The organism is Thioalkalivibrio sp. ALRh, assembly GCF_000381425.1.
Lineage (GTDB): Bacteria > Pseudomonadota > Gammaproteobacteria > Ectothiorhodospirales > Ectothiorhodospiraceae > Thioalkalivibrio.
The window spans coordinates 1-114,133 of record NZ_KB906519.1 but is presented as its reverse complement, the minus strand read 5'-3'; the positions used below and the strand labels follow the sequence as shown (position 1 = coordinate 114,133).

General features: G+C 65.8%; 109 protein-coding genes and 1 pseudogene (1 of these 110 cut by a window edge). 44 read left to right on the top strand and 66 right to left on the bottom strand.

Going from position 1 to position 114,133, the window contains the following annotated elements; all coding sequences use genetic code 11:
• The 3 genes from thrS to F791_RS0100535 form a co-directional block, all read right to left on the bottom strand.
• Positions 1–1,177, bottom strand: partial view of a threonine--tRNA ligase gene (gene thrS / locus F791_RS0100545; RefSeq protein ID WP_018139158.1) — the 5' portion only. The gene continues 740 nt to the left of window position 1, outside the view; the window shows 1,177 of its 1,917 coding nt (coding positions 1–1,177); the start codon lies at positions 1,175–1,177; its stop codon lies beyond the left edge, outside the window.
• A 149-nt stretch (positions 1,178–1,326) separates the two neighbouring features.
• Positions 1,327–2,319 (bottom strand): MBL fold metallo-hydrolase, encoded by a 993-nt coding sequence (locus tag F791_RS0100540; protein WP_038056849.1) that lies wholly within the window; start codon positions 2,317–2,319, stop codon positions 1,327–1,329.
• Positions 2,320–2,467: 148 nt separating this feature from the next.
• A complete protein-coding gene (locus tag F791_RS0100535) occupies positions 2,468–3,148 on the bottom strand; it encodes a TVP38/TMEM64 family protein (protein ID WP_019592032.1) in 681 nt (226 codons plus the stop codon).
• 88 nt (positions 3,149–3,236) lie between these two features.
• Here F791_RS0100535 and F791_RS0100530 point away from each other — a divergent pair, with 88 nt between their 5' ends.
• The gene (locus F791_RS0100530) at positions 3,237–4,262 is read left to right on the top strand and encodes a serine/threonine protein kinase (protein WP_018993603.1); all 1,026 of its coding nucleotides are present in this window, start codon (positions 3,237–3,239) and stop codon (positions 4,260–4,262) included.
• 305 nt (positions 4,263–4,567) lie between these two features.
• On the opposite strand, the gene F791_RS0100525 is transcribed toward F791_RS0100530, so the two are convergent.
• The 4 genes from F791_RS0100525 to F791_RS0100510 all read right to left on the bottom strand — a co-directional run bounded on the left by F791_RS0100525 (position 4,568) and on the right by F791_RS0100510 (position 7,213).
• A complete protein-coding gene (locus F791_RS0100525) occupies positions 4,568–5,329 on the bottom strand; it encodes a DUF2063 domain-containing protein (protein WP_018993604.1) in 762 nt (253 codons plus the stop codon).
• Positions 5,322–6,206: a DUF692 domain-containing protein gene (locus tag F791_RS0100520; protein WP_018993605.1), complete on the bottom strand. Its 885-nt coding sequence runs from the start codon at positions 6,204–6,206 to the stop codon at positions 5,322–5,324. The genes F791_RS0100525 and F791_RS0100520 overlap by 8 nt, the downstream gene beginning before the upstream one ends.
• Positions 6,196–6,492: a hypothetical protein gene (locus F791_RS0100515; protein WP_018139164.1), complete on the bottom strand. Its 297-nt coding sequence runs from the start codon at positions 6,490–6,492 to the stop codon at positions 6,196–6,198. Before F791_RS0100515 ends, F791_RS0100520 begins: the two co-directional genes overlap by 11 nt.
• Positions 6,493–6,598: 106 nt before the next feature.
• Entirely contained in the window at positions 6,599–7,213 is a 615-nt protein-coding gene (locus F791_RS0100510) for a DoxX family protein (RefSeq protein ID WP_018993606.1), read from the bottom strand.
• A gap of 176 nt (positions 7,214–7,389) precedes the next feature.
• On the opposite strand from F791_RS0100510, the gene F791_RS0100505 reads away from it, so the two are divergent.
• Entirely contained in the window at positions 7,390–8,325 is a 936-nt protein-coding gene (locus tag F791_RS0100505) for an AraC family transcriptional regulator (RefSeq protein ID WP_018139166.1), read from the top strand.
• Between the two features lie 20 nt (positions 8,326–8,345).
• Here F791_RS0100505 and F791_RS0100500 read toward each other — a convergent pair whose 3' ends face one another.
• Positions 8,346–8,897, bottom strand: a complete 552-nt coding sequence (locus F791_RS0100500) for a carboxymuconolactone decarboxylase family protein (protein WP_018139167.1) — start codon at positions 8,895–8,897, stop codon at positions 8,346–8,348.
• A 21-nt stretch (positions 8,898–8,918) separates the two neighbouring features.
• Positions 8,919–9,557 (bottom strand): TetR/AcrR family transcriptional regulator, encoded by a 639-nt coding sequence (locus tag F791_RS0100495; RefSeq protein WP_018139168.1) that lies wholly within the window; start codon positions 9,555–9,557, stop codon positions 8,919–8,921.
• Between the two features lie 62 nt (positions 9,558–9,619).
• On the opposite strand from F791_RS0100495, the gene F791_RS0100490 reads away from it, so the two are divergent.
• Positions 9,620–10,339: a hypothetical protein gene (locus tag F791_RS0100490; RefSeq protein ID WP_018139169.1), complete on the top strand. Its 720-nt coding sequence runs from the start codon at positions 9,620–9,622 to the stop codon at positions 10,337–10,339.
• Between the two features lie 36 nt (positions 10,340–10,375).
• On the opposite strand, the gene F791_RS0100485 is transcribed toward F791_RS0100490, so the two are convergent.
• On the bottom strand, positions 10,376–10,867 hold the full coding sequence (locus F791_RS0100485) for a hypothetical protein (protein WP_026296417.1): 492 nt from the start codon (positions 10,865–10,867) through the stop codon (positions 10,376–10,378).
• A gap of 177 nt (positions 10,868–11,044) precedes the next feature.
• Positions 11,045–11,485, bottom strand: coding sequence for a nucleoside deaminase (locus F791_RS0100480; RefSeq protein WP_018139171.1), 441 nt, complete (start codon positions 11,483–11,485; stop codon positions 11,045–11,047).
• A 109-nt stretch (positions 11,486–11,594) separates the two neighbouring features.
• Here F791_RS0100480 and F791_RS0100475 point away from each other — a divergent pair, with 109 nt between their 5' ends.
• Positions 11,595–12,878 (top strand): phosphatidylserine/phosphatidylglycerophosphate/cardiolipin synthase family protein, encoded by a 1,284-nt coding sequence (locus F791_RS0100475; protein ID WP_018993608.1) that lies wholly within the window; start codon positions 11,595–11,597, stop codon positions 12,876–12,878.
• A 25-nt stretch (positions 12,879–12,903) separates the two neighbouring features.
• Here the strand turns inward: F791_RS0100475 and F791_RS0100470 are convergent, their stop codons facing one another.
• The 3 genes from F791_RS0100470 to F791_RS0100460 are packed head-to-tail and all read right to left on the bottom strand — an operon-like array spanning position 12,904 to position 14,262.
• A complete protein-coding gene (locus F791_RS0100470) occupies positions 12,904–13,521 on the bottom strand; it encodes a histidine phosphatase family protein (protein WP_026296418.1) in 618 nt (205 codons plus the stop codon).
• Between the two features lie 23 nt (positions 13,522–13,544).
• Entirely contained in the window at positions 13,545–13,940 is a 396-nt protein-coding gene (locus F791_RS0100465; RefSeq protein ID WP_018174454.1) for a thiol-disulfide oxidoreductase DCC family protein, read from the bottom strand.
• Positions 13,933–14,262, bottom strand: coding sequence for a hypothetical protein (locus F791_RS0100460; RefSeq protein ID WP_018139175.1), 330 nt, complete (start codon positions 14,260–14,262; stop codon positions 13,933–13,935). Before F791_RS0100460 ends, F791_RS0100465 begins: the two co-directional genes overlap by 8 nt.
• Before the next feature lie 256 nt (positions 14,263–14,518).
• Between F791_RS0100460 and mtgA the strand changes: the two genes are divergently transcribed.
• From mtgA to F791_RS0100410, 10 genes are all read left to right on the top strand, one after another.
• Positions 14,519–15,241 carry a monofunctional biosynthetic peptidoglycan transglycosylase gene (gene mtgA / locus F791_RS0100455; RefSeq protein WP_018139176.1) on the top strand — a complete coding sequence of 241 codons (723 nt, stop codon included), beginning with the start codon at positions 14,519–14,521 and terminating at the stop codon, positions 15,239–15,241.
• Positions 15,242–15,374: 133 nt separating this feature from the next.
• Entirely contained in the window at positions 15,375–17,678 is a 2,304-nt protein-coding gene (locus F791_RS0100450; protein ID WP_018993610.1) for a mechanosensitive ion channel domain-containing protein, read from the top strand.
• A gap of 72 nt (positions 17,679–17,750) precedes the next feature.
• Positions 17,751–18,437 carry a zinc metallopeptidase gene (locus F791_RS0100445; protein ID WP_018139178.1) on the top strand — a complete coding sequence of 229 codons (687 nt, stop codon included), beginning with the start codon at positions 17,751–17,753 and terminating at the stop codon, positions 18,435–18,437.
• A 3-nt stretch (positions 18,438–18,440) separates the two neighbouring features.
• Positions 18,441–19,163 (top strand): class I SAM-dependent methyltransferase, encoded by a 723-nt coding sequence (locus tag F791_RS0100440; RefSeq protein ID WP_018993611.1) that lies wholly within the window; start codon positions 18,441–18,443, stop codon positions 19,161–19,163.
• Positions 19,164–19,222: 59 nt separating this feature from the next.
• Complete coding sequence (locus tag F791_RS0100435; RefSeq protein ID WP_018139180.1) at positions 19,223–19,807, top strand: hypothetical protein; 585 nt, start codon at positions 19,223–19,225, stop codon at positions 19,805–19,807.
• A 317-nt stretch (positions 19,808–20,124) separates the two neighbouring features.
• A complete protein-coding gene (locus tag F791_RS0100430) occupies positions 20,125–22,197 on the top strand; it encodes a SulP family inorganic anion transporter (protein ID WP_018649354.1) in 2,073 nt (690 codons plus the stop codon).
• Positions 22,198–22,292: 95 nt separating this feature from the next.
• Positions 22,293–22,982: a Bax inhibitor-1/YccA family protein gene (locus F791_RS0100425; protein ID WP_018139182.1), complete on the top strand. Its 690-nt coding sequence runs from the start codon at positions 22,293–22,295 to the stop codon at positions 22,980–22,982.
• 180 nt (positions 22,983–23,162) lie between these two features.
• Positions 23,163–24,143: a D-2-hydroxyacid dehydrogenase gene (locus F791_RS0100420; protein WP_018993612.1), complete on the top strand. Its 981-nt coding sequence runs from the start codon at positions 23,163–23,165 to the stop codon at positions 24,141–24,143.
• Entirely contained in the window at positions 24,130–24,372 is a 243-nt protein-coding gene (locus tag F791_RS13315; RefSeq protein WP_081622241.1) for a SlyX family protein, read from the top strand. The genes F791_RS0100420 and F791_RS13315 overlap by 14 nt, the downstream gene beginning before the upstream one ends.
• Positions 24,373–24,374: 2 nt before the next feature.
• Positions 24,375–25,130: a class I SAM-dependent methyltransferase gene (locus F791_RS0100410; protein ID WP_018993613.1), complete on the top strand. Its 756-nt coding sequence runs from the start codon at positions 24,375–24,377 to the stop codon at positions 25,128–25,130.
• Between the two features lie 34 nt (positions 25,131–25,164).
• Here the strand turns inward: F791_RS0100410 and F791_RS0100405 are convergent, their stop codons facing one another.
• The gene (locus F791_RS0100405; protein ID WP_026332989.1) at positions 25,165–25,725 is read right to left on the bottom strand and encodes a ubiquinol-cytochrome c reductase iron-sulfur subunit; all 561 of its coding nucleotides are present in this window, start codon (positions 25,723–25,725) and stop codon (positions 25,165–25,167) included.
• A gap of 131 nt (positions 25,726–25,856) precedes the next feature.
• On the opposite strand from F791_RS0100405, the gene F791_RS0100400 reads away from it, so the two are divergent.
• The 3 genes from F791_RS0100400 (at position 25,857) to cyaY (ending at position 26,963) form a co-directional block, all read left to right on the top strand.
• On the top strand, positions 25,857–26,129 hold the full coding sequence (locus F791_RS0100400) for a hypothetical protein (RefSeq protein ID WP_018139187.1): 273 nt from the start codon (positions 25,857–25,859) through the stop codon (positions 26,127–26,129).
• Positions 26,130–26,145: 16 nt separating this feature from the next.
• Complete coding sequence (locus F791_RS0100395) at positions 26,146–26,538, top strand: DUF423 domain-containing protein (protein ID WP_018993615.1); 393 nt, start codon at positions 26,146–26,148, stop codon at positions 26,536–26,538.
• Positions 26,539–26,639: 101 nt separating this feature from the next.
• On the top strand, positions 26,640–26,963 hold the full coding sequence (cyaY, locus tag F791_RS0100390) for an iron donor protein CyaY (protein WP_012982299.1): 324 nt from the start codon (positions 26,640–26,642) through the stop codon (positions 26,961–26,963).
• Positions 26,964–27,274: 311 nt separating this feature from the next.
• Here cyaY and F791_RS0100385 read toward each other — a convergent pair whose 3' ends face one another.
• The 5 genes from F791_RS0100385 to F791_RS0100365 form a co-directional block, all read right to left on the bottom strand.
• Complete coding sequence (locus F791_RS0100385; protein WP_018139189.1) at positions 27,275–27,682, bottom strand: hypothetical protein; 408 nt, start codon at positions 27,680–27,682, stop codon at positions 27,275–27,277.
• A 311-nt stretch (positions 27,683–27,993) separates the two neighbouring features.
• Positions 27,994–29,022 (bottom strand): thioredoxin fold domain-containing protein, encoded by a 1,029-nt coding sequence (locus F791_RS0100380; RefSeq protein WP_018174444.1) that lies wholly within the window; start codon positions 29,020–29,022, stop codon positions 27,994–27,996.
• A 21-nt stretch (positions 29,023–29,043) separates the two neighbouring features.
• Positions 29,044–30,333: a serine--tRNA ligase gene (serS, locus tag F791_RS0100375; RefSeq protein WP_018649352.1), complete on the bottom strand. Its 1,290-nt coding sequence runs from the start codon at positions 30,331–30,333 to the stop codon at positions 29,044–29,046.
• An 85-nt stretch (positions 30,334–30,418) separates the two neighbouring features.
• Positions 30,419–30,835: a fluoride efflux transporter CrcB gene (gene crcB / locus F791_RS0100370; RefSeq protein WP_018138819.1), complete on the bottom strand. Its 417-nt coding sequence runs from the start codon at positions 30,833–30,835 to the stop codon at positions 30,419–30,421.
• Entirely contained in the window at positions 30,832–31,266 is a 435-nt protein-coding gene (locus F791_RS0100365) for a CrcB family protein (RefSeq protein WP_018993617.1), read from the bottom strand. The genes crcB and F791_RS0100365 overlap by 4 nt, the downstream gene beginning before the upstream one ends.
• A gap of 175 nt (positions 31,267–31,441) precedes the next feature.
• Here F791_RS0100365 and F791_RS0100360 point away from each other — a divergent pair, with 175 nt between their 5' ends.
• From F791_RS0100360 to F791_RS0100340, 5 genes are all read left to right on the top strand, one after another.
• Entirely contained in the window at positions 31,442–34,150 is a 2,709-nt protein-coding gene (locus F791_RS0100360; RefSeq protein ID WP_018993618.1) for a cation-transporting P-type ATPase, read from the top strand.
• 231 nt (positions 34,151–34,381) lie between these two features.
• On the top strand, positions 34,382–36,064 hold the full coding sequence (locus F791_RS0100355) for an NADH-quinone oxidoreductase subunit L (protein ID WP_018993619.1): 1,683 nt from the start codon (positions 34,382–34,384) through the stop codon (positions 36,062–36,064).
• A gap of 1 nt (position 36,065) precedes the next feature.
• Entirely contained in the window at positions 36,066–36,818 is a 753-nt protein-coding gene (locus F791_RS0100350) for a hypothetical protein (protein WP_018993620.1), read from the top strand.
• Complete coding sequence (locus tag F791_RS0100345) at positions 36,815–39,949, top strand: DUF2309 domain-containing protein (protein ID WP_019592030.1); 3,135 nt, start codon at positions 36,815–36,817, stop codon at positions 39,947–39,949. The genes F791_RS0100350 and F791_RS0100345 overlap by 4 nt, the downstream gene beginning before the upstream one ends.
• Complete coding sequence (locus F791_RS0100340; protein ID WP_018174440.1) at positions 39,946–40,272, top strand: P-II family nitrogen regulator; 327 nt, start codon at positions 39,946–39,948, stop codon at positions 40,270–40,272. The genes F791_RS0100345 and F791_RS0100340 overlap by 4 nt, the downstream gene beginning before the upstream one ends.
• A gap of 83 nt (positions 40,273–40,355) precedes the next feature.
• On the opposite strand, the gene F791_RS0100335 is transcribed toward F791_RS0100340, so the two are convergent.
• A complete protein-coding gene (locus tag F791_RS0100335; RefSeq protein WP_018864172.1) occupies positions 40,356–40,925 on the bottom strand; it encodes a cupin domain-containing protein in 570 nt (189 codons plus the stop codon).
• Between the two features lie 297 nt (positions 40,926–41,222).
• Between F791_RS0100335 and F791_RS0100330 the strand changes: the two genes are divergently transcribed.
• On the top strand, positions 41,223–41,948 hold the full coding sequence (locus F791_RS0100330) for a helix-turn-helix domain-containing protein (RefSeq protein ID WP_018138827.1): 726 nt from the start codon (positions 41,223–41,225) through the stop codon (positions 41,946–41,948).
• Positions 41,949–42,447: 499 nt separating this feature from the next.
• Here the strand turns inward: F791_RS0100330 and F791_RS0100325 are convergent, their stop codons facing one another.
• Positions 42,448–43,359 carry a LysR family transcriptional regulator gene (locus F791_RS0100325; RefSeq protein WP_018138828.1) on the bottom strand — a complete coding sequence of 304 codons (912 nt, stop codon included), beginning with the start codon at positions 43,357–43,359 and terminating at the stop codon, positions 42,448–42,450.
• A 109-nt stretch (positions 43,360–43,468) separates the two neighbouring features.
• Here F791_RS0100325 and F791_RS0100320 point away from each other — a divergent pair, with 109 nt between their 5' ends.
• The 3 genes from F791_RS0100320 (at position 43,469) to ettA (ending at position 46,908) form a co-directional block, all read left to right on the top strand.
• Positions 43,469–44,341, top strand: a complete 873-nt coding sequence (locus F791_RS0100320) for a pirin family protein (RefSeq protein ID WP_018993624.1) — start codon at positions 43,469–43,471, stop codon at positions 44,339–44,341.
• Between the two features lie 70 nt (positions 44,342–44,411).
• Complete coding sequence (gene ycaC / locus F791_RS0100315) at positions 44,412–45,038, top strand: isochorismate family cysteine hydrolase YcaC (protein ID WP_018174436.1); 627 nt, start codon at positions 44,412–44,414, stop codon at positions 45,036–45,038.
• Between the two features lie 202 nt (positions 45,039–45,240).
• Positions 45,241–46,908, top strand: coding sequence for an energy-dependent translational throttle protein EttA (ettA, locus tag F791_RS0100310; RefSeq protein ID WP_018174432.1), 1,668 nt, complete (start codon positions 45,241–45,243; stop codon positions 46,906–46,908).
• A 42-nt stretch (positions 46,909–46,950) separates the two neighbouring features.
• On the opposite strand, the gene F791_RS0100305 is transcribed toward ettA, so the two are convergent.
• Both F791_RS0100305 and F791_RS0100300 read right to left on the bottom strand, forming a co-directional pair.
• Complete coding sequence (locus F791_RS0100305) at positions 46,951–47,949, bottom strand: phosphotransferase (protein WP_018993625.1); 999 nt, start codon at positions 47,947–47,949, stop codon at positions 46,951–46,953.
• On the bottom strand, positions 47,942–48,424 hold the full coding sequence (locus F791_RS0100300; protein ID WP_018993626.1) for a hypothetical protein: 483 nt from the start codon (positions 48,422–48,424) through the stop codon (positions 47,942–47,944). The genes F791_RS0100305 and F791_RS0100300 overlap by 8 nt, the downstream gene beginning before the upstream one ends.
• A gap of 330 nt (positions 48,425–48,754) precedes the next feature.
• On the opposite strand from F791_RS0100300, the gene treY reads away from it, so the two are divergent.
• Genes treY through F791_RS0100285 form a run of 3 tightly spaced genes read left to right on the top strand, consistent with a single transcriptional unit; the run spans position 48,755 to position 55,012 of the window.
• The gene (gene treY / locus F791_RS0100295) at positions 48,755–51,415 is read left to right on the top strand and encodes a malto-oligosyltrehalose synthase (protein ID WP_018993627.1); all 2,661 of its coding nucleotides are present in this window, start codon (positions 48,755–48,757) and stop codon (positions 51,413–51,415) included.
• A complete protein-coding gene (treZ, locus tag F791_RS0100290) occupies positions 51,412–53,190 on the top strand; it encodes a malto-oligosyltrehalose trehalohydrolase (protein WP_018993628.1) in 1,779 nt (592 codons plus the stop codon). The genes treY and treZ overlap by 4 nt, the downstream gene beginning before the upstream one ends.
• A gap of 4 nt (positions 53,191–53,194) precedes the next feature.
• Positions 53,195–55,012, top strand: a complete 1,818-nt coding sequence (locus F791_RS0100285) for a glycoside hydrolase family 15 protein (protein ID WP_018993629.1) — start codon at positions 53,195–53,197, stop codon at positions 55,010–55,012.
• 55 nt (positions 55,013–55,067) lie between these two features.
• Here F791_RS0100285 and F791_RS0100280 read toward each other — a convergent pair whose 3' ends face one another.
• From F791_RS0100280 to F791_RS0100155, 26 genes are all read right to left on the bottom strand, one after another.
• On the bottom strand, positions 55,068–55,634 hold the full coding sequence (locus F791_RS0100280) for an SgcJ/EcaC family oxidoreductase (protein ID WP_018138840.1): 567 nt from the start codon (positions 55,632–55,634) through the stop codon (positions 55,068–55,070).
• A 263-nt stretch (positions 55,635–55,897) separates the two neighbouring features.
• Positions 55,898–56,875, bottom strand: a complete 978-nt coding sequence (locus F791_RS0100275) for a LysR family transcriptional regulator (protein ID WP_018138841.1) — start codon at positions 56,873–56,875, stop codon at positions 55,898–55,900.
• Positions 56,876–56,934: 59 nt separating this feature from the next.
• Positions 56,935–59,256 (bottom strand): nitric oxide reductase activation protein NorD, encoded by a 2,322-nt coding sequence (locus F791_RS0100270; protein ID WP_018138842.1) that lies wholly within the window; start codon positions 59,254–59,256, stop codon positions 56,935–56,937.
• 25 nt (positions 59,257–59,281) lie between these two features.
• The gene (locus F791_RS0100265) at positions 59,282–60,085 is read right to left on the bottom strand and encodes a CbbQ/NirQ/NorQ/GpvN family protein (RefSeq protein WP_018174426.1); all 804 of its coding nucleotides are present in this window, start codon (positions 60,083–60,085) and stop codon (positions 59,282–59,284) included.
• 81 nt (positions 60,086–60,166) lie between these two features.
• Positions 60,167–60,595 carry a hypothetical protein gene (locus F791_RS0100260; protein ID WP_018138844.1) on the bottom strand — a complete coding sequence of 143 codons (429 nt, stop codon included), beginning with the start codon at positions 60,593–60,595 and terminating at the stop codon, positions 60,167–60,169.
• A complete protein-coding gene (gene parA, locus F791_RS0100255; RefSeq protein WP_018138845.1) occupies positions 60,592–61,227 on the bottom strand; it encodes a ParA family partition ATPase in 636 nt (211 codons plus the stop codon). Before parA ends, F791_RS0100260 begins: the two co-directional genes overlap by 4 nt.
• 64 nt (positions 61,228–61,291) lie before the next feature.
• Positions 61,292–61,573, bottom strand: coding sequence for a 4a-hydroxytetrahydrobiopterin dehydratase (locus tag F791_RS0100250; protein WP_012982279.1), 282 nt, complete (start codon positions 61,571–61,573; stop codon positions 61,292–61,294).
• Positions 61,574–61,605: 32 nt separating this feature from the next.
• Positions 61,606–62,031 carry a bacterioferritin gene (locus tag F791_RS0100245; protein WP_018138846.1) on the bottom strand — a complete coding sequence of 142 codons (426 nt, stop codon included), beginning with the start codon at positions 62,029–62,031 and terminating at the stop codon, positions 61,606–61,608.
• A gap of 10 nt (positions 62,032–62,041) precedes the next feature.
• The gene (locus tag F791_RS0100240; RefSeq protein WP_012982277.1) at positions 62,042–62,356 is read right to left on the bottom strand and encodes a BMC domain-containing protein; all 315 of its coding nucleotides are present in this window, start codon (positions 62,354–62,356) and stop codon (positions 62,042–62,044) included.
• Between the two features lie 68 nt (positions 62,357–62,424).
• Complete coding sequence (locus F791_RS0100235) at positions 62,425–62,718, bottom strand: BMC domain-containing protein (protein ID WP_012982276.1); 294 nt, start codon at positions 62,716–62,718, stop codon at positions 62,425–62,427.
• 31 nt (positions 62,719–62,749) lie between these two features.
• Positions 62,750–63,049: a BMC domain-containing protein gene (locus tag F791_RS0100230; protein ID WP_012982275.1), complete on the bottom strand. Its 300-nt coding sequence runs from the start codon at positions 63,047–63,049 to the stop codon at positions 62,750–62,752.
• Positions 63,050–63,093: 44 nt separating this feature from the next.
• Complete coding sequence (locus F791_RS0100225) at positions 63,094–63,426, bottom strand: carboxysome peptide B (protein WP_018138847.1); 333 nt, start codon at positions 63,424–63,426, stop codon at positions 63,094–63,096.
• 4 nt (positions 63,427–63,430) lie between these two features.
• Positions 63,431–63,682, bottom strand: a complete 252-nt coding sequence (locus F791_RS0100220; protein WP_012982273.1) for a carboxysome peptide A — start codon at positions 63,680–63,682, stop codon at positions 63,431–63,433.
• A 16-nt stretch (positions 63,683–63,698) separates the two neighbouring features.
• Entirely contained in the window at positions 63,699–65,114 is a 1,416-nt protein-coding gene (locus F791_RS0100215) for a carboxysome shell carbonic anhydrase (RefSeq protein ID WP_018138848.1), read from the bottom strand.
• A gap of 182 nt (positions 65,115–65,296) precedes the next feature.
• Entirely contained in the window at positions 65,297–68,236 is a 2,940-nt protein-coding gene (locus tag F791_RS0100210; protein ID WP_026296419.1) for a CsoS2 family carboxysome shell protein, read from the bottom strand.
• 161 nt (positions 68,237–68,397) lie between these two features.
• Positions 68,398–68,730 (bottom strand): ribulose bisphosphate carboxylase small subunit, encoded by a 333-nt coding sequence (locus F791_RS0100205; RefSeq protein ID WP_018138850.1) that lies wholly within the window; start codon positions 68,728–68,730, stop codon positions 68,398–68,400.
• A 69-nt stretch (positions 68,731–68,799) separates the two neighbouring features.
• Positions 68,800–70,221, bottom strand: a complete 1,422-nt coding sequence (locus tag F791_RS0100200; protein ID WP_012982269.1) for a form I ribulose bisphosphate carboxylase large subunit — start codon at positions 70,219–70,221, stop codon at positions 68,800–68,802.
• A gap of 300 nt (positions 70,222–70,521) precedes the next feature.
• Entirely contained in the window at positions 70,522–73,623 is a 3,102-nt protein-coding gene (locus F791_RS0100195) for an efflux RND transporter permease subunit (RefSeq protein ID WP_018993631.1), read from the bottom strand.
• Positions 73,624–73,637: 14 nt separating this feature from the next.
• Positions 73,638–74,750: an efflux RND transporter periplasmic adaptor subunit gene (locus F791_RS0100190; RefSeq protein WP_018993632.1), complete on the bottom strand. Its 1,113-nt coding sequence runs from the start codon at positions 74,748–74,750 to the stop codon at positions 73,638–73,640.
• Positions 74,747–75,481 carry a TetR/AcrR family transcriptional regulator gene (locus F791_RS0100185; RefSeq protein ID WP_019592029.1) on the bottom strand — a complete coding sequence of 245 codons (735 nt, stop codon included), beginning with the start codon at positions 75,479–75,481 and terminating at the stop codon, positions 74,747–74,749. Before F791_RS0100185 ends, F791_RS0100190 begins: the two co-directional genes overlap by 4 nt.
• A 103-nt stretch (positions 75,482–75,584) precedes the next feature.
• Entirely contained in the window at positions 75,585–76,259 is a 675-nt protein-coding gene (locus F791_RS0100180) for a type 1 glutamine amidotransferase domain-containing protein (protein WP_018174421.1), read from the bottom strand.
• Positions 76,260–76,548: 289 nt separating this feature from the next.
• A complete protein-coding gene (locus F791_RS0100175) occupies positions 76,549–77,175 on the bottom strand; it encodes a peroxiredoxin (protein ID WP_018138855.1) in 627 nt (208 codons plus the stop codon).
• A gap of 180 nt (positions 77,176–77,355) precedes the next feature.
• On the bottom strand, positions 77,356–78,012 hold the full coding sequence (locus tag F791_RS0100170) for a hypothetical protein (protein WP_018138856.1): 657 nt from the start codon (positions 78,010–78,012) through the stop codon (positions 77,356–77,358).
• A gap of 233 nt (positions 78,013–78,245) precedes the next feature.
• Positions 78,246–79,628, bottom strand: a complete 1,383-nt coding sequence (locus tag F791_RS0100165; RefSeq protein ID WP_018993633.1) for a sigma-54-dependent Fis family transcriptional regulator — start codon at positions 79,626–79,628, stop codon at positions 78,246–78,248.
• A 115-nt stretch (positions 79,629–79,743) separates the two neighbouring features.
• Complete coding sequence (gene cydB, locus F791_RS0100160) at positions 79,744–80,748, bottom strand: cytochrome d ubiquinol oxidase subunit II (RefSeq protein WP_018138858.1); 1,005 nt, start codon at positions 80,746–80,748, stop codon at positions 79,744–79,746.
• 3 nt (positions 80,749–80,751) lie between these two features.
• Entirely contained in the window at positions 80,752–82,158 is a 1,407-nt protein-coding gene (locus F791_RS0100155; protein WP_018138859.1) for a cytochrome ubiquinol oxidase subunit I, read from the bottom strand.
• A gap of 362 nt (positions 82,159–82,520) precedes the next feature.
• On the opposite strand from F791_RS0100155, the gene F791_RS0100150 reads away from it, so the two are divergent.
• From F791_RS0100150 to cydC, 3 genes are all read left to right on the top strand, one after another.
• A complete protein-coding gene (locus F791_RS0100150) occupies positions 82,521–83,912 on the top strand; it encodes an FAD-dependent oxidoreductase (RefSeq protein ID WP_018138860.1) in 1,392 nt (463 codons plus the stop codon).
• Positions 83,913–83,991: 79 nt separating this feature from the next.
• Entirely contained in the window at positions 83,992–85,662 is a 1,671-nt protein-coding gene (gene cydD, locus F791_RS0100145) for a thiol reductant ABC exporter subunit CydD (RefSeq protein ID WP_018993635.1), read from the top strand.
• Complete coding sequence (gene cydC / locus F791_RS0100140) at positions 85,655–87,361, top strand: thiol reductant ABC exporter subunit CydC (RefSeq protein WP_018993636.1); 1,707 nt, start codon at positions 85,655–85,657, stop codon at positions 87,359–87,361. Before cydD ends, cydC begins: the two co-directional genes overlap by 8 nt.
• Positions 87,362–87,378: 17 nt before the next feature.
• Here the strand turns inward: cydC and F791_RS0100135 are convergent, their stop codons facing one another.
• Complete coding sequence (locus F791_RS0100135; RefSeq protein ID WP_018138863.1) at positions 87,379–88,155, bottom strand: HAD family hydrolase; 777 nt, start codon at positions 88,153–88,155, stop codon at positions 87,379–87,381.
• Between the two features lie 140 nt (positions 88,156–88,295).
• Between F791_RS0100135 and dksA the strand changes: the two genes are divergently transcribed.
• From dksA to thpR, 6 genes are all read left to right on the top strand, one after another.
• Positions 88,296–88,748, top strand: a complete 453-nt coding sequence (dksA, locus tag F791_RS0100130; RefSeq protein ID WP_018138864.1) for an RNA polymerase-binding protein DksA — start codon at positions 88,296–88,298, stop codon at positions 88,746–88,748.
• A 329-nt stretch (positions 88,749–89,077) separates the two neighbouring features.
• Positions 89,078–90,022 carry a tRNA glutamyl-Q(34) synthetase GluQRS gene (gluQRS, locus tag F791_RS0100125; protein WP_018993637.1) on the top strand — a complete coding sequence of 315 codons (945 nt, stop codon included), beginning with the start codon at positions 89,078–89,080 and terminating at the stop codon, positions 90,020–90,022.
• Between the two features lie 389 nt (positions 90,023–90,411).
• Positions 90,412–90,585: a hypothetical protein gene (locus F791_RS13725; RefSeq protein WP_019592028.1), complete on the top strand. Its 174-nt coding sequence runs from the start codon at positions 90,412–90,414 to the stop codon at positions 90,583–90,585.
• Positions 90,575–93,520 carry a sensor histidine kinase gene (locus tag F791_RS0100115; RefSeq protein ID WP_018174418.1) on the top strand — a complete coding sequence of 982 codons (2,946 nt, stop codon included), beginning with the start codon at positions 90,575–90,577 and terminating at the stop codon, positions 93,518–93,520. Before F791_RS13725 ends, F791_RS0100115 begins: the two co-directional genes overlap by 11 nt.
• Positions 93,517–94,827, top strand: a complete 1,311-nt coding sequence (locus F791_RS0100110) for a sigma-54 dependent transcriptional regulator (protein WP_018174417.1) — start codon at positions 93,517–93,519, stop codon at positions 94,825–94,827. The genes F791_RS0100115 and F791_RS0100110 overlap by 4 nt, the downstream gene beginning before the upstream one ends.
• Positions 94,828–94,869: 42 nt before the next feature.
• Positions 94,870–95,391 (top strand): RNA 2',3'-cyclic phosphodiesterase, encoded by a 522-nt coding sequence (gene thpR, locus F791_RS0100105; protein WP_018138869.1) that lies wholly within the window; start codon positions 94,870–94,872, stop codon positions 95,389–95,391.
• Here the strand turns inward: thpR and F791_RS0100100 are convergent.
• Together F791_RS0100100 and F791_RS0100095 are read right to left on the bottom strand one after the other, a co-directional pair.
• Positions 95,381–95,671: a hypothetical protein gene (locus tag F791_RS0100100; RefSeq protein ID WP_018138870.1), complete on the bottom strand. Its 291-nt coding sequence runs from the start codon at positions 95,669–95,671 to the stop codon at positions 95,381–95,383. The two genes, thpR and F791_RS0100100, sit on opposite strands and share 11 nt — an antisense overlap.
• 4 nt (positions 95,672–95,675) lie before the next feature.
• A complete protein-coding gene (locus tag F791_RS0100095; protein WP_018138871.1) occupies positions 95,676–96,623 on the bottom strand; it encodes a sodium-dependent bicarbonate transport family permease in 948 nt (315 codons plus the stop codon).
• Positions 96,624–96,789: 166 nt separating this feature from the next.
• Between F791_RS0100095 and F791_RS0100090 the strand changes: the two genes are divergently transcribed.
• Both F791_RS0100090 and codB read left to right on the top strand, forming a co-directional pair.
• Positions 96,790–97,368, top strand: coding sequence for an NAD(P)H-dependent oxidoreductase (locus tag F791_RS0100090; RefSeq protein ID WP_018174416.1), 579 nt, complete (start codon positions 96,790–96,792; stop codon positions 97,366–97,368).
• Positions 97,369–97,414: 46 nt separating this feature from the next.
• Positions 97,415–98,677: a cytosine permease gene (gene codB, locus F791_RS0100085; protein ID WP_018174415.1), complete on the top strand. Its 1,263-nt coding sequence runs from the start codon at positions 97,415–97,417 to the stop codon at positions 98,675–98,677.
• A gap of 18 nt (positions 98,678–98,695) precedes the next feature.
• On the opposite strand, the gene F791_RS13295 is transcribed toward codB, so the two are convergent.
• Positions 98,696–99,001 carry a hypothetical protein gene (locus F791_RS13295; protein ID WP_081601208.1) on the bottom strand — a complete coding sequence of 102 codons (306 nt, stop codon included), beginning with the start codon at positions 98,999–99,001 and terminating at the stop codon, positions 98,696–98,698.
• Positions 99,002–99,229: 228 nt separating this feature from the next.
• On the opposite strand from F791_RS13295, the gene F791_RS0100080 reads away from it, so the two are divergent.
• Positions 99,230–99,610 (top strand): DUF2237 family protein, encoded by a 381-nt coding sequence (locus F791_RS0100080; RefSeq protein WP_019592027.1) that lies wholly within the window; start codon positions 99,230–99,232, stop codon positions 99,608–99,610.
• Between the two features lie 33 nt (positions 99,611–99,643).
• On the opposite strand, the gene F791_RS0100075 is transcribed toward F791_RS0100080, so the two are convergent.
• Both F791_RS0100075 and recQ read right to left on the bottom strand, forming a co-directional pair.
• Positions 99,644–100,399 carry a DUF3581 family protein gene (locus F791_RS0100075; protein ID WP_018138875.1) on the bottom strand — a complete coding sequence of 252 codons (756 nt, stop codon included), beginning with the start codon at positions 100,397–100,399 and terminating at the stop codon, positions 99,644–99,646.
• Positions 100,400–100,455: 56 nt separating this feature from the next.
• Positions 100,456–102,336: a DNA helicase RecQ gene (gene recQ, locus F791_RS0100070; RefSeq protein ID WP_018649344.1), complete on the bottom strand. Its 1,881-nt coding sequence runs from the start codon at positions 102,334–102,336 to the stop codon at positions 100,456–100,458.
• A gap of 187 nt (positions 102,337–102,523) precedes the next feature.
• On the opposite strand from recQ, the pseudogene F791_RS13120 reads away from it, so the two are divergent.
• Positions 102,524–103,523 (top strand): annotated as a pseudogene (locus F791_RS13120) (diguanylate cyclase).
• Complete coding sequence (locus F791_RS0100060; protein WP_019592025.1) at positions 103,524–105,341, top strand: ABC transporter ATP-binding protein/permease; 1,818 nt, start codon at positions 103,524–103,526, stop codon at positions 105,339–105,341. It begins immediately after the preceding pseudogene.
• 1 nt (position 105,342) lies between these two features.
• On the opposite strand, the gene iscX is transcribed toward F791_RS0100060, so the two are convergent.
• The 10 genes from iscX to F791_RS0100010 all read right to left on the bottom strand — a co-directional run bounded on the left by iscX (position 105,343) and on the right by F791_RS0100010 (position 112,684).
• On the bottom strand, positions 105,343–105,546 hold the full coding sequence (gene iscX / locus F791_RS0100055) for a Fe-S cluster assembly protein IscX (protein WP_018138879.1): 204 nt from the start codon (positions 105,544–105,546) through the stop codon (positions 105,343–105,345).
• Positions 105,547–105,556: 10 nt separating this feature from the next.
• Positions 105,557–105,895 (bottom strand): ISC system 2Fe-2S type ferredoxin, encoded by a 339-nt coding sequence (gene fdx / locus F791_RS0100050; protein WP_018864226.1) that lies wholly within the window; start codon positions 105,893–105,895, stop codon positions 105,557–105,559.
• A gap of 4 nt (positions 105,896–105,899) precedes the next feature.
• Positions 105,900–107,783 carry a Fe-S protein assembly chaperone HscA gene (hscA, locus tag F791_RS0100045; protein WP_018138881.1) on the bottom strand — a complete coding sequence of 628 codons (1,884 nt, stop codon included), beginning with the start codon at positions 107,781–107,783 and terminating at the stop codon, positions 105,900–105,902.
• A gap of 30 nt (positions 107,784–107,813) precedes the next feature.
• Complete coding sequence (gene hscB / locus F791_RS0100040; RefSeq protein ID WP_018138882.1) at positions 107,814–108,338, bottom strand: Fe-S protein assembly co-chaperone HscB; 525 nt, start codon at positions 108,336–108,338, stop codon at positions 107,814–107,816.
• Positions 108,339–108,456: 118 nt separating this feature from the next.
• Positions 108,457–108,780 carry an iron-sulfur cluster assembly protein IscA gene (gene iscA, locus F791_RS0100035; protein WP_018138883.1) on the bottom strand — a complete coding sequence of 108 codons (324 nt, stop codon included), beginning with the start codon at positions 108,778–108,780 and terminating at the stop codon, positions 108,457–108,459.
• A 7-nt stretch (positions 108,781–108,787) separates the two neighbouring features.
• Entirely contained in the window at positions 108,788–109,198 is a 411-nt protein-coding gene (iscU, locus tag F791_RS0100030; protein ID WP_018138884.1) for a Fe-S cluster assembly scaffold IscU, read from the bottom strand.
• Positions 109,199–109,252: 54 nt separating this feature from the next.
• Complete coding sequence (locus tag F791_RS0100025) at positions 109,253–110,476, bottom strand: IscS subfamily cysteine desulfurase (protein WP_018138885.1); 1,224 nt, start codon at positions 110,474–110,476, stop codon at positions 109,253–109,255.
• Positions 110,477–110,503: 27 nt separating this feature from the next.
• A complete protein-coding gene (locus F791_RS0100020) occupies positions 110,504–110,998 on the bottom strand; it encodes an Rrf2 family transcriptional regulator (protein WP_018138886.1) in 495 nt (164 codons plus the stop codon).
• Positions 110,999–111,055: 57 nt separating this feature from the next.
• On the bottom strand, positions 111,056–111,883 hold the full coding sequence (cysE, locus tag F791_RS0100015; protein WP_018174409.1) for a serine O-acetyltransferase: 828 nt from the start codon (positions 111,881–111,883) through the stop codon (positions 111,056–111,058).
• A gap of 57 nt (positions 111,884–111,940) precedes the next feature.
• A complete protein-coding gene (locus tag F791_RS0100010) occupies positions 111,941–112,684 on the bottom strand; it encodes an RNA methyltransferase (protein ID WP_018138888.1) in 744 nt (247 codons plus the stop codon).
• Positions 112,685–112,833: 149 nt separating this feature from the next.
• Here F791_RS0100010 and F791_RS0100005 point away from each other — a divergent pair, with 149 nt between their 5' ends.
• On the top strand, positions 112,834–113,646 hold the full coding sequence (locus F791_RS0100005; protein ID WP_018138889.1) for an inositol monophosphatase family protein: 813 nt from the start codon (positions 112,834–112,836) through the stop codon (positions 113,644–113,646).
• Positions 113,647–114,133 lie beyond the last annotated feature (487 nt).

Below are 114,133 nucleotides of genomic sequence, written 5' to 3'. Positions count from 1 at the left end.
GGTCCTCGCGGCAGAAGATATGGGCGTCGTCCTGGGTGAAGCCGCGCACACGCATCAGCCCGTGCAGCGCGCCGGACATCTCGCGACGGTAGACCGTGCCCATCTCCGCCCAGCGCAGCGGCAGATCGCGGTAGGAATGCAGCCGGTCCTTGTACATCAGCACGTGGAACGGGCAGTTCATCGGCTTGAGCTGGAAGGCCTGGTGCTCGTCCTCCATCGGCTCGTACATGGACTCGGCGTAGAAGTCCGCATGGCCGGAGGTCTTCCACAGCTCCAGGTTCGCGATGTGCGGCGACACGACGAAGTCGTAACCCGCCTTCTCGTGCATGTCGTACCAGTACTTCTCGATCTCGCGGCGGATGCGCGCGCCCTTCGGGTGCCAGAACACCAGGCCGCCGCCGGCCTCGTCCTGGATCGAGAACAGGTCCAGCTCCTGACCGATCTTGCGGTGATCGCGGCGCTCGGCCTCCTTCAGGCGTTCCAGGTATTCCTTCAGCTGGTCCTTGTTCGCCCAGGCGGTCCCGTAGATACGCTGCAGCATCTCGTTGTCGGAGTCGCCGCGCCAGTAGGCACCGGCCACCTTGGTCAGCTTGAAGGCCTTCAGCTTGCCGGTTGACGGGATATGCGGGCCGCGACAGAGATCGACAAAGTCGCCCTGCTTGTACAGCGAAATGTTCTCGCCCTGCGGGATGGAGGCGATGATTTCGGCCTTGTACTCTTCTCCCATGTCGCGGAAGTACTTCACCGCCTCGTCGCGATCCATCAGCGAGCGCTCCACCGGCAGGTCCTGCTTGGCCAGCTCCTTCATGCGCTTCTCGATCTTCTCCAGATCCTCCGGCGTGAAGCCGCGGTCATAGGCGAAGTCGTAGTAGAAGCCGTTCTCGATGGTCGGGCCGATGGTGACCTGGGCCTCGGGAAAGAGCTGCTTGACCGCCTGCGCCATCAGGTGCGCGGTCGAATGCCGGATGATCTCCACCCCCTCCGGGTCGCGGTCGGTCACGATCGCGAGTTCGGCGTCGGCGTCGATCTCGTGGCGGGCATCGACCAGCTGGCCGTTCACCTTGCCGGCCAGGGTCGCCTTGGCGAGGCCCGGACCGATGTCCTTGGCCACATCCAGCACGGTGACTGGATGATCGAACTCGCGGCGGCTGCCGTCGGGGAGGGTTACTGCGGGCATTGCGAGGCTCCTTCGCCGACCCATACGCGGGGTCGAACGTCGCGTGTCAAAAATTGGACTTGCCGGAAACGACAACGGCGCGAAGCGTATCACACGCCCCGCGCCGCGGCAGGTTTCCCGGCCTGCAGCCGGGATTCCCGGATCGCCCCTTACATGTTCTCTTCGATGAACAGATAGGTCCGGTTCACGTTGGGTCGATGCCAGTCGTCGTAGTGGCGCAGGTGCTTGAACTCTTCGAGATCGGACAGGCGTTCCACCACCTCGTCCAGGGACTCCCAGTCCTCGATACCCGCTTCGACCTCGCGCACCAGCAGTTCCAGGTAGTCACCCGTGTCCTGGCGCGCCTCGGCCATGTCCGTCGCGCGGCCATGACCCGGTACGACGATCTCGGGATCGATGGACTCCAGGTGCCGGAAGGCCTCCAGCTTCTCCACCGGGTTACTCCAGGGATGGATGCCCAACATGCGTTCGGTGTAGACGATGTCGCCGGTGAACACGACATCCTCGCCTGGCAGGTGGACCATGATATCGCCCGGGAAGTGGGCGTCCCCGGCATAGATCAGTTCGAAGTCCACCCCGCCGACCGTCAGGGTGTGTTCGTCCGCGTCAATCGGATTCGGGGCCGGGACTGGCTCGGTCCCTTCCATGGCCTCTTCTCCCACGGTATTCGCCAGGGACTCGATCTGCCCCTCGCCGCGCTCGGTCTGCGTGGATGCAGTGCGCTGCAGCGCGACCAGTTCCGCACCCTGCTCGTGGAAGTAGCCATTGCCCAGCCAGCGGTGATCCTGCGAACCCACCGAGATCACATGCGTGATCGGCTGATCCGTGACCTCGGCGATCGCCCTGGCCATGCGTTCGGCGACCTTGTAGCTCGGCCCCGAATCGATCAGCACGACGCCGTCGTCAGTGACGACGAAGCCCGTGTTATTGGTGAAGCCGAGATTTTCCGGCGTGCGGTTCTCCAGCGAACCGTAGAAGTACCAGACGCGGTCCGTCAGCTGAATCGGCTCCAGTACCTTCTCGATGGGTCGGTCGCGCGGCTCTTCTTTCTCTTCTCCGGCCTGCGCAATCAGGGCCAGGCCCATCAGCACAACGGCCAGCACTGGCCATACGGTCCAGCGCCCTTTCAATTGCCTATCCATCCAAACATCCTCAATAAGCGGGTTTCGCCCCCCGGTTGGAGAGCCTGCGAACGCGTCGCGTGTACCCCGGCCTTCGAACGCCCGTTCGGGCCGTTATTGGTTTTCGGCGATTATATCCGCTTTCGCGCATATTTAGACAGGGTTCACATCAGCGCCGCGGCTGCGAGTCCCCTGTCGAACCATGCAGGGCACGCACGACCCACCGCGCCACCAGCGGAAACAAGCCCACCGCGACCAGAGAGGCAATCAGACCGGGCGAAAAGATCCCCTCGGGCCCGTCCAGACGACTGATCTGCGTACCGGCATTGGCAAAGACGATCGTCGCCGGGAGCATGCCCAGCTGCGACACCCAGTAGTACGTCCCCGTCCTGATGCGCATCAGGCCCATGCCTGCATTGATCACAAAGAAGGGGAAGGCCGGCGTCAGGCGCAGCGCGAACAGGTAGTAGGCCCCCTCGCGCTCGAAGCCACGGTTGATGGGTTCCAGCCGGTCTGCGAATCGGCGCTGCAGGGGCTCGCGAGCGATGGTGCGCGCCACCAGAAACGTCAGCGTCGCGCCCAGTGTGGAGGCAAAGGACGACAGCACACTACCCCAGAACACCCCGAAGATGGCCCCGCCCGCCAGCGTCATGATCACGATACCGGGCAACGACAGCGCCGCGACCACCACATAAACGAAGAAGAACACCACCGCCGCCAACAGCGGCCGGGCCGCACGCTGGTCCTCCAGATCCCCCTGGGCTGCCTGCAGGCGCTCGAACTCCAGGAAACGGCCCAAGTCGAGCGCGAAGAACGCGATCAATGCGGCCACCGCAAGGATCGCCACCACCCAGTACGCTCGATTCACCTGCCCTCTCCCGATACGCATTCGTCAAAACGCTGGACCCGGACGCTGCCCGCGTGCGTACATTGGCCGCATGAATACACAGCCCCACCCATACGATGCCCTCAAACCCACCGTGATTCTCGACGCGGTGGAAACCACCGGCCTGCGCTGCGATGGCCGCCTGCTTGCCCTGAACAGCTACGAGAACCGGGTGTATCAGATTGGCATCGAGGATGCGACGCCGGTCATTGCCAAGTTCTACCGGCCCGGCCGCTGGACCGACCGCGCGATCCTCGAGGAGCATGCATTCAGCCAGGAGCTGGCCGCGCGGGAGGTCCCCGTCGTCGCGCCGCTGGTCGCAGACGACGGGGCAACCCTGCACCATCATCAGGGCTTTCGCTTCGCGGTTTATCCGCGCTGCGGCGGGCGTACGCCGGACCTGGAGCAGTCGGACACGCTGCAGCGCATCGGGCGGTTCATTGCGCGAATCCACGAAGTGGGCCTCAGCGCCTCATTCCACGAACGCATCACGCTGGAGCCGGTGGCACTGGGCGAACAGGCGCGGCAGGACGTGCTCGCCTCCGGCTACCTGCCCCCCGAGTTGCAGTCAGTCTATCGCGACCTCAGCGCGGACCTGATCAGCCGCATGCAGCGAAACACCGAGGCGGTGGGCCCCGTCCCGCAGCTGCGGCTGCATGGCGACACCCACCCGGGCAACATCCTGTGGACCGACGACGGTCCCCACTTCGTCGACCTCGACGACGCCTGCAATGGGCCCGCGATGCAGGATCTTTGGATGTTCCTCTCCGGGGAGCCACCGGAGATGGCATCACAGCTGCGCGACCTGCTGGAGGGTTACGAGACGTTCATGCGCTTCGACCGCCGCGAGCTGGGCCTGATCAGCACCCTGCGCACGCTGCGCATCATGCGCCACGCCGCCTGGCTGGCCCGCCGGGCGGATGATCCCGCGTTCGTCGACGGATTCCCGGTGTTCTACACCCCGCGCTACTGGGAGGAACACATCCTGACCCTTCGCGAACAAGCCGCCGCCCTGGACGAGCCCGCACTGGAACTGGACAGCCCGGGGGTCGCGGCCAGGGACTACTGGTCTCTTTAAGGAGACGCTGATTTGATCGCACGTCCGCGTTGGTGCCCACTGTTATCCGAGACAACGCGCGTCGTGTAACGGGCAATGGTTTTACCCGCAAGCGGTGCAACGCAGGATCAGGGAAACTGGGGCGCCAACCCACAAGCCATTCAATGCAGGGGCTCGGCCGCCCGCCGTTATCCAAAACGGGCGCGCACACGGCGCTGCGGCTCCCTTGTGCAGAATGACTGCATGGCAGTCACTGCGCCTTGTTCGCACGCAAAAGGGACGAAGCAGCAAGCGTGTACATTAATCAATGTTTCTCTCAGCAAACACTAATCAAGCGGTCGCGCACCTGCGATCGCCCCCAGGCCCCGATAGTGTTCCAGCAGTTGCCGCCCGCTCTCCAATAACTCGGGACCGGGCTCGAGGCCAAAATCCTCCGCTACCCGGCGAAGCTGCTGGTCACCCGCTGCCGGCTCCTCGCAGACCCGCCACAACAGCCGTGCTCCCAGCGGGTTCAGCTCGGCAAAGCGTACGCGCTCGTCCTCGCCACGATAGGCCAACAGGTAGGTGGGCACATCACCCGGCTGCTGGGGGCAGTGGTCCGGCCCTATCCGATGCACCGGGAACTCGTAAGCCAGCAGTCGCGCGGCGGACGAAAACACCGGGACCCCCGTCAGCAGATCGCCCTGCGGATCCACGTCGCCCGAGGGCTGCGCATCGCTGTAGACGAGCTCCGTTTCGACCCGTTCGTAGTGCGCCAGCTCGGCCAGAAACGGCCAGTCGTCGGGTTGCGGCACACGCTCCTCGGCCAGGTACTGCACGAACTCCCCCGCGAGCTGCGGGAAATAGGGCGTATGACAGCCATGGTCGCGATAGAAATCGCGCACCAGCGCTGCCCATGCCTCCTCCCCGAGGATGCGCCGGATCACCGGGAACCCGCGCCCGAGCAGATTGCGGACGTTATTAATGAACAGGCGCCGGTAGATCGCCAGTCGGCGGTCCTCGATACCCTCCGGAGGCGGGTGGCGCTCCGGGTCGCGCAGGTGCCGGGCGAGGACCTGCTGCAACTCCTGAAAATCGGGTTCAGCCATGGGCCTGCAGGGATGCGCGCTTCCCGGCCGCGGTGACCTGAAGTGCGCGGATGCGGTCCGTTTCCTCCAGCAAGACCTCCAGCGCCGGGAAGTTGAAGTCCCGCTCCAGCAAGGTCGGCACCGGGCCGATCCGTTCGTAGGTCGCCCCCAGCAGATCCCATACGTCCCCGCAGACCGGCTGGCCATGTGTGTCCACGCGCAGATCCGGCGCTTCTTCCTCGTGGCCGGCGATGTGGATGTAGCGCACGCGCTCCAGCGGCAGACCATCGAGGAACTCGACCGGGTCATAGCCGTGGTTGATGCTGTTCACGTAGATGTTGTTCACATCCAGCAACAGCTCGCAGTCGGCTTCGTCCAGCACCGCCCGGAGGAACTCCAGCTCGCTCATCCGGGCCCCGACCGGGGTGTAGTAGGAAACATTCTCCAGTGCCATGCGCCGGCCGATCGTCTCCTGTACCTGGAGCACGCGACGGGCCACATGCCGCACGGCTTCTTCGGTAAACGGGATCGGCATCAGGTCGTAGAGGTGACCCTTTTCGTCCCCGCAGGCCGAGAGGTGTTCGGTGTAGTCCTCGATGTCATGCGTATCGAGGAACCGGCGCAGATCGGCCAGAAAGTCCATGTCCAGGGGTCGTGGCCCGCCGATGTCCAGGGAAAGCCCGTGACAGACGAACGGGTGGGCCTCGGTATATTCGCGGAAAGTACGGCCCAGGCGCCCGCCAAGGTGCATCCAGTTCTCCGGCGCAGCCTCGAAAAACCCGAGCCGCTCCAGCGACTCGGGTGCCGCGGCCAGCGGCTCCAGTAGTGCCCGCCGCAGGCCGAGCCCGGCACCGCGTACGCGGGCCGGGCGTACGGGCTGGATGGCTTCAGCCGCCACAGGTCCCCTCGCCACAGGAACCTTCCGAGTCCTTTTCTTCCCCGTTGGCGCCACAGCTACCCTCGCCACAGGAACCTTCGGAGTCCTTGGGCTCGCTATCGGCGCCACCGCAGGTGCCTTCACCACAGGAACCCTGGGCCAGCATGTGAGGGGCTGAAGATCCCTGCTGATACCCGTGGTTCAGATCCACCGCGGCGAAGGCCGGGCTGGAACCCATGGCCAGGCCGATCGCGGCGGTACCCACCACGCCGGCCAGGGTCTTTTTCGAGAACAGTTCTTGTTTCATGATGCAACTCCTTCGTCGCTTAACGTTAGGGGCAAAATGCCCGCCTTGCCAATGGTTGCTGTTTTGCACAGCTCCATTGGCGATCCCCTGTCCTCCATCCTCCTGGCTATCCCCTGTCCATCATCCTCCTGCGGATGTAGAAATCGATGCTCAGGTAGCGGCCGGCGCCCCAGAAGAAGATCATCAGCAGCATGATGAAGTACGTCGCGGCCATCTCGATTCCGCTGTTCACGATCGCGAAGCTCCCGTACTCGGTCAGCCAGTCCCAGTTGCCGTGCTCCCGCAGGATGGAACGCGCGCGGCTCAACCGTTCCTGGGCCGCTTCCACTCCCGAGCAGTTGAACAGGCACATCATCGGGTCGGAGATGCGCTGCCATCCGTTCTCCAGATGGGCCGTGACCGCCGCGACGATCATCGTGATCATCAGGGGAATGGAGAACCAGCGCGCGGCAATACCCAGCAGCAGGGCGATCGCACCCAGGACCTCGGCATAGGCGGCCAGCAGCACCATCAGGTACGGAAACGGCATCCCCAGCCCCCAGTCCGGGTTGCCAAACCACATCACCACGCTTTCCTTCGGCAGGAAGCCGTCGAGCTTGTTGGTGCCGGCCATCCAGAACACCGGCGCGAGATACAGGCGAATCAGCAGCGGCGCCAGAAAATCCGCTCCGCGCGTCATGTCCAGCCACCGCTGGAATCGGATGCCCGCCCGCAACGCCATAGCGTTCATCGCCTCGTCCTCGATTCTTCCGTTGAACTGACTTAAAGCCTAGCCAGCCCTTCGGACAATCGTGAGAACCGTCGCGCCGGCATTTATGTCCGATCGTCCGGGGCGGAGCCAAGACGCCTGCGATGCCGTACATTGATCAGCGTTTCCTCGACAGGAGCGAACCCCTCATGGACATGAGCCGGATCATGCCGCGCGAGGACACGCTGTCGTCCGTCCTCTCGGCCTACAACCTGCGCGCACGGATCGACACCAACCCCCGTCTGTGCGGCCAGTGGCAGCTCAGCACCACCGGTTCCGGGCATGCGAGCTTTCACCTGATCAGCGAAGGGGGCTGTTACCTGCACATGGAGGACTGCGAGCCACTGTGGCTGGATGCGGGCGACATGCTGCTCCTGCCCCACGACGACTGGCACCTGCTGGCGAGCGAGCCTTCATTCGAGGACCGGGACAATCACCTGAATCTGCTGGACCCGTCCGACCCCGAACCCGGCTCGACACAGCTGTTATGCGGTCACTTCGAATTCGATTCCGGGCGCCGGAATCCGATCCTGGCGGCCCTGCCCGACCGCGTGATCGTGCGCCACGCCGAGAGCGGCGAGCGGCTGGCGCGGCTGGCCGATCTGATGCGCCTGGAACTGTCAGAGCAGTCCGCCGGCTATCGGCCGGTACTCGATCGTCTGGCGGATACCCTGTTCGTAATGACGGTGCGCCACTACGTCTGCCATTACCAGGAGCATCCAGAACAGTGTCTGATCGCGGCCCTCGCGGACGACCGTATCCGCCGTGCCCTCGATGCGCTGCACGCACGGCCCGAGGAGAACTGGACGGTCGAGGGCTTGGCGCAGGAGGCCGCGATGTCGCGAACGAGTTTCGCCGCGCGTTTCAGCGAGCTGGTCGGGCAGGCCCCCATCGACTACCTGACCCAGTGGCGCATGGTCCTGGCCGAACGGCTGCTGCGCGATCCGAGGGCATCGGTGGCCAGCGTGATGGAACAGGTCGGCTATGGCTCGGAGCCGGCCTTTCGCAAGGCCTTCAAGCGCGTCCACGGGTACGGCCCCGGGCGTATCCGGCGCCTGTTCTCGCGCCTGACTCGCGCGCACTGAAACACCGCGGTACCGGGCTTTCAGCGACCCGCAGGCGCCTCCCAGTGCTCGTCCTGCATCACGTCATCCAGTGGCGTGGCGGCCAGGTGGTTGGTGTAGTTCGAGAGGGTCTTCAGCGCGACCGCGAGGATCACATCCAGGATCGCCGCCTCGTCGAACCCCGCCCGGCGAAACGCCTCGAGTTCGGCATCGGGGACCGCGCCGCGATGCTCGAGTACCGCCACCACGAACCGGCGCAGGGCCTCGAGCCGCTGGTCGGGCACAGGTTGGTCCTCCCGCAGCGCGTCGACGACTGCATCGGGCAGACCCGCCATCCGTCCCGTCATGGAGTGCGCGGCCATGCAGTAATGACATTCGTGGAACCGACTGATCGTGAGTAGCGCAACGCTCTGTTCCTCGGGGGACAGGCTGCTCTGGCTCAACCGCTCGGTCAGGTCCAGGTAGGCCGAGGCCGCCGCCGGGCTGCTGGCCATCACGCGAATCAAATTCGGCACCAGCCCCAGCACCTTCCCGGATCGCTCGAAGGCCTCCGGCGCGCTGCCGGGTGTTCTCAGTGGAAATTCCATCGTCATATACCTCCAGGGAACCACGGATCAATGGTTCCCTCGCTCTTCGTCGTCGGCGGGCCTGGCCGGCAGCAGGGTTTCCAGTGCCGGCAACAGATGCAGGACCGTATCCGCGTCCTGCCGCGCCTTGGCCAGCAGCAGCACACCCTCGACCTGCGCCAGCCACTGTTCCGACAGACGGGCACTATCCGACGCCTGCGGGAGTTCACCGCGCTGCGCGGCGGTCTCGATCGCTCGCTGGAAATGGCCGCGCAGAGCCTCCAGGTGCGCGGCCACGGCCTCTCGAACCGCCGAATTCCAGTTCGCCAGCTCCAGCGCCAGGTTCCCGAACGGGCAGCCGGGGAGCTCCCCGACCTCCCCCTGGGCGCGGATCTCGAACTGATACAGGCGATCAACAAACCGCCCGAGGCGGTCGCGCAGAGGCAGGTCGCATTCCAGCGACGGCCGCAGTACCTCGCGTTCGAGCTCGCGATAAAGCGTCTCGAGCATCTCCAGTACCAGGGCGTCCTTGCCGGGAAAAAAGTGATAAAGGCTGCCCTTCTTCACGCCAGCGTGCGCACAGATCTCGGCCACGCCGACGGCGCCGTAGCTGCGGCCAAGGATCAGCGACCGTGCGGCGGCGATCAGGGCGTCGCGTGTCCGGGTTGGGGTGAATGCATCGGCCATACATTGAAGAATAGTTGACCGGTCGGTAAATTGGAAAGCATCGGATATCTAGCGAGGCCACCATGTCCATCCCGGTTATCAACGCGCAGGCGGTCACGATTCCGGTTCGCTACGAGGACAGCTGGCAGGACGGCTTCGGCGCCCGCGGCTGGAAGCTGGACGTCGCCGGGCTGGGCGCCGACGTGATTGCCGCAACTCCCTATTGCGGGGATCGCATTCCGACCTCGGTGTTTGTCCATGACATCGTCGACCATCTCCTGTGCGGTTTCAGTCTGTCCGGTTACGTCGACGAGGCCGCGGCCCTGATCCAGCTCTCCCTGCGAACCCACTCTGACCCCGTCCCGGACTATCAGCAGATGGTCGACGAAGATCTGATCCCGGGGCTTAGCCAGCACGATGACTGGGTCGAGCTCCTGCCGGCCTCGCTCAACGTCTCCCCCGAGAGCGTCGGGGACCCCGGCCTCCTCCTGAACGAGCTTCGCGACAAGCTGGGTGACGGGGCCCTGCGCGCCCTGCTGACCGCCGGGTTCGTCCGCGAAGGCTGGAAACGAGCGGAAGATGCCCGGCACTACTGGGAGGGGCTTGGCCTGCGTTATCCGGACCGCGGCACGACCGCCCTGGCACTACAGGAGCTATTCGAGTGGATGGATGCCACGGTGCGCGAACAACTGTGGATGCACGCGACTGGACAATTCCTGATCCATCGCGAGCACGTGACCTTCCGGTTTTCCCGGCCTGAGGGCGCAGGGCATCGGTCAGTAAATGTCGCTTCCGGTCATTGAAGCCGACCCACAAGACCGCAGATCTGCGCCCAGGCATCACGCCTGCAGGTCAAAGTGCGATCCGAGGTGCTCGTTGGAGTTGGACTGCACCGAGCCGTCGGGCATGAAGGTCTGGCCCATGTCCGCTTCGTCGTCCGGATCGGCGTCCATCTGGGGGGCATCGTCGGCCTGCGGGGCCCCGTTGACCTGGCCGCCGGCCAGCGGCATCGCGGTGGCCTGCGTCGGCGGCGTCGCATTAAGGCCCTGGGGCGCGAATGCCGCCTCGTGTGCCGACGGGGCCTGTGTGGTGGACGCCGGCTGGGCCACATGTGGGGAAGTCGAGACGGCCGCGCCCTGTCCATTGACCTGACCGTTCGCCTGCGCTTGCGTGGCGGCCTGGGCCTGCTGTGCCGGCTGTGCGTGCGCCGCCTGCCCAGCCTGCCCGGCCTGCGCCGGTCGGTGGCCAGCCTGCCCGGCGTTGTTCGGGCTTTGCGCCGAATGGACCGGCCGCGCCAGCGCCGCCTGATTCATTCCGATGCCGTCGATCATGAGGTGCTCCCGGTTTTCGTTGCACCCGGCACCCAAGCAGCGACCATGCCAGAACACTGGTGTTTTCCGTGAAGGGCGCCATGAGGCGCTCCCCGGGCGCCCGCCCCATGTCGCTGCCTTGTCCGGTGCGGCAAGCACGATCCGCCCGCCAGCAAGGGTGTTCCGGTCAAACCGGCCCTATTCGCAACCGATATCCTCGTGCCAGAGGTCCGGGTGTCGTTCGATAAACGCGGCCATCAGCTCCTGGCAGGCGGCGTCCTGCAACACATCGACCTGCACGCCGTGCGAACGCAGCCAGTCCTCCTCTCCCATGAAGGTGGCGTTTTCCCCGACCACCACACGCGGGATGCCGTACAGCACGATCGCCCCGCTGCACATCGCACAGGGCGAGAGCGTCGTGTAGAGCGTGCACTCGCGGTAGATGCTCGCCGCCTGGCGTCCGGCGTTCTCCAGGGCATCCATCTCGGCATGCAGGATGGCGCTGCCGTTTTGCACCCGCCGATTGTGTCCGCGGCCGACGATGCGCCCGCCGTGCTCGATGACCGAACCGATCGGGATACCCCCTTCATCCCAGCCGGTTCGTGCCTCGTCCAGGGCTGCTTCCAGAAAAGGATTCATGACATTCGTCCGGGTTTGTTCGAGAACTGATTGTGTAGACTCATGGACTGAGGTGCGAATTCGGCGCCAACCACCCTCCCCTTGACGGGCTCGATACGAGAGACTTTCCATGCGCCGCCGCATCATCGGCATCCCTGTCGGTATCCTCCTGGGCGTCGCGCTCGCCTTCGTGCTGGCAAACGTTGCCCTGTTCAACCTCCTCCCGAAACCCGACCGAGTGAAGGCCCCGGTGGCCATCGACTACGGCACCTCGGACAGTGCATTTCGCCGCGGAATGGGGCTCACGCTGCAGCAGCCGATTGTCTCCGGCAACGCGCTGGAGCTGCTGCGCGACGGCGAGGCCATCTACGACGCCAAGATCGAGGCCATCGAAGGCGCTGAACAGACGGTTACCTTCGAGGTATACGAGTTCTGGGGCGAGCAGGCCGCCCGCTTCGCCGAGGCCTTCGCACGCGCGGCGGAGCGCGGGGTCAAGGTTCATGTGGTGATCGACTACGTGGGCTCCGTGCTCGCGGATCAGGAAAAGTTCGACCGCATGACCGAAGCCGGCGCGGAAGTCGTGCGCTGGCGCGAGCCCTCCTGGTATCAGATGTCACGTTTCAACCACCGTACGCATCGAAAAATTCTGGTGGTGGACGGCAGAACCGGATTCATCGGCGGCGCGAACATCGCGGACACCTGGGTGCCCGCCGAGGACCACGAGCCCTACCGCGACAACCACTTCCGTGTCACCGGGCCCGTTGTGGGCAACTTGCAGGCGGCATTCATGGAGACCTGGCTGGATGCCAAAGGCGAACTGAAGCTGGGCGATGCGTATTACCCGGAACTCGAGGACGAAGGTGAGCTGGATGCGCAGGTCGTCAACAGCGCCCCGCGCGAGGGCCGTCATCGCATTCGCAAGATGTCCCTGCATGCCCTGGCAGCAGCCGAGGACCAGGTGACCATTGCGACGGCGTACTTCTATCCCGACCCGGACTTTCTCGATGCGCTGACCGACGCGGCCGACCGCGGCGTTCGAATCCGCGTGCTCATGCCGGGCGACAGCATCAACCACGGTTTCGTACGACATGCCTCCGTGAATCGCTGGAGGCCCATGCTGGAGGCCGGGGTCGAGCTGCACGAATACCACCCGCGGATGTATCACTCCAAGCTGATGAGCGTGGACGACCGCTGGGCCAGCATCGGCTCGGCCAATCTGCACAACCGCTCATTCCGCCTGAACGACGAAACCAATCTGAACATCTATGACGAAGACTTCGCCCGCTCGATCCGGGAACTGATCGAGGAAGACAAGGCCGAGGCCGAGCGGATGACGATCGAGGCCTGGGAAAACCGGCCCTGGAAATACCGCATCTACGGCTGGATCGCGCGCATCATCGGGCCGTACATGTAGCGGCCCCGAGCCGGAGCCGGCCTTTTCAGTTGGCGACGGGCCGGGCGCCACCCTCGGCATCGATCTCCACTACCAGCATGTCGCCCGCGCCGATGCTGCGACCGGACAGTTCCATGATGTTCGCACGATGCGTGACATACACCGCCGGCCCCGCATCGCGCGCAAATGCCTCCGCAAGATGCTGGTGCCAGGCACGCATGCGGCGCTCCTGGTCGGGTTCATTGGTGCGGAAGATCGAGCCCAGCGCATCGAGGATCTCCGGCTCGCCGAAGCCCAGCAGGCGCGCCGTATCCGCATTGCGGCACCACGGGCCGGCAAATACGCGGATCTCGGCCAGTCCGGCGGCGCGCAGACGTTCACCAAGCTCGCGCGCCTGGTCACGGCCCAACTCGGAGAGGTTGCGCTGGGTTGTGCAGTCCTCGAGATCGAAACCCGGAGGGTCCCCGATACCTGGCGCCGCGGCATGCCGCATTAACAGGATCCGGTGGGGCTCCTGCAACTGAGCAACAATGACGTGCTCCGCAGCCAGTTCGTCCGCCCAAACCGGTGTGCCAAACAGACACCCCACTACCAGGGCCAACCCAAGCAGCAGCCGTTTCACAGTTCCGATTTCCTCCGCTACACCACCGCGCGACTCCACCATGCAGAGCCATCACCGCCGCCGGACTAATCGGGGCGGCAGAGCCCGTCACCACAGCGCGACCGCCAGCGTCGACGCGCAAACCCGTTATAGACCCGATCCATCAGGCGCACCACGTGCGGCACGCGCGACAGCACCCGCCCCAGCAAGCGGTAGTACGGCAAATGCCGCCAGACGACGACAAACGCCCAGGCCCCACTGTGGATCTGTCCCTGGGCGTCGACCACATGCATACGCCGCATCGCCGCATCCCAGTCGATGCGCCACGCCTTCAAGGGTGCCGCGTCGGCGTGGATATCCTGCCAGTCCACGCGACCGGCCTTGTCCAGCCGCCGGTAGTGGCCGATCTCGCGCCGACAAAGTGGGCAGCCGCCATCGAAAAAGACGATGGGGCGCCGCCCGGATAACGAATGGTCAGGCATGGCCGACCGGGCCCAGGTATTGATATTCGGCCTCCGGCAGCGAGCCCAACGCACGTTCTACCACGTCGCGCGCCAGATCGCGGGTCATCTCCGGATGTGCCGGGATCATGTCGGTGCGCACGGCGAGCGCCATTGCCAGCGCCTGCAGCACATCTCCATTGCAGGTGTCGCCCAGCAGTGCAATCTCGTGATCCAGGGTCTCGACCAGCCGGTCCAGCAACTGCTGGACACGCACGGCGGACCCGGTCTCGGGATGCAAACGAAACTCGAAGGAAACGGCCTCTCCACTGGGGGTGGTATACCGATAGGGCATCACGTCCATGGGTCTCTCCTTCTTGTTCGTGTGGATCGGATGGTATCGCCAGGCCGAACGGCGGCTTAGGCTTACGTGGTTGGGCCACGCATGACGGAAACAGTTCAACCAGGAACGAGTTTCCCCGTCGGTCAAGATGGGGTCTGCATCGTTACTGGGCTTTACCGTATCAGACCACACTGACGGGATACTCGATCGAACCGCGAGTCGCGGTATTCTTGACCTCGATGAATATGGGACTGCACTTACACGCAGGGTGGCACTGATGGCCCGTCGACGACGCGGACCGATTACCCGTCTGCTACGCGCACTGACCTGGCTGCTGGCCGGGACGCTCACACTCGCGGTCACATTCGCGCTCGGCCTGATCGTGCTGTTCGCCAAGGTCAACCCGCCCTATGGCATGGCCATGGTCGTCGCCACGGACTGGCAGACCGCATCCCGCCTACGGCCGGAATGGCAGCGCCTGGACGACCTTCCGCGTCACCTGATGCTGGCCGTGATCGCAGCGGAAGACCAGCACTTTCCGGTACATCGCGGCTTTGACTGGGGCTCCATGCGCCAGGCGGTAGACGACCACATGCTGCACGGCCAACGCCTGCGCGGGGCCAGCACCATCAGCCAGCAAACGGCCAAAAACCTGTTCCTGTGGCACAAGCGCTCCTGGGTCCGCAAAACGCTGGAGGCCGGATTCACGGCCGGTATGGAAACCATCTGGCCCAAGCGCCGCATCTTCGAGGTCTACCTGAACCTGGCCGAGTGGGGTCCGGGCATCTACGGGATCGAGCACGCCGCCCAGCACTACTTTGGCGTATCCGCGCGCGAACTGGACCGCCACCAGTCCGCACGCCTGGCCGCGATCCTCCCCAGCCCGGGCAGCTACAACCCGGTCAACCCCGGCCCGCGCCTCAGCCAGCGGATCGCCTGGATCGAGCGCCAGATGAACCAGCTGGGCATCGCCTGGCTGGACCCCATGCTGCTGGAATAGCCCCTGCGCTCGCTCCACGGGCGTGAAAATGCCCTGGTGTTTCCCTAGACTACGTTCCTCCGCTGTCGCACGGATGCTCGCACTGGCGTCCTCCTGGCGACCCGCGAACCCCGTCCAAACCCGAGGTCCGCCCGTGTCCCCCAGCCGCTTTTTGCGTCGCCCCTTCTTCCTCCTCCTCACCCTCTTCTCGCTGTTGCTGCTCATGCCCCTGGGGACCGTTCAGGCCCAGGGGGGTGGCGATGGAGGTGATCTGCATGACGCGCTGATCGAGGCACTGGAGAACGAAGAGGCACGCGAACGCCTGCTCGAGACACTGCGGGCCGAACGTACCGGGGACGACGAGAGTACGGCAGACGATGAGGCGGCGGTCGACACCGACGAACTCACGTCGATCCCGCGCCAGATCGCCCAGTTCACCCAATCGCTGGCCGAAGGCACAGTGCAGGAGATTCGGGCCCTGAACGAGATCGCCGTGGATATTGGCGACAAGCTGAGCTCGATCGACCCGGTGGTATTCGGCGCGGGGGTGCTGGACCTGGCGATCCTGATTGTCCTGACGATCGCCGCCTTCCTGATCCTGCGGCGTCTTGGCAGCCCGATGTTTGCGGCGCTGGATCGCTGGGTGATCAACTCGCCGGAGCAGTACCACCTGCTGCGCGCACTCCCCGCCGTACTCCTGGCCGCACTGATCGATTTCCTGATCGTGATCCTGGCCTGGGTCGGGGGTTATGGCCTCGCGCTCTTTGTGCTCGGCGAGTCCGGAGAGATGCTGACGCGGCACTCGCTGTTCCTCAACGCCTTCCTGCTGATCGAGGTCACCAAGGCGGCCCTGCGCCTGATCTTCGCCACGCGCTACCGGGGCCTGCGGCTGCTGCCCATGGCCGGCGACGAGGCCGCCTACTGGAATGCCTGGCTGGCACGCCTGGTCACGTACATCGGCTACGGCCTGCTGCTGCTGGTGCCGCTGGCCAACAATCATCTCTCCAGCGAGGCCGGGCGCTCGCTGGGGCTGCTGGTCATGCTGACCGCTTTCCTCTACGCGGCGGTCATCATCCTGCAGAACCGCCAGCGCGTGCATGACCGCCTGATCCTGGTCGCCAATCGTGCCGGATTCGCCTTCACGCGCATGACGCTGACCTTCCTGGCGAACGCCTGGCACTGGATCGCGCTGATCTACTTCCTGACCCTGGCAATCGTCAGCATCACCCGCCCGGAAGATGCCCTGCCCTTCATGGCCAAGGCCACCGGACAGACGGTACTGGCCGCATTCATCGGGGTCTTTGTCGCCAACGTGCTCAGCCAGATCATCGGCCGCGAGATCCGGGTTCCGGACGAGACTCGCATGAAGTTCCCGATGCTCGAGGCACGCCTGAACTCGTACATCCCCAAGGCGCTGAAGACGATGCGCCTGGTGATCCTGCTCATCGTGCTGGCAGTGATCGCAGATGCCTGGGGCGCGTTCAATCTCGGCGCCTGGATTGCCTCCGATACGGGCATGTACGTGCTCGGCACTGCGATCTCGGTCGCCCTGATCCTGATCGGTGCCCTGGCCATCTGGCTCGTGTTCGCCAGCTGGATCGAACACCGCCTGAGCCCGAATACCGGCGAGGGCGAGCCCGGGGCGCGCGAGAAGACCCTGCTGACCCTGTTCCGCAATGCGGTCGCCGTCGTGCTGGCCGTGATGACCGCCATGATCGTGCTGGCCGAGATTGGCGTGAATATCGGCCCGCTGCTGGCCGGCGCCGGCGTGCTCGGCCTGGCGGTTGGCTTCGGCGCACAAAAGCTGGTGCAGGACATCATCACCGGGGTGTTCATCCAGCTGGAGAAAGCCATCAACACCGGGGACGTGGTCACGGTGGCCGGCATGACCGGCGTGGTCGAGAAGCTCACGATCCGTTCCATGGGCCTGCGTGACCTGTCCGGCACCTATCACCTGATCCCGTTCTCGTCGGTGGATGCCGTCTCCAACTACATGCGCGAGTATGGCTATCACGTGGGCGAGTACGGCGTGGCCTATCGCGAGGACATCGACGAAGTGATCGTGCGCCTGCGCGAGGCCTTCGAGGAACTCAAGGAAGATCCGGACCAGGGTCCGAACATCCTCGACGAGATGGAGGTACACGGCGTGACTGCGCTGGCCGACAGCTCGGTCAACGTGCGCATCCGCATCAAGGCGCTGCCCGGTACGCAGTTTGGCCTGGGCCGCGCGTTCAACCGCCTGGTGAAGAAGCACTTCGACGCCGCCGGTATCGAGATCCCGTTCCCGCATCAGACCATCTACTTCGGTCAGGAAAAGGACGGCAGCGCTCCGCCCGCGCACCTGCGTCTCAGCCAGGAGCAGGGTGAAGACACCGACGACGGTCGCGACTACTCGAAAGACCAGCGGGCCCGCCCCAATCCGAAGCACAAGGGCGATTACGACGAGGCCGAGGACTGAGCGAGACAGGGCCGGTGTACGGATTCACGCGGACGACTTCCCCCGAAGGGGAAGTCGCGCCATGATGAAGGCATGCGACTGCTGATTCTGCTCGCACCGCTCGTGCTGCTTCTGGCCTGGGCACCGAGCTGGTGGGTACGCCAGACGATGAGGAAGTACAGCCAGCCGGAGGACCGCTACGACGGGACCGGCGCCGAGCTTGCGCGTGACCTTCTGGATCGCCATGGCCTGCATCACGTGCGCGTCGAATCCACCCGCGATGGCGACCACTACGATCCCTTCGATCGCGCGGTGCGGCTGTCGGAGGACAACCACGACGGTCGCTCGCTCACCGCGATCACGGTGGCTGCGCACGAGGTCGGGCACGCGGTGCAGCACGCTCAGGACTACCCGCCCCTGCGCATGCGCAGCAACCTGGTCTGCCTGTCTCGCTACGGACAGCAGATCGGGGCCTGGCTAATGGTCGCGATCCCCATCATCACGCTGATCGCCCGGCATCCGGCACCGGGCATCCTGTTCTTCCTGGCCGGGATTCTGTCGATGGGGATCGCCGCGCTGGTGCACTTCGTCACCCTGCCCACCGAGTTCGACGCGAGCTTTCGCCGCGCCCTGCCGATGCTGCGCCGGGGCAATTACCTGCACCCGCCGGACTATCCCCATGCCCAGCGCATCCTGAAGGCCGCGGCCTACACCTACGTCGCCCAGTCCCTGATGAGCCTGTTGAACATCGCGTCCTGGTTCCGCTTCCTGCGGCGGTAGCGCATGGACCGCTGCCCGCTGTGTACCGCACCTCTGCGCCCGTTCTTCAGCCGCGGGGTGCGCGACCCTTCGCCCGGGGACTACCAGCGCTGCAGGGGCTGCTCGCTGATTGTCCTGAAGCACCGTTACTGGCCCACCCTCGCATTCGAGCGCGAGTACTACCAGACACACGAAAACCGGCCGGACGACCCCGGGTATCGGCGGTTTCTGGGCCGCCTGCTTGCACCGCTGGAGGCGCACTGCCCGCCACCGGCGCAGGGCGTGGACTGGGGCTGCGGCCCCCATCCGGTACTGGCGGACATGCTGTGTGCGCGCGGCTACTCCATGCAGACCCATGACCCCGTATTCGCACCTGACCGTCCCGAAGCCCGTGCATGCTTCGATCTCGTCACCTGTACCGAGGTTCTCGAGCACCTGCATGACCCGATCGCCATCCTTGGCGAGATGGCCACCCTTCTGCGCCCCGGCGGCACGATTGCGATCATGACCGGCTGGCCGCCCCCCGCGGCGGCCTTTCATCGCTGGCACTATCGCCGCGACCCTACCCACGTGGCCTTCTACGGGCCCGACACCCTGCGCTGGATCGCCGCGCATCTTGGCTGGGCGATCCACCTGCCGGCACCGGACATTGCGCTTTTTCGCATCCCGGAGCCCCAGGGAAACGAAAAACGAGAAGCCTGCAACGAAATCCAGGGTGCCCCGGAAACCTCGGCTCGCGCCTGTTAAGCTGTTGTTAAGTCGCCACGCACTAAGCTTCCCACCGTACTTTCACGAGGAGAGTTGTTATGACGAACCGTTCCCGGCCTCTCGCCGGTTTGATTGCCGCCGCCGCGCTTGCGCTCGCCAGTCCGCTGGTGATGGCCCAGGGCATGGGTCAGGAAGGCATGGGCCAGCAGGGGCAGCAGGAAGGCGGGGCCAACCCGCAAATGGAAATGCAGCAGCTGCAGCAGACCCTGGCCGAGACCCAGCAGCAGGCGATCGAGAACAACCCTGATCTGGAGCGCAAGGGCGAAGAGCTTGAGAACCTGGTGCTCGACAAGATGGAAGAGGCCGGTTACCAGCCCCGCCAGGATCTTGAAACCCTCGAAGGCGCCGAAGAACGCCTGCGCGACCCGGACCTGAGTGCCGAAGAGCGCCAGCAGGTAATCCAGTCCGAAGAGGTCCAGCAGGCGCAGATGAACCTGCAGGAGGCCCAGCAGGCCGTCGCGCAGGACGAGGAGGTCATCTCCGCTCAGGAATCGCTGCGCGAGGACCTGATGGCCGCGATGCGCGAAGAGAATCCGGACATCGATGACATCATCGCGCGTCTGGAAACCCTGCAGCAGGAAATGCAACAGGGCGGAAGCCCGGGCATGGCACCCCCGCAGTAAGCCACGCTGAAGCATACGCTGGAAGGCCCCGGTCGCCGCTGGTGACCGGGGCTTTTTTGTGCAGGGTTGGGCGCTCCAGCGAGTGCGATATATACCCTAAAGGCTATATATCGTATTGAATGCCTTTGATAGAAGAAAATAAGCCGACCTTCTATAATCTTCCCTCCCCTGACTGCGCCCGGCCCAACCCCGGGCCAGAGATGGCTGCCAATCACGTGACGACGGCCCTGGCAGCCATACAGCCCGGGTGCGCCAGGCACGCGGGATCGCTCGACTAGCCGTCGTCTTCGTCACGAACAGGCCAAGCGAGTACCGCCATGAATTCGATCCTGCTGCGCATCTTTCCGTTCCTGAGCTGGCGTCCCACCAAGGAAACGCTCAACGCGGATCTGATTGCGGGGATCTCGGTGGCCCTGGTCCTGATCCCGCAATCCATGGCCTATGCGCAACTGGCCGGTCTGCCTCCGGTGTACGGGCTCTATGCCTCGCTGCTGCCGGTGATGGTGGCCGCGCTGTGGGGTTCCTCGAATCAGCTCGCCACCGGCCCGGTGGCAGTGGTATCCCTGCTCACGGCATCGGCCCTGGTGCCGCTGGCGGCCGAGGGCTCATCCGAATTCATCATGCTGGCGATTGCGCTCGCCCTGATCGTGGGCGTAATCCAGCTGGTCATGGGCCTGTTCAAGCTGGGCGCGCTGGTCAGCTTCATCTCGCACCCGGTGATCGTCGGCTTTACCAACGCCGCCGCGATCATCATCGGGCTGTCCCAGATCAACAAGCTGCTGGGGGTACCGATCGACACCTCCGGCCACTTCCTTCTGGGTCTTTGGGGTGTCGTGCTGGAGCTGGGGCACACCCATTGGCCCACCCTCGCCTTCGGCCTGGGCGCGATCGCGCTGATGGTCGGCATGAAACGCGTCGCCCCGAAGATTCCGGGCGTGCTGGTCGCGGTGGTTGTCACCATCCTGGTCTCCTGGCTGATCGGGTACGAGCGCAAGGCCGACACGACGCTCGCACAAATTGCGCCTGGCGAGCTGGTCGAACTCGCCCAGCAGATCGAGGAGAAGCAGGGACAGGCGGCCAATCTGGATGACCGCGTGCGCGAACTGGAACTCGAGATTCAGGAGGCGGCCCGTGGCGATGCACCGGCCCTGCGCTTCGAGCAGGAGCAGGCCGCACTGCAGCGCGATGAACTGCGCGCCGAGCTCGCCCCACTGCGCGACGAGTTGCGCAACACAACGTTGCGCCGACTCCCGGCGACGGACGACGAACCCGAGCGCTTCATCGCCGATGACCACATGACGGATGCCGAACGCGAACGCGCCGAGCGCACCTCGTGGCGGATCGAGCAAGTGGACGGCGATGAGGTCTCGCTCAATGGTGGCGGCGCTGTCGTGGGCAACGTACCCCAGGGTCTGCCGTCAATCTCCGCACCAGAGATCACCTTCGGAACGATCACCACGCTCCTGACCACGGCCTTCGTGATCGCGCTGGTCGGCTTTACCGAGGCCATTGCGATCGCCAAAGCCATGGCCGCGCGCACCGGCCAGCGTCTGGACCCGAACAAGGAGCTGATGGGACAGGGCCTGGCCAACATCGCCGGCGGCTTTACACAGGGCTACCCCGTCAGCGGTTCGTTCTCGCGCTCGGCGGTCAACCTCAATTCGGGTGCTCGCACCGGCCTGGCCTCGGTATTTACAGCCGTGCTTATCGGGATCGCATTGCTCTTCCTGACGCCCCTGATCTACCACCTGCCGCAATCGGTACTGGCGGCGATCATCATGATGGCCGTGGTCGGGCTGATTAACTTCAAGGCAATCAAGCACGCCTGGGTGGCCAACAAGCATGACGGGGCGGCCGCGGTGGTCACCTTCATCGCCACCCTGGCGATGGCCCCGAATCTCGACTACGGCATCTTGATGGGTGCCGGTCTGGCCATCGTGCTGTACCTGTACCGCACCATGCAACCGCGCGTATGCGAACTGGCCCGCTACGACGACGGGACGCTTCGCGAGGCCCAGCGCTACGGGCTGGAGACCAACGAGAAGGTCGGCCTGATGCGCTTCGACGGCTCGCTGTACTTCGCCAACGTCCCCTACTTCGAGGACGCGGTACTGGACCTGGTCGCGCGCCACCCACAGGCCAAGTATCTGATCGTGGTGGGCAAGGGCATCAACGAGATCGACGCCTCCGGCGAGGAAGTGATCCACCAGCTGGTGCACCGCCTGAAGGCGCGCGGCATCACCCTGGTCTTCGCCGGCGTGAAGGCACAGGTCCTGGAGGTGATACAGCGCACCGGGCTCGAGGACATTATCGGCAAGGACAACATCTTCAAGTCCACCGACCACGCGGTTAAGGAGATCTCCGAACGCGTGGGTGAGCCAATCAAGTGATCGCGAAAGCCCACGCCACGGACGGCGAAAAGGGCTGCACCCACCGGCGTCAATCGCTACACTGAGCAGGTTACGAACCCAAGAGGAGTTGACCCGTGTCCCGAGACCAGATCGTTCGCTCGAGTCGCAATCCGTCCAGCACCGGTTCCATCAGCGAGACCATCTCGACCAACAAGGTCATCCGCCAGACCTACATGCTGCTGTCGGTGACGCTGGCATTCAGCGCCGTGATGGCCTTCGTGGCGATGGCTGTGGGCGCCCCGGCGGTGCACTGGCTGGTCCTGCTGGCGGTCCTGATTGGCGGCCCGTTCGCCATCCATGCCGCTCGCAATTCCGCGCTCGGACTGGTGCTGACCTTCGCCTTCACCGGCGTGCTGGGCTTCTTCCTCGGCCCGATCCTGAGCATGTACCTGGGCCTGCCCAACGGGCCGCAGATCGTCGGCAATGCCTTTACTGCCACGGCGGTCGCCTTTGTCGCGCTGTCCGGCTATGCCCTGGCCACCAAGAAGGACTTCAGCTTCCTGGGTGGCTTCCTGGTGGTCGGCCTGATCGTCGCCCTGCTGGCGATCGTCGCGAACATCTTCCTGGCGATCCCGGCGCTGTCGCTGACCATCTCGGCGGCCGTGGTGCTGCTGCTGTCGGCGGCGATCCTGTTCGACACCAGCCGCATGATCCACGACCCGGAGGCCAACTACATCATGATGACGGTCTCGCTGTACGCGAACCTCTATGTGATGTTCCTCCACCTGCTGAACCTGTTCCACGCCTTCATGGGCGACAACTAACAGTCGCAGGCCGACAGGCAAGCGATTCGGGCCCCGCGATGCGGGGCCCTTTTGTTGGGAAACACTGATCAATGTACACGCTCGCGTTGGTACCCCAGGTTTTCCGCGGCAAGCCGCATCGTGCAGTCGGTAGTGGTCCTATCCGCAAGCGTCGCAACACCGTTTCACCTGGTAAACGCCATGACTGAACTGCGACACGGGGTATTTCTCGACCTGTCCACGGTGGATCGCGACGACCTGGACCTCACCCCCCTGCGCGAGGCCCTTCCCGAGTGGGACCTGCACCCGCGCACGGACCCCGACGAGATCGCCGCCCGCGTCGCCAGTGCCGAGGTTGTGGTCACCAACAAGGTGGTGCTCGACGAGTCGCTGCTGGCCACGGCCGCAAACCTGCGGCTGGTCTGTGCCGCGGCCACCGGCACCAACAATATCGATGTCGCCGCCGCGAACCGGGCGGGCATCACCGTCAGCAATGCCCGCGACTATGCGACAGACTCCGTGGTACAGCATGTCTTTGCCCTGCTGCTGACGCTGGTCACGCGGCTGGACGACTACCGCGCCGATATTCGCGCCGGCCACTGGAGCGCCTCCGATCAGTTCTGCCTGCTGGATCACCCGATCCAGACCCTGGCGGGCATGCGCCTGGGCATCATTGGCCATGGCGTACTGGGCCAGGCCACGGCACGCGTCGCACGGGCCTTCGGCATGCAGGTTCAGGTGGCCGCAAGCCTGCGCAAGGCGGTACCCTCGCCTGCGGATGACCCGGATCGAATCCCGCTGCCCGAGCTCCTGGCGACCAGCGACGTGGTCAGCCTGCATTGCCCGTTGTCCCCCGAAACCCGCCACCTGATCGACGACAACGCGCTGCGGCAGATGCCTCCGGGGGCGATCCTGCTCAACACCGCCCGTGGCGGCCTGGTCGATCCCGAGGCCCTCGCGCGGCATTTGCGAGCAGGCCACCTGGGCGGTGCCGGCATCGACGTCCTGGAGCCCGAGCCCCCACCCGCGGACCACCCCCTGCTGGCAGCGGACATCCCGAACCTTGTGCTGACGCCACATACGGCCTGGGCGGCCCGCAGTGCCCGTCAGCACGTGATCGAGGAGGTAGCAGCCAACATCCGCTCTTTCGCCCAGGGACAGCCCCGCCATGCCGTCAGCTGACCCATCCCGCACCGACCACGAACTGATCGCGCGGATCGAGGCGCTGGAAGTTCGCCTGGCGCATCAGGAATACACCCAGGAAGAGCAGGCCCGCGTCCAGCACGAGCTCCAGCAGGACAACCAGGAACTGCGCCGCCAGCTCCAGTGGCTCCGCGACCGGTTGCGGGAACTCGAGGACCAGGGTGGCGGCCCCGGAGACGGCAACGAGCCGCCTCCTCCGCACTACTGACCGTGACCCTTCAAGTCCGCGCAGAACCCGGGCAGGAGGCCCGAGGCCGGGAGATCGACCACTACCTGCAAGGCCACGGCTATCGTCACCTGGGCGAGGCGCCCCTGGTACTGGAGGTCGGCGCGGACGGGCTGTCGCTGATCCGCGAGGAGGGTCGACGCGAACTGCGTCTGCATCTGGACTTTGCCACCGGCCGTCAGGGGTATCGTCTGGCCCATAGCGGGCATCAGCGAGAGGGCCTGATCCGGGCCTTGGGCAACATCCCGCGAGACAGCCATGTGGTGGACGCCACCGCCGGCCTGGGGCGCGATACGCTGCTGCTGGCCGCGCACGGCTTCCGCGTGGATGCCTGGGAACGCCACCCGGTCGTCTACCTGCTGCTGGCGGATGCCCTGCAGCGCGCCGCCCATGACGAGGCGCTGGCCCCGATTGTCGAGCGCATCACGCTGCACGCGGGCCTGGCCACGCCAGCGACCCTGGGCACACCGCCCGTCGCCGCCGTGTTCGATCCCATGTTTCCGGAGCGGGCCAAGCGCGCCGCGGTCAAGAAGGACATGCAGCTGACCCAGGCCCTGATGGAGGGCGCCCCGGACCCCGACCCGGAAACCACGCTGCAGCGTCTGCGCGAGGCGGCCACGCGGCGGGTCGTCGTCAAGCGGCCCCTGCATGCCCCTGCCCTGGGTCCCGACACGCCCCAGGGCAGCGTCCGGGGCAAGAGCGTACGCTTCGACGTCTACGCACCCGCTGCGCAATCCTGAATCCGACCCGCGGGACCCACGCCCGCCTCACCGGTCACGAACCACCCAGAATCAGCCTGTCGTCTCCGGAGAAACGGTACTCGGGGATCGGCAGATTGCGCCGGGCGTCCTGCCCGTCATACACCCGTCCGGCGGCGTCATAGCGGCCCCCACGGCAGCGATCGACGAACCCGCCGGACCAGTCGTCCGCCGCGTCCGGGCGCACCAGATCCAGCTCGCAGCCGAGATCGGTGCTCTCGCCGATCACGACCAGCCACTCCGGCCGCAGACTGCGCAGCGGCAGTTCCAGCCCGTCTGGCTGCTGGCCCCGGCGGGCGCGCGGATCGACCAGCTCGTCATCTTCACCCAGCGCCTGTTGGAGGGCCGGGTCACGGTGCAGCACCAGGATGCGCCGCCCCTCCCAGTCCAGCCGCTTGAGCTGGCCGGGAGCGATCGTATCCAGCTCCACGACGCGGCGCTCGGTCTCCCCGCCCCCCAGCATGGACAGGGCGTAGCTCGCAAGGACACCGGCGAACATCACCACCCCGCCCAGCACCATCAGCTTCATCAGGACGCGGATCCGTATTCGATTCAGGCTTTCGCCCGCGGGCTGCATCGTGAGTACCCCGGTCTGTAAAGAATGTGCTTTGCGCCTGGCCGGCGTGCCTCTACACTACGCGCATGACTACAGCCAGACGCTCCGGACGCCGCCACTACATCGGCATCCACAATGACTTGTACGGCGGCATGACGCCGGTCGGCAATATTATCCGCGATGCCTGGGTCTTCGGCTTCCTGCCGGAGACCGAGACCTGCGAGGGGTGGGACCTCGGGCGCATCCAGCAGCTCCACGACCAGGTCAACGCCGAGTGGGACAAGTACGACCTGCGCATCGCCAACCTCCCGCCCGAGCTTCGCGAGCGCCACACGCGCATCCACGATGCAGCGATCGAGCGTGCCCGCGAGCACGGCTGGATCCCCGGGAAGGACTACGACAGCGAGATGGGCGACGACGCCTAGCCCTAGGGAAACACTGATGCCAGGTACGGAGACCGAGCCGATGATCCGCGCCCTAGTCGTGATCGGGGCCCTGCTCGCCGCCATCGCGGTGGTGCTCGGTGCCTTCGGCGCACATGCCCTGCAAGAACGATTGTCCGAGCGCGCGCTGGCCACCTGGGACACCGGCGTCCAGTATCACTTCATCCATGCCCTCGCCCTGTTGCTACTGGCAGCGCTGTGGTCGCACCTGGCCAGCGGCTGGGCCACCGCCAGCGCCGTCGCCTTCGTGCTTGGCATCCTGCTCTTTGCCGGCAGCCTGTATGCCCTGGCACTGGGCGCCCCGCGCGTACTGGGAGCCATCGCACCTCTGGGCGGCACCGCCTTCATCCTCGGCTGGCTGAGCCTGGCGCTCGCCGCCTGGCGGGCGTAGCAAGACATTTGCAAACCCGGACAAAGCCAGACTTGGCTTTTCTCAGCGCATCCAACATTTATACTGCCTGCGCCACAAGCATTGACTGAACCGAGAGACCCATGAGCCAGCCCTCCTTCGCCGTATTCGCCGAACAGACCCTCGACGAGATCTACAACCGCCTGAGCGACCAGGACGGTCTCGACGACCTGGACATCGACCTGATCGACGGTGTCCTGACCCTCGAATTCGAGGACGGGGCGCAGATGATCCTGAACCGCCAGGAGGCTGCGCAGCAGATCTGGCTGTCCTCGCCCGAGGGCCCGGCTCACTTCGGCTACAACGAGGACGAAGATGCCTGGCTGGATGACCGTAACGGGGACGACCTGCACGAGACCGTGGCCCGCGTGATCGGGCAGAAGCTGGGCGTACGCGTCGAGCTCTAGGGAGACGCTGATTGAATCGCACGTCCGCGCTCGAGTCGCTTTTGCGTGCGAACAAGGCGCGGTGACTGCCGTGCAGTCATTCTGCACAAAGGAGCCGCAACGCCGTTCCCGCGCCCGTTTTTGATCAACAACGGGCGGCCGAGCCCCTGCTTTCAATAGCTTGTGGGGTTGGTGCCCCCTGTTCCCCGATCCTGCGTTGCGCCCCGCATTCATCAAAAACGGGCGGGTAGAACCACTACCCGCTACACGACGCGCCTTGTCTCGGAAAACAGGGGGCACCAACGCGGACGTGCGATTAAACCAGCGTCTCCCTAGTCTCGGCCCGACCGGCCGTCTTCACCCTCCTGCGACGACGCCTCCGGAGATCCCTCCTCATCCAGCGCCCGCAGGTGGGCCTCCAGCTCCGCCAGCACCGGATGCGGCCGGTCCTCTTCCAGCGCGTTGTCCAGTGCCCGGGTCGCTTCCAGCGCCTGGGGGTCCCCTCGCAGCGGCATGCGCGCGATCCCCAGCGCCAGCATGCGGAACTGGCGAAACACCAGGTAGCTGACGGTCGCGGTGATCAGCGCCGCCCACATCTGCTCCTGAAACCAAAGCCAGACGGCGATCCCGTAGCCGCTGAAGGTCAGCACAAAGATCCCCAGCGCGACACGATGAGCGCGGGCCACAATGGCCTCCAGCACATCGCGATTGCGCACGACGAAGTCACGTTCGAAATGCATGCAGTTCGGTCCTCGGCCGCCTAGGGAAACGCTGATTCATGTACACGCTCGCGCTCGAGTCGCTTTTGCGTGCGAACAAGGCGCGGTGACCGCCGTGCAGTCATTCTGCACAAGGGAACCGCAACGCCGGGCGCGCGCCCGTTGTCATCAAAAACGGGCGGCCGAGCCCCTTGGGGTTGGCACCCCCGGTTCCCCGATCCTGCGTTGCGGCCCTTGCCGGTAGAACCGCTACCGGCTGCGCACCGCGCCTTCTCTCGGAAAACCGGGGGTGCCAACGCGAGTGTGTACATGAATCAGCGTTTCCCTAACGGCTATGGTTGCTGGGCGCGCCAGCGTTCGAAGGTCGGATAGTCCTCATAGCCGCGCGTGAGCACATAGTCCATCACGTTGCGCAGCCGGTTCAGGTGCACGACCGAATCAATGCGGATGATCTCCTCGCCCGTCTCGTCGAAGAAGATCAGAGTCGGCGCCCAGTGCACGTCCAGTTCCGCCGCCCAGTCGCGCGGGTTGGTTCGTTGACCGTCCGGGGTCAGTACCGGCGTGTCACTGTCCTCGGCGTCCAGCTGGACGGCATCCATCAGGGCGATGCGGTCCAGCACCTCGTCTTCCTGCAACGGCTCGGTATGCAGGATATCGCAGGCATGGCAGGCCTCGCGCTCGAAGAACACCACCAGGGGCCGTTGCGCGGGGATCTTGCTGCGATCCAGCGCATAGGGCTCGTTGACAAAGAAGTCGCGCTCGTTGATGTCGTCCGTGTCGAACTTGGGCGGAGGGTCGGCGCGGTCGAGATAATCACGAAAACTCATTTCGCGGTCGTGACGCTCCGTCACGAAGTCGAGCAGCGCGCGGAATCGATACGGCGGGTAGTATCCCCGCATCTGGTGGATGCGTTCGCCGTCAGCATCATAGAAAGCAATTGAAGGGGTGAAGTTAAGCCGCTGTTCCGAGGCATATTCGCGTTCGAATTTGACCTCCCCGTCCAGCCCGGTCACCTCGCGGTCGCCGAGCACGTCGATCGCCACCACATCGAAGTTGTCCGACAGCTGCGCGCGAATGTCCTCTTTCTCGAAATTCACCTCGAACAGCTGTTCGCAGTACGGGCAGTCGTCCATCCCGTAGTACACGGCCAGCCCCTGCTTGCCGCGCTCCACGGCACGTTCCAGGTCCTCCGGCAGATCGAGAAAGCTCAGCTCGAACCAGTCCGGTGCGTGCAGGCCGATGATCCGCGGTGAATCGTCGAAATCGAAGCCCTCCTCGATCTCGGCCTGCGCCCACAGCGGCCAGCAAAGCAGCAGCACCAGCAGACTGACGAACGCAGTTGGCTTTCCGATTTGGCTCACATCCACCCCGCCTGAATCAACTTACTGTTCAGACGGCGGTTTCAGGACCGAGGTTCCACCGAGATAGGGACGCAGCCGCTCCGGGACCGTGATCGAGCCGTCGGCCTGCTGGTGATTCTCGAGCAGGGCGACCAGGGCACGACCCACCGCGACACCGGACCCGTTGATGGTATGCACCAGCTCGGGCTTGCTGCCTGCTTCCGGACGGAAGCGGGCCTGCATACGCCGCGCTTGGAAGGCCTCGAAATTGGAGCACGAGGAGATCTCGCGGTAGGCCTGCTGGCCCGGCAACCAGACCTCCAGGTCATAGGTGCGCGCGGCCGCAAAGCCCATGTCGCCGGTACTCAGCAGCATTACGCGATAGGGCAGCTCCAGTGCCTGCAGCACCGTCTCCGCGTGCCCGAGCAGCTCTTCCAGGGCCGCGCCGGACTGTTCCGGATGCACCACCTGCACCAGCTCCACCTTCTCGAACTGGTGCTGGCGGATCAGGCCGCGCACGTCACGCCCGTAGCTGCCCGCCTCCGAGCGGAAGCACGGGGTGTGGGCGGTCATCTTCAGCGGGAGCGCGCCGGCCTCGAGGATCTGCTCGCGCACCAGGTTGGTCAGCGTGACCTCGGCGGTCGGGATCAGCCGGAAACGCTGGTCGCAGTCCACCGAGAACAGGTCCTCATCGAACTTGGGCAGCTGGCCCGTCCCCTCCAGGGACTCCGGATTCGCCAGGTACGGGACATAGGTTTCCTGGTAGCCATGCTGCTGGGTGTGCAGGTCGAGCATGAACTGGGTCAACGCGCGGTGCAGACGCGCCATCTCGCCGCGCATCACCACGAAGCGGGAGCCGGCCACGCGTACCGCCGCCTCGAAATCCAGCCAGCCGCCGGGCAGGCCCAGGTCCACGTGGTCGCGGGGGGTGAAATCGAACTCGCGCGGGGTGCCCTCGCGGCGCACCTCGACGTTCGCCTCCTCGTCCTTGCCGACGGGCACGTCCTTCTGCGGCAGGTTCGGGATGCGCATCAGCAGCGCGTCCAGCTCCTGCTGCACGCCATGCAGGTCGGCCTCGCACTGCTTGAGTTCATCACCCAGACGACCGACCTCGGCCTTCAGGGGCTCGATATCCTCGCCCCGCGCCTTGGCCTGCCCGATCCCCTTGGAGCGGGTATTACGCTCGTTCTGGAGTTCCTGGGTACGAACCTGAAGGTCCTTGCGCCGCGCTTCCAGCGTCTCGAAGCGCTCGCGGTCGAGCTCGAAGCCGCGGCTGGCCAGGGCCGCCACGGTCGCGTCCAGGTCCTGGCGCAGACTGCGAATATCCAGCATGTCGGTAATCCGTTCACAAACGACCGGGAAGTCTACGGTCGCGGCCGCGCCCCGTCCATGGCCGGGCCGTCAGGCCCGTCCGGCCTCAGCCGCGTGACGCAGCGGCATTCCAGCGACGCCCCTGCACGCTACCCAGCCATACGCCCGCCAGCCACAGCACCAGGGATACGGACACATACAGCGCCGCACGTCCGGGATCGCCCGTCTCCAGCAACCACAGGCTCTCCAGGCTGAACACCGAAAACGTCGTAAAGCCCCCGCAGAAGCCGGCCAGGACAAACTGGCGGCTCACCGGATCGGCGGGCCGGCAACCCTCCGGGGCACTGATCACGGCGTAAAGCCCAATCAGCCAGGAGCCGGCCACATTCACCGCCAGCGTGTCCCAGGGAAACCCGGTTCCCATCAGGTGCAGCCCGGTCCACGACAGGCCATAGCGCGCCATGCTGCCCAGCGCGGCCCCCAGGGCGACGAACGCGGACAGGCGCAGCGAGTAGCCCGTCATGCCGCACCACCCGCGACGCGGCCCAGCGCATGGCCGATATACACCAGCGCCAGCCCACCACCCAGTGTGAGCAGGACGTAGGCGATCGCCGGGCGCCAGCCGTCGCGTTCCGCGATACCCACCGTCTGAAGGCTGAACGAGGAGACCGTGGTGAAACTGCCGAGCACCCCCACCACCAGCAACAACCAGAGCCAGCGCGCTCCGAAGGGGTCCGCCACCAGCCCGATCGTCACGCCGATCAGCAGCGCGCCCGAGGCGTTCACGACCAGCGTCCCCCACGGGAAACGGCCTCCGGTGCGGTTATCAATCCACTGCGACAGCCAGAAGCGCGCCAGCCCTCCCAGCGCGCCCCCTGCCCCCACCAGCACAAGGCCCTCCCACCAGTCGATCATGACGGCATTGTCTGTGCCCGCAGTCGGCCTGTCGAGCATTTGCATTCGGCGCACCGATTCAGCGCCCTCCGCGGATCTGTTCAAATACAACTTGGCCATGCTTCGGCACACGCTAGTGCGCCTGTTCATCGACAAGCCCTGACACATCGCCTTTCCCGGCGCATGATTAGGACAACCGGAAGCAATGCACAGCCGCCATCCGTCAGGGATACACATGAGCGATCGCGAACCAGACCGCGACTGGCACAGCCGGGGCGTCGACCAGACCCTGGATGCCCTTGGCACCAACGCTGACGGCCTGGATAGCGAAACCGCCCACCAGCGGCTGGAAAAACACGGGTACAACCGGCTGCCCCAGCCGCCACGCCGTGGACCGCTGATGCGCTTTCTGGGGCAGTTTCACAACATACTGATCTACGTACTGATCGCCGCAGCCGTTGGCACAGCGCTCCTTGGTCACTGGCTGGATACTGGCGTAATCCTCGGGGTGGTGCTGATCAATGCCACCATCGGCCACATCCAGGAGGGCAAGGCCGAAAAGGCCCTCGAAGCCATCCGCGGGATGCTCTCGCCCCAGGCGCAAGTCCTGCGGGAGGGGCAACGCCGCAGCATCCCCGCCGAGAAGCTCGTCCCCGGCGATATCGTCTATCTGCAGGCCGGAGACCGAGTCCCGGCTGATCTGCGCTTGATCGGGGCGCACAATATGCGGGTCGACGAGGCCACGCTGACCGGCGAGTCGATCGCCAGCGACAAACAGACCGACCCCGTGGACAGCGACGCCGATCTTGGCGACCGTCAGTCCATGGCCTACTCCGGGACCCTGGTCGCCTTCGGCCAGGGGCGCGGCGTAGTGGTGGCCACGGGCGCCAATACCGAGATCGGCCGCATCTCCACCCTGCTTGGCGAAGTGGAGAGCGTCACCACTCCGCTGCTTCAGCAGATCGCCCAGTTTGGCCGCTGGTTGTCAGTCGCGATTGGCGTGCTGGCGGCACTCACCTTTGCATTCGGCTTCTGGGTGCGCGACTACGACCTGGTAGAGACCTTTCTCGCTGCAGCCAGCCTTGCCGTTGCGGCGATTCCCGAGGGACTGCCAGCGATCATGACCATCACCCTGGCGATCGGGGTTCAGCGGATGGCTGCCCGTCACGCGATCATCCGCCGCCTGCCGGCGGTCGAGACCCTGGGCTCGGTTACCACCATCTGCTCGGACAAGACCGGCACCCTCACCCGTAACGAGATGACGGTAAAGAGCATCATCACCACCCAGGCAGAGTACGAACTGGGCGGGGTGGGCTACGAGCCGCACGGCGGGGTCACCCGCGACGGCCAGGAGGCCGATCCGGAGACCGATCCCCTGCTGGCCGAGACCTTGCGCGGCATCCTGCTGTGCAACGACGCCGAGGTCTATCTCAAGGGCGACCAGTGGACCATGGAAGGCGACCCGACCGAAGGCGCCCTGATCACCGCGGCGATGAAGGGCGGGCTGGAGCCGAAGCTCGTGAACAAGGAATTTGTGCGCGACGACGTGATCCCGTTCGAATCATCCTACAAGTTCATGGCCACCCTGCACCACGATCATGAGGGGCACGCCTTCCTCTTCCTCAAGGGCGCGCCGGAACGCGTACTGGCGCTGTGCAGCCACCAGCGCACCGACGATGAGGATGAGCCGCTGGACACCGAACACTGGCAGCAGTGGATGGATGATGTCGCCTCCCGCGGTCAGCGCCTGCTCGCTCTCGCTACCAAACGCATGGAAAGGCACTGCCGAGAACTCGAGTTCGGCGACATCGAGAACGGAGGCCTCACCCTGGTTGCTGTCTGCGGAATCATCGACCCTCCGCGAGAAGAGGCAATTGAAGCGGTGGCTCACTGTCAGAGAGCCGGGATCCGCGTGAAGATGATCACCGGCGATCACGGCGTCACCGCACGGGCGATCGCCGACGAACTGGGCATCAGCACCGAAGGCGGTGTCGTGGTCGGCCACGAACTGGACGACACCTCGGACGATGACCTCCAGGCGATGGTCCAGCGGGTCGACGTATTTGCCCGCACCACACCGGAGCACAAGCTGCGGCTCGTTCGCGCGATTCAGAGCCACGGCGACGTGGTGGCAATGACCGGTGACGGCGTAAACGACACCCCTGCACTCAAACGCGCCGATGTTGGCGTGGCCATGGGGCTGAAGGGTACCGAGGCCGCACGCGAGGCCTCCGCAATGGTGCTGGCCGACGACAACTTCGTCTCTATCGCCAATGCGGTCGAGGAAGGCCGCACGGTCTATGACAACCTGAAAAAGGCGATCATGTTCCTGCTGCCCAGCAACGGGGGACTGGCCTTTACGATCGTCGCTGCCATTTTGCTGGGTCTGACCTTGCCGCTAACCCCGGTGCAGGTCCTGTGGGTCAACATGGTCAGTGCGGTTACCCTCGGCCTGGCGCTGGCCTTCGAACCGACCGAGCCGGGCGTGATGCAACGCCCTCCTCGCCCGCCCAATACGCCTATCTTGTCCGGCTTCCTGCTCTGGCGCGTCAGTTTCGTGTCCACCCTGCTGGTCGCCGGTGCCTTTGGCCACTTCCTGTGGCTGGAGCAGCAGGGGGCCGAACACGAGTTCGCCCGTACGGTGGCCATCAACACCCTGGTCATGGGGCAGCTGTTCTTCATGCTTACCAGCCGCTCTCTTCTGGCGCCCGCTCTCAGCCATGCAAGCCTCGTCGCCAGCCGACCGGCCCTGATCGCAATCGGGATCCTGGTCGTGCTCCAGAGCCTCTTTACCTATGCCCCGCCACTGCAACTCCTGTTCGGCACCACCGCCATCGGACCGCAAGAGTGGCTGCGCATCCTCGCGTTCGGCCTGATCCTCTTTACCCTGGTGGAGCTCGAGAAGGCCCTGTTGCGCCGCAGGGGCTTCAACCCGCACCAGTAAAGGAGCCCCGAGCCGGCAACCGGTCGCGGCCGCCCCCGTCCGCGACTGGCTCACGCCGGACAGCCCGCCGGGGCCCGCGTACGCCTCCCGTGATGAAGGGCCAGAGTTTGCAATCGGCCCACCTGTTTTGTATCCGGACGGCGTGTTTTTGGATATTTCTTTACCTATTATCCGGTACATCGAAGTCAACACCCCGACGGGCAGCCAACAGCGCCAACCAAGGTCGAGACAATGATCGAGACGCAGTGGCTGATCCCTCTCCTCCCCTTCCTCTCGGCATTACTCGTCCATCTGTTCGGTGCCCGACTCGGCAAACGGGTCGCACGGCTGAGCGTGGGCATCAACCTGCTCGTCGTGCTGGTGGCCGCTTTCCAGCTGATCGCCTACATCGCCAGAGACACAGGTCCGCAATGGACGGTCATGGCCGGCGGCTGGGGCAGTCTGCAGATCGACCCGCTGAGCGCGATCATGGCGCTGGTCGTCGCCGGCATCAGCCTGGTGGTCCACATCTATTCGATCCGCTACATGATCGAGGAGCCGGGGTACGCGCGCTTTTTCATGTTGCTGGATCTGATGACCGGCTCGATCCTGCTGATGGTCATGGCCGGCGATCTGATCACCCTGCTGGTGGCCTGGCATCTGATCGGCGTCTTTCTCTATTTCCTGCTGGCGCACAACACCGAACCCGTTAACGCGCAGCGCTACGCGTTCTGGACGTTCATTACCTATCGCCTGGGTGACCTGCCGCTGGTACTGGCCGCGATGGTGCTCTTCCAGGCCTACGGGGCGCTGGACTTCCCCACCCTGTTCGCCCGGATCGAAGCGGCGCCGGACGCCCGTACGTTCCTGGACCTGCCGGTGGCCGGAACCGTGGCCTTCCTGGTGGCGCTGGCGGCCTTTGCCAAATCCGCCCAGTTCCCGCTGCACACCTGGCTGCCCTATTCCATGGAGGGACCGACACCGGTTTCGGCATTGATGCACGCGGGTATCGTCAACGCCGGCGGCATCATCATCAATCGCTTCGCGCCGGTATTCGTCCACAGCAGCGAGGTCCTGCATCTGCTGTTCATCGTGGGCCTGTTCACGGCGGTACTCGGTTCGATGCTGATGCTCGCGCAGAACGACATCAAGAAGTCGCTGGGCTATTCCACCGTGGGCCAGATGGGCTTCATGATCATGGAGACCGGTGCGGGTGCGTTCGCGCTGGCGATCTTCCACCTGATTGCCCACGGGCTGTTCAAGGGCACGCTGTTCCTGGGTGCCGGCAAGGTAATTGGCGCCGCGCGCAAGCACGACGGCGTGCCGAACGACCCGCTCTACGACTTTCTGGTCGAACGCAAGTCGGCCCCGGCCCGACTGCCATGGCTGTTGATCGGGGCTGCGATGCTGATCGTGCCGCTGGTGATCCTGGTGCTCGCACACTACTGGGTGGCCCCGGACTTCTTCCAGAAACAGGGCGCGATCGTGCTCCTGTTCTTTGGCTGGATCACGGGCGTCCAGGTGCTGTTCGCCACGCACCGGCTGGATACCGGCAATCCCTTGCGCATGATGGCCCTGATCGTCCTGTCATTCGCGGTGATCGTGGTCGGCTACAGCTTTGTCGGGCACAGCTTCGAGGGCTTCCTGTATCCGGATGCCGAGTTCCGCGAAGCGCTTTATACCGCGGCAGGCATCGATCAGATCACCTTCGGTGTACTGATCGCGCTGCTGGCGCTGGTCATGGTGGCCGGGTGGCTGGGCGCCTATCTGACCCACGTGCGCCGCCAGCGGGTCGACAGGGAACATGGACGCACCTGGCTGACGCTGTACTCGCTGTTCTCCCGCGAGTTCTACGTCGCCGAGCTCTACACTCGCATGACGGTCTCGCTGCTGGCGCTGTCCCGGCGCCTGAATCTCTGGCTGAGGTGGGGTTGAGATGTCCGCTCTGCTGATCCTCGTCGCGGCATTCTTCCTGCCACTGTTCCCGATGAGCCTGGCGTTCAATGCGCTGGCTGCGCGCATCACCAACACCTACGTGCAGGTGGCGCTTTTCGTGGCCTGGCCGCAGTTCGGCGTGGCACTGATCCTGTGGGGTGATATCGCACCATTCGCTGGAGTGCTTGTCGTCTGGGCGACCCTGAGTGCGATTTTGTACGCATTTCGCCTGTTGACCATCCGCGACGTCGGGCGCTGGGCGGCCTTGCTGGCCAGCTCCACTTGGCCCCTGGTGTGGCTGTTCGCCTTGCAGCTGCCGGCTGAAACGGACGTAATCGGCTTCGCCCTCGCGATGACAGCCGCCCCGTTGCTGATGCTCCTGGTACGCGATGCGCTTGTTCGACGGCTGGAGACCGCCTATACCGGACTGCATGGCGGACTGGCGCGGGATCTCCCCCGCCTGTCGGGCATGATCGTGGTAGCCACGCTCTCCGCAATGGCCCTGCCACTGTTCCCCGGCTTCTTCGCTCTGCTGACGCTGCTGGGTGGTGCCACGCCCGGGGTTGCCCTCGGGGTCCTGCTGACCTGGCTGCTGTGGAGCTGGGCAGGGGCGCGACTGCTGCAAGGAACGGTGTTCGGCCCGCGCAGTGGTGACATCGCCAAGGACCTGCCGGCCACATCGGTATGGGCCTTCGCCGGACTGGTGGCATTGCTGGTGGTATCCGGACTGCTGTGGACTGGAGGTGTCCCGTGAAGCTGACCCTCGGACGCAAGCTCAAGATCCGCTCGATGGTGCACATGGCGGCCGAGCCGATTCCAAACTTCTGGCCCATGCGCACCTTCATCCATCACAACCCGCTTCACGGGCTGGAGGACTTGCCGTTCCCGGACGCGATCCGGCGCGGTGAAGAGCTGTTTCACGGGCGGGGATTCCTGCCCCGAGCCGACTACCAGCGATTGTTCCGCGAGGGCCGCGTGGACCGCGACACCCTCGAGGCGCGCGTCGATGCCGCTCTTGAGAGCCACCCGGCCCTTAGGGCGATCGGCGGGCTCGACCTGCTCTGCACGCTGCTGACCGAATGCCATGATCCGGTCATCACGCCGCGCACGCTCGCCGATGCCGACGACGTGGCGGCCGCCCTGAACGGTCGCGAACACACACCCTCTGCGACGGATACCGGGATACTCGCCAAACGGCTGCACGCCGCGTTTCCGGCTATGCGGCCGCTCTACGAGGCGCTCGATTCGCTGTTCGGCACACGTGTCGGGGCCACGCTGGACGAACAACTGATCAGGATCTGCCTGGACTACTTCGACGAAGGTCAGTCGGCATGGCAGATGCCCGGCCGCGAACAAGGCCTGTTCGCCGCGTGGAAGAGTGTCGTCCATCACCATCCGCGCCTGTTCCTGCGCGGTAAGCACACTCACAAAATCCTGGCGGAGTGTGACAGTCCCGAGGCGATCATCGCCCATGTCCTGGACGCGATCGGGATCCCCGAAGAGGCCTGGCCCGATCTGATCGTGCACGAACTGACTCGCCTGCACGGCTGGGCCGGCTTCATCCGCTGGCGCTCGACGGCAAGCCACTATCACTGGGCACGCGAACATCCGGCCGACCTGATTGATTTCCTGGCCATCCGCCTGGTGCTCGCGCTGTCGCTGATCCGCGAACATGGCCGTCGGCACAAGTTGCCCGGTGACCGCAAGGCGCTCGAGGCCTTCCTGACCGAGCGGCCCGGCGAGGCCTACCTGCGCCACGAACTGTTCACCGGAGCCGTACTGCCGACTCAGGCCGAGCTTGTCGAAGACGTCATCGCGCGTGGCAGGCCGGCCGAGATCGCCCGGCAACTGGACCATTACCTGCCGGCCAAACGCCGCGCGGAAAGCCGCGACCAGGCCCGCGCGCTTCACGCCCTGGCGTCGCTCGCCGGGAATCCCGCGCTGTTTGACGGGCTCGAGCGCGGACCGCTTGCCGCCGTGCTGGAACAGCTGGGCGAGTTCGAGCGGCACGAGGGTATGGTCTGGCTGGAGGCCATGGAGGCGACCTACCGCCGCAGCGTTCTGTCCGGCCTGCGACTCGACCCGCCCGCACCGCGCGAAAAACGCCCGTTCGCGCAGCTGCTGTTTTGCATCGACGTGCGTTCCGAACGTGTCCGGCGTCAACTCGAGACCATCGGCGACTACCAGACCTACGGCATTGCCGGCTTCTTCGGGGTACCAGTGAGCTTCATCGCGCTCGGCAAGGGCAGCGAGGATCACCTCTGCCCGGTCGTGGTCACGCCGAAAAACCTCGTGCTGGAGGTGACCACGGGCGCCGAGCAGCTGGACCTGGACCTGTACTCCTCGGCGGAATACCTGCTGCACGACCTGAAGCACTCCGTGCTGTCGCCGTATTTCACCGTCGAGGCCATTGGTCTGCTCTTCGGATTCGACATGATTGGCAAAACCGTCGCGCCGGCGGCCTACCACCGATGGCGCAACAAGATCGAGTCGGACCAGCCCTCGACCCGCCTGATGGTCGACAAACTTACCCGTGAACAGGCGGATTCGGTGGTTCGCGCCCAGCAGCGGGTCATCATCGTCCAGGCGATTCATCAGCAGTTCGACATCGAGCGCGAAGCGATCACCGACTCCATGATCCGCGAGTTGCGCGAGACGGCAATGGGAAACAGCAGCGAACAGACCGTCTTCGCCCGCGAATTCGGCCTGAGCGAGAGTGCGGAGTCGGAGTTCATCGCGACCTTGCGGAACGACTATCGGATCAACCGTTCCTATGCCCATATGCAGCTCGAGCGACTGGGACGAATCGGCTTTTCCCTCGAAGAGCAGGCCTACTTTGTCGCTCAGGCGCTCCGCTCCATCGGCCTGACCGAACAGTTCTCGCGTTTCATCATCCTCACGGGGCACGGCAGCCAGTCGGACAACAACCCCTACGAATCGGCCCTGGACTGCGGCGCCTGCGGCGGCAGCCACGGTATCGTCAGCGCGCGAGTGCTCGCACACATGGGCAACAAGCCCGAGGTTCGACGGCGGCTGCGAACCCAGGGCATCGACATCCCCGATGACGCCTGGTTTCTGCCCGCCATGCACAACACCACATCCGACGAGATCCGGCTGCATGACCTCGACCTGCTGCCGGCCAGCCACCTGGTCTATCTCGAGCGCCTGCGCAACGGCCTGCGCGCCGCCACGCGCCGAACGGCACGCGAGCGGCTGCAGACCCTGGAACCGGATCTCGAGGACGCCCCCGATACCATAACGGCCGCTCGGCGGGCACGACGCAACACGGTCGACTGGGCCCAGGTGCGCCCCGAATGGGGTCTGGCACGCAATGCGGGCTTCATCATCGGCCGGCGACACCTGACCGCGGCGAGCGACCTGCAGGGCCGCACGTTCCTGCATTCCTACGACTATCGCGTCGACCCCAAAGGCCGACTGCTGGAAAGCATTCTGACCGGCCCGCTGATCGTCGCCCAGTGGATCAACATGGAGCACTATTTCTCGGCGGTCGACAACGAACGCTACGGCTCCGGCAGCAAGGCCTACCATAACGTCGCCTGTCGCGTCGGGGTCATGACCGGCAACCTCTCGGACCTGCGCACCGGCCTGCCCGCCCAGACCGTACTCTACGACGGGCTGCCCTACCACGACCCGATCCGGTTGCTGGCCCTGATCGAGGCCCCGCTCTCCCATGCGCGCCGGGCCATTGAAAACGTGCCCAAGGTCCGGAGCCTGATTGCGAATGGCTGGGTACTGTGCGTCATCCTCGACCCGGAAACCGACCGGCTGTACCGATTCGTCGACGGCGACTGGCGCGAGGAACCCCCGCCCCGTTCCACACAAGATGCGGCCGACCGACCTGCCGTGGAGGAAAACCGCGCATGAACGACCTGAATCTCAAATCACTGAAGAAGATCGAGATCATTCTCGAAGGCGAACACCAGGCGTTTGCCACCGATCTGCTGGATCGGGCGGGCGTCAAGGGCTACACCATCATCGGCAATCTCTCCGGCAAGGGTAGCCAGGGCTTCCACTCGGGGCACCTGATGTTCAACGAGGACGAAGTCCTGATCATGATCATCGCGGCGATCCCCGAAGAACTGGTCGAGCCGATCCTCGAAGGGTTCACGCCCTTCTTCAACCAGCACAGTGGTGTCGTCTTCATCTCCGACATCCAGGTCAGCCGCCTGGTGAAGTTCAAGGGCTGAGATCGAGCGCCTTGCCTTGAGCACACGGGTCGGCGACCACCACGGACGCCCCCTCACGACCGTGGTAGCCGAACATCACCTCCTCAGTGCCCATGGAGCCGGTTTTCGCCCGTGCGCTCAATGCCGCACTTCTCGTCCAGTGCAGAGTTGTCGTCCGCGTCGACGGGCATCGTCAGCGGACCCTCTCCCGGGACCCCAAGCAGCGTGGCAATGACCACCGTGGGTTCATCCCGGCTGGGATTATAGGCCGTGTGCACACTGTCCCCGGGATCGACCAGGGCCATGCCGGGTTCAAGCTCGCGCCTTACACAGTCCTCCGCGAACATGAATACGAATTCACCTTCCGTGACCATGATGAGTACCGTCCCCGGATGGGTATGCCAGGGAAACACGGCCCCCGGCTGGATGGTGAACTCGAATACGCTGACATTCGATGCGTCTTCAATGTCGAAGGTCTTCCTGGGCAAACCGTCGAGCTCCTGCGTGATCTGCATCGAGACTTCGCCGCTAAAGGCGTGACGTTCGGTCAATGGCTTGGCCGTGATCGGATCGGGGTCCGCGTGTGCCAGTGGCGTGGCCAGGAGCACCAGCAGCGTAAACGCCGTGAGGGATATGGCGGCTCTGGTCCTGGCAAGGAATCCGGGATTGTTCATGACATTCTCCTTTGGGTCTGTTTGGGGCGAGCACTCCCCGACAGCGGCACCCTCGGCGCCGTATGTCGCACACGCACTCCGTGCGGCTTGATGTGGAAGGACTCGACTGGCGATCGATTCGCATGTGAGTGTCATCATCGGCTCCCCTTGGTTTGGGCTGCGATGGGTTACGGCAAGACAAGGCAGGCCGTGACATCAGCATTGCGAAGCAGAGGCCCACCCCGCTAGTTCAGAAAATGAACCGGAAAACACCCGGTGGCGGAGCCATAATTGGGAAAATGGCTGCGGAGAAGCGCCATGACCGACCGAACGGGATACAGTCAGTTCTGCCCTGTGGCAAAGGCGGCGGAGATCCTGACAACGCGCTGGACCCCGCTGGTTCTGCGTGAGTTGATCAGTGGGTCCTCAGGTTTCAACGAGATCCATCGCGGCGTGCCGCTGATGTCGCGTGCGCTGCTGGCCCGCCGTCTGCGGGACCTGATTGCGAGCGGCGTCGTAGTCCGAGAACACGCGGACTATCGCCTGACGGAGGCCGGCGAGGCCCTGGGCCCGGTGATCATCTCGATGGGCCTGTGGGGGCGGCGCTGGGTGGAAAGCGCAGCCGACGGCCCCGACTGGGACGCAGGCGTACTCATGTGGGACATGCGCCGGCGCATCGATACCGCGGCTCTTCCCTCGGGGCGGACCGTCGTCCAGTTCGACTACAGCGACGCGCCGCCCGAACTTCGACGCTGGTGGCTACTGATCGAAGACGATGATGTCGACCTCTGCCAGTCCGACCCCGGATTCGAGGTCGACCTGTACATCGCCACAACCGTGCGGGTGCTGGGCCCGGTCTGGATCGGCCAGCGCCCCCTCGCGCCGGCCATCGAACGCAGGGATATTCGGGTTCTCGGAAGACTGGAGCTGGAACGCAGCATCGGGCGCTGGATGAAGCTGTCAGTCATTGCCGAACAGGCGGCAAGGTCGCCCCCCACAAGAACGGCCCCTGACGCCACCACCGGGATGAACCTGAAACACTGACCAGCGGTCCAGACCTCGTCCCTCTACCGAATTCCCGTCGGGCTGTCGCCACCAGTATTCCATCGCAAAGCTGGCAGTCTTCAGCATGTCTCGCTCAGCGGTTGGCCCCAACGGGACGCCCAGCACGGGCCGCGATTGGCTTGCCCGCGCAGACCGTACTTTGCAACGGCTTGCCCCACTCCGACCCAATTGCCCGCTGACCCTCACCGAGCCGCGTTCGCACACGCACGCGGAGCCATCGACAGCGTGCCCAGGATCCGGAGCCTTATCGACAACGGCCGAATACTGATCATGATCATCGCTGCGATCCCCGAAACACTAGTCGGGCTCGAGAAAACAGAGCTGCGCCGGCGCGGCTTCAACCCCCACCAACAGGGATACTACCGGGCCGTTTCAGCCGCATCGCGCCTGCCAGCCAGGCGGTAACCCCATGCACTGATAACTCGCGACAAGCGAACGATACAGCCGCTCGCACGATGGCTTGACCGGTCTGTGGACCTCAATCCTCGTCGAGAGCGGCAAAGCCTTCGGCCAGATGATCGATCAGGCCACGCACGGCCGGCAGCTGACCGCGCCGCGACGGGAACACCGCATGCACGATCTCGCGCGGCGGGGCCCAGCCGTCCAGCACCGGCAGCAGACGGCCATCCTCCAGCTCCGTGGTCATCATCATGGTCGGCAACTGCACGATACCGACCCCGTGGCAGGCGGCAATCCGCAGGGCCGTCATGCTGCGCGTGACCAGCCGCGGCTGGTGGGCAATCCAGGCCTCGCCACCGTCGGGCCCGACAAGATGCCACTGATAGCGTGCCTGCGGCCGGCTCAGTGCGAGGCTGGGGAGGTCTGCGAGATCCGCGGGCACCTGCGGCGAGCCCTCGCGCTGGAGCAGGTCCGGGCTCGCCACCAGCCGCTGGGCCCGGTCGGCCAGGACGCGCAGGACAAGCTCGCTGTCCTCCAGCGGCGGCGGCTCCACGCGGATGGCGATATCGAAACCTTCCTCGATGACGTCCACGCGGCGGTTGGTCGCGTCCAGGTGCAGCTGCACCCGCGGGTAACGGCGCTGGTATTCCGCCAGCATGGTCGCCACCCGGGCATCCAGCAGCGCGACCGGACAGCTCAGCTTGACCGTGCCACAGGGCTCGTCGCGCAGGCCGTCGATGGCGTCCTGCGCGGCCTCCGCCTGCACCAGCATGGCCTTGCAGAAGCCATGGTAGACGCGCCCGATCTCGGTGACGCCGACCTGCCGGGTGGAGCGATGCAACAGGCGCACCCCCAGGCGTTCTTCCAGCGCCGCGATCCGGCGACTGAGCTTGGACTTGGGCTCGCCCAGTGCCCGTGCAGCGGGGGCAAACCCGCCGTGCTCGACCACGCGGGCGAAATAGTAGAGATCGTTGAGGTCCTGCATCTTCATCGTTCCGATTATGGAACGGTGAGTGTAATTTTCCGGCACTACCCGCGCCACCGTCCTGCTGCCAGGATTCTCGTCAGGCCACCAACCACGGCCTTTCGAGGAGGACGACATGAAGACCATCCTGGGTACATACAGCGCCCCACCCCGCCACTGGGTCGGCAACGGCTTTCCCGTGCGTTCGCTGTTTTCCTACCAGACTCACGGCCGCCACGTGAGCCCGTTCCTGTTGCTCGACCATGCCGGCCCCATGGATTTCGAACCCGCGGCCCGGCCGCGCGGCGTCGGAGAACATCCGCACCGGGGGTTCGAGACCGTCACCATCGTGCTGGATGGCGAGGTAGAGCATGCCGACTCCACCGGGGCCGGCGGCATTATCGGACCGGGCGACGTGCAGTGGATGACCGCCGGTGCCGGCATCCTGCACGAGGAGTTCCATTCCCGGCGCTTCACCCGCACCGGCGGGCGGCTGGAGATGGTGCAGCTCTGGGTCAACCTGCCGTCCCGATACAAGATGACGGCACCGGGCTATCAGCACCTGGGCGTCACCGACATCCCGGAGATCGCACTGCCGGACGCCGCGGGGCGGCTGCGAGTCATTGCCGGCGAGTATGCCGGGCAGCGAGGGCCGGCCCGCACCTTCAGCCCGATGCAGGTATGGGACCTGCGCCTGGAGCGCGACGGCGAGGTCCGCCTGGACCTGCCGCACGGCTGGAACTCCATGCTGGTGGTACTGCACGGCACCGTTCAGGTGAACGGCAGCGAGATCGCGCGCGGCGGCCAGCTGGTGATGCTGAGCGCGGAGCACGAGGGGGTGATCGTCGAATCCAACAACGAGGCCACCGTACTGGTCCTGTCCGGCGAACCCATCGACGAGCCCGTCGTCGGCCAGGGGCCCTTCGTCATGAATACGCCGGAGGAGATCCGCCAGGCCATCCGCGACTATCGCGAGGGCCGCCTGCAGCACTCCGCCCCATCCACTTGACCCCACCCCGCGGCGCACCCGCGTCGCGGACTTTCATGCCTGCCCGGCAGGCCTTCACAAGGAGAACGACATGAATCACGACTACACCTACCGCCGCCTCGACAAGGACGATGCCGCGCTGCTGCTGGTCGATCACCAGTCCGGTCTGATCTCGCTGGTCCAGGACTTCGAACCCAGCGAATTCAAGAACAACGTGCTGGCCACGGCGGCCTGCGGCCGGTACTTCGGGTTGCCCACCATCCTGACCACCAGCTTCGAGGCCGGCCCCAATGGACCACTGGTGCCGGAACTGAAGGAGATGTTCCCCGACGCCCCCTATATCGCGCGTCCGGGCAACATCAACGCCTGGGACAACGAGGAATTCCTGGCTGCCGTGAAGGCCACCGGCAAGAAGCAGCTAATCATCGCCGGTGTCGTCACGGAGGTGTGCGTGGCCTTCCCTGCGCTGTCCGCCATCGAGGAGGGCTACGACGTGTTCGTGGTGACCGACGCCTCGGGCACCTTCAACAAGACCACCCGCGATTCCGCCTGGTCCCGCATGGAGGCCGCCGGCGTCCAGCTGATGGGCTGGTTTGCGATGGCCTGCGAACTGCACCGCGACTGGCGCAATGATGTCGAAGGCCTGGGATCGCTGCTCTCCGAGCACATCCCCAACTACCGCAACCTGATGACCAGCTACTTCGCACGTAACGCCTGAGCCATGAGCTATCGGGGCGGGCGGCCATCGCGGCGCCCGCCCTTTGCCGTTTTCATCACGACCTGACGCCCTGGAGGCGTTCACAAGCTCCGGGATCACCGGGGACATGCGCCTCCGGATTGCCGGGATGGTAAAGTGCGGGCCCAGAAAGGGCCGTAAAGGGCCTGTCCCTCATTCAAACCGCATTGGTCGCAGGAGCATCATGGCGCAGTACATCTTCACGATGAACGGTGTGGGCAAGATCGTCCCGCCGAAGAAGTACATCCTCAAGGACATCAACCTGAACTTCTTCCCGGGCGCCAAGATCGGCGTGCTGGGTTACAACGGTGCGGGGAAATCCACACTGCTGCGCATCATGGCGGGCGTGGACACCGAGATCGTCGGCGAGGCGCGGCCGCAGCCGGGCATCAATATCGGCTACCTGCCGCAGGAGCCGCAGCTCGACGAGAGCAAGGACGTGCGCGGCAATGTCGAGGAGGCCGTGGCCCCGATCAAGGAGGCGCTGGCCGAGCTGGATCAGGTGTATGCCGCCTATGCCGAGGCCGATGCCGACTTCGATGCCCTGGCCGCCAAGCAGGGCGAGCTGGAGGCGAAGATCGAAGCGGCCGACGGCCACAACCTCGAGCGCAAGCTGGAGGTCGCCGCAGACGCCCTGCGCCTGCCGCCGTGGGATGCGGACGTGAAGACCCTGTCCGGGGGGGAACGCCGCCGCGTGGCCCTGTGCCGCCTGCTGCTGTCCAGCCCGGACATGCTGATCCTCGACGAGCCGACCAACCACCTGGACGCCGAATCCGTGGCCTGGCTGGAACGCTTCCTGCAGGAGTTCCAGGGCACCGTGGTCGCGGTCACCCATGACCGTTACTTCCTCGACAACGTGGCCGGCTGGATTCTCGAGCTCGACCGCGGCCAGGGCATTCCGTTCCAGGGCAACTACTCGCAGTGGCTGGAGCAGAAGGAAAAGCGCCTGAAGCAGGAAGAAAAGGCCGAGGCCGCCCGCGTGAAGGCGATGGAGTCGGAGCTCGAGTGGGTGCGTTCCAACCCGAAGGGCCGCGGCGCCAAGAGCAAGGCGCGCCTGAAGCGCTTCGAGGAGATCGCCTCCACCGACTACCAGAAGCGCTCCGAGACCAAGGAAATCTACATCCCGCCAGGCCCGCGCCTGGGCGACAAGGTGCTGGAGGTGGACGGCCTGTCCAAGAACTTCGGCGACCGCGTGCTCTACCAGGGTCTGTCGTTCTCCGTGCCACGCGGCGCGCTGATCGGCGTGATCGGCCCGAACGGCGTCGGCAAGACCACCCTGTTCCGCATGATCGCCGAACAGGAACAGCCGGACGAAGGCACGATCGAACTGGGCGAGACCGTGCAGCTGGCCTATGTGGACCAGAGCCGCGACGCGCTGCAGGACGAGAAAACCGTCTGGGAGGAGATCTCCAACGGCCAGGACATCATCCAGGTCGGCAATTTCCAGATGCCGTCACGCGCCTACGTCGGCCGCTTCAACTTCAAGGGCACCGACCAGCAGAAACGCATGAAGGAGCTGTCCGGCGGGGAACGCAACCGCGTACACCTGGCCAAGCTGCTCCAGAGCGGTGGCAACTTCCTGCTGCTCGACGAACCGACGAACGATCTGGACGTCGAGACCCTGCGCGCGCTGGAAGAGGCCCTGCTGGACTTCCCCGGCTCCGCGATCGTGATCTCGCATGACCGCTGGTTCCTCGACCGCATCGCCACGCACATCCTCGCGTTCGAGGAGGATGGCAACGTGGTGTTCTTCGACGGCAACTACCAGGAATACGAGGAAGACCGCCACAAGCGCCTGGGCGCTGAGGCCGACCAGCCCCATCGGGTCAAGTACAAGCGACTCGCTTCCTGACGCGAACCCGTCCGGGCGCTCTCCGCGTCCGGACGGTTGGCCTTACAGCCGTTCCAACACACTGCGCGTCACGCGCTCGGCGTAGTCGTTGCGTTTCCAGTGCTCCGGACTCCAGCCGGCCAGAAAACGCTGGAAATCCGCCTGGGCCAGCAGGAACAGCTCGCGCCATTCCTGCTCCAGTGCGTCCAGGTCCACACCCCCTCCGTGCGTGGCGACAACCTCCGAGCGCAGTGCAGCGAAATACCCCTCCAGCAGTTCCTTCTCGAAGCGTTCCTGATCAGCCTCGTCCAGACAGCTGCCGATGAAGTACGCAACGTCCTTCATCCCGCAGCCACCCCCGACATACTGGAAATCCACCGCGGCCACCCGATCGCCACGTTCGCTGAAACAGAAGTTCGCGACCTTGGCATCGCCATGCACCAGCGTCTGAAAGCGCGCCGAACTGAGTCGCTGATCGAGCTTCGGGGCTGCTTCGCGCAGTTGGGGATCAGCGATGGCCGCCCATTCGTCCGGCCGGGTCGCGAGGTGCCAGTAGGTACCCGTAGTCCAGAGTCCCAAGGGCCTGGCACCGAGAAAGGTCGCGTGAAAGGCCGCAAGCCATCCCAGGCAAACGCCGGCCTGCTCCACCGACAGGTCATCGTGCCGAAGCGGAAAACCGGCGGCATCCAGGTCCTCCAGCACAATCAGGTGGGAATCGCCCAGGTCCTGCGCGAGGTGGCATCGCGGGACACGACAGGCGTCGCGGCAGCGCCCCGCCCAGTCGCGATACCAGTGCATCTCGACCTGATAGGAGTGCCGCTTGCGCTCATGCCCCCGCGCCCCTGACCAGCCGCGCGGGTGGCGGCGATTGGCCGGAAACACAATGTGCTTGGCGATAACGGTGGGAACGGACGCCCCCTCCAGACGATAGCGGACGATCTCGCCGTAGCCGCTCCAGAGCGTCTGGACATGCTCGATGGGGATCGCGCGGCGGGCGCCCGTGGCTGCGCATACTGCAGCGGCGACCGCCGCCTGCGATCCGTCGCGGCCTGGCTCAGACACCCGGGTCGTTGCAGGTCGCGGTCAGGCGCCCCTCGACTGGATCCCGCGTCATCCCGGTATCGGAAAACAGCCCCTCGGCGACCAGTTCCGCGCCGTCGATCCGGATCAGGGGTTCGGAGGGACCGTCCGCAGCGGAGAACCACTGATCGCCGGAACGGCTGCGGTTGGCCTCCAGCACCTCGCCCTCCGGCGACATTACATCCCCGATCTGCACGCTGACCGTATGCATCAGCATGCCGCTGACCTCATTGCGCGAGACAAACACCCGCATCGGGCCATCTTCAGTCTCGGCATCGCCAACGAGTGTCTGCAGGTCACCTTCGTCGGACTCGCCTGAGAAATCACAGACCTGAACGTCGAGATCATGGGACTGCCCATCCAGCTCGAGCTGCGCGGTGCCCGCGGCGTGGGCGCTGCCGGCCACGGCGAACACAATGGTGGCAGCCGTCAGGCTCCTGATGCGATTCGGGTTCATGTGTGTCCCCTGCTCTTGATCCGAACCCGACAGTATCCCGGGTTGTACCAACGGGCAAGCCGGGGTTGGCGCTGATGCGTTTGCACCTGCATGCCGGAGCGAATTCTGCCCGCCTCGTCCTCATGCCAGCGGCCGTACCAGTGGAACGGGGGGCGCAACACACAGGACATACGTTCCTTTCGACCGCGATGTGGTCCATATTCAGAGTGGAGGCTGGTTGATCCTCGAGGCGGAGGGCGATGCGAAGATCCTTCGGTAGCGCTATAAGGGGTGGTTCCGGAATCCGGCCCGGCGCTTCTCCTTGCCGGAACCGGTCCCGGAGAACAGCCCGTGCAGCCTGAACGGACCGCCACCTGCCGCTTGCAGTTGCACGCCGGCTTCACACTGGATGATGCCGCGCGCGTGACCCCCTACCTCGCCCGGCTGGGCGTATCGCATCTCTACCTTTCTCCGATCCTGCAGGCGGTGCACGGCAGCACCCATGGCTATGACGTGGTCGACCCCTCGCGGGTGAACGACGAGCTCGGCGGCGAGCCGGCGCGCCAGCGCCTGTGCGCGGCACTGGAGCAGGCCGGTATGGGCCTGGTGCTGGACATCGTACCGAACCACATGGCGGTGGCCGGAGCCCAGAACCCGTGGTGGTGGAATGTACTGGAGAATGGCCCCTCCAGCCCGTTTGCGATGTATTTCGATGTGGACTGGGAATCATCGGAGGAGCGCTGGCCGAACAAGGTGCTCCTGCCGGTGCTGGGCGATCATTACGGGCGCATCCTGGAGGCTGGCGAGATCCGTCTCCAGTATGGCGACGGCCTGTTCGAGCTCGCCTGTCACGAACACCGCTTCCCGCTGGACCCGTCCTCGCTGAACGACCTGCTCCACCGCGCGTACCGCGCCACGGGTATCGAATTGCTGGGCTTTCTCGCGGAGTCTTGCGCGCGCCTGCCGCAGCCATGGCTGACCGCCCGCGACGCGGCGTCTCGGCGCCATCGGGATCAGGACGTCATCCGTCAACTCCTCGACAACACCACCCGGCAGGATCCGGCGGCCGCTGCGGCCATCGAGGCCGAGGTGGACCAGATCAATACGCGGCCCGATGCCCTGGATGCACTGATCGAGAAACAGAACTACCGCCTGGCCTGGTGGCGTACCGCCGGACGCGATCTCGGTTATCGGCGGTTCTTCGACATCAACGACCTGGCCGGCCTGCGCCAGGAGCAGGAAGAGGTCTTCGAGGCAGTACATGCACTACCGCTCCGCTGGGTAGAGGAAGGCTCGGTGCATGGCCTGCGGATCGACCACCCCGACGGCATGCGCGACCCGGGGCAGTACTTCAGTCAGCTGAGCCGGGCCTGCCCGGGCGCCTGGATCGTCGCCGAAAAGATCCTCGAGCCCGGCGAACAGCTGCCCGGAGACTGGCCGATCGCCGGCACCACCGGCTACGACTTTCTCAACCGCGTACAGGGGCTGTTCGTGGACCCGGCGGGCGAGGCCCCGCTGACGCGGCTGTTCGAGGAACTCACCGGCGAGCACGCCGACTACGCCGGGCTGGTCTACGAGTCCAAGCGGCAGGTACTGAAGGACCTGCTCGGCAGCGAGCTGAACCGGCTGAGTTCGCTGTTCGTGGACATCTGCGAACTGCACCGCCGACACCGCGACTATACGCGCCACGAGCTGCACCTGGCCCTGCTGGAGACAGCCTCCTGCTTCCCCGTCTACCGCACCTACGTGAGCCCGCGTGAAGGCTCAGTGGCGGCGACCGACGTCGACTATGTAGACGCCGCGATCCACCAGGCGGGCGAACGCCGTCCGGAGCTGGACAGCGAGCTGCTGCAGTTCCTGCGCGACCTGCTCCTGCTGCGCATCCCCGGCGAGCGCGAGAACGAACTCGCCCTGCGCTTCCAGCAGTTGACCGGGCCGGCGATGGCCAAGGGGGTCGAGGACACCGCGCTGTACCGCTTCCACCGCCTGACGGCGCTCAACGAGGTCGGTGGCGACCCGGAACGTTTCGGCATATCGGTCGATGCATTCCACGAGGCCTGCGCCCTGGTACACGCGCGTCACCCGGAGACCATGCTTACCACCTCCACCCACGACACCAAACGCAGTGAAGACGTGCGCGCGCGCCTGGTGCTGCTCTCCGAGATCCCGGATGCGTGGGCAAAAGCCACGCGCAGCTGGATGCGACACAACGCCCGCTACCGCAGCGGCGATTGGCCGGAACCGGCCACCGAATACCTGTACTACCAGACGCTGGTCGGCGCCTGGCCGATTGATGCCCAGCGCATGACCGCCTACATGGAAAAGGCCGCGCGCGAGGCCAAGCAGTACAGCAGCTGGACCCACCCCCAAGAGGACTACGAGCAGGCATTGCGCGACTTCGTGAGCGGGACGCTGGAGGATGCAGGATTTCGCAACGCGCTGGAGTCGTTCCTGCAACCGCTGATCGGCCCCGGTCGCACCAACAGCCTGGCGCAGACCCTGATCAAGCTCACCGCGCCAGGGGTTCCGGACCTCTACCAGGGCAGTGAGCTGTGGGACCTGAGCCTGGTCGATCCGGACAACCGCCGCCCGGTGGACTTCGTGACCCGGGCCCGACTGCTGGAGGAACTCGGTCACCTGACCCCGGCGCAGATCAGTGCCCGTGCCGACGAGGGCCTGCCCAAGCAGTGGGTGGTGCACCAGGCGCTGACCCTGCGCCACCGCCATCCGGAATGGTTCCGGCCGGATGCGGCCTACACCCCGCTGCGGGTCACCGGCGAGCGCGCCGGGCATGCAGTGGCCTACCTGCGCGGGGAAGGCGCGCTGGTGCTGGTGCCGCGCCTGGTGCTCGGGCTGGGGGGCGACTGGCGCGACACCCGGCTCGGGCTGCCGCCCGGCGTCTGGCACAACCGCCTCTCGGGCGAGACCTTCGAGGGCGGCGACCGGTTGGTGGCCGAGCTCCTCGATGCGTTTCCGGTGGCACTGCTCGAACGCGAGGAAGAGACCGCATGACCCGCGTGCGCGTCTGGGCCCCGCAGGCGAACCAGGTCGAGCTCGAGTGCGGCGGCAGCCGCATGCCGATGGACCGCCAGGGCGAGGGCTGGTGGTCGCTGCAGACCTCGCGGCTGGTGCATGGCAGCGACTACGCCTTTCGCGTCGACGGCAACGGGCCGTTCCCCGACCCGCGTTCCGCCTGGCAGCCGCAGGGGGTGCACGGCCCGTCGCGCTGGCTGGACCATTCCCGCTTCGTCTGGAACGATGCCGGCTGGCAGGCGCCGCCGCTGGCCGCGGCGGTGATCCAGGAGATCCACGTCGGCACCTTCACCCCGGAGGGCAGCTTCGACGGCGTGATCGACCGCCTCGGCCATCTGGCCGAACTCGGCATCACCCACCTGGAGCTGATGCCGGTGGCCGCGTTTCCCGGCGCCCGCGGCTGGGGCTACGACGGGGTCGACCTGTATGCCCCGCACCATGCCTACGGGGGTCCCGACGGCCTGAAACGCCTGGTCGACGCCTGCCACCGCCGCGGCATCGCGGTGCTGCTGGACGTGGTCTATAACCACCTCGGGCCGGACGGCAACTACCTGGCGCAGTTCAGCCCCTACTTCACCGACCGCTACCACACCCCGTGGGGCGACGCGGTCAACCTCGACGGCGCGGACAGCGACAGCGTGCGCCGGTTCTTCATCGACAATGCCCTGATGTGGCTGCGCGACTATCACATCGACGGCCTGCGCATCGACGCGGTGCACGCGATCGTCGACACCTCGGCCACCCATTTCCTCGAGCAGCTCGCCGGCGAGGTGCAGCGCCTCGGGCGGCAGCTCGGCCGGCACCTGGTGGTGATCGCCGAGAACGACCGCAACGACCCGCGCGTGGCGTGGCCGGTCGAGGCCGGCGGCTACGGGCTGGACGCCCAGTGGAACGAGGATTTCCATCACGCGCTGCACACCGCACTGACCGGCGAGTCCGACGGCTACTACATGGACTTTCGCGGGCTGGCCGACCTGGCCCGGGTGCTGACCCGCGGCCTCGCCAACGACGGCCGCTATTCGCCCTTCCGCCGCCGGCGGCACGGCCGCCCCGCGGCGGACCAGCCGGGACGGCGCTTCGTCGGTTGCCTGCAGAACCACGACCAGATCGGCAACCGCGCCAACGGAGAACGCATCAGCGAACTGGTCTCCCCCGGCCTGCTCAAGGTCGGAGCGGCCCTGGTCATGACCAGCCCCTTCGTACCAATGCTGTTCCAGGGCGAAGAATGGGGCGCCTCGAGCCACTTTCTGTACTTCACGGATCACACCGACCCGGAACTGGGCCAGGCAGTCACCGAGGGTCGGCGGCGCGAGTTCGCCGCCTTCGTCGGGGATCCGGGCGACATCCCGGACCCGCAGGCCCGCGAGACCTTCGAACGATCGAGACTGGACTGGGACGAACGCGAACAGCCGCGACATGCCGCGATCCTGCGCTGGTACCAGGCGCTGATCGCCCTGCGCCGCACCCACCCGGCCTTCAGCGATGATCGCCTGGATGCCATCGACGCATACTTCGACGAGACAGCCCGATGGTTCGTGATGCACCGGCCGGGACTGCTGGTCGCGTGCAACCTGCACCCCGATGCGCAACGCCTGGCATGCCCCGGGACCGCACGATCACGCCTGCTGCTGCGATCCGAAGCGGAGATCGTGATCGGGCAGGAGAACCTGGACCTGCCCGGCGCCTCCGTCGTGATTATGGAACCGGGCGATCCGCCCGGTATGTCTTGCCAACATCCCATGTCGAGGGAGTGAGCCCGTGACGGTATCCGACCGCCCCATATCCCGTGTCGAGGGCTACCTGCCCATCGAAGAACACGGCCTGATAGGCAATTGCACGACTGCCGCCCTGGTGGGGCGCGACGGGTCCATCCCCTGGATGTGCGCGCCTCGCTTCGATTCCGAGCCCCTGTTCTGCGCTCTGCTCGATCACCAGCGAGGCGGTGACTTCACCGTGGCCCCGGAGCCCCTGGTCGCCTCGCACCAGCGCTATATGCCCGACACTGCGGTCCTGATCACGGAGATGACCGGCCCCGAAGGACGCATCCGGGTCACTGATTGTCTGCCCCTGCGCGCCGGGGCCGACTTGTCCGAGGATGCGCCGGCAGGGCGCAACGAACTGCTCCGGCGGATCGAGGTGCTGGAAGGCCGCGTGCGGCTGCGGGTCAGGATCGCACCCAGGGGAGGTGCGAAGGCGTATCCACACGGTGCCGGCCTGGGCCTGTCGCTGTACCGCCAGCCGGAACTGGAGCTGTCGCTGAGCTCGTCGCTGCCCTTGGAGGACACCGACAGCGAACACGAACTCGAGGCCGGAGACCAGCACTACCTGATCCTGGGCTGGGGCCCGCACACGCACCGTTTCCAGGCCCGCACACCCGAGGAACTGCTCGAGGCCACGCTGGAGGTCTGGCGGCGCTGGATGACCCATTTCCACTATGAAGGCCCCTGCGAGGACCTCGTCCGGCGCTCGGCCGTCACGCTCAAGTTGATGGACTACACCGCGACCGGAGCGATGATCGCCGCGCCGACCTCGTCCCTGCCGGAAGCAATAGGCGGCCCGCGCAACTGGGATTACCGCTACGCATGGATACGCGATGCGGCATTTTCCGTGTATGCCATGAGCGATATCGGCATGACCCACGAGGCCGCGGGCTTTATCGGCTGGGCCCTGGACGCGGTGGATCGCGCGGGCTGGCCACGGGTGCTGTATGACGTAGACGGGCACCTGCCGCAGCCGGAGCGAATCGATCCCGAACTGGAGGGCTACCGAGGCTCAGCGCCTGTACGCTGGGGCAACGGTGCGGTGGAGCAGCGCCAGCACGACGTATTCGGAGAGATCCTCGATTGCGCCTATCGGTGGGAGCGCTGGGGCGGGACGCTGGATGAGCACCTGTGGAGCCGCCTGCGGCGACTGGTCGAAGCCGCCGAGAAGGAGTGGAAGAACCCCGATCATGGCATCTGGGAAGTCCGCACCGCCGGCCGTCCCTTTACCTACTCCGCCGCCCTGTGTGCGGTCGCCCTGGAGCGTGGAGCGGCCCTGGCCGATAACAATGGCATGGCAGGCAACAGCGACCTGTGGCGTTCCGAGGCAGGACAAATCCGCAAGGCAATCCTGGACCAGGCCTGGGACCCCGAGCTTCGCAGTCTCACCGAGCACCTGGGCGGCGGTGGCATCGACGCGAGCCTGCTGGCCCTGCCGGGACGCGGTGTAATCCCGGCCGATCACCCGAAGATGATCGCCACCACAGAGGCCGTTATCCGGCGCCTGGGCGCGGGCAACGGCCTGCTGTACCGCTATCTTCCGGAAGAGTCCCCGGACGGTCTGCCCGGGCACGAGGGTGCATTTGTCCTGTGCAGCTTCTGGCTGGTCGACAACCTGCTGGGACAGGGCCGCCTGGAAGAGGCCCAGGCCCTGTACGACTCGCTGTGCGCCCGCACCAATCCCCTCGGCCTGCTCCCCGAACAGATTGACCCGGCCACCGGCGCCTTCCTCGGCAATTTCCCGCAGGCATTCAGTCATGTAGGGCTGATCTCGAGCGGCATCAAGCTCGCTCGGGCCCTGCAACAAGACCGCTAAACCCGGGAATCAGGGGATCCAGCCCGAACGCGGTCCGGGCGGCTCCGCACCCTGTTCAGGCGGTCGGCATCATCGACGAGTGATGGTGCACGATCAGCCACTTGCCGTCGCGGTTCTCGTAGACGAAGGTGTAGCGCGCGGGGACTTCCTGCGTCTCGTTGCCGTCGGTCACGCGGAAGGTATAGGTGCCGGCGTCGGTCAGCTTGTTGCAGCCGAGCTTCACGTTGCGCGTGTTGATGGTGCCGAAGGGCTTCTTCTCGAGGAAATGCTCGAAGTAGTCCTGGATCTCGGCGTGATTGGTACGCGGGACGTTCGACACGGTCGGCAGCAGCACCGCGTCATTGGCGTACAGCTCGGTCACACGACGGGCATCGCCCGTCTGCAGGGCTTCATTCCAGGCGTCGAACAACTCCTCGGCCAGACGGCGCGTGGCGGGTGCGCAGACCACGCAGCTCTCGTTCGGCGGGGTATCGATCGCGGCGGCGAGCATATCGCTGCCCGTCCCGGTCACCGGGTGATGCTGGTCGCGGTGCGAGGCGCTCAGGCTCAGCCGCGAACGCGGGGCCTCGTCGGCGTTGATGAACTGGGTACCGCTGATACGCGGACGGGTCACGGTGCTCACTGCGCGTTCTCCCACTCGGGCCGATGGCGGCCGGGTAAAACGTGAATTTTAAAGAAAGCGCTGAATAAAGCCATCCCGGCTTTCTCAGCGCACGCGGCGCTGCATCGTCTTGCATCTCTTTGCACGGGCAAAGGGGTTTGCAGCTTGCTCCGGAATCAACCGCCTACGGCGGTCGATTCCGGCGGCACGTCCCTGTGCCGCAGGGAAACGCCGATCAATCAGCGTTTCCCAAGGGACCCCTCAGGGCCTGTCATGGCCGCCACTCAGCCGGCCTGGGCCTTGAACGCGGCCAGCAGGTCCTCGACCTGCCCGCGCACCCGGGCCTCGTCCTGGATGGCGAAGTCGAGAAAGGTCTGGGCGACGACGGACAGGACCTTCTTCTTCGGGTAGACGATGTGCCACTGGCGATGGATCGGGAAGTGCTCGACATCCAGCAGCGCCACCGGGCCCTCGGCCCCCTCGGCACTCAGGGTGTGCAGCGACAGCACGGCAATCCCCAGACCACCGATCACCGCCTGCTTGATCGCCTCGTTACTGCCCAGTTCCATGCGCACGGGCGGGCTGATCCCGTGCTCCTGGAACAGCTTGAGCGTCGCCTCGCGGATACCCGAGCCGGGTTCGCGCATCAGGAACGTCTCCTGCTCCAGCTCCTTGAGCGGGATATTGCGCCGGCCGACCAGCGGGTGGTCGCGGCTGGCCATCACCACCAGCGGATTGGGCGCGAACGGGTGCACCGCGACATCAGTCAGCCGCTCGGGGACATGCCCAATGATGTAGAGGTCGTCGTCGTTGTTCGACAGCCGCTCCAGCACCCGGTCAAAGTTGCTGACCTCCAGCGACAGCTCGATATCGGGATACCGCCGGGCGAACTGACCGAGGATGCTGGGCGCGAAGTACTGCGCCGTGGTGATCACCGCGAGACGCAGACGCCCGCGCTTGAGGCCGTGCATCTCGGCCAGCTTCATCTCGAGGTTGGTCAGCGCGCCGAGCATCTCGCGGCAGGTGTCGTACAGCAGCAGCCCGACCTCGGTCGGGAAGGCCTTGCGCCCCACGTATTCAAACAGCGGGAGCCCCAGTGCCGTGGAGAGCTTCTTGATCTGGATCGAGACGGTCGGCTGGGTCAGATGCAGCTCTTCCGCCGCGCGGGTAAAGCTCCCCAGGCGCACGATCGCCTCGAACACCTGCAGCTGACGCAGCGTGGCATGCCGGATCAGGTGCGCCGGCAGCTCCGACTTGAGCATCACCTGCGGGAGACCGGACTCCTTTGGCGTAGGGGACTGAGTCATACGCGACGTATCGTTTACCGCGTGAGACCCGCGTACAGCATCGGCAGCTTCTCCGGCAGCCGGTCGATCTGGTCCAGCACCATGAAGTGCTGGGCCCCGAAGATGCGCTCGACGTACTCGTCGGCGTTCGGATCCAGGCTCATGCAGAAGGTGTACACCCCCTTGCGCCCAACCTCCTCCACCGCCCGCTTCGCATCCTGACGCAGGTACTGCGGGTCGCGCACATCGGTATCCGCCGGCTCGCCGTCGGTGATGATCAGCAACAGCTTCTTCGCCGTGCCCTGGTTGTGCAGCTGCTGGCCGGCGTGGCGAATGGCCGCCCCCATGCGGGTGGAGAGCTGGCCCTGCATCCCGGCGAGGCGGGCCTTCGCGGTATCGTCGAACGGGGCGTCGAAATCCTTGAAGCGGTAGTACTCGACGTCGTGGCGCCCGTCGGAGGCGAAGCCATGGATCGCGAACGGGTCGCCAATGCGCGAGATCGCGCCGGACAGCAGCGTGGCCGCTTCGCGCGCCAGTTGCACCACGGTTGTCTCGCCGTCGCCGATCGTCTCGTTGGTCGACTCCGACAGATCCAGCAGCACCAGCACGGAGAGATCGCGCACATGACGCAGATTGCGCACATAGATGCGCTCGTCGGGCTGGCGCCGCATGCGGACGTCAATCTGGGCCTCGACCAGCGCGTTCACGTCCAGCTCGTCGCCCTCCGGCTGCTTGCGCATGCGCTGAACGCCCTGGGGCTGCATCGCCTCGATCAGGAATTTCAGGCGCGAGACCAGCGGCTTGTGCTTGTCGTAGATGGCCTCGATTTCCTCGATGTCGCCCTTCTTCGGGCGCCGCTCCAGCAGTGTGACCCAGTGCGGCCGCTCCAGCTGCATCTGGTAGTCCCACTCGTGATAGTGGAACGGCAGCGAGATCGGCTCCTTGCCCTCCTGCTGGTTGATGCTTTCGTTTTCGCCGTCGCGGAACCACTCGGTCGCCAGCACCAGGATCTGCTGGGCGTCGTCGCCGGCGTTCGGCACGTCCAACGTATTGATCATCTGCATCGGGGTGACGTAGAAACGCTCCTGCCCGGAGCCATGCGCGGCCAGGACCTCCGCCTCTTCCTCTTCGCGCCCGAAGTTCCAGAGATAGCGGTTGTCGTCGCGATAGAGGACATCCGGCGCGACCTTGGCCGGGTTCATGTAGCCCTGCTCGGGAAACTCGGGTGCCAGCACCTCGGCCAGCTCGCGGGCCAGCCCTGCGGCCTCAAGGTCGTCCACGCGTTCCGCAAACGCGCTCACCGCCTTCTGCACGAATGCATGCGGGTCGTGGTATTGCGGATCGAGCAAGGCGCGCGCGGTGCGCGCCAGCACTGCCTGCGCCGTGTCCCCATCCTCCGCCGTGGCGGTATGCAGCGGGACCCAGATCTGGCGCAGGCCCGGGAACGCCGCGATCGCCAGGGCCTCAATACGCGCGTCCTCGAACAGCTCGGTCAGGATGCCGACCACGCCCCGAGGCCCCTCGTCCGGCTGCATCTCGCGGGTATGCACCACATGGGATGCCGCGTGCGCGGCCGCCGCGCGATACAGATCCAGCCCGGTGAGGCCCTCGACATCGTCGTAGGCGTCCGGCAGGAAGATCGTGAAGCCCTCGATGTAGGGGCGATACCCCTCGCGCGACTCGAAGTCGCCACTGGTCGGGCGCATGAAGAAATCGCGTGCCCACAGCGAGCGCAAGTAGAGGTTGATACGCCGCTGCACGTCCACGAACAGGGTGCCGCGGCGCTCCTTCTGGAACACCGAGCGTGACTCCGGCGACTCCAGACCGAAGTAGGCAATCTGGCCCTCCAGGTCCGTGCGGTGCGCCTGCGCGCCCCACGTCGCCCAGCGCCGAAGACCGCCCAGCGTCAGGTGGGTCAGCAGCTCATCCAGGTGTTCCAGCATCGGCCGCACACCACGCGGCGCCTGCCCCAGCAGGTTATCCAGCAGGCGCAGATACCCCTCGAACAGCGAATAGTCGCCAAGCCGCTGGGCCGCGACCGGGCTAGTCTCGATCACCAGGGTGATGACCGCCGCGGAGGTCTTGGAGTACATCTTGATCGCGGAACCGAGCAGTTCCGCAACGGCATCCTCGCCCAGTTCCTGGGCCAGTGCAGGCGCCTCCTGCACGAAGGCCACGACCATCTCGGAACCGCGCCCCAGGGCCTGGAGACTGCGGGCCCCTTCAAGGTAGTAACGCTTAAGCCCACTGGCGCTGAAGGCACGGCTGGCCTCCTGCCAGGAACTTTCCAGCACCTCGGTGGCGTGGTTTCCCAGATCGTCGAGGAGGTCCTGGTAGTCCTCCAGATGAACGCTCATCGGTACGGGTACGCCGCGCGGTGCGCTAGAAGAACGTGGTGACGGCCGAATCCAGCGCGTCGCGCATGTCCGGATCGTCGGTGATCGGCCGCACGAGTGCCATGCGGCAGGCGCCTAGCGGCTCCACGCCCTTGGCGATCAGCGAGCCGGCGTAGACCAGCATGCGGGTGGAGATGCCCTCGTCCAGGCCATGGCCCTTCAGGTTGCGCGCGCGCTCGGCCACGCTGACCAGCTTGCCGGCCATCTCCTCGTTGATCTTGCCCTCGTGAGCGACGATCTTCGCCTCGGTCTCGTGATCCGGGTAGTCGAAATCCAGCGCGCCGAAGCGCTGCTTGGTCGACTGCTTCAGATCCTTCATCAGGCTCTGATAACCCGGGTTGTAGGAAATGACGACCTGGAAATCCGCGTGCGCCTGGACCATCTCGCCCTTCTTTTCCAGCGGCAGCACGCGGCGATTGTCGGTCAACGGGTGGATCACTACCGTGGTGTCCTGCCGGGCCTCGACAATCTCGTCGAGGTAGCAGATCGCCCCGTGGCGCGCGGCCAGGGTCAACGGACCGTCCTGCCAGCGCGTGCCATCGGCATCGAGCAGATAACGCCCGACCAGATCGGAAGCCGTCATGTCCTCGTTACAGGCGACCGTAATCAGCGGCTTGCCGAGCTTCCAGGCCATGTGCTCGACGAAGCGGGTCTTCCCGCAGCCCGTCGGCCCCTTCAGCATCATCGGCATGCGCACCGAATACGCCGCCTCGTACAGCTCGATCTCGTCCGCGACCGGCTGGTAATACGGCTCTTCCGTGATCAGGTGATCGCGCAGATCGTCTTGCATTGCCCAGACTCCTCAATCAAAAAAGGCCGGGGGACGGGATGCCCAGCACCCCGCCCAGCCCCGGCCCCGAAACGCCCTGACTCAGTCCGGCCAGATACGATTCGGGTGCAGGTTCTTCCACGGCTCGTCGGCCGTCGCCTTCGCCTTGCCCGGATTGAGCTCGGCGGTGGTGCGACCTCCGCGGCTGGCGCCAGAGCCGCTGGACTTCTTGGCCGCCGGCTTCGTGGCGGACGTCTTGCGTGTGGCCTGTGCGGCCGGCTTTTTGGCCGGGGCCTTGCGCTTGGTCGTAGAGGCCTTGCGGGTCGCCGTCTTGCGCGCCGTGCTTTTGGGCGTCGCGGCCTTTTTCGTTGCGGCTGCCTTGGTGCTGGCCGCCTGATGCGTTTGCGCGCTCGCAGGGGTCGTGCTGGTGTCTTTCTTCAGCGCGTTATCCGACGCAGCATTGCTGTCCTTGTTCTGGTCTTCCCGGGCGCTGCGCACACCGGCCGCCAGCTTGTCTTGCAGATTGCTCATTGCGACACCTCCTCGATGATGGCTTCGATCTCCTCGGCCGCCGGTTCGCCCGGTTTGCCCAGGTCGTACACGGAACAGCCTTCCAGCGCGGAACGCCGGTAGATGGCCCGCCGGCGGAGCGACTGCTCCAGGGCGGGGATGTCGATCTCCATCAGTGCATGCTTCATCGCACGCGACAGCGCACTGCGGACCTCGAGCTGGTTGATCACGACATAGGGGCGCAGCGACCGGTTCTTCATCTGCGCCTCCTCCAGACCGCGCCCCATCCGCACACTGCCCCAAAGATCAACGGGGGATGGCAGAACAGGGATCAACACGACATCCGAGCCCGCGAGCGCGGCAGTCACCGCACCACCCTCCAGGGTCGGCGGGCAGTCCACCACGATGTGATCGTAATCCTTGCGCAGCGCCTTGAGTTCGCGATCCAGCGGACCCGCGACGGCGAACACGGAGGCCGGAAAGGGACGGTCGTCCGAGGACATGCGCGCCCACTGGCCGGCCGATCCCTGCGGATCCGCATCGACCACCAGGGTGCGTCCTCGGCGCGCCAGACCGGCGGCGAGGTTCATGGAGAGGGTGGTCTTGCCGGTACCCCCCTTCTGATTGACTACCGCGAATACCCGGGAACCCACGTATCAGCCTCCTAGGGCCAGGAACCGGACGGGTCCAGTTCGTGGACTCTGACGTGATGGTCGGTCAGCCAGTCGTTTCGCTGGCCAGCCGATCCACCTCTTGCGCGAAACGCTGATCCGCCTCGCCAATCCGGTCGCCGTCGCGCGCATCAATGGTGATGTTCACATACGTCGTACCGAAACTGATATTGGGATGATAGCCATCCTCCTCCGACAACTCGGCTACCCGATCGAGAAACTCGCGCGTGATGCCGTAACGGTCGAAGGTGAACTGCTTGCTGATGGTCGCCGAGGAGCCCTTGCCCGGCTCCCAGCCGGCCGGCACCACGAGATCGCTATCCGCCATGTACTACTCCAGAACGTTGGACAGGCGTACCCCTAGCGGGCCGCGACTTCCTGTGCGTCGATCTCGCGCACATGTTCGAGTTCTTCCTCGAGGATCCTCTCGAACAACTCGGCATCGGCCACCGCACCCACGCGCCGACAGTAGACCGCCGCCTCGTCATACAGGCGCACGGCTTCCATCTCCAGTTCGCGGTTGCGCTCCAGCAATTCGGCCATCGAGCGCCCCAGCCGCACGGGTGCCAGCTGGCTCCCGTTGGGGGCAACCCCATGGTGAAACATGCGGGTCATGAATCGATCCGCATGGTCCAGTTCCTCCTGGGCGTCCCGACGCAGGCATTCGCTGACATCGCTCATGCCCCACATCGCGGTCAATCGCGCCTGGGCCAGATACTGCTGAACCGCGGACAGCTCATGCGCCACCGCGCGGTTCAGGTAACCCACGATCCGCGGATCCGCCATCGAGGTTGCCTCAGCTGGCCGAGCCGTCGGCCGTCGGGGCCTTCGGCAGGATGCTTTCCACTTCGGAGTGGACACGGGCAATGATGTGCGCAGCCACCAGGCCGTCGCCCACACGCTCGCAGGAATCCGCACCGGCACGCACCGCCGCATTCACGGCACCGGTCTCGCCACGCACCAGAACCGTCACGTAGCCACCACCGACGAACTGACGACCGATCAGGCGCACTTCCGAGGCCTTGGTCATCGCATCCGCCGCTTCAATTGCCGGCACCAGACCACGGGTCTCGATCATGCCCAGGGCCACACCAGAAATTTCGCTCGCCATTGCTAACCTCTTTTACAAACGGGCCGCCGGGCCGATCAGCCACGGCGGCGTTTATCCGCCGCAGGGAATTACGGCTTTTCCGGGAGGATGTTTTCCACCTCGGAATGCACACGGGCAATGATGTGCGCAGCCACCAGGCCGTCACCCACACGCTCGCAGGAATCCGCGCCGGCACGCACCGCAGCGTTCACAGCGCCGGTCTCGCCACGCACCAGAACGGTCACGTAACCGCCACCGACGAACTGACGACCGATCAGGCGCACTTCCGAGGCCTTGGTCATCGCATCGGCAGCTTCAATCGCCGGGACCAGACCACGGGTCTCGATCATGCCGAGGGCCACACCAAAGTTTTCGCTAGCCATTACTTAACTCCTATCAAGCGTTACTGATGAATTACTTTTCAACCTGCTCGGGCAGGATGCTTTCCACTTCGGAATGCACGCGGGCAATGATGTGCGCAGCCACCAGGCCGTCACCCACACGCTCGCAGGAATCCGCACCGGCACGCACGGCGGCGTTCACGGCACCGGTCTCGCCACGGACCAGCACGGTCACGTAGCCACCACCGACAAACTGGCGACCAATCAGGCGCACTTCAGAGGCCTTGGTCATTGCATCAGCGGCTTCAATCGCCGGCACCAGACCACGGGTCTCGATCATGCCCAGCGCCACACCAAAACGTTCAGTTGCCATTTCTCTTTCTCCTGGAGTTACAGTTTTTCCAATTAAAATGACGCTCAAGCCGCCTTGTGGGTACCAGCAGAGCGCTGTGCATCGGTCTGGTCTTGTCCAGCCTTGTTCGTCGACCCTTCCGCTTTCCTGCCACCATCGTCCCACTGGTCGATGATGCCGCCGATCGTCAGATCGGTTGTCACCTTGGGGTCATCGAGCGCGTAGCGCGCGGCCGATCCAGAGATCGTGAACACCCAATTGCCCGGGTGCGCACCCACTGGATCCACGGCGACGCTGAGCGCACCCTTTTGATCCACCAGCACGCGCAGCGACATGGTCTGAAGGCCGTCCACACGACGCGTGACCACCAGTTCGTCCTGCACCTGCATAATTTCCATGGAGCTACTGCTCCTCCCAGTAATCGATGATCCCGACGATCGTCGCGTCACTGGGGTATTCCTTGCTGCCGGCCGCCTCGCGCGCCGCGGACGATCCGACCACGATCACCCAGTCCCCGGGCACACAACCGACCGCGTCCACCGCGACCGTGCGCGGACCCCCGGCCTTCTCCTGGACCACCAGCAAGGGACGGTGACCCAGATCCCGGATCCGGTTGGTCGAAACCAGCGTCTTCTCTACCTTGCAGATCTTCATTCCGTGTCCCGTTAGCTCAACCGGCGAGCGGTTCCAACTGGCTGCCGCTGCGCTTGTCGCGAATCACCATGTGGCACCCGATTAGGCCCTTTTCGGCCAGTTCGCGATAGCGCGCCATGATCTGGTCGCGGATCCGCCGGCAGCGGGCCTCGACCCGCTCGCGCGATCCCGGCACCTTGCGGTCGTAGCGGTAATGGATCACCACCGGTACCGGCAGGCCCCGCTCGACATTCAGCTGCCGAAAGATCTTGTTCACCCCCACATCCATCCCGTGGGCGCCTTCTTCCATCGTTTCCAGGTGCGCGAAGTAGGCAAAGTTGCGTACCTGCATCTCCTCGACTTCCTGGCCGACGATGATCACCCGCTCGCGGTGCCCCACATCGGCGTAATGCCCGTTGTGGTAGCGCGCCACGTAATCGAGCTGCGAAATATTGTTCAGCAACAGCCGCGAGATCAGCCGAAGCATCCCCTCGTGCGGCCCACCGTTGCCGTGACCCCAGCCTTGCTGGTGGATCGCGTCCTGGATCGCCTGATATACGCGCAGTTCCGCGTCACGGCCATCCAGGTCCTGCGTCTCCCGGTACACCTTCGCGCTATCCACGAAGCGGTACAGACTCATCCGCGTGTCGGCGTCCGGGATATGGATCTTCACGGCATCCGTATCCGTATCCACGCCAATCAGCAGCGTATCGACCGAGGCCCCACAGCAGTAGGTGTTCTCGATCGCCTGACGAAACGCCCGCAGCTGCCGGAGAGCGGCATCCGCCGCGTCCCGCTCACTGTTGCCGTGCGCCGCGCACCCCTGATGGTGCGGGTCCGCACTGCTGTAGTGGTACGCCGCGATCTTCAGGTATCGACTCGGCACATCCGCCGTGGTCGGCCGTCCTTCGCGGAACCGCAACAGCTCGCGTTTCGTCCAGTGGCGGACATCCTCTTCGATGTCGAACTGCGCACCGGCATAACTCTTAACCCGAACAGCCAGATCCGGCAGGCGCAGAATAAAACGCCGCAGGCTCAACAGCCGCCCGTCGGAACAGGGCGAGATGTCCACTTCGTGGAAATCGCAGTCGAGGAAGTACGCAATCGCGCGTTCCGCCTCGTCCACCAGGTCATCCCGACCCGCCCAGTATTCATTGACCAGCTGATCAAACAGCTCGAACGTGCCGTGCAGGTACAGTTCGCGCGTGTCCAGATCGTTGATCCACGCATCCTCCAGGACGCGTTCCGGCAACCGATACCCGAGGTTATCCTCGACAATCCGTTGCGCCTTTTCCTCGAAGTCCCGCTCGTGTTGCAGCGCATGGACCTCTTTCAGTACTGGCACCAGATTCGCGAAGCGATCGCGAAACCCACTCTCGAACGCGTACAGCCGTTCGTTGTCGGCGACATCCGCCAGCGGATGCCCGGGCTTCAGCACAGAAGGCACGTCCATCGGCGCCGGCGCCTTCGGCGGCACTGCGCTAACCAGAGGTTGCGCAGCAGCCGAATTCGCCCCTTGTGCCACCGGCGACCGGACGGCACTTCCCCGTGGCGTCGCGTAACGCGTGCCAAAGGCGGATGTCTTGCGGCGGCCTCGGCGCACCATCGTGGTCGTATTGCCTCCTTACTCGCCGCTTAGCCGCGGGCACCGCCGGACAGGGTCACCAGCGAACCGCTGCCACTATTCCCGGAGGAACCGGTGATCTTGCTCATCGGCACTTCCTTGCGCTCGAGCTCACGATTGGCATAGGCACTACGGCCTTCACCACGCGGGTTGCCCTTTTGCGTCGCGTTACGACGCGTGGCGAACCCTTCGGTGCCGGTGACGCTGCTTCCACGGGCCCAGTCATCGCCCGTGATGGTCACACCGTTGCTGCTCCCGTTAACGGTCACACGTTCGGCACCAATCTTGGCCACATCTTCAGCCTGAGCCGGTACCGGCTGGTGACGATCCGGCTGATAGCGGAACTCCTCGGTCCCGGACACCAGGCCCGTCGCCTTGTTGATCGGCCCGGTAATGCCACCCGAGGCACCGTATGCAGTACCGGTCACACGACGCTCGCGGCGCGCCAAGGCTTCGCGGGCCGGGCTTTGAACACTGAAGCCGTCATTCGGCATCGCCTGCGCCGGCACGTCGGCCACCGGTGCGGCTACTGCGGCCTGGCCTTCCGGACGCAGACGCGGGTGCAAGCTGCCAGCGGCCGTCGGACAGGTCGCGGCAAATTCGTTCGCCCCGACATACGGCGCACCGGACACGTCCTGACATGCACCGCGTTCGGTGCCCGTCACGCGCTCGTCATAACCCGGCTGGCTCCCGGAAACCGGATGCCCCGGCGTCGCATGGCGTTCGGCCACGCGGGTGTGCGCCGTCTGCATATCACGCGGCTCGCAATAAGCCTCGTACTGGTCAGCGCCGATGTAGGGCGTGCCAGAAACCGGTTTGCACGCACCGTACTCGTCACCGGTGACCCGTGCCGAGCGGCCCACGGACGTACCCGAGACGTTCTGCTGGTTCCAGGTGCGGCTCACGGAGACTTTTTCCGGGCCGGCCTGCGGACGGGAGCCACAGAAGGCGTCGTAATGCTCGGACCCGACATACTCGGTACCGGTGATCGGCTTGCAGCCCCCGTATTCGTCACCGGTCACGCGCAGCGAGCTATCCACCTGCGTGCCGGAGACTTCCCGACCCCGCAGCGTGTGCATCACGCCCACCTTCGGCACACCACCGGCGGCCGGACGGTCACACAGGTCACCGAAATCCGCCTGGTTGTAGTACGGGGTACCCGTCAGGGGGCGGCAGGATCCGGACTCGTCACCCGTCACCTTCGAGCTGCGACCCACGGCCGTACCCGTCACGCTCTGGTCTTCCATCGTGTGCAGCTCCTGCACCTTGGCCGGCGTCGGCTCCGGGCGGGTACCGCACATGCCCTTGAACTGTTCCGTACCGATGTATTCGGTCCCGGTGACCGGCTTGCAGCTGCCGTACTCGTCACCGGTGACACGCGAGGAGCGCCCGACTTCGGTCCCGGTCAATTCACGACCGCGAAGCGTATGCATGACGCCGACCTTCATCGGCGCTCCGTTGGACTTTCCCGTGTTACACGGAACCTCGCTCGCCTGCGTATTCAGGTACTCGGTACCGGTGATGTCGCGGCAGGAGCCCGACTCGTCACCGGTGACACGCGGGCTACGGCCGACGCTCGTACCCGACACACCCTCGCCATGACGGGTCACCATCACGCTGGTGCGCGGCGCGCTGTTCGGCGCACGGGTGCCGCAGAAGCCTTCGTACTGCTCGCTGCTCAGGTACTCGGTGCCGGTGATCGCTTCGCAAGAGCCGGACTCGTCCCCCGTTACACGGGCAGAGCGCCCGACCTCGGTACCACTGACTTCCTGGCCGCGGCTGGTGTGGGAGTGCCCCACCTTGGCCGGGTTGGCACTCGGGCGCACATCGCAGTAGCGCTCGTAGTGCTCGAGGCCCAGGTACTCGGTCCCGGTAATGTTGGAGCAGCTGCCCGCTTCGGCGCCGGTGACGCTGCGCGTCGACTCGACTTGCGTGCCGCTAATGTGACCACCGGCGAGGGTCGTGCCCTCTTCCACCTTCGGCGGTGCTTCGCTCGTCTGACCACGGGGACGACCACAGGGACGACCCGGATCCGAAGAACCGCGACCAATCGTGCACAGCTCTTCACGACGCTGGCGTGCTACCTCGCGAGTGGACATACCCTTGCGTTTCGCAGCCTTCCACGCGCCTTCCTGCGGCATGGCACCGCGGCCCTTGGAGCCGTTGAAACGGCGCTTGGTCGCACGCTTGCCGTTCTGTGCCATCGCCTCGCGGCGCGCCATGCAGATCGCGCGGACCTCGGAGATCACCGGATGCGGACCCGCGGACTCGCCACCGGACTCCACCTTGTCGCACAACTGGTCAAGGCCACTTTCCACGACGGTGTCGCTTTCGGGGGTCACCGCGCTATAGGTGTCGTTGTGCTCGGACTTCTCGTCCTTGCAGCCACAGCCACAGCCCTTTTTCTCTTCCTGTGCAGACGGCGCGAAGGAACCCTGGCCTTTCAACAGGTCTTCACGGCGCGGCTCGGCCGCCATGGCCTTTTTGCCATCGGTCGCCAGGGCCTGACGGCGCAGGCGGCAGATTTCGCGCCCGCTCATGTTGGAACAGTCGATTTCCATACCCTGGTTCTGCGACAGCGCTTCAAGCTGACGCGACCGGTCGGAACCGCCACGGGCCAAACCGCCGAGGGCCCGCGCCCGGGTATTGGAGCGACCGACCGCCTTCTTGCCCTGGCGCGCCATCTTCTGGCGGCGCTCAAGAGCGGCCTGGCGGCCGTTCGACGCACCGGCGTGCGCGCCCGGTTCCGGACGGCGCGCAGGTGCGCTGCTGCCGACCTCGAACGAGGTCGACGGCTGAGATTCGCTGGAGTGCGACTCCGGCTCCCGCGCCTGGGGGGCCGGTTCGGAAACACGCTGAGCCTGGCGCGCCTTTTGCGCGGCCGCGGCAGAACGCGACGTTCCCCTGGTTTGGCCGGTCGGCTTCACGGCAGCCTTGCCATTATGAGACATGGCCTTGCGCCGTTCCCGGGCGAGTTCGCGACCCGAGAGACCTTCAGACGCGGATGTCGGATTACTCATGGCACTTCCTTACAGTTGGCGGCAGCAACGGTAATAACGCTTGATGGACGGGCCGGGTGCCACAGGCACCCGGCCTCCACCGAACCGGGGTCTTAGCGACCGCGGTCGACCACGAAGGCCATGCCCTGACTCTGGGCGTAGTTATCGTACGCAATGAAGCGCACCATCATGCCCGGGTTGGCACGGCGGCATTCTTCAATCTCGGACAGCACCGCTTCCACGGACTGCTCGCCAAAGAAGGGCAGCTTCCACATGTACCAGTAGTGGGCCATGGCGTTTTCTTTTTCGCTGTACTCGATCGCCGGGTTCCAGCCCTGCGCGAGGCAGTATTCGATCTGCTTGCGCACCTGGTCGGCATTCATCTCCGGCAGATAGGAGAAGGTCTCGTACTTCTGCGACTGCTTGAAGTTCTGGATATCAGACATGTCGGTAATCCTGTGCTCTGGTTCTTTCTGGGCACGGACGGCGCACTAGCGCCGCCCGCGCTCGGACGATCACTTGTGCTGGGTATCCAGCTTGTCGACGGTGTCGAACTCGAACTTGATCTCTTTCCACGTTTCCATGGCGATCTTCAGTTCGGGGCTGTGCTGCGCCGCCTGAGTCAGGATGTCCTTGCCTTCCTTCTCGATGTCCCGACCTTCGTTACGCGCCTGGACACAGGCTTCCAGCGCCACACGGTTGGCCGCCGCACCCGGGGCGTTACCCCACGGATGGCCCAGCGTACCGCCGCCGAACTGGAGCACGGAGTCGTCGCCGAAGATGGAGACCAGGGCCGGCATGTGCCAGACGTGGATACCACCAGAGGCCACGGCGAACACGCCCGGCATGGAGCCCCAATCCTGATCAAAGAAGATGCCGCGCGAGCGGTCTTCCGGGATGAAGGATTCACGCAGCAGGTCGATCCAGCCCAGGGTCGCGGCACGGTCGCCTTCCAGCTTGCCGACCACGGTGCCGGTGTGCAGGTGGTCACCACCGGACAGACGCAGGATCTTCGCCAGCACACGGAAGTGGATACCGTGCTTCGGATGACGGTCGAGCACCGCATGCATCGCACGGTGGATGTGCAGCAGCACGCCGTTGTCGCGGCACCAGTTGGCCAGACCCGTGTTGGCGCAGAAGCCGCCGGTGATGTAGTCGTGCATGATGATCGGCGCGCCAATTTCCTTGGCGAACTCGGCACGCTTGTACATCTCTTCCGGGGTCGGCGCGGTGACGTTCAGGTAGTGACCCTTGCGCTCGCCGGTTTCGGCCTCGGCCTTTTCGGTCGCTTCCTGCACGAACTCGAAGCGGTCACGCCAGCGCATGAACGGCTGCGAGTTGATGTTCTCGTCGTCCTTGGTGAAGTCGAGGCCGCCACGCAGGCACTCGTACACGGCGCGGCCGTAGTTCTTCGCGGACAGACCCAGCTTCGGCTTGATGGTGCAGCCCAGCATCGGACGGCCGTACTTGTTCAGCTTGTCACGCTCAACCTGGATACCGGAGGGCGGACCACCGCAGGTCTTCACGTAGGCCATCGGGAAGCGCACGTCTTCCAGACGCAGGGCACGGATGGCCTTGAAGCCGAACACGTTACCGACCAGGGAGGTGAACACGTTCACCATCGAACCTTCTTCGAACAGGTCGATCGGGTAGGCGATGAACGCGTAGAAGGACTCGTCGTCACCCGGCACGTCCTCAATGGAGTAGGCACGGCCCTTGTAGTAGTCCATATCCGTCAGGAGGTCGGTCCACACCGTGGTCCAGGTACCGGTGGAGGACTCGGCGGCCACGGCGGCCGCGGCTTCTTCGCGGTCGATGCCCGGCTGCGGGGTGATCTTGAAACATGCCAGCAGATCGGTATCCAGCGGCATGTATTCCGGCATCCAGTAGGTTTCGCGGTAATCCTTGACGCCCGCGGAGTACTTCTTGGCGGCCATGTGGCTTTCTCCTACGCGTTGGTTAATCGTGACGGTCGCCTAGATTAGGAAGGTGCACTGCTAATAACAAATAAATAATCTAGATACGACCAATAGACTTTCGTTTATAGAAAGACCGGTCCGCAGAGTTCCGCGGAGCGGCATGGGGGTTCTGTTCGCATCAGCGCCCGGCGCCTGCTCGGCAGCCTCAGCGGGGAATGCGGTCGCTGATTGTAGTCCATGACCGCAGTCAATGCATGCTCTTTAGACCACAGCGTGATCGGAGCCCGCGCCCCTCTGCCGGGGCGCGCGCACCGACGATCAGGCAGGACCCGCATCGGCCTCCTGCGCCTCCAGCGTGTCGGCGTAGTGATCGCGCGCCACATAGGTATAGATGGCCGGGACCACGAAGAGCGTGAACAACGTGCCGATCGCCATGCCCGCCGCAATCACCAGGCCCATTGCGAAGCGCGAGCCGGCACCAGCACCGGTCGCCATCAGCAGCGGCACCATCGCCACCACGGTCGCCGTGGTCGTCATCAGGATGGGCCGCAGACGCAGGCTGGCCGCCTCCTCGATCGCATCGCGCAAGGGGCGCCCCTGACGCTGCAACTGGTTGGCGAACTCCACGATCAGGATGCCGTGCTTGGCGATCAGCCCGATCAGGGTCAGCAGACCCACCTGTGTATAGATGTTCAGCGAGGTCACACCCAGGCTGATGAAGATCAGGGCGCCGGCGATCGACATCGGCACCGTGGTCAGAATGATCAAGGGATCACGGAACGACTCGAACTGCGCGGCCAGCACCAGGAAGATCACGACCAGCGCGAAGAAGAACGTGACGACCAGATCCCCACCCTCGGCCTTCAGCTGCCGCGACTCGCCGGCATAGTCCACGTTCACATCGGGCGGCAGCACCTCGGCGGCAATCCGGTCGATGATGTCCAGCGCCTCCCCGAGGGTGACGCCGGGCCGTGGCACCCCCTGCAGGGTCACCGCGTTCAGCTGCTGGAAGCGGTTGAGCTGGCGCGGCGTGACCGTCTCTTCCAGCGTCACGATGCTGGACAACGGTATCGGCTCGCCGTCCGCGGTGCGCGTGTACAGCTCCTCAAGCTGCTCCGGCGTCAGGCGGTCGGAACGCTGGACCTGCGGGATCACGCGATAACTGCGGTTCTCCATCGCAAACCGCCCGGCGAACCCGCCGGAGAGATACGTCGCCAGATCGGCATTCAGCGTCGCCATGTCGATGCCAAGCTGCGAGGCACGCTCGCGGTCAATCTTCAGATCCACCCGTGGCTGGTCGAAGTTGAGATCGGTATCGAGGAAGATGAACCGACCCGTCTCCATCGCCCGGTCCTTGATCTCCTGACTCAGCTCGTTCAACTCCTCGAACGAGCTGGTGGAGCCGAACACAACGCTGACCGGCGCGCCCTGCCCCGGGGTCGGCAGCTGCGGCGGCTGGATCGCGAACACCTCGAGCCCTGGCAGCCCTTCCAGCGCCGGCTGCAGGTCCTCTTCCAGGATCTTGGCGGTCGTTCGGTCACGCTGATCCCAGGGCGCCATAACGAAACCGCCCAGGGCCTGGTTGGTCGCCCCGGCCATACCGGGCCCGCCGCCAAAGCCGTTCACGATAAAGATGTTGTCGAGCTCGGGGATGCGGTCGAAAAAGCCGTCGGTCAGCGCGGTGTTGCGCTCCAGGTAATCGATCCCCATGTAGGCATCGCCTTCCATGATCGAGAAGGCGAAACCCTGGTCCTCCTGCGGCTCCAGCTCGGTCTGCGAAGTCACGAACAGGAAGTAGCAGGACACCAGCACGATGGCGCCGAAGGCGGCGACGGTGAAGCGGTCATTCAGTGCCCCGTGCAGCCGTCGGCGATAGCGCTCGCGCAGGCTGTCAAAGCGCGCGTCCAGCCACGACTCGATGCGCCCGCGCCGCTCGACCGAACCATCGCGCAGGATTTTCGAACACATCATTGGCGACAGCGTGATCGCGACAATCCCCGAGATCACGACCGTCGCCGCCAGGGTAAACGCAAACTCGATGAAGAGCGTGCCGGTCAGGCCGCCGATGAACCCCAGCGGCAGGAAGACCGCCACCAGCGTGGTCGACATCGCGACAATCGGCCACGCGAGCTCGCGCGCCCCCTGGATCGCCGCGTCCATGCGCGACATGCCCTCCTCGATATGCCGCGAGATGTTCTCCAGCATGATGATCGCGTCATCGACCACGATGCCGATGGCCAGCACCATCGCCAGCAGCGTCAGCAGGTTCAGCGAGAACCCCATCAGGAGCATCAGCATGAAGGTCCCGATCAGGGACAGCGGTACCGCCACCGCCGGGATCAGCACACTGCGCCACGAGCCAAGAAACAGATAAATCACGACCAGCACGATCAGCAGCGCCAGCACGATGGTCGTCAACACCTCGTCGATCGCGCTCTCGATGTATTCGGTGGAGTCATAAACGATCTCGCCCTCCAGCCCGGAGGGCAGGCGCGGCTCGATGCGCTCCTCGAAGATCTCGCGTACATCCGCGATCACCTCCAGGGCATTGGCATCCGGCGCCAGCTCGATGCCGATGAACGTCGCCGCCTGACCGTTGAAGCGCACCGAGGTGTCGTAGTTCTCCGACCCCAGCTCCACCTCGGCGATATCGCCAAGACGCACCAGGTCGCCCTCCTGCTCGAACAGGATCAGCTGCTCGAACGCCTCCGGGGTCTGCAGGTCGGTATCCGCGGTCAGGTCCAGGCTCACCATCGAGCCCTTGGTCTGCCCCACCGCGGAGAGGACATTGTTGCCCTCCAGCGCCGACCGAACGTCGCGCCCGGTTACGCCATAGGCCGCCATGCGATTGGCGTCCAGCCAGGCGCGCATCGCAAAGCTCTGATCGCCGAGGATCTCGGCCCGCTGAACGCCGTTGACGGTGGCCAGCTCCGGTTGCACCTCGCGAATCAGGTAGTCGGTGGTCTGATTGTTGGAGAGGCGCTCGGAATAGAACGACAGGTACATCGCCGCCACATCCTGACCCACGGATAGATCCACCACCGGGTCCTCGGCCTCCGATGGCAGATCGCTGCGAATCTTGTCCACCTGGGCGGAGATCTGCGTCAGCGCCTGGTTCGGATCGTAGTCCAGCTCCAGGAACGCCTGCACCGTGCTTATCCCCGGCAGGCTGTTGGACACGATGTAGTCGATCCCCTCCGCCTCGGCGATCTCGCGCTCCATCGGTGTGGTGATGAATCCCTGTACCAGGTCCGCATCCGCGCCGATATAGGCGGTGCTGACCGTGACCACCGCGTTCTGCACCTCGGGGAACTGGCGCACGTTCAGGTCGAACACCGCCCGCACCCCGAACAGCAGGATGAACAGGCTGACCACAGTGGCCAGCACGGGCTTCTGAATAAAGATATCGGTAAAGCGCATCGTCGCGGGCCCGCTCAGCGATTCGCCGGCCGCGGATCGCGTTCGGCATCGGGCTGGGCATCCTCCGTGATCTTCACGGGGGTATCGTTCTGGAGCTTCAGCAGACCGCTGACCGCAATCTCGTCGCCCTCTTCCAGGCCATCCACGATGCGCACCAGGTCACCGCGTCGCTCACCGATCTCCACCAGGCGCTGCTCCACACGCTTGTCGCCGTCATCGTCTTCCAAGATCACGAACACCGAGTTGCCCCAGGGTGCGAAACGGATGGCCGTCTGCGGGACCACCAGCCCCTCCTCCGGCTCGCCACGCTGCAGCGTGACGCGGGCGAACTGACCGGGGCGCAGCCGATGGTCCTCGTTGGTGATCATCGCCTGCACGCGGAACATCCGCGAGGCAGCACGGACACGCGGCTCGATCGCGGTAATCTGCCCCTCGAAGGTCTCGCCATAGGCATCGACGGTGACCTCGACCGACTGCCCCAGCTCGACATTCGCCAGCCGGCGTTCGGGCAACGTGAAGTTCACATACAGCGGGTCCAGGGACTCCAGCACCACAATCGGGTCGCCCGGGCCGACAAACTGGCCCTCGTTCACCTGACGGATACCCAGCTGCCCGTCAAAGGGCGCCCGCAGACGCTTCTGGCGAATACGGGCATCCTGTGCCTTGACCGCCGCCTCGGCCTGTTGCGCCTCGGTCGCGCGGCGCTGGAACTCCGAGTCGGAAATATCGTTGCGCTGCACCAGGCCCCGCGCCCGTTCCAGCTCGCGCGCCGCGAGCTGCGCCTCGGCGCGCAGGCTTTCCAGCTCCGCCTCGTCCAGCTCGGTGTCGAGTTCGACCAGCGTCTCGCCCGCCTCGGCGAAGGCCCCATTGGCAAAATGGATGCGGTCAACAATGCCCTGTGCCTCGAAACTCAGCGTGGCCCCCTGCACCGCCTCCAGGTCCCCCACCGCACGCAGCTGCGGGGCCCAGCGATCGGTCTCCACGGTCGCCGCGTTGATGGTCGCAGTCGGCTCCGGCATCTCGTCAAAGAACTCCGCGATCTGCTGATCCACGAAGGCCTTGAAACCAAAGATGCCACCCAGGACCAGGGCTACGCCCAGCAGCATCAGGAAGAATCGCTTGCTCATGAATTTGCCTCAGGAATGTGCTCGCGCACGATCGCGCGCACCCGCTCCGTCTCGGCGCGCACGACCGAGGGTTCGTCTGGATCGATTCGCGGCTCCCAGCGCCAGCCGGTCAGCAGCGCATGGGTATGGCGGATCAAGTGTTCATACGGGCGGTGGATATCGTAGGCATCCAGCAGCCCCTGGGCATTCGCGAGCGCCTGCATCCCGGTATTCAGCGCCCACGGCCCCAGCCCCATCTCTTCCTCGCCCATCTCCTGGGCCGGTGGCAGGTCCTTGTTCGCCCGCGCCTCGGCCACGATGGCGTTGATCGCCTGGCTGATCGGTTGAGCCGCATCAAGCAACTCCTGCCGCCGCGCCTCCGACGTGCTCGCCCAGACCACCTCTGTCGTCACGAATTGGGTCAATCGATAGTAGTCCGGATTCGCCTGCGCGAAATCGATATCGGCCAGCACCATCGCCAGCATTCGTGAACGGGTTCCCAGCGGCAGCCGAGGAATGCACCGAAACAGCTCCGCACGCTGACGCGTTGCCCGGGTCGCGACGGCCGCCAGCAGATCTTCCTTCGAGTTGAAATGCTGGTACAGCGTGCCGGTCGCGTAGTCGCAGGCGGCCGCCAGACGCGACATCTGCAACGCCAAAAGGCCCTCCGAGCGGATCAGCTCGTGGGCCTTTTCGACAAAGAGGGTCTCGCGCGCCTCGCGCTCGCGCTGCTTTCGATTCTCGGTGCCCATCGGCGCAGACTACCGAATCGGAACCAAGATTTGAACCTCGTTCACTCAACAAGCAAAAAAACGGGGCCCAGAAGGCCCCGGTCCGCTTGTCATCGGCGCCCAATCAGCCGGCTTCACGCAGTAGGCGCACGATCGCGTCGGCCACGCTCTTGCTGGACTGCGGGTTCTGCCCCGTCACCAGTTTGCCATCCACCACGACATGGTCGGCCCAGTCCTCGGCGGTCTCGACCTCCCCACCCAGTTCGGCCAGGCGGTCCTGCAGCAGAAACGGCACGGCCTGATCGAGCTGTACCGCCTTCTCTTCGCTGTTGGTGAACGCGGCCACCTTGCGCCCCTTCACTGCCGGACTGCCGTCTTTCAGCATCGCGCCGACCAGACAGGCCGGCCCGTGACACACCGCGCCCACGACCTTGTCGTTCTCCAGAAACTCGCCGACCAGACGCTGCACATGCGGATTCTCCGGCAGATCGAACATCGTGCCGTGCCCACCGGGGAAGAAGATTGCCGCGTAGGCATCGTGGTGCATGCCTTCATCGAGATGGATCGTGTCGTCCAGGGCCTCCTGCGCGGCGACGGCCGCCGGTCCGGGATGATTCGACTCCAGGCTCTTGGGATCCAGAGGGACGGGCCCGCCCTTGGGACTGGCCACCTTGATCTCGAAACCGGCCTTGCGGAAGCGGTCATAGGGCACCGAGAACTCGTCAAACCACACGCCGGTCGCGTGGCCGTCGCCGATCTCGCCGTGACTGGTCACCACCATCAGTATCGTCTTGCTCATCCCGCGAACTCCTGTTGCATCCATACATGTCCGTGGACTCGGTGGTCCGGGACAGGGTTCCGCTGCGCACAGGAATCAAGGGGCCGGGGCCCGAATTCGAGAAGCCGATCCCTTGCGTCTTGTCGGTATTGGCGGGACAGCTTTCTGAACGGTCCGAGGAGCAGGGACAGTCGACCGAACGCGTATCACTCTCCCCAACCAAGAAAGGCCCCGTAATGGGGCCTCTGACAGCTTGGTCAATGACGTCCGACCGGCAATGCCGGGCGGACGCCAAGGCTTCAGGTCGGAGTCAGACCTGGGTGTAGCGCAGGTAGGAGCGGATCTCCTCGAAGCCCTGCGGGAACTTCTTCTGCGCATCCTCGTTGCTGACCGTCGGCGGGATGATCACGCGATCGCCCGGGGTCCAGTCGGCCGGCGTAGCGATGCCGTGCTGGTCTCCGGTCTGCAGCGCATCGATCACGCGCAGGATCTCGTCGAAGTTGCGGCCCACCGACATCGGGTAGGTCATCATCAGCCGGATCTTCTTGTTCGGGTCGATAATGTAGACCGAACGCACCGCGGCAGTCTCGCTCTCGCCCGGGTGGATCATCTCGTAGAGCTCGGAGATCTTCTTGTCGGCGTCGGCAACGATCGGGAACTCCAGCGTGGTGTTCTGGGTGTCGTTGACGTCCTCGATCCACTTGTTGTGCTCGTCGACGGTATCCGTGGACAGGCCCAGCGGCTTCACGTTGCGATCCGCGAACTGCTGCGCGAGCTGGGCAGTGCGGCCCATCTCGGTGGTGCACACCGGCGTGAAGTCGGCCGGATGGCTGAAGAAGAAGCACCAGGAATCGCCGATCCACTCGTGGAAATCGATCTTGCCCTTGGTGGTGTCAATCTGGAAGTTCGGGGCGGTATCACCCAGTCGAAGTGCCATGATGTACTCCTTTCTTGATAATCAATGGTTTGCAAGTTTCGGGGCCGTCTCGGCTCCCCGTGGAAACCAAGGTATCGCGACCCCACTGCATTAGCTATTACTAATTCTCTAAGGCCTCGATAGCCGGCACCTAAGACGAGCCGCAACAAGGGCACCCCGCCCCGAGCGGCCCACCCGTCACTACATGCGGCGAAAGAGCTCGGCCAGGTCGTCACGCATCGGCTGGCGCCCCATCTCCTCGGTGGTAAATTCCGAGCCGTCGAAGGACACGCGCAGCATCACGGCCTCGCCGGCCTCCACATCGGGCATCAGCGCAACCATCGGGCGCCCGGTCAGGTATTCGGCAACCGCCTCGTCCATCTCCGCCGCGGCCTGTACCTGCTGCTGCATCCAGGTGGAGATATGCAGCATCAACGTGCCGTCCCACTCGGCCTTCGCGAGCTCGCCGAGCAGGGCGTGGGCCAGGGCCACGTTGTCGTCACGGCTGGCACCGGCGCCAAAGGCGAGATAGGTCACCTCGGCGTCACCGATCGCCGCTACTGCGTCGGCGGCATCCTCGGGCCCTTCCATGCCCGCGATGCTGAACCCGGCCTCCGGGTTGGCGGCCAGCATCCCGGCCCCGAGACCGCCGGTCAGCGCGCCACAGATCGCGGAACGGTTGTTGACCACGGCCAGCGACTCGGCCTCCATCATGCTCGCAATGGCCTGTCCGACATTGCCGCCCGCCATGGCACGAACGGTCTGCTCCTCGCCAAACGAAAGCGACTCGGCTGCCGCCGTGAGCGGTGCGGCCAGCAGCGCAGCCGAGAGAGACAGTGCAATGGTCGTCTTTTTCATCAGTTCACCTCGTGTTGGTGGTTGGGAATATTCGGTATTTCTGATGCCTGGGGCATCACATCACCATCGGCCGGCCGGGCGCGGCCCTTCTGGTGTTCGGGAGTTGTGGCTATGCAGCTCCTGGGACCCTGCAGCACCACGCGCGATTCAGGTTTCTCCGACCGCGGCATACTGCGCAGACGGGAACACTCGCCGCAGGCGGCCCGTCAGAACCCGTACCTGGGGCCGCCGGATCAGCCGTCTCGATCCAGTTCCCGCAAGCGCCGGTACAGGCTGCGCTCGCTCAGGCCCAGCCGGCGCGCGAGGCTCCGCCGATCACCCTGGTGTACCGCCAGGGCGTGACGCAGATACTCGCGCTCGATCTGATCCAGCGGACGCAGTTCCCGCGGATGGACCAACTCCGCGTAACCTTCTCCGGCCGCACCCGATTCGGCGCGCGTGGCCTGCTGGCGCACCGGGCCTGGCAGGTGCTCCGGCCGAATCGGACCGCCATCCGCCAGCAGGGCCGCGCGTTCCAGGATGTTGCGCAGTTCACGCACGTTGCCGGGGAAGGCATATCCCTCCAAAACCCGGATCGCGTCGTCCTCCATCGTCGGACGCGGCACCAGCTCGGAGCGATCCAGCATGGCCTCGACGAGCAGCGGGATATCGCCGCTGCGCTGGCGCAGCGGCGGCACCTCGATGGGGAAGGTATTGATCCGGTAGAACAGGTCTTCGCGAAACTCGCCGGCCCGCACCATCGCCTCCAGATCCCGGTGGGTGGCACAAACCAGTCGAAAATCCGCACTCCGAGACTCGATTCCGCCGACCCGGCGGTAGGCGTGCGTCTCCAGCAGGCGCAGCAGCTTCACCTGCTGGCCCAATGGGATATCGCCCACCTCGTCCAGGAACAGCGTGCCGCCGGACGCGGCCTCGACCAGCCCGACCTTGGCCGAGGCCGCACCCGTGAAGGCCCCCTTCTCGTGGCCGAACAACTCGCTCTCGAACAAGGTCTCGGTCAGTCCGGAGCACTCAACCGCGACAAACGGCTTGTCGCGGCGCGGGCTCTCTTCGTGGATCGCCCGGGCGATCAACTCCTTGCCGGTACCGGACTCACCCAGCAGCAGCGCCGAGGCATTGCTGGGTGCCACGCGACTGATCAAGCCCAGCATGGTATTGAACGCCCGCGAACGCCCGACCAGCCCGGTGGCCCCGTTCTGCGGGCTGGATACGGGCAGATGATGGAGGCGCTCGACGAAATAGCGAACCTCCCCCTCCGCCCCCAGGATCGGAGTCAGCTCGACGTCCACGTGCTCGCGGCCCTGCGCCGTGTGATGCACATGCAGGACACGTTCCCGGCGGCGGCTGGCGAGCGCAGCCTGGAGCGGACAGGCTTCCCCGGCCTCGTCGCACGGACGCTGATAGCCGTGCGAGGCCTCATAGCAGGCCCGGGAAGAGCCATCGGCATCCGTGCCGTAGACCCTCTGGTAGGCCGTATTCGCGGCCAGGATCCGGTAATCGGGCGACAACAGGATGGAGGGCTCGCGAAAGGCCTCCATCATCTGTCGCATCGCCGAGAGGTCCGTCTCGTTGCCACACGGAATCGCCAGTCGGCTAATCGTCACGTCTTCTCGCATGGGCCAGGTATCCAGGGGAGGCGCCGCGGCGGTGGTCCTCCGATGACTCTGCCCAATAGACACGCTCAACCGAGGTACGTTCAGTGGCATCACGGCCGGTCTCTACGGATCCCGCTTAGTGGTACCCGGTCTCGGGCGTCACCTTGCCGCGGAAGACCCAGTACGTCCAGGCCGTGTACCCCAGGATGATGGGGATCACGAACAGCGCCCCGACCAGGATAAACAACTGTGCATCCGGGGACGACGCCGCATCCCAGAAGGTGTGGTCCGGCGGCACCACATACGGCCACTTGCTGACCAGAAGCCCCAGATAGGTCGTAATGAACAGGGCGATCGTCGCTACGAACGGGATCCCCTCGTCACGCCGCCGCACCGCCCGGATCAGTATCCAGGCGGACAACAGGGCCAGCGCCGGCAGGACCCACAGGTACTGCCAGGTGCCCATCCAGCGTTCCATCACCTTCGGGTCAATAAACGGCGTGATCAGGCTCACCGCCGCGAACACCACCAGGACCAGGGCCAGCAGGCCAGGCACCACGCGATAGGCAAAGGCCTGGGTCTCGCCATCGGTCTTGACGATCAGCCAGGTCGCGCCCAGCAGCGCATAGCCCGCCAGCAGACCGATACCGGTCAGCACGGTGAACGGCGTCAGCCAGTCCAGCGGCCCGCCGGCAAAGCTCAGACCCTCCATCTCGAAGCCCTGGATGTAGGCGCCCACCACGGCCCCCTGGGCAAACGCCGCCACCGCCGACCCCGCGGCAAAGGCCACGTTCCACAACCCCTTGGAGGTATTGGCCTTGAACCGGAACTCGAACGCCACCCCGCGGAAGATCAGCCCCGCCAGCATCAGGAAGACGCCGATATACAGGGCCGGCAGGAACACCGAGTACACCAGCGGGAAGGCCGCCAGCAGCCCCGCCCCGCCGAGGATTAGCCAGGTCTCGTTGCCGTCCCAGACCGGGGCGACCGAGTTCATCATCACATCGCGCGAGGTCTCGCCCGGGGCGAACGGGAACAGGATCCCGACCCCCAGATCAAACCCGTCCATCAGCACGTAGGCGATGATGCCGACGGCAATGATGACCACCCAGATCAGCGTGATATCAAGCGTGGTTTCCATGGATCAGCTCCTTGCAGCGCCGGTAGCGGCGTCGTCGATCGAGGTATCGGCCGCGGACCAGGGCCGTTTCGCGTGGGCCGGGGCCTGCCGGACCTCGGTGGTCTCCGGTCCCTTCTGCACGATACGCACCAGGTAGTAGACGCCAGCCGTGAACACGGCGGCGTAGACCAGCACGTAGCCGATCAGCGTGAACAGGGCCATGCCTCCCGTCAGCGCCGGGGTGATGCCCTCGGCATGGGTCATCACGCCGTAGACCAGCCAGGGTGCGCGCCCGGTCTCGGTCACGAACCAGCCGGCGACCACCGCGATGAACGGGGCCGGGATCATCCAGGTCAGACCCCGCAGGAAACGCGGCGAGGCGAACATGCGGCGCCGGAAGCGCAGCCAGGCACCGGCCAGCACGAACAGGATCATCACCATCCCGATCGCGACCATGATGCGGAACGACCAGAAGGTGATTCCCACCGGCGGGCGTTCCTCGGCGGGTACCTCCAGCAGGCCAGGGACCTCGCCATCCAGCTCGTGGGTCAGGATGAAACTGGCCATCTTCGGGATACCGATCTCGAAGTGGTTGGTCTCGTTGGCCGAATCCGGGATCGCGAACAGCAGCAGCGGTGCCCCGCGTTCGGTCTCCCAGACGCCCTCCATCGCCGCGACCTTGGTCGGCTGATGTTCAAAGGTATTCAGGCCATGGATGTCGCCCACCACCAGCTGGGCCGGGGCCGCCAGCAGCAACACCCACATCGTGGTGCCCAGCGCCTTGCGGTTGACCAGCACATCGCGCTGGCGCAGCAGGTACCAGGCCGAGACGCCGGCGACCACGAAACCCGCGGTCAGCAGCGAGGCCAGGCCCATATGGAAGAAGCGCGGCCAGAAGCTCGGGTTGAAGATCGCGGTGATCCAGGAGGTCACGTGGAAGACACCGTCCTGCAACTCGAAGCCCACCGGGGTCTGCATCCAGCTGTTGGCGACCAGGATCCAGAACGAGGAAATGAAGGTACCCAGCGCCACCATCAGCGCCGCGAACAGGTGCACGCCCTGCGGTACCCGGTCACGGCCGAACAGCAGCACGCCCAGGAAGGCCGCCTCGAGGAAGAAGGCCGTCAGCACCTCGTAGGAGAGCACCGGCCCGAGGAAGTTGGCGGTCGCATAGGAGAACGCACTCCAGTTGGTCCCGAACTGGAACGACATCACCAGCCCGGAGACCACCCCCATCCCGAACACGACCGCGAAGATCTTGATCCAGAACTTCGAGATCTGGGTGTAGATCGCATCGCCGGTCTTCCAGGCGCGAAACTCCAGGAAGGCGATGAACGACGCCAGCCCGATGGTAAAGACCGGGAAGATGGCGTGAAACGAGACCACGAATGCAAACTGGATTCGTGATAGCAGTATGGGGTCGAGCTCCATGGCGTTCCTCCATTGTCAGGGTGCGCCGTCCGGACGCAGCTACCGCGTCCTTACAAGTACCGTGCCAGCAAGCCCGCCTCCCGCTCGCGGGCCCGGCAGGCGGCAACCGGCCTCGAAGACAACCGCCCGCACCCGCTCGCCACAGCGCCGCTGTGACTGCCATTCATGGCAGCAAAAACCCCACAACTGCCATTTGTGGCAGTCCTGTCGTGGCACAACCCGCCGCCAGCGGCAGGCGCGAGCGGGCTCTGCGATCTGGCACGCAACTTGTAAGAAAACGGCAAGCAGGGCGCGTCAGACGCCCGCCTTTCATAACAAGAGTGCACCGCAGGAACCGCGGTGCCGGACGACGGAGATCCAGCATGTCCCAGCCCGAACAGCGCGAAAATCGCAGCCGCCAGCAGCAGTCGACCGAGGCCCTGGCTGCCGCCATGGACCGCAGCGGCCTGTCCCGCCGCGACTTCCTGAAGATCGCCGGTGCGGCCGGCCTGGCCTCGGCGACCGGCGTACAGGCCGCCCCGGCTCAGGCCGCGGTCTCGACACGGGCACGTATCGTCGTGCTGGGTGGAGGCGCGGCCGGCCTGACCATGGCCGCGCGCCTGCGCGCCCTGCTCGATGGCGCCCGTATTACCGTGGTGGAACCGAGCGAGATCCACGACTACCAGCCCGGCTGGACCCTGGTAGCGGCGGGCGTCTATTCGGTCGGCGAGGTCCAGCGGCGCAACGAGCGCTATATCCCGCGCGGGGTGGACTGGGTGCGTTCCGCCGTCGCCGCGATCGACCCGGAGTCGCAGCGGGTGGAGACGGTCGATGGCGACCACCTGGACTACGACTTCCTGGTGGTCGCAACCGGCCTGCACCTGGACTTCGAGGCCATCGACGGCCTGCGCCGCGAGGACATCGGCCGCCCGGGCCTGACCAGCATCTACGCCAGCGCCGAGGCCGCGCGCGATGCCTACGAACAGGTACGCACCTTTGGCGAGCGCGGCGGCGTGGCCCGCTTCACCATCCCGGGGACGCCGATCAAGTGTGCCGGCGCCCCGATCAAGGCCACCTTCATCGCCGAGAGCCTGCTGCAGAGCGCCGGCCAGCGCGGAGATGCGGAGTTCCACTACCACACCGGGGCAGACCGCCTGTTCAGCGTCGCGCGCTTCGACACGATGGTGCGCGACCTGTATGCCGAGCGTGACATCGCCGTGAACGAGGATGGGTTTCTCGCCGCGGTCGATATCGACGCCCGGCAGGCCACCTTCCGCGGGACGAACGGCAACGAGGAGACGGTCGACTACGACTACCTCCATGTGACGCCGCCGATGCGGGCCCACGGGTTCGTGCGCGAGGCCGGGCTTGCCGTGGAGGATGGCGCGCTGGCCGATGGCGGCTGGCTGGCGGTGGATGATCGCACCCTCCAGCACACCCGCTATCCGAACATCTTCGGCGCCGGCGATGTGGTCGCCACCGCGATCGGCAAGACCGCCTCCACCGTGCGCTCCCACGGCGCGGTGATGCCGGACAACCTGGTGGATGTACTGCAGGATCGCGAGCCATCGCGCGAGTTCGACGGCTACACCTCCTGCCCGCTGATCACCGAGGTCGGCAAGGCCGCCCTGGTGGAGTTCGACTACAGCCTGCAGGAGGTCCCGACCTTCGGCTTCATCGATCAGGGCGAACCCAGCTGGATGTGGTGGCGTCTGAAGGTGCACATGATCAAGCCGCTGTACTTCAACATGCTGCGTGGGCGCTACCTGCGCTAGGGGGAGCCTGACTGATGTCCGCACGCCCAATCGGTCCGCTCGCGCTGCGTCGAGCCCGGATGCCCGTCGTCCGCACGCGATGAATGCTACCGCCAGGGAGTGGCTGCGCCAGCGTGCCCGCCCCCATCGCCGCTGGCTGTGGATGTCCGCGGCCGGCTCCCTGATCGCGGCCGGCGCGACGATCGGCGTGGCCGGCATCATCGCCCAGGCCGTGTACCAGGCCCTGTTCGCGCCCGAGCGCCTGGACTGGGCAGCGGTGCTGGCGGCCGGGCTCGTACTGATCGTGCTGCGCTACAGCGCACAGGGACTGCGTGACCTGGCCGGCCAGCGGCTGGCCCACGCGGTCAAGGGCCGCCTGCGCGGCGAGCTGCTGCATCGCGCCCGCGAGGCCGGTCCGGCGCGGCTCGCGGCACAGGCCACCACCGGCGAATGGATCGAACGCTTCCAGGCCCGCGGCGAGGACCTGACCGGCTACTACGCGCGTTACCTGCCCGCGCTGCAGGCGGTCATCCTGATCCCGCTGGCGATCCTGATCACGGTGTTCTGGCTGGACTGGCTGGCCGGCCTGCTGCTGCTGTTCGCCGCCCCGCTGATTCCGGCCTTCATGGCTATCGTCGGCATGGGGGCCGAACAGATCCATCGCCAGCAGCAGGCCGAGCAGGACCGTCTCGCCGGGCACTTCCTGGACCGCATCCGCGCCCTCGACTGGCTGCGCCGGGCACGCGCAATCGAGGCCACCCAGTCCGAGGTGGTGGAGCGCAGCCACCATCAGCGCCGACTTACCATGCGTACGCTGCGGGTGGCCTTCCTGTCCTCGGCCGTCATGGAGTTCTTCAGCGCCGTGGCCATCGGCATGGTCGCGATCTATGTCGGCTTTGCCCTGTTCGGGGCGCTGGACTACGGCCCGGCCGCGGAGCTGACGCTGTTCACCGGTCTGTTCGTGCTGCTGCTGGCGCCGGAATACTTCCTGCCGCTGCGGCAGTTCGCACAGAGCTATCACGACCGCGCCGGTGCGCTCGCGGCAGCCGAGGCTCTGGCCCCGCTGACCGCGCCCGCCGAACACCCCGCCGCCAGCGCCGCTCCGGCCATCGAGCCGCCCGAGACCGACCCGACCGGCGCGATGCTCGCACTGGAGGCCGTCAGCCTGCGCTATCCCGGCCAGGACGCACTCGCCCTGCCCCGGACCACGCTGACCGTCCAGCCCGGCGAATCCATCGCGATCACCGGGCCCAGTGGCGCGGGAAAATCCACCCTGCTCGCCCTGTGTGCGGGGTTCCTGCAACCGGACGAGGGACGCGTACGGCGCCATGGTGATGCGCAATCGTTCGTGTGGATCGGACAACAGGCCCACCTGTTCCACGGGACCCTGCGCGAGAACCTGCAGCTGGCCCGCCGCGAGCCCCTCTCCGATGAGGAGATGGGCTCGGCGCTGGCGCAGGCCGGCCTGCCGCTGCAGGCGGCGGAGCTGCCGGACGGGCTGGATACGGCGATTGGCGAGCAGCGCCGCGGCCTCTCCGGCGGCCAGGCCCAGCGTGTCGCCCTTGCCCGCGGCCTGCTCTCCGGCTACCGGCTATGGCTGCTGGACGAGCCCACCAGCGCACTCGACGCGGCGACCGAGCGCGCATTGCTGGACACCCTGTTCGGGCTGGCCCGGGAACATGGGCTCACGCTGGTCGTGGCCACGCACCACACGACGGTGCAGGCCCGTTGCCAGCGGACCCTGAATCTCGTGGGGGATCGGGATGCGTAGGGACGGCTTCCGGGATCTGCGCTTCCTGCACGCGGTCTTCCGGCAACGGCGGCTGTGGTACTGGGGCGCCTGGGCCCTGCTGGCCCTGACCTGGGTCGCCGGGATCGCGTTGCTGGCGCTGTCCGGCTGGTTTATTACGGCCACGGCCCTGGCCGGGGTCGGCCTACTGGCCACCCTCGACGTCTACATCCCCTCGGGCGGCATCCGTACCGCGGCCATCGCGCGCACGCTGGCGCGGTATTCCGAGCGGCTGGTCAGCCACGAGGCGGTGCTGCGCAGCCTCGCCGACCTGCGGGGCCGGACCTTCCGGGGCCTGGCGGCCCGTCCCGCCGGCTGGGTCCGCGCCTATCGCAGCGGCGACCTGCAGACCCGGCTGACCGGGGACATCGACACCCTGGACGCGATGCCGCTGCGGGTCGCGGGCCCGATCATCGCCGCTCTGCTGAGCCTGCTGGTCACACTGGTCATTGCATTCTGGCTGGCGCCATGGCCGGCGGCGGCGCTCCTGCTGGTGGCCGGCACCCTGACCATGCTGGTCTCGCTGCTGCTCGCATGGGTCGGGCAACGTGACAGCCGCCAGTTGGTACGCGCCCGGGCTCATGAGCGTATCGCCCTGGCCGACTACATCGGGGGCCTGGCCGAACTGATCGCCTTCCAGCGGGCGGGCGATACCGAACAGGCGCTGGCGCGGCAGAACCGCGACCATGCCCGGCGACTGACCCGACAGGAGTCGGTGGGCACACTGACCGAGCCCGTGGTGCAGGCGGTGGTCGCCGTCTCGGCACTGCTGATGCTCCTGCTGGCCCTGCACTGGTACACGCAGGGGCTGATTTCAGCACCTGTGGCAGTCCTGCTGCCCCTGATGACCCTGGGCCTGGGCGAGGTCCTGGGCAGCCTGCCGGGCGCCTGGTGGCGGGCCGGCGAGAGCCTGGCCGCCGCGCGCCGCATACGGCATGTGGTCGCGCGGAAGCCCCTCCCGGCCGATTTGCCCGAAGGGGGTGAACGGCAGGGACACCCGCGCCTGTCCGCGCAGGGCCTGGTGACGGGATTCGAGGCCGGCCGCCCGCTGTCGGCACCGCTGGACCTGGCACCCGAACCCGGGACGCCGCTGGTCGTGACCGCCCCGAGCGGACACGGCAAGAGCACCCTGCTGGACACCCTCGCCGGCGAACAGGCGCCCCTGGCCGGGTCGGTCCGGATCGGGTCGACACCCATCGAGGCCCTGTCGGTCGATGCCCGCTATGCCCGGATCAGCTATCTGCCGCAGACCCCGCACCTGCCGGACACCCGCATCCGCAACATCCTCGCGCCCGGTCCGCATGACGACCACCAGGACGAGGCCCTGTGGGATGCGCTTCGGCAGGTCGACCTGGCCGACCGGGTTGGCGCCGATGCGGATGGACTGGACGCCCGCATCGGCGAGGGCGGGCAGCACCTGTCCGGTGGCCAGCGTCAGCGCCTGGCGCTCGCCGCCATACTCCTGCAGAACCGTCCGATCGTGCTGCTGGACGAACCCTTTTCCGGTCTCGATGCCGCCACCATCCAGCGGATCCTGCAGCGCCTCCGGCCCTGGCTGGCTCGGCGCCAATGCATCCTCGTGACCCATGCCCCGGACGCGCTGCCGCCGGACTGGACACGTCTGCTGCTACCGCGCCCCGCGCTGCCCCGGACGGGTTCTGATTCGGTTACTACTGCTTAGGGAAACACGGACCGGGCTCAACGCCCGCCTTGCGCTGCCGCGGCCCACTCGCGGAGCGCGGCAACATCGACACAGGGGCCCGGCAAATCCGGCCCCCGGAACACCGTTGCCGGACACTGCGGCTCGCCAAATCCATCCAGGACAACCAGGGCGCCGGTGAAGTCCTGCTCGCGCGTGTAGTCGTTCGTCGTGACCACCACATTCAGCCCCGCCCCCCGGGCTGCGCGCACGCCGTTGTCCGAGTCCTCGAGGGCCAAGCAGGCCTGTGGCGGCAGATCCATCGCCTCCAGGGCGTGCTGGAAGATATCCGGGGCGGGCTTTTTCTCCGGGACGACGTCACCGGCAGAGATCACCTCGAAGCGGTCCGGACCCTCTTCGCCCAGCGTCGCCTCCAGCAACGCGGTGACGTTCTCGGGCGTCGTGGTGGTAGCAATCGCCAGGCGCAGTCCTGCCGCCGACGCCTCGTCGAGCAGACGTTCGACCCCCGGCCGCAGCGGGATCGCGCCGGTCTCCAGCAGCGCCACGTAGTGCCTTGTCTTGGCCGCATGCAGGTCCCGGATACGCTGATCGATTTCGGGCTCGTCCAGGATGTCGGGATGATCCTCCGAGAGGTACTGGCGGATGCGTTCCTTGCCACCCGTCACGCGCAACAACTGTCCGTAGCGCTCGACGCTCCACTCCCAGTCCAGCCCGGCCTCGGCAAACGCCTGGTTGAATGCGACGCGATGCCCGTCGCGCTCGGTATCGGCCAGTGTGCCGTCGACATCGAAGATCAAGGCCTTCAGTTCCTGCATCCGGGTTCCTCTGGATATGTGGCTGATAAAGTGGGATTCGCTCCGGGCCCCACACAAAAAATACTGGCACGGGACTTGCCCAGCCGGGCTGTCTCTGATACTAAGTGCGCCTTATTTTTCCAGCCGGAGAGAATGCCCGCATGGCTGCTGACAAGAATCAGGACCACCCCTCCACCAAGCACATGGTTGCCGGAGGCATCGCGCCCTACGAGCCGAAGTCCGGCGAAGAGTACATGAATCCGGATCAGCTCGATCATTTCCGCAGCCTGCTGCGGGCATGGCGCCAGGAGCTGGCCGAAGAGGTCGACCGTACCGTGGGCCACATGCGTCAGGACGCCGCGAACTTCGCGGACCCGGCCGACCGCGCGACCCAGGAAGAGGAGTTTGGCCTGGAGCTGCGTGCCCGCGATCGCGAGCGCAAGCTGTCGAAGAAGATCGACGAGGCCCTGCGCAAGATCGACACCGGGGACTACGGCTACTGCGAGACCTGCGGCGTCGAGATCGGCATCCGCCGCCTCGAGGCACGCCCGACCGCCACGATGTGCATCGACTGCAAGCAGCTGGCGGAGATCAAGGAAAAGCAGATGGCCTAGGGAGACGCTGATTTAATCGCACGTCCGCGCTCGAGTCGCTTTTGCGTGGGAACAAGGCGCGGTGACTGCCGTGCAGTCATTCTGCACAAGGGAACCGCAACGCCGTTCCCACGCAAAAGCGGCCGAGCCCCTGCTTTCAATGGCTTGTGGGGTTGGTGCCCCCTGTTCCCCGATCCTGCGTTGCGCCCCGCATTCATCAAAAACGGGCGGGTAGAACCACTACCCGCTGCACGACGCGCCTTGTCTCGGAAAACAGGGGGCACCAACGCGGACGTGCGATTAAATCAGCGTCTCCCTAGCAGGTCATCCGGCGGCAGGATGGCTGTGCCATGACTACCGCCAGCTCGAATCAAGGCGCCCCCTATGTGGGGCGCTTTGCCCCTACCCCCTCCGGCCCGCTGCATGCGGGTTCCCTGTTCGCCGCCGTTATCTCGTGGCTGGACGCCCGCAGTCACCACGGCCGTTGGCACCTGCGTATCGACGACATCGACACCCCGCGCGTCCAGACGGGCGCGGAGTCCGCGATCCTTTCGGCACTCGAGGCCTTCGCCCTGGATTGGGACGGCCCGCCCACCCGCCAGAGCAACCGCACCCCGACATACCAGGCCGCGCTTGAGCACTTGCTAGCCCGGGACCTCGCCTTTGGCTGCGCCTGCACCCGGCGCGACCTTGCTCACAACGGCAAACCGGGCTGGGAAGGCCCGATCTACCCCGGAACTTGTCGTCAGGGTCCGCCGGCCGGACACCCGCCGCGGGCCTTCCGTGCCCGTGCGGCGCAGTCACACTGGGACGTGGAAGACCGTTTCCTGGGCCCCGTCGCCTTCGACCTCGAGGCCCTCGGCAGCGACTTCGTCATCCGCCGCGCGGATGGCCTGTTCGCCTACCAGCTGGCCACCGTCGTGGATGATCTCGGGTTGGGCGTGACCGACGTGGTGCGCGGAGTCGATCTGCTGGGCTCCACCCCCCGTCAGATGCAGCTGTATCAATCGTTGACCACGCCCTGGCCGCGTTACGCGCACCACCCCGTGCTGATCGGCGCGGGTGGCCAGAAGCTGTCCAAGGCGGCAGGCGCCGAGGGTCTGCGCGAGGACACCACACGCGCCCAGCTCGCCTCAGTGCTGACCTGCATCGGGCTGGCACCCAGCGACCCCGACTGCCCCGACCGGCCCGCTGCCCAGCTGGCCGAGGCACTGGAGCGCCTGACCGACCGTCCCCTGGCCACTCGCCTGCCACTCACTACCGGCGTGCCCGTCCGCGAGCCAGGGAAACACTGATGAATGTACACGCTCGCGTTGGCACCCCAGGTTTTCCGAGACAAGGCGCGTCGTGCAGCGGGTAGTGGTTCTACCCGCCCGTTTTTGATCAATTCGGGGCGCAACGCAGGATCGGGGAACCTGGGGTGCCAACCCCAAAAGGGCTCGGCCGCCGGTTGTTATCAAAAACGGGCGTGGGAACTGCGTTGCGGCTCCCTTGTGCAGAATGACTGCACGGCAGTCACCGCGCCTTGTTCACACGAAAAAAGTGACTCGAGCGCGAACGTGTACATTCATCAGTGTTTCCCTAGGGGGTAGACTGCGGCCATGCTGCGCCTGTCCACCCCCACATTCGCGCCACGGCCTGCGGCCCGTCACAGGCCGGATCGGCACACTCCGGGGCGCTGACCTTGCAGTCTTCACGCGCAATCCTCGTCGCCCTGCTGGGCGCCTTGCTGTTCCTCAGCCCACTGGTCATCTGGGTCGCGCACCTGACGCCGGCCTGGTGGTGGCCATTCGCTGGCTGGGCGGCATTCATCGTCCTGGTTGCCGTTGTCTTTGCCGGGGGTCGCCGTGACCCTTAGCCTGGGCCTGATCTACGCCGTCGGCGTGGCCTATCTGGCGCTGTTGTTCGGGATCGCCTTCCTGGCCGATCGCGTTCCGCGCGTCGGGCGCATCGCGGCCAACGGCTGGGTATTCAGCCTGTCGCTCGGCGTCTATGCCACGTCCTGGACCTTCTACGGCAACCTCGGCTTCCTCGCGGACCATGGCTACCTGTACCTGACGATCTACCTGGGCGTGACGCTGGCCTTCGCCGCTACCCCGTGGCTGCTGCGCCCGATCCTGCGCCTGACCCGCGAGCAGCAGCTCACATCCCTGGCGGATCTGTTCGCATTTCGCTATCGCAGCCGCTGGACCGGCCCCATCGTCGCGCTGTTCATGCTGGCCGGGGTACTCCCGTACATCGCGCTGCAGATCAAGGCGGTCGCGGAATCCGCCGGCGTCCTGACGGCCGAGACGCCACCGCACCTGCTGGCCCTGACCTTCAGCGCCACCATCGCGTTGTTCGCGATCCTGTTCGGCGCCCGCCATATCGCACCGCGCGAGAAACACGCCGGCCTGGTGCTGGCCATCGCGTTCGAGTCCATCGTGAAGCTGGTGGCGATCCTCGGCATCACCGCAGTCGCGCTGTACGCGGTCTTCGGCGGGTTTTCCGGCCTGGACACCTGGCTGACCGAGAATCCCGAGGCCGTGGATGCGCTGTACGCGCCGGTACGCGAGGGCGGCTGGTTCGCGATGATGATCCTGGCGTTTGCCGCCGCCTTCCTGCTGCCGCGCCAGTTCCACATGCTCTTTACCGAGAACATCAACCCGGCGGCGCTCAACCGGGCTGCCTGGGCCTTTCCCGCCTTCCTGCTCCTGCTGAACCTGCCGATGCCGGTGCTCTACTGGGCCGGAGAGGCGGCCGAGCTCGGCATCGACACCAACTACTACGCAATCGGCATCGCCGGCATGGTCGACTCGCCCTCGCTGGCCTTGCTGGTGTTCATTGGTGGTCTCTCGGCCGCCAGCGCAATGATGATCGTGACCACGCTGGCCCTGGCCCACATGGGGACCAACTACCTGTCGCCACTGACGCGCCTGCACGACGAGGACAGCGCCGCCGCCAACCTCTATTCCCGGCTCCTCTGGGGTCGACGCCTGTGGATCGTGTTCATCATCGGTCTGGGCTACGCGTTCTACGGCCTGCTGCAGGTGGTCGAAGGCCTGGCCCAGCTGGGCCTGATCTCGTTTGCCGCCGTGGCCCAACTGCTACCGGGGCTGATCGGGCTGATGCTGTGGAAACAGGCCAACCGCGTCGGCTTCCTGCTGGGACTCTGTGCGGGCATCGCAGGCTGGCTGTTGACGCTGGTGCTGCCGCTGATGGCCAAGGCGGGGATCGTTGCTGGCTACCCGGACCCACAGGGAATGCTTCGGGCCGAGGCCCTGGACCCGTGGACCTTCGCCCTGATGTGCAGCCTCGGCATCAATGCCGTGCTGTTTGTGCTCGGCTCGCTGCTGACCCGCCCCAACCGCGAGGAGACCGAGGCCGGGCGCGCCTGCTGCCCCAACGAATCGGCCGGGACCGGCGGCGGCCTGCCGCTGGCCGGCGATGTCGCCGAGATGGAGACCGCACTGGCCGCCACGCTCGGTGCCAGCGCTGCCCGTCACGAGGTCCAGCGGGCCCTCGACGATCTCGGCCTGCCGCGCCACACCCGTTCGCGCGGCGACCTGCGCACGCTGCGCGAGCGCATCGAGCGCAACCTTTCGGGCCTGCTGGGCCCGGTGCTCGCCCGCATGATCGTCGACCAGCACCTGCGTCTCGACGCCGCCGGGCGCCACACTCTGAGCGAGAGCCTGCGCCGGGTGGAAGAGCAACTCGAGACGCGCGCCCTGCCCCTGTCGGGTCTGGCGGCCGAGCTGGACGCCCTGCGCCGCTTCCACCGCCAGATCCTTCACGAACTGCCGCTGGGGGTAGCAAGCCTTGGCACCACCGGCGAGATCACCGGCTGGAACCAGGCCCTGGCCAAACTGACCGCGATCAACACTGACCAGGCCATCGGATGCAATCTGCAGCAGCTCGAGAGTCCCTGGGCGGGGCTGCTGACCGCCTTTATCGAGAGCCCGGATCGCCAGTGGTACAAGCTCAACGTCGATCTGCCCGATGGCAACCGGCGGCTGAACCTCCACAAGTCCGCACTCCAGGACGAGCATGGCCGGCTGGAGGGTCGCATCGTCCTGATCGAGGACATCACCGAGCGCGCCCAGCTGGAGTCCGAAATAGCCCACGGTGATCGCCTGGCCTCCATCGGGCGCTTTGCCGCCGGGGTCGCGCACGAGATCGGCAACCCGCTGACGGGCATCGCCTCGCTGGCGCAGAACCTCCCGCTGGAGGAGGACCCCGAAGAGGTCCGGGGCACCGCCGAGGACATCCTCGCGCAGACGCGGCGCATCAATGCGATCGTGCAGTCGCTGGTCACCTTCGCCCATGCCGACGAGGGCCCCTCCGCCGGGCATTTCGAGACCATCGCGCTGGATGCCATCGTCAACGAGGCGATCCGCCTCACTCGCCTCGCCGGGCGCAAGGACCTGCGCTTCGAGCTGGACGGCCTCGAAGGCCTCTATCTGCGCGGCTCGCACGCGACCCTGCTGCAGGTGTTCATCAACCTGCTGACCAATGCCGAACAGGCCTCACCCGAGAATGCGACGGTAGCGATCAGCGCCAGCGCTCGCGGTCGCAACATCCACCTGATCATCGACGACCGCGGACCGGGCATCGAGGAATCCAGCCTGGAGCGGCTGTTCGAGCCATTCTTTACCACCAAGCCCGCCGGCCACGGCACCGGGCTCGGCCTGCCGGTGGCCTACAGCATTGTGCGCGACCACGGTGGTACCCTGATGGCCGCGAACCGCCCGGACGGCGGTGCGCGCTTTATCCTGATCCTGCCGCGACACAACCCCGATGGCGACCACGCATGACGCGCATCCTTCTGGTTGACGACGAAGCCCCGATCCGCCGTGCCGTGCGCCGGTTCCTGGAGCATCACGGGTTCCAGGTGCGGCTGGCCGAAGACCTCGCCAGCGCCCGCACCGCCCTGCGGGAGGAACTGCCGGACCTGATGCTGGTAGACCTGCGCCTGCCCGACGGCGAGGGCATCGAGCTACTGGCCGAGGCCGGCCATACCCCCACCGTGATCATGACGAGCTACGCCTCGGTCCCCTCGGCCGTCACCGCGATGAAGGAAGGCGCGGCCGACTACATCGCCAAGCCATTCGATCACGACGCCCTGTTGCTCACCCTGCGCGCGGCGCTGCGGGGGGTCCCCGCCGCAACGACGGCGGGCAGCGACCGCGATGCCGACGACGACAGTCTGGGCCTGGTGGGCGACAGCGTGGCCATCCAGCGCCTGCGTGACCAGATCCGCCGGGTCGCGACCACTCAGTCCACCGTACTGCTGCGCGGCGAGTCGGGCACCGGCAAGGAGCTGGCTGCACGGGCCCTGCATCGGCTCAGCTCGCGCGCAACCGGGCCGTTTATTGCGGTCAACTGCGCGACCATCCCCGAGGGACTGGTCGAAGCCGAGCTGTTCGGCCATGCCCAGGGCGCCTATACCGGCGCCGTCAAGGCGCGCACCGGCCTGATCCAGGCGGCCCACGGCGGCACGCTGTTCCTGGACGAGATTGGCGAACTGGCCCCGGCCGCGCAGGCGCGCCTGCTGCGCGTGCTGCAGGACGGCGAGATCCGCCCGGTCGGCGCGAACGAAAACCTGAAGGTCGATGTCCGCCTGCTGGCGGCCACGCATCGCGACCTGGAGGCGATGATCGGCGAACAGGCCTTTCGTGCCGACCTGTACTACCGCCTGCGCGTACTGGAGCTGTCCATCCCGCCGCTGCGCGAGCGCCGCGAGGATATCCCGGCACTGGCCCGGCATTTCCTCTCCGATCTGGCAGGGAATGGCGGACCACCCGCCGAACTCACCCAGGCCGCGCAGAAAACACTCGAGTCCCACGACTGGCCGGGCAACGTGCGCGAACTGGCGAATGCCCTCGAGCGCGGCTGGGTGCTGAGCCCGGACAGCCGGATCGAACCGGACCACCTGGGACTGGCCCCGGCTACGGGCAATGGCGACACGACTCCCGGAGGCTCGAGCCTCAATGACTATTTCCGCCGCTTCGTACAACAGAACCAGGCCCAGATGACCGAGACCGAACTCGCGCGCGCCCTGGGTATCAGCCGCAAGACCCTGTGGGAACGCCGCCAGCGCGAGGGCCTGCCCCGCCCTTAAGCGGCCTGGCCGGGCGGCCTGACCGGGTCGAGGAGAGACGCCTTGAGCGACGCACGCCGCGTGTTCCTCGCGCTGTGGCCCGACGACACCACGCGCGGGATGCTGGATGACGAAGCGCAACGCCTGATTGGCCCGGGACGGCCCGTCCCCCGGGGCCACCTGCACCTGACGCTGGCCTTTGCCGGCACCATCCCGGCCACCCAGGCCGACTGTATCGCCCGGGAGATGGGTACGCTGGGGCAGGAGGCCTTTCCGCTCACACTGGACCGGCTCGGCCATTTCGAGCGGGCGCACGTCAGCTGGATCGGGCCCTCCGCGACACCGGCCGCGCTCGACACGCTCGCGGCCCGGGCGCGCGACCTCACCCGAGCCTGCGGCGCCACGCCAGAGGATCACTCGTTCCGGCCGCACGTGACCCTGCGCCGCTTCGCGCGTCCGCCCGAACGCGAGACGCCCGAGCACGCGATCCACTGGAACGCGACGGAGGTCGTGCTGATCGAATCCGGCCAGGGTGGCAACCCCGGCCCCTACAAGGTCCTCGCGCGGGTCCGGCTCAGTTCTTGAGCGTGACCGGGGATGTGAACATCAACAGGCCATAGTCCGCCTCGTACTGCTCCTTGAACTGTTTGGCAATGCGGTCGCACAGGTCCGGGGAACCGACCACTTCAAGCTTGATGTTGCCGCCCTGGCGCCAGTTGCCCCGGCGCTTGCCATGTTTGCCCCAGCCCCGGGTGTCGGACACGGTGTAGCCAGCCGCGCCCTGGCGGCGCACCTCCTCGATCAGAATATCCTCGAGGATGGCCTCGGCCACCACCGTCAACAGCAGCATCTCCTCCGATTGCATTGTCCTAGCCTCCCAGCGAGTAGAGCCACTGGGTCATCCAGAAGTACAGCGGGACGCCCAGGAAGATATTGAACGGGAAGGTGACCCCCAGCGAGGCCCCGATCGACAGCGCGGGGTTGGCCTTGGGTACCGCGATGCGCATGGCCGCGGGTGCGGCGATGTAGGACGCACTCGCGTACAGGGTAGCCAGCAGCAGCGTACCACCCAGGCTCATGCCCAGGCCCCAGCCCAGCAGGATCCCGAGGATCGCCGAGACCACCGGCATCACGATCGCGAACACCACCAGGAACAGCCCGTACTGGCGCACCTCGGCGATCCGGCTGGAGGCGACCAGCCCCATCTCCAGCAGAAACAGGGCCAGTACGCCCTTGAACAGATCGAAGAACATCGGCTCCAGTGGGTCCATCAATTCGGGACCGGCCACGAAGCCGATCACCAGCCCACCGGCGAGCAGGAAGATGCTCTTGCCGAAAAAGACCTCGTGCATGGTCTTGCCCCATTGCACCGGTCCCTTCGTGCCCATGCGTGCCAGCAGGATGCCGATCACCAGCGCCGGCATCTCCAGCAGCACGAGGAAGACCACCATGTGACCCTCGTAGTCGATCCCGCGGGCTGCGAGAAAGGCGACCGCTACCGAGAACGTCACCACGCTGACCGAGCCGTAGTGTGCGGCGATGGAGGCCGAATCCGCGCGCGGCATATGCCCCAGCCAGCGCAGCACTGGGAACGCCAGCAGCGGGATCAGGGCCCCGACCGTCAGCACCGCAAGGCCGGGCAGAATCAGCGGCACCAACTCGCTCTCGGCCAGTTTCACGCCGCCATGCAACCCGATGGCCAGCAACAGATAGATCGACAGCGCCTCGTAGATCGCCATCGGGATCTTGAGATCCGACTTGGCCAGCCCGGCAATTGCCCCGAGCAGGAAGAACAAAACTACCGGATCAAAAGCCATTTCCACCCGTCTCCGTTACTGCGCTGCAGCACCCGGAATATCGTAGGGCAAACTCGAATCAATGTGCATCGATCCGCCGCTGCTACTGGCAGTAAAGCCAGACGGCTTCAGTGATGGGCTACGCTCGTAATGAGTGGTTTGTTCCCGAGCTGCCGGAGGCTGGCCGATGACACGCATCCTGATCCTGCAGGGCCACCCGGACCCGGCCGAAGGCCACTTCGACCATGCGCTGGCGGACGCCTACCGCGAGGGTGCCGAGCGTGCAGGTCTCGCAGTGGATGCGTTCCCGATCGCCCAGCGTGACTTCCCGCTGCTGCGCAGCCAGGCCGAGTTCCTGGAGGAGGCCGTGCCCCCGGCGATCCTCGAGGCACAGGAGTTGATCGAGGTCGCCAACCACCTGGTGCTCGTCTACCCCCTGTGGATGGGCGATATGCCGGCGCTGGTCAAGGGCTTCCTGGAGCAGGTCTTTCGGCCATCCTTTGTGGGTGACGGCGACATGAACCAGTTGCGCCATACCCGGCTGAGGGGCCGCTCGGTGCGTATCGTCGTCACCATGGGCATGCCGGCACCGATCTACCGCTGGTTCTATCGCGCGCACAGCCTGAGGAGCCTGGAGCGCAACGTCTTCCTTTTCTGCGGCTTCAGCCCCGTGCGCCACACCCTGATCGGGCAGTCCGGGGGCAATGCCGCTAGCCGCGAACGCTGGCTGGAAAAAATGAGGGAGCTGGGAGGTCAGGCGAAGTAGCACGACCATCGGTACACTCCCCCGGACCCCCAGCCAACGGACGCGTGTGAACCACAACGATCACCCCCTGAGCGAAGTACCGGACCACGCCCGCAAGGGGTTCTGGTCCATGACCGTGGTCCTGTTCGGGTTCACTTTTTTCACCTCGACCCTCTGGGCCGGCGGCTCGCTCGGCACCGCCTTCAGCTTCGGCGAACTGATGGTGGTGATTGCGCTTGGGAATCTCCTGCTCGGAGCCTATGCGGCCACACTCGCCTACATCGGCTGCAAGAGCGGGCTGCACACAGTGCTGATGGGGCGCTTCTGCTTCGGCGAGTGGGGCAGCAAGCTCTCCGACGTGATCCTCGCGTTCACCCAGATCGGCTGGTACGCCTGGGGTACCGCAACGGTTGCGATCATACTGGTCGAGACCACCGCCCTCCCCGAACCCATGGAGGTCGGACTGATGGTGCTGTTCGGCTTCGCCTTCTGCATCACCGCGATGATCGGCTACCGTGGTCTCGACTGGCTCTCCCGCGTCGCCGTGCCGGTAATGCTGCTGTTTATCCTGTTCACGCTGTTCATTGGCGTGGGCGAGGTCGGCGGCCCCGGCGGTCTGCTGGGGCAGGATCCGGAAACAGAGATGGGCTTCGGCTCCGCGCTCACCATCGTGATCGGGACGTTTGTCGGCGGCGCAACACTGGCGACCAACTGGACCCGCTTCGCGCGCACACCCCGCATTGCGGTGATCGCCACCCTGGCGGCCTTCGTCTTGGGAAATGGGTTGATGGTACTGACCGGCGCACTGGGCGCGCTGATCTATCACGAGGCGGACATCGTCCACGTGATGCTGGCGCAGGGGTTCGTGACCTTCACGCTGCTGATGCTGCTGCTGAACATCTGGAGTACTCAGGACAACACCATCTACAACTTCGGCGTGGCCGGTTGCAATCTGCTGCGCACCCAACGCAGGCGCCTGGTGACGGTACTCGGGGCCGCTATCGGCACGGCACTGGCGGTGGCCGGGATGTATGACTACCTGGTGCCGTTCCTGATCCTGCTGGGGACCTTCATCCCGCCGCTGGGGGGTGTAATCATGGCCGATTACTGGCTGCGCCACCGGGGGCAGTATCCACAACTGGCCAACACCCGGCTCCCGAGCTTTCACTGGCCGGGGCTGCTGGCCTACGCCGCCGGCTCGGCGGCCGCGTACTACTCGCCCGTCGTGCCGCCACTAGTTGGTGTGGTGGCCGCCACCGCGGCCTATGCGGTTCTGATGAACCCGGCCCTGCCCGCCGCGCTGCGGGCGCGACGGGCAGAGAATCGCTAAACCATCCGGGAAGGTTGATCAGAGATCAGGCGTCGGCGGGGTCGGCGGCTCCGGCAGGTCGGACGGATCCGGCAACGGGCCATCCCCCGGCGAGGGCGGGCTGGACGAACGCGGCGGCTTGGGCAGGTCCGGGCTGCTGCCACCGCGCTGCTGTCCCGGGGGTGTTCCGCCATGGCCCGGGGGCGGATTGCCTCCGGCCGGGGTACCACCACTGGCCCCGGGCGAGCCCCCCGGCGGGCCACCGGGGCCCGGTTGCGCCTGAGCGGTGCCGACCGTGAACAAGGCGCCCAGCGCCGCCGCCAATACCCAACGTTTCGTCGACATCATGTCACCTACTCCTTGTGTGGATTCCTGCCCGTGAGTCCGCGCGAAAGGCCCGGGCGTTCCGGCACACCCGAAAAACTGCCAATCCCTTCACACTATGCAGTCGCTTCACGAGACCTTACGCCGTCGTTCCAGGATGAACTCTCATCCCCTGTGCAGGAACCACTCGGTACGCTGACGACTTCGATATCCTGCCAGGGTAGATCATTCACCAGGAGATGCTGACTGATGCAGCGCTTCGAGTCCCGCAACGTCTTTGGTCGCCCGCTGGAACCCTGCGGCACCGATCCCGTCACCGGCTTTTATCGCGACGGTGACTGCGCGACCGGCCATGACGACCAGGGCATTCACACCGTCTGTGCCGAGATGACCGAGGATTTTCTGGAGTACTCGCGCGCCAGAGGGAACGACCTGAGCACCCCCAACCCGGCATTTGGATTTCCGGGTCTGAAGGCCGGGGATCGCTGGTGTCTTTGTGCGGGGCGCTGGCTGGAGGCCTACAAGGCCGGCTGTGCGCCCGGGGTATTCCTGCGCGCCACGCACGAGGAGACGCTGGCGATCATCCCGCGCGATATCCTGGCCGAACACGCGCGCGATACGGCCGAGTAGATAGCGACTCCGAAGGATGCGGAGTCGGCGGAGCTAGCCGGCCACCCGCCGTGCACGGCTCTCGCCGCTGTAGGCGGCCTTCCAGCTCTCGTAGTCGGCCACCAGTTGTTCGACGTCCGCGGCGTCGTACGGGCGCAGGCCGCTCAGCACCAGATGCTTGCTGCCTTCGGCCACGACGGCCTGGTCGATCACCAGCTCGTAGTCGAGGCGGATCTCGCCGCGCTTGCCGTTGACGGTCATCACCGCATCCTTGAGCCGCGGTTCCGGGACACCGGCCGTTGCGGCCAGCGGCTCCGGCAGGCTGAAGCCCATGCGCTCGTACATCACCAGCGGGCGCTTGGGGTTCACCATCACCCCGTGCTCCTCCATCAGCGGCACGAGCACATGCGGGAAATTCTGCCCGGAGAAGCTGACGTAGCTGCGGATCAGCGATTCGATCACATCCGGATCATCGATCACACGCCCGGAGCGCTCGACCTCGATCACGCTCTTGCCGCCGTCTGCCGTAATGGCGAAGGCATCGCCCGGGGTGTCCGGGAAGATCAGCGGCACATGTCCGCCCACCATACTGGTGAAGCGAAAATGCATGTTCGCGCTCGCGCCGAAGGTATCCAGCACCAGGGCAAACAGCAGATCGCCGGGCACACAGAAACGCCGGTTGTCGGCGTCATGGATCGGGTTGAAGTCGCCCGCCAGCGTCTTGGCGAAGTCGCTACCCTGCTCGGGAGTCACCACCACCTGGCCATCCCGGAGTTCGTAGAAATCTTTCAGAAAAGGGGTATGGCTCACGCGGTCTCCCCGGCTGTTGTTGTCTTGTTATCGGGCCTGTCCCGGCGTTTGCACCACTATAGCCCGAAATGCCCCTCGATGGCCCGGATGAACGCGTCGCCGTAGCGCTCGAGCTTGTGCTGCCCCACCCCGGTAATCCCGGCCATCTCCTCGGGCGTACGCGGCGCGCTGGCCACCATCTCCAGCAGTGTGGCGTCGGAGAAGATCACATACGGCGGCACCCCCTGCTCGCGCGCCAGGTCCGTGCGCAGCGCCCGCAGGCGCTCCCACAGACCCCGGTCTTCCGGGTCCATCGCGGATACGCTGCGCGCTGTGTCGCGGCGTGCGGGCCGGGCCTGCCGCGCCGGACGGGCCTGCTCCTCGCGCAGGTGGATGGACTCCTCCCCGCGCAGCACGCCCCGGCAGGCCGGATCCAGGCGCAAGCCGCCGTGGCCCTCGTCATCCAGCCGCAGCAGACCTCGGGCCAATAGCTGGCGCACTACCCCGCGCCACTGCATCTTGTCCAGTTCGGTGCCGATCCCGTAGGTACTCAGCCGGTCGTGCCCGAGCCGCTGCAGGCGCTCGCTCGAAGACCCCCGCAGCACGTCGATCACATGCCCGGCCCCGAAGCGCTCGCCGGTGCGGTAGATGCAGGACAAAAGCTTCTGAACCGGCACAGTGGCATCCCAGGTCGCGGGCGGATCCGTGCAGTTGTCGCAGGTCCCGCAGGGTTCCGGCATGTGTTCGTCGAAGTACGCCAGCAGAGCCTGGCGGCGGCAGCTGGTGATCTCGCAGAACCCCAGCATCGCGTCCAGTTTCTGCTGCTCGATGCGCTGGCGCTCCGGGCCGGCCTGCGAGCCCTCCAGCATCTGGCGCAGGGTGACCACGTCCTGCAGGCCGTAGACCATCCAGGCATTGGCCGGCAGCCCGTCGCGCCCCGCGCGCCCGGTCTCCTGGTAGTACCCCTCCAGGCTCTTGGGCAGGTTCATGTGCGCGACGAACCGCACGTTGGGTTTGTCGATCCCCATGCCGAACGCGATCGTGGCCACCATGATCACGCCCTCTTCGCGCAGGAAGCGGGTCTGGTTTTCCGCGCGGGTCCGCGCCGAGAGGCCCGCATGGTAGGGCAGCGCGGGAATCCCCTGCTCCGCCAGCCACTCGGCCAGGGCGTCGACCTTCTTGCGCGACAGGCAATAGACGATGCCCGCCTCGCCGGCGTGCTCCTCACGGATAAAGCGCAGCAGGCGGTCGCGCGGCGTGCCCCCGCGCCCGCCATCGGCCTGAGCCACACGATAGCGGATGTTGGGGCGGTCGAAGGAACTGATGAACGCGCGGGCCTGTTCCAGCCTTAGCCGTTCGCGGATCTCCTGGCGAGTCGGCCCGTCGGCCGTGGCGGTCAGCGCCATGCGCGGGACATCCGGGAAGTGTTCGGCCAGCACCGCGAGCTGGCCGTATTCCGGGCGGAAGTCGTGACCCCACTGGGAAACGCAGTGCGCCTCGTCGATCGCGAACAGGGCCAGCTCGATCCCCTGCAAACGCTCCAGCATGCCCGAGGCAAACAGCCGTTCCGGGGACAGGTACAGGAGATCCAGTTCGCCCGCATGGAGTGCGGCCAGCACACCGCGCGCGGTCTCGGCGTCCTGACCGGAATCCAGGCTGGCCGCGGCCACCCCGTTCTGGCGCAAGGCCGCCACCTGATCCTGCATCAGCGCAATCAGCGGCGAAATCACGACCGCACAGCCCGGGCGGGCCAGCGCCGGCACCTGGTAGCAAAGCGACTTGCCACCACCAGTGGGCATCAGCACCACGGCATCGCCACCGGCGATCACATGCTCGATGACCGCCTGTTGCTGGCCACGAAAATCGGAATAGCCGAAGGTCTCGCGCAGGATGTCCAGCGGCGCAATGGCCGGGGCGCTTCCCTGCGCGTGCCCGGCGGCGAGACGTGTCGGTTCCAAAAGAAACTCCAGGGACTGGCAAACTCCGAAGCCTGCCGAATGCCAGCGGAAGCTGCAAGCCTCGAAACTGCCCGACCCGCCGGGGCGCTCTCTTCCGTCGCGACTGGTACGAATCAACTGCCACCGTGTACATTGGGCATCACCCCGCCCGACCCGTATCCACCACCAGACGTGATGGTCCGAAAGCATGCGCAATTCGGTTGACGAGGAAGTCCGCAGCGCGGTCCGCGAGTACCTGGATGCCTGGTTGCGGCACCGGGATGCAAACGAGGTGATGGCACTTAACGCCGAAACCGTCTGTGGTTTCGGAACCGGCATGGACGAGGCGGCGTTCTCGCCCGACGAGGCCGCTTCGATCATTCGGCGCGATATCGAGCAGGCCCCGGAGCCCTTCGACTACATGATCCAGCACGAGCACGTGACCTTTTCCGCATCCGGAGGTCGCGATCGCGATGATCACGTTCGCGATGCACACCCGGATCCACGGACAACAGATCAGGCTCAACGAGTTGAGGGGCAGCCTGGTTTTTCGACGCACCGACGACGGCTGGCGTCTGGCGCACCTGCACGGCTCGTTCCCCACCACTGTCCACGGGGCCGACGAGCCCTACCCGATCAAGGAACTGGAGGACCGCGCCCAGGTCCTTGATCGCATGGTCAGCGAACGCACGCGGGATCTCGAGGCCGCTCAGGAGCACCTGGAGCGCCTGGCCACCACCGACCCCCTGACGGGGCTGCACAACCGCCTGAAGGGTAACCATGCCCTCGAGGAAGCGATCCTGCAGGCCCGCCGGGACGCGAGCCCTCTGACCGCGATCCTGATGGACCTGGATCACTTCAAGACCATCAATGACCAGCAGGGGCACGCTCGCGGCGACCATGTCCTGCGCGAGACCGGACACCTGCTGCGCGACCGCATTCGCAGCTCCGATACTGCCGCACGCTGGGGTGGCGAGGAGTTCCTGATCCTCTGCCCGAACACCACAGCCGAACAGGCCGCGAATCTCGCCGAGGCCCTGCGCCATGCGATCGAGGCACATGACTTCGGGACCGCCCCACCGCTGACCGCGAGCTTCGGGGTTACCGGCCACCAGCCGGGGGAGTCGGCCGAGAACCTGATCGCGCGCGCGGACGAGGCGCTGTACGCGGCCAAGCGCGCCAACCGCAACCGCGTCGAAACCGCCTGAATGCGTGGGCACACGGCGCATCCGGATGCACCGCCCCCCGGGGCGGTGAACTGGCGCATCCTCAAGAGCCTGCTCCCCTATCTGGCGGAGTTTCGCGGACGGCTGATCCTGGCACTTGTGCTGATGGGCCTGGCCAAGCTGGCCACGGTCGCGATCCCGCTGGCGCTGAAGTACATCGTCGAGCACTTCGAGGACGCCGGTACCGAGGCACTGGTCGCCGTACCGGTGGCCCTGGTGATCGGCTACGGTCTGTTGCGCTTTGGCAGCACGCTGTTCGGCGAGCTGCGCGACGCGGTATTCGTGCGCGTGGCGGAGCGCGCGATGCGCCGCGCCTCGCTGCGCGTGTTCCAGCACCTGCACCGGCTGGAGCTGGGTTTTCACCTCGCGCGCGAGACGGGTGGTCTGGCGCGCGACATCGAGCGCGGCACCAGCGGCATGAGCTTCCTGCTGCGCTTTACCGTATTCAACATCCTGCCGACCCTGATCGAGATCGCGCTGGTCGCGGTGATCCTGCTGATCGCCGTGGGGCCGGTATTCATGGTCACGGTGCTGGTGGCGGTCGCGGTCTACATCGCGTTCTCGATCTGGATCACCGAATGGCGCACGCGCTTCGTGCGCGAGGCCAATCTGCGCGACAACGAGTCCAACACCCGCGCGATCGACAGCCTGCTCAACTACGAGACGGTCAAGTACTTCGGCAACGAGGCCTTCGAGGCCGAGCGCTACGACCGCGGGCTGGCCGCCTGGGAACAGGCGCGCACCAAGAACGTCCTGTCGCTGGTGCTGCTGAACTCCGGACAGGCCCTGATCATCGCCGCCGCGATTACCGTGATCATGCTCCTGGCCACGCGCCAGGTAGCCGCCGGCGAGATGTCGCTGGGCGATCTGGTGATGGTCAACGCCTACATGATCCAGCTGTTCATGCCGCTGAACTTCCTCGGCTTCGTCTATCGCGAGATTCGCCAGTCCCTGGCCAACATCGAGCGCCTGTTCGGCCTGCTGGAAAAGCCCGTTCAGGTGGAGGATCGCCCGGATGCCCCCGATCTAGAAGTCCGGGCGGGCACGGTGCGCTTCGAGCATGTGGATTTCGGCTACCACGCAAACCGGCGCATCCTCGAGGACGTCTCGCTGGAGATCCCGGCCGGGCACAAGCTTGCTGTAGTGGGCCCCAGTGGCGCCGGCAAATCCACCCTGGCGCGCCTGCTGTTCCGCTTCTACGACGTGGACGGCGGGCGCATCTCCATCGACGGGCAGGACATCCGCGAGGTGACGCAGGCTAGTCTGCGCCGGGCCATCGGCGTGGTGCCGCAGGACACCGTGCTGTTCAACGACACCATCCGCTACAACGTCGCCTACGGCCAGCCAGGCGCGGACGAGGAGGCGATTCGTCGCGCGGTGCGCCTCGCACACCTGGACGACTTCATCGCACAACTGCCGGACGGGCTGGATACGGTTGTCGGGGAACGGGGGCTGAAGGTCTCGGGCGGGGAGAAACAGCGGATCGCGATCGCCCGCATGCTGCTGAAGGACCCACCGATCCTGGTCTTCGACGAGGCGACCTCGTCGCTGGATTCGGGCTCGGAGAAGGCGATCCTGCGCGCGCTGAACGAGGTCTCGGCACGGCGCACCACGCTCGTGATCGCGCATCGGCTGTCGACGGTGATCGACGCCGAACAGATCGCGGTCATGGAGCACGGCCACGTGGTCGAACGCGGCACACACCGCGAGTTGCTGGCCCTCAAAGGTGCCTACGCGCGGCTATGGCGCCACCAGCAGGAAGAGGCCGAACAGCCCCATCCGGCGACGCCTGGCGAATAGCTCAGTCGTCGACGTCGGCCTCTTCCATCCAGGCGGCCTGGATCGCCTCGAGGATGCGCTCGCCGGAACGGTTCGGGTCGTCGTCGAACTCCGGCAGCTCCATGACCCACTGGCGCAGGTCCATGAAGTTGATGTTGCGCGGGTCCACGTCCGGGTGTTCGTCCGCCAGCTGGATCGCGATTTCCTGGGTATCGGTCCACTTCATAGCCGTGCCCTCAGTGGTTCTCGGAGACCTGGTTGATGGTGTATTTCGGCAGCTCGACCACCAGATCGGTGTCGGCCACGAGCGCCTGACAGGAGAGCCGGGAGTCCGGTTCCAGCCCCCAGGCCTTGTCCAGCATGTCTTCCTCGTCCTCGGTGGGCTCCTCGAGGCTGTCGAAGCCCTCGCGCACATACACGTGGCAGGTCGTGCAGGCGCAGGACTTCTCGCAGGCATGCTCGATCTCGATCCCGTTTTTCAGGGCGAGATCGCAGATGCTGATCCCCGGCTCGGCCTCGATAGAGGCCCCCTCCGGGCAGATTTCCTCGTGGGGCAGAAAGATTACCTGGGGCATGTTGTCAGTTCCCTGCGTCGTATTCGCTAACGTTGTGTCCGGCGAGCGCGCGCCGGATGCTGTCATTCATGCGCCGCGCGACGAAGGCCTCGGAGGCCTGCTCCACGCGCTTGCGCGCCGCCTCGATGGCGTCGGGATCGGCGCCCTTCTCGCGTTCGGCGCGCAGCGCGTCGCGCGCCTGCTCGATGGTCTGGCGCTCCTCGGCCTCGAGGTAGCGATCGCCGTCCGTCTCCAGCGCGGCATCCAGGGCCTCGAGCACGCGGTCGGCCTCGACCTGCTCCTCGCGCAGGCGCCGCGCCTCCATGTCCTCGCGCGCGGAGGAGGCGGAATCGCGCAGCATCTGCTCGATCTCGCTGTCGGTCAGGCCGTAGCTGGGCTTGACCTCGATATGCGCCTCCACGCCCTGGGTCTGCTCGCGCGCGGTCACGTTCAGCAGCCCGTCGGCATCGACCTGGAAGGTCACGCGGATGCGCGCGGCCCCGGCCACCATCGGCGGGATACCGGACAGGGTGAAACGCGCCAGCGAGCGGTTGGCATCGACCACATCGCGCTCGCCCTGCACCACATGCAGCGACATCGCGGTCTGGCCGTCCTTGAAGGTGGTGAAGTCCTGCGCGCGGGTGGCCGGGATCGTGGTGTTGCGGGGGATGATGAACTCGACCAGTCCTCCCATCGTCTCCAGCCCCAGCGACAGCGGGATCACGTCCAGCAGCAGGAGCTCGGTATCGGGCTTGTTGCCGGCCAGGATGTCCGCCTGCTGGGCCGCCCCGATGGCCACCACACGATCGGGATCGATCCCGGCGTGCGGCGCGCGGCCAAAGAACGCTTCCACCGCCTCGCGGACCGCCGGCATGCGCGTGGAACCACCGACCAGCACGACCTCGTCGATCGCGTCCGGCGCCAGGTCGGCATCTTCCAGCACCTGGCGGCAGGCGGCCATCGTCCGGTCCAGCAGCGGCCGGGCCAGCTCCACCAGCGTCGCGCGGTCGAGCTCCGCCGTATAAGTCGAGCCATCGGCGCGCACGACCTCGACGCGAGTGCTGTCGGCGTCGGTCAGGGCCTCCTTGGCCTCGCGCGCGGCCAGCAGCACGCGGCGCAGACGCTGCGGGTCGGTTTCGCCGGTCATTCCGGCCTGATTCAGCAGCCAGTCCGCGATCGCGCGGTCGATGTCATCGCCGCCCAGGGCGGAATCGCCCCCGGTGGCCAGCACCTCGAACACACCCCGGCGCAGCTGCAGGATGGAGATATCGAAGGTCCCGCCACCCAGGTCATAGACCGCAATGGTGCTCTCTTCGCCCTGGTCCAGGCCGTAGGCCACAGCCGCGGCGGTCGGCTCGCTAATCAGCCGCAGGACGTTCAGGCCCGCCAGTTGCGCCGCGTCGCGCGTCGCCTGGCGTTGCGGATCGTCGAAGTACGCCGGCACGGTAATAACCACGCCTTCCAGCTCGTCGCCAAGCGTGGCTTCGGCGCGTTCGCGCAGAGTATTGAGGATGTCGGCCGAGACCTCCACCGCCGTCTTGTCGCCGGCCGCCGTCTCGATCCGCGGAACGCTGGAGTCCCCCGTTTTCAGCCGAAACGGCAATTCGCCCGACAGCGTGGCCACATCCGCCACGCCTCGACCGATCAGGCGCTTGACCGAGGCAATGGTGTTGTGCGGATCATCCGCCGCATGCTCGGCCGCCGCGTGCCCGACGCTTACCGCATCCGGCGCGTAGTGCACCACAGAAGGCAGGATATGCCGGCCCTGCTCGTCCGGCAGGGTGTCGGCCACGCCACTGCGCACGGTGGCGACCAGCGAATGCGTGGTGCCGAGGTCGATCCCGGCCGCCAGGTGCCGCCGGTGCGGGGCGGAGTCGGCTCCGGGTTCGGTGATCTGCAGTAACGCCATCGAAATTCGGCTCCTTCACACGGCGGCGGCTCAGCCGCGCGCCAGGTTCTGTCGGGTTCGTTTCAGCTCCGCCAGCAAGCGGTCGAAAAAGCGCAGCTCGAGTACGCGATCTTTGGCCTGCGCCGCGGGCGATGTCGGATCGGCCAGGGCCTCGGCGACCTTCGAGCGCGTTTCGTCGCGGGCCTTTTCCAGCTCCATCCCCACCGCGTCCAGTTCCTCGCGGTCGCCGGCGGATTCGGCCTCTTCCAGGCGTTCACGCCACTCGATCTGGGCCTCGATGAACTCGATGTTCTGGCTGGTATCGCGTTCTGCATCGAACGCAATCCCACCGCGCTCCAGCAAGGCCACCGCACGGCGGTAGTCGTCGTCGAGAATGGCATAGGCCTCGTTGACATCGGCCGCCATCGCCGCAGCCATGCGCCGCGCCTGGTCGCCCTGACGCACGAAGCGGTCGGGGTGCAGCTCGGCCTGCAGGCGCTTGAAGCGCTCGGCCAGCTGCTGACGGTCGATCTCGAAAGCGACCGGCAAGTCGAACTGCTCGAAGGGGTCGGTCATGACGTCCTGTGGTCCTCGCAACAAGAGGCTGGCATCGGGCACGGGCGCCCAACGCAAAACGGGGTGGGACAGTGGCTGCCAGGCAACCACCATGCACCACCCCGGATGCGTGCATCAGTCAGATGCTGAAGCTTTCACCGCAGCCGCACCGGGCCTTCTCGTTCGGGTTATTGAACCTGAAACCCTCGTTCAGGCCTTCCTTGCCGAAATCCAGCTCGGTGCCATCCAGATAGACGAGCGACTTCGGGTTGACCACCAACTTGATGCCACGATCCTCGAACACCGTGTCGGTGTCCTCGATATCGTCGGCGAACTCGACCACGTAGGCCATGCCCGAGCAGCCGGTCGTCCTGACCCCGAGGCGCACGCCCACACCCTTGCCACGCTGGGCAAGAAAGCTCTGGATGCGCTCGGCTGCCGGTTCGGTCAGTGTAATCGCCATAGACACCTCAGGCGGTCTTCTGCTCGGCCTGCTCGTCCTGACCGTGCCGCTCCTGATAGTTGGAGATGGCTGCCTTGATCGCGTCCTCGGCCAGCACGGAGCAGTGGATCTTCACCGGCGGCAGGGCCAGTTCTTCCGCAATCTGCGTATTCTTGATCTGGCTGGCCTCGTCCAGGGTCTTGCCGCGCACCCACTCGGTGAGCAGCGAACTGGAGGCGATGGCGGAGCCACAGCCGTAGGTCTTGAACTTGGCGTCTTCGATCACGCCTTCGTCGTTGACCTTGATCTGCAGCTTCATCACATCGCCGCAGGCCGGGGCGCCGACCATGCCGGTACCGACGGAGTCATCGTTCTTGTCGAAGCTGCCGACGTTGCGCGGATTTTCGTAGTGGTCCAGAACCTTGTCACTGTAAGCCATGACCGTTCTCCTATTGCGTAGTACGCGTTGCGTTCGTGGTGCCGAGCCGGTGGCCTAGTGGGCCGCCCACTCGACGGTGCTCAGATCGATGCCGTCCTGATACATCTCCCACAGTGGGGAGAGCTCGCGCAGCTTGGCGACTGCGGCGCGCACGATCTCGACCGTATGGTCGACCTCCTCGACGGTCGTGTAGCGACCGATGGAGAAGCGGATCGAGCTGTGCGCCAGCTCGTCGTCGCGACCCAGTGCTCGCAGCACGTAGGACGGCTCCAGGCTCGCCGAGGTACACGCCGATCCGGAGGACACGGCGATGTCGCGCAGCGCCATGATCAGGCTCTCGCCCTCGACGAAGTTGAAAGAGACATTCAGGTTGTGCGCGACCCGCTGTTCGGCGTCGCCGTTCAGGTAGACCTCTTCCATGCCGTCGAGGCCCGCCCACAGGCGGTCGCGCAGCATGCGGATGCGCTCGAGTTCGGTACCCATTTCCGCGCCGGCAATTCGGAAGGCCTCGCCCATGCCGACGATCTGGTGAGTCGCCAGCGTGCCAGAGCGCATACCGCGTTCGTGCCCACCACCGTGCATCTGCGCCTCGATGCGCACCCGCGGCTTGCGGCGCACATACAGGGCACCGATGCCCTTCGGCCCGTAGGCCTTGTGCGCGGAGAAGCTCATCAGGTCTACCGGGAGTTTGGACAGATCGACCGCGACCTTGCCGGCGGACTGGGCCGCGTCCACGTGGAAGACGATCCCGTGCTCGCGGCACAGATTGCCAATCGCCTCGATGTCCTGGATCACGCCGATCTCGTTGTTCACGTGCATCACGGAGACGACGATCGTGTCGTCCCGGATCGCATCCTTGAGTTCCTGCAGGTCCACCAGGCCGTTCTCCTTCACGCCCAGATAGGTGACCTCGAAGCCCTCGCGCTCCAGCTGGCGCGCAGTGTCCAGCACGGCCTTGTGCTCGGTCTTGACCGTGATGATGTGCTTGCCCTTGCGCTGGTAGAAATTCGCGGCACCCTTGATCGCCAGGTTGTCGGACTCGGTGGCGCCGGAGGTCCAGATGATCTCCTTCGGGTCGGCGCCAACCAGCGCAGCAACCTGCTCACGGGCATTCTCCACGGCTTTTTCCGCACCCCAGCCGAAGCTGTGGCTGCGCGATGCCGGGTTGCCGAACAGGCCGTCCTTGGTCAGGCAGCCGGTCATCTTCTCGGCCACACGCTCGTCGACCGGCGTGGTCGCGGAGTAGTCCAGGTAGATGGGCAGTTTCAGGTCACTCATTACGCGTTCACTCCTTACGCAGCCGCCTCAGGCGGTCGCATTGCTCGATTTGGTTGCATCGCCCTTCAGGGCGTTGCCATGCACGACCACTTCCTTCACGCCATCCTGCTCCTTCTGTGCCCGATGCCGTTCCAGCACATCCGCCAGCGTCCGGTTGCTAAGAAAGTCGTAGAGCTGCTGGCTGAGATCCGTCCACAGATCGTGCGTCAGACAGCGCGATTCGGAATTGCAGTTGGCCTTGCCGCCACAGCGCGTGACATCCACGGGCTCGTCGACCGCGACGATGATATCGGCCACCGAGATACCCTCGGGCTCCCGACTCAGCGCATAACCACCGCCCGGGCCGCGACTGCTGTTCACCAGCCCCTGCCGGCGCAGCCTGGAAAAAAGCTGCTCCAGATAGGACAATGACAGTTTCTGGCGTCGCGCCACCTCGGCCAGTGATACCGGGCCGTTCTCGGTGTGCATCGCCACGTCCAGCATGGCAGTGACGGCGTAGCGCCCTTTGGTCGTCAGTTTCATGGCTGTGTCTGCTTCCTGCTCATTTGACGTGCAGCTTAGAATAACCGACCAAAACGATCAAGTATTCCCCTGCTGTTTACGTTCTTGTTGGCTTTCCGCAGGCCGAGGCACTTCGCATTCGTCCGGCTCCAGCCCCTCCAGATCGCAGGGCTCGATCGGCCTCGAATCCGCATCGCCCACCACCTCGCCGGGGTCGATCCCCGCACGCTTCAGGGCCTGGCAGGCCTTGTCCATGCGCTCGTCCAGCTCATGCACTCGGTGCACGATCCGATGAATCGCGTTGGCCACCGGGTCGGGCATATCGCGCGCAACACCGTAGGCATCGAAACCCAGGCGGTCGGCCATCTGCTGAAACCGCGGGTCCGGCTCCGGCCGCGGACCGATGACCCGCGCCGGGATCCCGACCGCCGTCGCATCCGCCGGGACATCCTTCAGCACCACTGCATTCGAACCGATGCGCGCGCGGTCACCCACGTGGATCGGGCCCAGCAGTTTGGCCCCCGCACCGATGACCACCTCGTCGCCCAGCGTCGGGTGGCGTTTGCCGCCCTCCCAACTGGTACCGCCGAGGGTCACCTGGTGGTAGATCGTGCAGTCATCGCCGACCTCGGCGGTTTCGCCGATCACCACGCCCATACCGTGGTCGATAAAGAAGCGCCGCCCGATCTTCGCGCCCGGGTGGATCTCGATCCCGGTCACCCAGCGACTGAAGTTGGCAATCACCCGCCCCAGCCAGCGCATGCGATGGTTCCACAGCCAGTGCGCCAGCCGGTGATACCAGAGCGCATGCAGACCGGGATACGCCGTCACCACCTCGAAGGCGTTGCGGGCGGCGGGGTCGCGTGCGAACACGCAGCGAATGTCCTCGCGCATCCTGTCAAACATGGCCGGGCCTCATTCCTGAGTCATTTACTAAGGTATCACTTCCGCGCGCGACCCGTCTCAGCGGCCACGCTCCGTGTGCGTCAATATGCCGCGCAGCATGCGCACCTCGCTGGCACTGAGCCCCGCGCGCATGTAGAGGTGGCGCAGGCGCCGCATCAAATGGCGCGGGTTCTCGGGATCCAGCACCTCGATGGTCGTCAGCGCCTGCTCGAAATGACTGAACAGGCCCTCCATCTCCGCCTGGGTCGCCAGCGGGTCGCGCGCATCCTCGGGCTCGGCCGCAGCCGCGGCCCCAACCGACTCCCCGGCCAGGGCGGCCATGCGCAGCGCATAGGTCATCACCTGCACGCTGCCAGCAAGATTCAGGGAGCTGAAATCCGGGACGGTCGGGATCTGGACAAAGGCGTTGCAGTGATCCAGCTCGGTATTGGTCAGCCCGCTGTGCTCGCGCCCGAACACCAGCGCGACCGGCCCCTCGGACGCATGCGTCAGCACCTGTTCGGCCGCAATATCCGGGCCCAGCACGGGCACAGAGTGCGTGCGCAGCCGGGCGCTGGTCCCGATCACCCACACACAGTCCGCGACCGCAGCCGCCAAGTCGTCCACCACCCGTGCCCGCGCCAGCAGGTCATCGGCCCCGGAGGCCAGCGCCGTGGCATCGGCATGCGGGAACCGCTCCGGCGCCACCAGCACCAGATCGGTAACCCCCATGGCCTTCATTGCACGCGCGGCGGAGCCGATGTTGCCCGGATGCGTCGTACCGACCAGCACGACCCGCACCCGGCCCAGGCGTTGCTCCATATGCGGAACCCCCTTCGTTCAAGGCGTCGGATTGTACACACCGGTGCCTGCGACTTCCCAAAAAAGAGCCGCTTGTGTATTGTTCGCGGCCTTTCCGCGGCGCGTGCGCGCGCCCGCTGGACACCCCTCAGAACACCAGGAGACACCCCATGCACCCCATGCTGAACACGGCGGTATCGGCGGCTCGCGAAGCCGGACGCATCACCACCCGCGCCTGGGGACGACCGGATCGCATGAACACGCGCGAGAAGGCCCGCAACGACTGGGTGTCGGATGTCGACCTCTCCGCCGAGCAGGCCATTGTGCAGACGTTGCGCCGCGCCTATCCCGACCACACCATCATGGCGGAAGAAGGCGGGCAGCAGGACGGAGCCGACGGCGAATACGTCTGGATCATCGACCCGCTGGACGGCACCACCAACTACCTGCGCCAGATCCCCCAGTACGGCATCTCCATCGCACTCAAGCACAAGGGGCGGCTGGAGCAGGCGGTGGTCTACGACCCGCTGAAGGAAGAGCTGTTCACCGCGACGCGGGGTGCCGGGGCGTTTCTCAACAGCCGCCGGATCCGCGTGTCCGACCGCAAGGACCTCAACGGCGCCCTGCTGGGCACCGGCATCCCCTTCCGCGAAGGCCAGGATCTGGAGCGCTACCTGAGCAGCCTGCGCCACCTGGTGCCCGGCACCGCCGGTGTACGCCGCCCGGGCTCCGCCGCGCTGGATCTGGCCTGGGTCGCTTGCGGACGCTTCGATGGCTTCTGGGAGATGGGCCTGCAGGCCTGGGACATCGCGGCAGGCCTGCTGCTGGTGCAGGAGGCGGGTGGCGTTGTCAGCGACTGGGCCGGCAACCCGGACGTGCTTCGCCGCGGCGATGTCGTCGCCGGCAACCCGAAGGTGCTCAAGGCCATGCTGCAGCGCCTGCACCAGGCCGAAAAAGAACGCGCCGCCCAAGCGAACGACTAAGCCCTCCCCTTCGCGCCCTGCCGGGCTAACGCCCCGGTAGGCGCGCACCCCGACCACCTTCCGCGCCGTTTAGGCTGAGCCTGTTTCGTCCTCTGGCGTTTACCGTGGCTTCGTCCGACCGCCTACCATATTGTGGCCGGCCCGGTTCGGCACCCGGTGTATACGTGCCTTCGGTCCGCATACTGCCGTGCGCTCACTCGCGAGCGCGCCGCGAGGTACTTTCTTGCTTGCCCAAGAAAGTACCCGTCGAGGCGCACCCGGATTCCGCCCGGGAACCTTGCTCCAGGGCCCTCGGGCCGGCGGCGCTGAAACTCGCTCCGCTCAGACAGTCAGCGCCCCCGTTTTTATTTTGAATCTTCCGTCCCGAGAACCCTTCCGCAAGGGGCTTCATACGGGGGACGAAGGTCAAAACAGAAGGTATCCCCATGCCTGCAGTCAATCTAGCCTTCGTAGGGTGCGGTTGAGCGCAGCGAAACGCACCGTTCCG

Excerpts from the sequence above, each read along its gene's own strand:
- F791_RS0100540 (WP_038056849.1), bottom strand. The coding sequence starts at position 2,319 with ATGGATAGGCAATTGAAAGGGCGCTGGACCGTATGGCCAGTGCTGGCC.
- F791_RS0100530 (WP_018993603.1), top strand. The coding sequence starts at position 3,237 with ATGAATACACAGCCCCACCCATACGATGCCCTCAAACCCACCGTGATT.
- F791_RS0100525 (WP_018993604.1), bottom strand. The coding sequence starts at position 5,329 with ATGGCTGAACCCGATTTTCAGGAGTTGCAGCAGGTCCTCGCCCGGCAC.
- F791_RS0100515 (WP_018139164.1), bottom strand. The coding sequence starts at position 6,492 with ATGAAACAAGAACTGTTCTCGAAAAAGACCCTGGCCGGCGTGGTGGGT.
- F791_RS0100510 (WP_018993606.1), bottom strand. The coding sequence starts at position 7,213 with ATGGCGTTGCGGGCGGGCATCCGATTCCAGCGGTGGCTGGACATGACG.
- F791_RS0100505 (WP_018139166.1), top strand. The coding sequence starts at position 7,390 with ATGGACATGAGCCGGATCATGCCGCGCGAGGACACGCTGTCGTCCGTC.
- F791_RS0100500 (WP_018139167.1), bottom strand. The coding sequence starts at position 8,897 with ATGACGATGGAATTTCCACTGAGAACACCCGGCAGCGCGCCGGAGGCC.
- F791_RS0100495 (WP_018139168.1), bottom strand. The coding sequence starts at position 9,557 with ATGGCCGATGCATTCACCCCAACCCGGACACGCGACGCCCTGATCGCC.
- F791_RS0100490 (WP_018139169.1), top strand. The coding sequence starts at position 9,620 with ATGTCCATCCCGGTTATCAACGCGCAGGCGGTCACGATTCCGGTTCGC.
- F791_RS0100485 (WP_026296417.1), bottom strand. The coding sequence starts at position 10,867 with ATGATCGACGGCATCGGAATGAATCAGGCGGCGCTGGCGCGGCCGGTC.
- F791_RS0100480 (WP_018139171.1), bottom strand. The coding sequence starts at position 11,485 with ATGAATCCTTTTCTGGAAGCAGCCCTGGACGAGGCACGAACCGGCTGG.
- F791_RS0100475 (WP_018993608.1), top strand. The coding sequence starts at position 11,595 with ATGCGCCGCCGCATCATCGGCATCCCTGTCGGTATCCTCCTGGGCGTC.
- F791_RS0100470 (WP_026296418.1), bottom strand. The coding sequence starts at position 13,521 with ATGGTGGAGTCGCGCGGTGGTGTAGCGGAGGAAATCGGAACTGTGAAA.
- F791_RS0100465 (WP_018174454.1), bottom strand. The coding sequence starts at position 13,940 with ATGCCTGACCATTCGTTATCCGGGCGGCGCCCCATCGTCTTTTTCGAT.
- F791_RS0100460 (WP_018139175.1), bottom strand. The coding sequence starts at position 14,262 with ATGGACGTGATGCCCTATCGGTATACCACCCCCAGTGGAGAGGCCGTT.
- mtgA (WP_018139176.1), top strand. The coding sequence starts at position 14,519 with ATGGCCCGTCGACGACGCGGACCGATTACCCGTCTGCTACGCGCACTG.
- F791_RS0100445 (WP_018139178.1), top strand. The coding sequence starts at position 17,751 with ATGCGACTGCTGATTCTGCTCGCACCGCTCGTGCTGCTTCTGGCCTGG.
- F791_RS0100440 (WP_018993611.1), top strand. The coding sequence starts at position 18,441 with ATGGACCGCTGCCCGCTGTGTACCGCACCTCTGCGCCCGTTCTTCAGC.
- F791_RS0100435 (WP_018139180.1), top strand. The coding sequence starts at position 19,223 with ATGACGAACCGTTCCCGGCCTCTCGCCGGTTTGATTGCCGCCGCCGCG.
- F791_RS0100430 (WP_018649354.1), top strand. The coding sequence starts at position 20,125 with ATGAATTCGATCCTGCTGCGCATCTTTCCGTTCCTGAGCTGGCGTCCC.
- F791_RS0100420 (WP_018993612.1), top strand. The coding sequence starts at position 23,163 with ATGACTGAACTGCGACACGGGGTATTTCTCGACCTGTCCACGGTGGAT.
- F791_RS13315 (WP_081622241.1), top strand. The coding sequence starts at position 24,130 with ATGCCGTCAGCTGACCCATCCCGCACCGACCACGAACTGATCGCGCGG.
- F791_RS0100405 (WP_026332989.1), bottom strand. The coding sequence starts at position 25,725 with ATGCAGCCCGCGGGCGAAAGCCTGAATCGAATACGGATCCGCGTCCTG.
- F791_RS0100400 (WP_018139187.1), top strand. The coding sequence starts at position 25,857 with ATGACGCCGGTCGGCAATATTATCCGCGATGCCTGGGTCTTCGGCTTC.
- F791_RS0100395 (WP_018993615.1), top strand. The coding sequence starts at position 26,146 with ATGCCAGGTACGGAGACCGAGCCGATGATCCGCGCCCTAGTCGTGATC.
- cyaY (WP_012982299.1), top strand. The coding sequence starts at position 26,640 with ATGAGCCAGCCCTCCTTCGCCGTATTCGCCGAACAGACCCTCGACGAG.
- F791_RS0100385 (WP_018139189.1), bottom strand. The coding sequence starts at position 27,682 with ATGCATTTCGAACGTGACTTCGTCGTGCGCAATCGCGATGTGCTGGAG.
- serS (WP_018649352.1), bottom strand. The coding sequence starts at position 30,333 with ATGCTGGATATTCGCAGTCTGCGCCAGGACCTGGACGCGACCGTGGCG.
- crcB (WP_018138819.1), bottom strand. The coding sequence starts at position 30,835 with ATGACGGGCTACTCGCTGCGCCTGTCCGCGTTCGTCGCCCTGGGGGCC.
- F791_RS0100365 (WP_018993617.1), bottom strand. The coding sequence starts at position 31,266 with ATGCTCGACAGGCCGACTGCGGGCACAGACAATGCCGTCATGATCGAC.
- F791_RS0100360 (WP_018993618.1), top strand. The coding sequence starts at position 31,442 with ATGAGCGATCGCGAACCAGACCGCGACTGGCACAGCCGGGGCGTCGAC.
- F791_RS0100355 (WP_018993619.1), top strand. The coding sequence starts at position 34,382 with ATGATCGAGACGCAGTGGCTGATCCCTCTCCTCCCCTTCCTCTCGGCA.
- F791_RS0100350 (WP_018993620.1), top strand. The coding sequence starts at position 36,066 with ATGTCCGCTCTGCTGATCCTCGTCGCGGCATTCTTCCTGCCACTGTTC.
- F791_RS0100340 (WP_018174440.1), top strand. The coding sequence starts at position 39,946 with ATGAACGACCTGAATCTCAAATCACTGAAGAAGATCGAGATCATTCTC.
- F791_RS0100335 (WP_018864172.1), bottom strand. The coding sequence starts at position 40,925 with ATGAACAATCCCGGATTCCTTGCCAGGACCAGAGCCGCCATATCCCTC.
- F791_RS0100330 (WP_018138827.1), top strand. The coding sequence starts at position 41,223 with ATGACCGACCGAACGGGATACAGTCAGTTCTGCCCTGTGGCAAAGGCG.
- F791_RS0100325 (WP_018138828.1), bottom strand. The coding sequence starts at position 43,359 with ATGAAGATGCAGGACCTCAACGATCTCTACTATTTCGCCCGCGTGGTC.
- F791_RS0100320 (WP_018993624.1), top strand. The coding sequence starts at position 43,469 with ATGAAGACCATCCTGGGTACATACAGCGCCCCACCCCGCCACTGGGTC.
- ycaC (WP_018174436.1), top strand. The coding sequence starts at position 44,412 with ATGAATCACGACTACACCTACCGCCGCCTCGACAAGGACGATGCCGCG.
- ettA (WP_018174432.1), top strand. The coding sequence starts at position 45,241 with ATGGCGCAGTACATCTTCACGATGAACGGTGTGGGCAAGATCGTCCCG.
- F791_RS0100300 (WP_018993626.1), bottom strand. The coding sequence starts at position 48,424 with ATGAACCCGAATCGCATCAGGAGCCTGACGGCTGCCACCATTGTGTTC.
- treZ (WP_018993628.1), top strand. The coding sequence starts at position 51,412 with ATGACCCGCGTGCGCGTCTGGGCCCCGCAGGCGAACCAGGTCGAGCTC.
- F791_RS0100275 (WP_018138841.1), bottom strand. The coding sequence starts at position 56,875 with ATGCTCAAGTCGGAGCTGCCGGCGCACCTGATCCGGCATGCCACGCTG.
- F791_RS0100270 (WP_018138842.1), bottom strand. The coding sequence starts at position 59,256 with ATGAGCGTTCATCTGGAGGACTACCAGGACCTCCTCGACGATCTGGGA.
- F791_RS0100265 (WP_018174426.1), bottom strand. The coding sequence starts at position 60,085 with ATGCAAGACGATCTGCGCGATCACCTGATCACGGAAGAGCCGTATTAC.
- F791_RS0100260 (WP_018138844.1), bottom strand. The coding sequence starts at position 60,595 with ATGAGCAATCTGCAAGACAAGCTGGCGGCCGGTGTGCGCAGCGCCCGG.
- F791_RS0100250 (WP_012982279.1), bottom strand. The coding sequence starts at position 61,573 with ATGGCGGATAGCGATCTCGTGGTGCCGGCCGGCTGGGAGCCGGGCAAG.
- F791_RS0100245 (WP_018138846.1), bottom strand. The coding sequence starts at position 62,031 with ATGGCGGATCCGCGGATCGTGGGTTACCTGAACCGCGCGGTGGCGCAT.
- F791_RS0100240 (WP_012982277.1), bottom strand. The coding sequence starts at position 62,356 with ATGGCGAGCGAAATTTCTGGTGTGGCCCTGGGCATGATCGAGACCCGT.
- F791_RS0100235 (WP_012982276.1), bottom strand. The coding sequence starts at position 62,718 with ATGGCTAGCGAAAACTTTGGTGTGGCCCTCGGCATGATCGAGACCCGT.
- F791_RS0100230 (WP_012982275.1), bottom strand. The coding sequence starts at position 63,049 with ATGGCAACTGAACGTTTTGGTGTGGCGCTGGGCATGATCGAGACCCGT.
- F791_RS0100225 (WP_018138847.1), bottom strand. The coding sequence starts at position 63,426 with ATGGAAATTATGCAGGTGCAGGACGAACTGGTGGTCACGCGTCGTGTG.
- F791_RS0100220 (WP_012982273.1), bottom strand. The coding sequence starts at position 63,682 with ATGAAGATCTGCAAGGTAGAGAAGACGCTGGTTTCGACCAACCGGATC.
- F791_RS0100215 (WP_018138848.1), bottom strand. The coding sequence starts at position 65,114 with ATGGACGTGCCTTCTGTGCTGAAGCCCGGGCATCCGCTGGCGGATGTC.
- F791_RS0100210 (WP_026296419.1), bottom strand. The coding sequence starts at position 68,236 with ATGTCTCATAATGGCAAGGCTGCCGTGAAGCCGACCGGCCAAACCAGG.
- F791_RS0100205 (WP_018138850.1), bottom strand. The coding sequence starts at position 68,730 with ATGTCTGATATCCAGAACTTCAAGCAGTCGCAGAAGTACGAGACCTTC.
- F791_RS0100200 (WP_012982269.1), bottom strand. The coding sequence starts at position 70,221 with ATGGCCGCCAAGAAGTACTCCGCGGGCGTCAAGGATTACCGCGAAACC.
- F791_RS0100195 (WP_018993631.1), bottom strand. The coding sequence starts at position 73,623 with ATGCGCTTTACCGATATCTTTATTCAGAAGCCCGTGCTGGCCACTGTG.
- F791_RS0100190 (WP_018993632.1), bottom strand. The coding sequence starts at position 74,750 with ATGAGCAAGCGATTCTTCCTGATGCTGCTGGGCGTAGCCCTGGTCCTG.
- F791_RS0100185 (WP_019592029.1), bottom strand. The coding sequence starts at position 75,481 with ATGGGCACCGAGAATCGAAAGCAGCGCGAGCGCGAGGCGCGCGAGACC.
- F791_RS0100180 (WP_018174421.1), bottom strand. The coding sequence starts at position 76,259 with ATGAGCAAGACGATACTGATGGTGGTGACCAGTCACGGCGAGATCGGC.
- F791_RS0100175 (WP_018138855.1), bottom strand. The coding sequence starts at position 77,175 with ATGGCACTTCGACTGGGTGATACCGCCCCGAACTTCCAGATTGACACC.
- F791_RS0100170 (WP_018138856.1), bottom strand. The coding sequence starts at position 78,012 with ATGAAAAAGACGACCATTGCACTGTCTCTCTCGGCTGCGCTGCTGGCC.
- F791_RS0100165 (WP_018993633.1), bottom strand. The coding sequence starts at position 79,628 with ATGCGAGAAGACGTGACGATTAGCCGACTGGCGATTCCGTGTGGCAAC.
- cydB (WP_018138858.1), bottom strand. The coding sequence starts at position 80,748 with ATGGAAACCACGCTTGATATCACGCTGATCTGGGTGGTCATCATTGCC.
- F791_RS0100155 (WP_018138859.1), bottom strand. The coding sequence starts at position 82,158 with ATGGAGCTCGACCCCATACTGCTATCACGAATCCAGTTTGCATTCGTG.
- F791_RS0100150 (WP_018138860.1), top strand. The coding sequence starts at position 82,521 with ATGTCCCAGCCCGAACAGCGCGAAAATCGCAGCCGCCAGCAGCAGTCG.
- cydD (WP_018993635.1), top strand. The coding sequence starts at position 83,992 with ATGAATGCTACCGCCAGGGAGTGGCTGCGCCAGCGTGCCCGCCCCCAT.
- cydC (WP_018993636.1), top strand. The coding sequence starts at position 85,655 with ATGCGTAGGGACGGCTTCCGGGATCTGCGCTTCCTGCACGCGGTCTTC.
- F791_RS0100135 (WP_018138863.1), bottom strand. The coding sequence starts at position 88,155 with ATGCAGGAACTGAAGGCCTTGATCTTCGATGTCGACGGCACACTGGCC.
- dksA (WP_018138864.1), top strand. The coding sequence starts at position 88,296 with ATGGCTGCTGACAAGAATCAGGACCACCCCTCCACCAAGCACATGGTT.
- gluQRS (WP_018993637.1), top strand. The coding sequence starts at position 89,078 with ATGACTACCGCCAGCTCGAATCAAGGCGCCCCCTATGTGGGGCGCTTT.
- F791_RS0100110 (WP_018174417.1), top strand. The coding sequence starts at position 93,517 with ATGACGCGCATCCTTCTGGTTGACGACGAAGCCCCGATCCGCCGTGCC.
- F791_RS0100100 (WP_018138870.1), bottom strand. The coding sequence starts at position 95,671 with ATGCAATCGGAGGAGATGCTGCTGTTGACGGTGGTGGCCGAGGCCATC.
- F791_RS0100095 (WP_018138871.1), bottom strand. The coding sequence starts at position 96,623 with ATGGCTTTTGATCCGGTAGTTTTGTTCTTCCTGCTCGGGGCAATTGCC.
- F791_RS0100090 (WP_018174416.1), top strand. The coding sequence starts at position 96,790 with ATGACACGCATCCTGATCCTGCAGGGCCACCCGGACCCGGCCGAAGGC.
- F791_RS13295 (WP_081601208.1), bottom strand. The coding sequence starts at position 99,001 with ATGTCGACGAAACGTTGGGTATTGGCGGCGGCGCTGGGCGCCTTGTTC.
- F791_RS0100080 (WP_019592027.1), top strand. The coding sequence starts at position 99,230 with ATGCAGCGCTTCGAGTCCCGCAACGTCTTTGGTCGCCCGCTGGAACCC.
- F791_RS0100060 (WP_019592025.1), top strand. The coding sequence starts at position 103,524 with ATGCGTGGGCACACGGCGCATCCGGATGCACCGCCCCCCGGGGCGGTG.
- iscX (WP_018138879.1), bottom strand. The coding sequence starts at position 105,546 with ATGAAGTGGACCGATACCCAGGAAATCGCGATCCAGCTGGCGGACGAA.
- fdx (WP_018864226.1), bottom strand. The coding sequence starts at position 105,895 with ATGCCCCAGGTAATCTTTCTGCCCCACGAGGAAATCTGCCCGGAGGGG.
- hscA (WP_018138881.1), bottom strand. The coding sequence starts at position 107,783 with ATGGCGTTACTGCAGATCACCGAACCCGGAGCCGACTCCGCCCCGCAC.
- hscB (WP_018138882.1), bottom strand. The coding sequence starts at position 108,338 with ATGACCGACCCCTTCGAGCAGTTCGACTTGCCGGTCGCTTTCGAGATC.
- iscA (WP_018138883.1), bottom strand. The coding sequence starts at position 108,780 with ATGGCGATTACACTGACCGAACCGGCAGCCGAGCGCATCCAGAGCTTT.
- iscU (WP_018138884.1), bottom strand. The coding sequence starts at position 109,198 with ATGGCTTACAGTGACAAGGTTCTGGACCACTACGAAAATCCGCGCAAC.
- F791_RS0100025 (WP_018138885.1), bottom strand. The coding sequence starts at position 110,476 with ATGAGTGACCTGAAACTGCCCATCTACCTGGACTACTCCGCGACCACG.
- F791_RS0100020 (WP_018138886.1), bottom strand. The coding sequence starts at position 110,998 with ATGAAACTGACGACCAAAGGGCGCTACGCCGTCACTGCCATGCTGGAC.
- cysE (WP_018174409.1), bottom strand. The coding sequence starts at position 111,883 with ATGTTTGACAGGATGCGCGAGGACATTCGCTGCGTGTTCGCACGCGAC.
- F791_RS0100010 (WP_018138888.1), bottom strand. The coding sequence starts at position 112,684 with ATGGAGCAACGCCTGGGCCGGGTGCGGGTCGTGCTGGTCGGTACGACG.
- F791_RS0100005 (WP_018138889.1), top strand. The coding sequence starts at position 112,834 with ATGCACCCCATGCTGAACACGGCGGTATCGGCGGCTCGCGAAGCCGGA.